Annotated in this window: 102 protein-coding genes, 1 tRNA gene, 1 other RNA gene and 1 pseudogene (2 of these 105 running past the window's edge); 46 read left to right on the top strand and 59 right to left on the bottom strand. The window is 55.5% G+C overall.

The window, feature by feature from the left end; all coding sequences use genetic code 11:
• Nucleotides 1-353 carry the 5' end (the start) of an AI-2E family transporter gene (locus Q8W24_RS04445; protein ID WP_305413478.1) on the bottom strand. Its footprint begins 664 nt before the window's first position, so only the first 353 of its 1,017 coding nucleotides appear in the window; its start codon is at nt 351-353; the stop codon falls past the left edge of the window.
• 134 nt (nt 354-487) lie between these two features.
• Here Q8W24_RS04445 and Q8W24_RS04440 point away from each other — a divergent pair.
• Nucleotides 488-572 (top strand) — tRNA-Leu (locus Q8W24_RS04440).
• Nucleotides 573-815: 243 nt separating this feature from the next.
• Nucleotides 816-1,814, top strand: a complete 999-nt coding sequence (locus Q8W24_RS04435) for a transposase (protein ID WP_305413479.1) — start codon at nt 816-818, stop codon at nt 1,812-1,814.
• A gap of 371 nt (nt 1,815-2,185) precedes the next feature.
• Here Q8W24_RS04435 and Q8W24_RS04430 read toward each other — a convergent pair whose 3' ends face one another.
• The 3 genes from Q8W24_RS04430 to Q8W24_RS04420 all read right to left on the bottom strand — a co-directional run bounded on the left by Q8W24_RS04430 (nt 2,186) and on the right by Q8W24_RS04420 (nt 4,135).
• Nucleotides 2,186-2,854 (bottom strand): OmpA family protein, encoded by a 669-nt coding sequence (locus Q8W24_RS04430; RefSeq protein ID WP_303431103.1) that lies wholly within the window; start codon nt 2,852-2,854, stop codon nt 2,186-2,188.
• 167 nt (nt 2,855-3,021) lie between these two features.
• Nucleotides 3,022-3,315 (bottom strand): hypothetical protein, encoded by a 294-nt coding sequence (locus Q8W24_RS04425; protein WP_303431104.1) that lies wholly within the window; start codon nt 3,313-3,315, stop codon nt 3,022-3,024.
• Nucleotides 3,316-3,403: 88 nt separating this feature from the next.
• The gene (locus Q8W24_RS04420; RefSeq protein ID WP_303431105.1) at nt 3,404-4,135 is read right to left on the bottom strand and encodes an IclR family transcriptional regulator; all 732 of its coding nucleotides are present in this window, start codon (nt 4,133-4,135) and stop codon (nt 3,404-3,406) included.
• A 226-nt stretch (nt 4,136-4,361) separates the two neighbouring features.
• Between Q8W24_RS04420 and Q8W24_RS04415 the strand changes: the two genes are divergently transcribed.
• From Q8W24_RS04415 to Q8W24_RS04380, 8 genes are all read left to right on the top strand, one after another.
• Nucleotides 4,362-5,396, top strand: coding sequence for a TRAP transporter substrate-binding protein (locus tag Q8W24_RS04415; RefSeq protein WP_303431106.1), 1,035 nt, complete (start codon nt 4,362-4,364; stop codon nt 5,394-5,396).
• A 24-nt stretch (nt 5,397-5,420) separates the two neighbouring features.
• Nucleotides 5,421-5,909, top strand: coding sequence for a TRAP transporter small permease (locus tag Q8W24_RS04410; protein ID WP_303431107.1), 489 nt, complete (start codon nt 5,421-5,423; stop codon nt 5,907-5,909).
• Nucleotides 5,910-5,924: 15 nt separating this feature from the next.
• A complete protein-coding gene (locus tag Q8W24_RS04405) occupies nt 5,925-7,223 on the top strand; it encodes a TRAP transporter large permease (protein ID WP_305413483.1) in 1,299 nt (432 codons plus the stop codon).
• Nucleotides 7,224-7,255: 32 nt separating this feature from the next.
• Complete coding sequence (locus Q8W24_RS04400; RefSeq protein WP_303431109.1) at nt 7,256-7,591, top strand: 2Fe-2S iron-sulfur cluster-binding protein; 336 nt, start codon at nt 7,256-7,258, stop codon at nt 7,589-7,591.
• Entirely contained in the window at nt 7,588-8,895 is a 1,308-nt protein-coding gene (locus Q8W24_RS04395) for an NAD(P)/FAD-dependent oxidoreductase (protein WP_305413485.1), read from the top strand. Before Q8W24_RS04400 ends, Q8W24_RS04395 begins: the two co-directional genes overlap by 4 nt.
• A 37-nt stretch (nt 8,896-8,932) precedes the next feature.
• Nucleotides 8,933-10,255, top strand: a complete 1,323-nt coding sequence (locus tag Q8W24_RS04390; protein WP_305474521.1) for an aromatic ring-hydroxylating dioxygenase subunit alpha — start codon at nt 8,933-8,935, stop codon at nt 10,253-10,255.
• Between the two features lie 64 nt (nt 10,256-10,319).
• Entirely contained in the window at nt 10,320-11,777 is a 1,458-nt protein-coding gene (locus Q8W24_RS04385; RefSeq protein ID WP_305474519.1) for a glutamine synthetase family protein, read from the top strand.
• A gap of 161 nt (nt 11,778-11,938) precedes the next feature.
• Nucleotides 11,939-12,298, top strand: coding sequence for a 5-carboxymethyl-2-hydroxymuconate Delta-isomerase (locus Q8W24_RS04380; protein ID WP_305413489.1), 360 nt, complete (start codon nt 11,939-11,941; stop codon nt 12,296-12,298).
• A 29-nt stretch (nt 12,299-12,327) separates the two neighbouring features.
• On the opposite strand, the gene Q8W24_RS04375 is transcribed toward Q8W24_RS04380, so the two are convergent.
• Both Q8W24_RS04375 and sbcD read right to left on the bottom strand, forming a co-directional pair.
• Nucleotides 12,328-16,089, bottom strand: coding sequence for an SbcC/MukB-like Walker B domain-containing protein (locus Q8W24_RS04375; protein WP_305474518.1), 3,762 nt, complete (start codon nt 16,087-16,089; stop codon nt 12,328-12,330).
• Nucleotides 16,086-17,348 carry an exonuclease subunit SbcD gene (gene sbcD / locus Q8W24_RS04370; RefSeq protein ID WP_305413492.1) on the bottom strand — a complete coding sequence of 421 codons (1,263 nt, stop codon included), beginning with the start codon at nt 17,346-17,348 and terminating at the stop codon, nt 16,086-16,088. Before sbcD ends, Q8W24_RS04375 begins: the two co-directional genes overlap by 4 nt.
• A gap of 446 nt (nt 17,349-17,794) precedes the next feature.
• On the opposite strand from sbcD, the gene Q8W24_RS04365 reads away from it, so the two are divergent.
• From Q8W24_RS04365 to Q8W24_RS04355, 3 genes are all read left to right on the top strand, one after another.
• On the top strand, nt 17,795-18,127 hold the full coding sequence (locus tag Q8W24_RS04365) for a CidA/LrgA family protein (protein ID WP_303431116.1): 333 nt from the start codon (nt 17,795-17,797) through the stop codon (nt 18,125-18,127).
• Nucleotides 18,124-18,816 (top strand): LrgB family protein, encoded by a 693-nt coding sequence (locus tag Q8W24_RS04360; protein ID WP_303431117.1) that lies wholly within the window; start codon nt 18,124-18,126, stop codon nt 18,814-18,816. The genes Q8W24_RS04365 and Q8W24_RS04360 overlap by 4 nt, the downstream gene beginning before the upstream one ends.
• A 253-nt stretch (nt 18,817-19,069) precedes the next feature.
• On the top strand, nt 19,070-21,250 hold the full coding sequence (locus Q8W24_RS04355; protein WP_305474516.1) for a PAS domain-containing hybrid sensor histidine kinase/response regulator: 2,181 nt from the start codon (nt 19,070-19,072) through the stop codon (nt 21,248-21,250).
• Here the strand turns inward: Q8W24_RS04355 and nudE are convergent.
• Nucleotides 21,223-21,792, bottom strand: coding sequence for an ADP compounds hydrolase NudE (gene nudE, locus Q8W24_RS04350; protein WP_305413497.1), 570 nt, complete (start codon nt 21,790-21,792; stop codon nt 21,223-21,225). The two genes, Q8W24_RS04355 and nudE, sit on opposite strands and share 28 nt — an antisense overlap.
• A gap of 44 nt (nt 21,793-21,836) precedes the next feature.
• Here nudE and yrfG point away from each other — a divergent pair, with 44 nt between their 5' ends.
• The 4 genes from yrfG (at nt 21,837) to Q8W24_RS04330 (ending at nt 25,614) form a co-directional block, all read left to right on the top strand.
• Entirely contained in the window at nt 21,837-22,520 is a 684-nt protein-coding gene (yrfG, locus tag Q8W24_RS04345; RefSeq protein WP_303431120.1) for a GMP/IMP nucleotidase, read from the top strand.
• Entirely contained in the window at nt 22,513-22,917 is a 405-nt protein-coding gene (hslR, locus tag Q8W24_RS04340; RefSeq protein WP_303431121.1) for a ribosome-associated heat shock protein Hsp15, read from the top strand. The genes yrfG and hslR overlap by 8 nt, the downstream gene beginning before the upstream one ends.
• A gap of 19 nt (nt 22,918-22,936) precedes the next feature.
• The gene (gene hslO / locus Q8W24_RS04335) at nt 22,937-23,812 is read left to right on the top strand and encodes an Hsp33 family molecular chaperone HslO (protein WP_303431122.1); all 876 of its coding nucleotides are present in this window, start codon (nt 22,937-22,939) and stop codon (nt 23,810-23,812) included.
• Nucleotides 23,813-24,072: 260 nt separating this feature from the next.
• The gene (locus tag Q8W24_RS04330) at nt 24,073-25,614 is read left to right on the top strand and encodes a phosphoenolpyruvate carboxykinase (protein WP_303431390.1); all 1,542 of its coding nucleotides are present in this window, start codon (nt 24,073-24,075) and stop codon (nt 25,612-25,614) included.
• 148 nt (nt 25,615-25,762) lie between these two features.
• Here the strand turns inward: Q8W24_RS04330 and Q8W24_RS04325 are convergent, their stop codons facing one another.
• The 13 genes and pseudogenes from Q8W24_RS04325 to Q8W24_RS04270 all read right to left on the bottom strand — a co-directional run bounded on the left by Q8W24_RS04325 (nt 25,763) and on the right by Q8W24_RS04270 (nt 38,824).
• Nucleotides 25,763-26,959 (bottom strand): DUF4236 domain-containing protein, encoded by a 1,197-nt coding sequence (locus tag Q8W24_RS04325; RefSeq protein ID WP_305413502.1) that lies wholly within the window; start codon nt 26,957-26,959, stop codon nt 25,763-25,765.
• 152 nt (nt 26,960-27,111) lie between these two features.
• Entirely contained in the window at nt 27,112-27,690 is a 579-nt protein-coding gene (locus tag Q8W24_RS04320) for a TerD family protein (RefSeq protein WP_303431124.1), read from the bottom strand.
• Between the two features lie 39 nt (nt 27,691-27,729).
• Nucleotides 27,730-27,933 (bottom strand): annotated as a pseudogene (locus Q8W24_RS16880) (TerD family protein); the annotation flags it as partial.
• A 111-nt stretch (nt 27,934-28,044) separates the two neighbouring features.
• Nucleotides 28,045-28,494 (bottom strand): tellurite resistance TerB family protein, encoded by a 450-nt coding sequence (locus Q8W24_RS04315; RefSeq protein ID WP_303431125.1) that lies wholly within the window; start codon nt 28,492-28,494, stop codon nt 28,045-28,047.
• A 44-nt stretch (nt 28,495-28,538) separates the two neighbouring features.
• Nucleotides 28,539-29,696: a TerD family protein gene (locus Q8W24_RS04310; protein WP_305413505.1), complete on the bottom strand. Its 1,158-nt coding sequence runs from the start codon at nt 29,694-29,696 to the stop codon at nt 28,539-28,541.
• Complete coding sequence (locus Q8W24_RS04305) at nt 29,693-30,280, bottom strand: TerD family protein (RefSeq protein ID WP_303431127.1); 588 nt, start codon at nt 30,278-30,280, stop codon at nt 29,693-29,695. The genes Q8W24_RS04310 and Q8W24_RS04305 overlap by 4 nt, the downstream gene beginning before the upstream one ends.
• 266 nt (nt 30,281-30,546) lie before the next feature.
• Nucleotides 30,547-31,515, bottom strand: coding sequence for an HpcH/HpaI aldolase/citrate lyase family protein (locus tag Q8W24_RS04300; protein WP_303431129.1), 969 nt, complete (start codon nt 31,513-31,515; stop codon nt 30,547-30,549).
• A complete protein-coding gene (locus Q8W24_RS04295) occupies nt 31,512-32,609 on the bottom strand; it encodes a cysteine protease StiP family protein (RefSeq protein ID WP_305474515.1) in 1,098 nt (365 codons plus the stop codon). The genes Q8W24_RS04300 and Q8W24_RS04295 overlap by 4 nt, the downstream gene beginning before the upstream one ends.
• The gene (locus Q8W24_RS04290) at nt 32,602-33,360 is read right to left on the bottom strand and encodes a hypothetical protein (protein ID WP_305474514.1); all 759 of its coding nucleotides are present in this window, start codon (nt 33,358-33,360) and stop codon (nt 32,602-32,604) included. Before Q8W24_RS04290 ends, Q8W24_RS04295 begins: the two co-directional genes overlap by 8 nt.
• Nucleotides 33,353-34,477, bottom strand: a complete 1,125-nt coding sequence (locus Q8W24_RS04285; protein ID WP_305474512.1) for a phosphoribosyltransferase domain-containing protein — start codon at nt 34,475-34,477, stop codon at nt 33,353-33,355. The genes Q8W24_RS04290 and Q8W24_RS04285 overlap by 8 nt, the downstream gene beginning before the upstream one ends.
• A gap of 63 nt (nt 34,478-34,540) precedes the next feature.
• A complete protein-coding gene (locus Q8W24_RS04280) occupies nt 34,541-35,689 on the bottom strand; it encodes a trypsin-like peptidase domain-containing protein (RefSeq protein ID WP_305413511.1) in 1,149 nt (382 codons plus the stop codon).
• A gap of 84 nt (nt 35,690-35,773) precedes the next feature.
• Entirely contained in the window at nt 35,774-36,775 is a 1,002-nt protein-coding gene (locus Q8W24_RS04275) for an ATP-grasp domain-containing protein (RefSeq protein WP_305413513.1), read from the bottom strand.
• 264 nt (nt 36,776-37,039) lie between these two features.
• Nucleotides 37,040-38,824, bottom strand: a complete 1,785-nt coding sequence (locus Q8W24_RS04270; protein WP_305413514.1) for an O-antigen ligase family protein — start codon at nt 38,822-38,824, stop codon at nt 37,040-37,042.
• Nucleotides 38,825-38,986: 162 nt separating this feature from the next.
• On the opposite strand from Q8W24_RS04270, the gene Q8W24_RS04265 reads away from it, so the two are divergent.
• The 4 genes from Q8W24_RS04265 (at nt 38,987) to rsd (ending at nt 44,538) form a co-directional block, all read left to right on the top strand.
• Nucleotides 38,987-41,347: a Tex family protein gene (locus Q8W24_RS04265; RefSeq protein WP_305413515.1), complete on the top strand. Its 2,361-nt coding sequence runs from the start codon at nt 38,987-38,989 to the stop codon at nt 41,345-41,347.
• Between the two features lie 169 nt (nt 41,348-41,516).
• Nucleotides 41,517-43,115 carry a glutamate--cysteine ligase gene (gene gshA / locus Q8W24_RS04260; RefSeq protein ID WP_305413517.1) on the top strand — a complete coding sequence of 533 codons (1,599 nt, stop codon included), beginning with the start codon at nt 41,517-41,519 and terminating at the stop codon, nt 43,113-43,115.
• Between the two features lie 245 nt (nt 43,116-43,360).
• Nucleotides 43,361-43,873: a disulfide bond formation protein B gene (locus tag Q8W24_RS04255; RefSeq protein ID WP_303431138.1), complete on the top strand. Its 513-nt coding sequence runs from the start codon at nt 43,361-43,363 to the stop codon at nt 43,871-43,873.
• Between the two features lie 188 nt (nt 43,874-44,061).
• On the top strand, nt 44,062-44,538 hold the full coding sequence (gene rsd, locus Q8W24_RS04250; protein WP_303431139.1) for a sigma D regulator: 477 nt from the start codon (nt 44,062-44,064) through the stop codon (nt 44,536-44,538).
• A 147-nt stretch (nt 44,539-44,685) separates the two neighbouring features.
• On the opposite strand, the gene Q8W24_RS04245 is transcribed toward rsd, so the two are convergent.
• Nucleotides 44,686-45,144 carry a DUF4124 domain-containing protein gene (locus tag Q8W24_RS04245; protein ID WP_303431140.1) on the bottom strand — a complete coding sequence of 153 codons (459 nt, stop codon included), beginning with the start codon at nt 45,142-45,144 and terminating at the stop codon, nt 44,686-44,688.
• Between the two features lie 143 nt (nt 45,145-45,287).
• Here Q8W24_RS04245 and Q8W24_RS04240 point away from each other — a divergent pair, with 143 nt between their 5' ends.
• Nucleotides 45,288-46,079: a ParA family protein gene (locus tag Q8W24_RS04240; protein WP_303431141.1), complete on the top strand. Its 792-nt coding sequence runs from the start codon at nt 45,288-45,290 to the stop codon at nt 46,077-46,079.
• Between the two features lie 30 nt (nt 46,080-46,109).
• On the opposite strand, the gene Q8W24_RS04235 is transcribed toward Q8W24_RS04240, so the two are convergent.
• Entirely contained in the window at nt 46,110-46,655 is a 546-nt protein-coding gene (locus tag Q8W24_RS04235) for a TIGR02444 family protein (protein WP_303431142.1), read from the bottom strand.
• Between the two features lie 27 nt (nt 46,656-46,682).
• Between Q8W24_RS04235 and Q8W24_RS04230 the strand changes: the two genes are divergently transcribed.
• On the top strand, nt 46,683-48,587 hold the full coding sequence (locus Q8W24_RS04230; protein WP_305474510.1) for an ATP-binding cassette domain-containing protein: 1,905 nt from the start codon (nt 46,683-46,685) through the stop codon (nt 48,585-48,587).
• A gap of 38 nt (nt 48,588-48,625) precedes the next feature.
• Here the strand turns inward: Q8W24_RS04230 and waaA are convergent, their stop codons facing one another.
• A complete protein-coding gene (waaA, locus tag Q8W24_RS04225) occupies nt 48,626-49,897 on the bottom strand; it encodes a lipid IV(A) 3-deoxy-D-manno-octulosonic acid transferase (protein WP_305413524.1) in 1,272 nt (423 codons plus the stop codon).
• Nucleotides 49,898-49,990: 93 nt separating this feature from the next.
• Between waaA and hldE the strand changes: the two genes are divergently transcribed.
• From hldE to lpxL, 3 genes are all read left to right on the top strand, one after another.
• Nucleotides 49,991-51,430 (top strand): bifunctional D-glycero-beta-D-manno-heptose-7-phosphate kinase/D-glycero-beta-D-manno-heptose 1-phosphate adenylyltransferase HldE, encoded by a 1,440-nt coding sequence (hldE, locus tag Q8W24_RS04220; RefSeq protein ID WP_305474509.1) that lies wholly within the window; start codon nt 49,991-49,993, stop codon nt 51,428-51,430.
• On the top strand, nt 51,427-52,398 hold the full coding sequence (rfaD, locus tag Q8W24_RS04215) for an ADP-glyceromanno-heptose 6-epimerase (RefSeq protein WP_305474507.1): 972 nt from the start codon (nt 51,427-51,429) through the stop codon (nt 52,396-52,398). Before hldE ends, rfaD begins: the two co-directional genes overlap by 4 nt.
• 71 nt (nt 52,399-52,469) lie before the next feature.
• Nucleotides 52,470-53,381 carry an LpxL/LpxP family Kdo(2)-lipid IV(A) lauroyl/palmitoleoyl acyltransferase gene (lpxL, locus tag Q8W24_RS04210; RefSeq protein WP_303431148.1) on the top strand — a complete coding sequence of 304 codons (912 nt, stop codon included), beginning with the start codon at nt 52,470-52,472 and terminating at the stop codon, nt 53,379-53,381.
• Nucleotides 53,382-53,450: 69 nt separating this feature from the next.
• Here lpxL and Q8W24_RS04205 read toward each other — a convergent pair whose 3' ends face one another.
• The 5 genes from Q8W24_RS04205 to Q8W24_RS04185 form a co-directional block, all read right to left on the bottom strand.
• A complete protein-coding gene (locus tag Q8W24_RS04205; protein WP_303431149.1) occupies nt 53,451-53,870 on the bottom strand; it encodes a molybdopterin-binding protein in 420 nt (139 codons plus the stop codon).
• Nucleotides 53,871-54,194: 324 nt separating this feature from the next.
• Nucleotides 54,195-55,175 carry a hypothetical protein gene (locus Q8W24_RS04200; protein WP_305474505.1) on the bottom strand — a complete coding sequence of 327 codons (981 nt, stop codon included), beginning with the start codon at nt 55,173-55,175 and terminating at the stop codon, nt 54,195-54,197.
• 194 nt (nt 55,176-55,369) lie between these two features.
• Nucleotides 55,370-55,864 (bottom strand): hypothetical protein, encoded by a 495-nt coding sequence (locus Q8W24_RS04195; protein WP_303431151.1) that lies wholly within the window; start codon nt 55,862-55,864, stop codon nt 55,370-55,372.
• Nucleotides 55,865-55,962: 98 nt separating this feature from the next.
• Entirely contained in the window at nt 55,963-57,735 is a 1,773-nt protein-coding gene (locus tag Q8W24_RS04190; RefSeq protein WP_305413535.1) for a GspE/PulE family protein, read from the bottom strand.
• 54 nt (nt 57,736-57,789) lie between these two features.
• Nucleotides 57,790-59,130 (bottom strand): inorganic triphosphatase, encoded by a 1,341-nt coding sequence (locus Q8W24_RS04185; protein ID WP_305474502.1) that lies wholly within the window; start codon nt 59,128-59,130, stop codon nt 57,790-57,792.
• Between the two features lie 14 nt (nt 59,131-59,144).
• On the opposite strand from Q8W24_RS04185, the gene argE reads away from it, so the two are divergent.
• The 6 genes from argE to Q8W24_RS04155 all read left to right on the top strand — a co-directional run bounded on the left by argE (nt 59,145) and on the right by Q8W24_RS04155 (nt 68,747).
• Complete coding sequence (argE, locus tag Q8W24_RS04180; RefSeq protein ID WP_305474500.1) at nt 59,145-60,317, top strand: acetylornithine deacetylase; 1,173 nt, start codon at nt 59,145-59,147, stop codon at nt 60,315-60,317.
• Between the two features lie 128 nt (nt 60,318-60,445).
• Nucleotides 60,446-61,750 carry an amino-acid N-acetyltransferase gene (gene argA, locus Q8W24_RS04175; RefSeq protein WP_303431156.1) on the top strand — a complete coding sequence of 435 codons (1,305 nt, stop codon included), beginning with the start codon at nt 60,446-60,448 and terminating at the stop codon, nt 61,748-61,750.
• A 17-nt stretch (nt 61,751-61,767) separates the two neighbouring features.
• Entirely contained in the window at nt 61,768-62,589 is an 822-nt protein-coding gene (locus Q8W24_RS04170; protein WP_303431157.1) for a spermidine synthase, read from the top strand.
• A gap of 288 nt (nt 62,590-62,877) precedes the next feature.
• A complete protein-coding gene (locus Q8W24_RS04165) occupies nt 62,878-64,077 on the top strand; it encodes an efflux RND transporter periplasmic adaptor subunit (RefSeq protein WP_305474499.1) in 1,200 nt (399 codons plus the stop codon).
• 18 nt (nt 64,078-64,095) lie between these two features.
• Entirely contained in the window at nt 64,096-67,284 is a 3,189-nt protein-coding gene (locus Q8W24_RS04160) for an efflux RND transporter permease subunit (protein WP_305413545.1), read from the top strand.
• Nucleotides 67,281-68,747 (top strand): efflux transporter outer membrane subunit, encoded by a 1,467-nt coding sequence (locus Q8W24_RS04155; RefSeq protein ID WP_305474498.1) that lies wholly within the window; start codon nt 67,281-67,283, stop codon nt 68,745-68,747. Before Q8W24_RS04160 ends, Q8W24_RS04155 begins: the two co-directional genes overlap by 4 nt.
• Nucleotides 68,748-68,825: 78 nt before the next feature.
• Here Q8W24_RS04155 and chrA read toward each other — a convergent pair whose 3' ends face one another.
• The 6 genes from chrA to Q8W24_RS04125 all read right to left on the bottom strand — a co-directional run bounded on the left by chrA (nt 68,826) and on the right by Q8W24_RS04125 (nt 74,825).
• The gene (chrA, locus tag Q8W24_RS04150) at nt 68,826-70,013 is read right to left on the bottom strand and encodes a chromate efflux transporter (protein ID WP_305474496.1); all 1,188 of its coding nucleotides are present in this window, start codon (nt 70,011-70,013) and stop codon (nt 68,826-68,828) included.
• A gap of 61 nt (nt 70,014-70,074) precedes the next feature.
• Nucleotides 70,075-71,145 carry a patatin-like phospholipase family protein gene (locus tag Q8W24_RS04145; protein WP_305474495.1) on the bottom strand — a complete coding sequence of 357 codons (1,071 nt, stop codon included), beginning with the start codon at nt 71,143-71,145 and terminating at the stop codon, nt 70,075-70,077.
• A 129-nt stretch (nt 71,146-71,274) separates the two neighbouring features.
• The gene (locus tag Q8W24_RS04140) at nt 71,275-71,790 is read right to left on the bottom strand and encodes a dihydrofolate reductase (protein WP_305413550.1); all 516 of its coding nucleotides are present in this window, start codon (nt 71,788-71,790) and stop codon (nt 71,275-71,277) included.
• A 525-nt stretch (nt 71,791-72,315) separates the two neighbouring features.
• The gene (thyA, locus tag Q8W24_RS04135) at nt 72,316-73,110 is read right to left on the bottom strand and encodes a thymidylate synthase (RefSeq protein ID WP_305474493.1); all 795 of its coding nucleotides are present in this window, start codon (nt 73,108-73,110) and stop codon (nt 72,316-72,318) included.
• 28 nt (nt 73,111-73,138) lie between these two features.
• Complete coding sequence (lgt, locus tag Q8W24_RS04130; protein WP_303431167.1) at nt 73,139-73,945, bottom strand: prolipoprotein diacylglyceryl transferase; 807 nt, start codon at nt 73,943-73,945, stop codon at nt 73,139-73,141.
• 88 nt (nt 73,946-74,033) lie between these two features.
• A complete protein-coding gene (locus tag Q8W24_RS04125) occupies nt 74,034-74,825 on the bottom strand; it encodes a sulfite exporter TauE/SafE family protein (RefSeq protein ID WP_368501340.1) in 792 nt (263 codons plus the stop codon).
• A 173-nt stretch (nt 74,826-74,998) separates the two neighbouring features.
• Here Q8W24_RS04125 and Q8W24_RS04120 point away from each other — a divergent pair, with 173 nt between their 5' ends.
• Nucleotides 74,999-75,778 (top strand): NRDE family protein, encoded by a 780-nt coding sequence (locus Q8W24_RS04120; protein ID WP_305474491.1) that lies wholly within the window; start codon nt 74,999-75,001, stop codon nt 75,776-75,778.
• A gap of 62 nt (nt 75,779-75,840) precedes the next feature.
• Here Q8W24_RS04120 and ptsP read toward each other — a convergent pair whose 3' ends face one another.
• Nucleotides 75,841-78,126 (bottom strand): phosphoenolpyruvate--protein phosphotransferase, encoded by a 2,286-nt coding sequence (gene ptsP, locus Q8W24_RS04115; RefSeq protein ID WP_303431169.1) that lies wholly within the window; start codon nt 78,124-78,126, stop codon nt 75,841-75,843.
• A gap of 6 nt (nt 78,127-78,132) precedes the next feature.
• Nucleotides 78,133-78,627: an RNA pyrophosphohydrolase gene (rppH, locus tag Q8W24_RS04110; RefSeq protein WP_303431170.1), complete on the bottom strand. Its 495-nt coding sequence runs from the start codon at nt 78,625-78,627 to the stop codon at nt 78,133-78,135.
• 259 nt (nt 78,628-78,886) lie between these two features.
• Between rppH and Q8W24_RS04105 the strand changes: the two genes are divergently transcribed.
• The gene (locus tag Q8W24_RS04105) at nt 78,887-79,546 is read left to right on the top strand and encodes an HAD family phosphatase (RefSeq protein WP_303431171.1); all 660 of its coding nucleotides are present in this window, start codon (nt 78,887-78,889) and stop codon (nt 79,544-79,546) included.
• Between the two features lie 48 nt (nt 79,547-79,594).
• Entirely contained in the window at nt 79,595-80,794 is a 1,200-nt protein-coding gene (locus Q8W24_RS04100; RefSeq protein WP_305413557.1) for an imelysin family protein, read from the top strand.
• A gap of 40 nt (nt 80,795-80,834) precedes the next feature.
• On the opposite strand, the gene Q8W24_RS04095 is transcribed toward Q8W24_RS04100, so the two are convergent.
• The 5 genes from Q8W24_RS04095 to Q8W24_RS04075 form a co-directional block, all read right to left on the bottom strand.
• Nucleotides 80,835-82,040: a class I SAM-dependent rRNA methyltransferase gene (locus tag Q8W24_RS04095; protein ID WP_303431173.1), complete on the bottom strand. Its 1,206-nt coding sequence runs from the start codon at nt 82,038-82,040 to the stop codon at nt 80,835-80,837.
• 194 nt (nt 82,041-82,234) lie between these two features.
• Nucleotides 82,235-83,446 carry a UbiH/UbiF/VisC/COQ6 family ubiquinone biosynthesis hydroxylase gene (locus Q8W24_RS04090; protein ID WP_303431174.1) on the bottom strand — a complete coding sequence of 404 codons (1,212 nt, stop codon included), beginning with the start codon at nt 83,444-83,446 and terminating at the stop codon, nt 82,235-82,237.
• Nucleotides 83,436-84,734, bottom strand: coding sequence for a 2-octaprenyl-6-methoxyphenyl hydroxylase (ubiH, locus tag Q8W24_RS04085; protein WP_305474489.1), 1,299 nt, complete (start codon nt 84,732-84,734; stop codon nt 83,436-83,438). The genes Q8W24_RS04090 and ubiH overlap by 11 nt, the downstream gene beginning before the upstream one ends.
• 113 nt (nt 84,735-84,847) lie before the next feature.
• Nucleotides 84,848-86,173 carry a Xaa-Pro aminopeptidase gene (gene pepP / locus Q8W24_RS04080; RefSeq protein WP_305474486.1) on the bottom strand — a complete coding sequence of 442 codons (1,326 nt, stop codon included), beginning with the start codon at nt 86,171-86,173 and terminating at the stop codon, nt 84,848-84,850.
• A gap of 12 nt (nt 86,174-86,185) precedes the next feature.
• Entirely contained in the window at nt 86,186-86,740 is a 555-nt protein-coding gene (locus Q8W24_RS04075; RefSeq protein WP_303431179.1) for a UPF0149 family protein, read from the bottom strand.
• A gap of 148 nt (nt 86,741-86,888) precedes the next feature.
• On the opposite strand from Q8W24_RS04075, the gene Q8W24_RS04070 reads away from it, so the two are divergent.
• The 4 genes from Q8W24_RS04070 to Q8W24_RS04055 all read left to right on the top strand — a co-directional run bounded on the left by Q8W24_RS04070 (nt 86,889) and on the right by Q8W24_RS04055 (nt 88,258).
• On the top strand, nt 86,889-87,104 hold the full coding sequence (locus Q8W24_RS04070; RefSeq protein ID WP_303431180.1) for a DUF904 domain-containing protein: 216 nt from the start codon (nt 86,889-86,891) through the stop codon (nt 87,102-87,104).
• A complete protein-coding gene (locus Q8W24_RS04065) occupies nt 87,094-87,441 on the top strand; it encodes a cell division protein ZapA (protein WP_303431182.1) in 348 nt (115 codons plus the stop codon). The genes Q8W24_RS04070 and Q8W24_RS04065 overlap by 11 nt, the downstream gene beginning before the upstream one ends.
• A gap of 16 nt (nt 87,442-87,457) precedes the next feature.
• Nucleotides 87,458-87,635: non-coding RNA, 6S RNA (gene ssrS, locus Q8W24_RS04060), on the top strand.
• A gap of 35 nt (nt 87,636-87,670) precedes the next feature.
• Complete coding sequence (locus tag Q8W24_RS04055) at nt 87,671-88,258, top strand: 5-formyltetrahydrofolate cyclo-ligase (RefSeq protein WP_305474484.1); 588 nt, start codon at nt 87,671-87,673, stop codon at nt 88,256-88,258.
• On the opposite strand, the gene Q8W24_RS04050 is transcribed toward Q8W24_RS04055, so the two are convergent.
• The 3 genes from Q8W24_RS04050 to glnA form a co-directional block, all read right to left on the bottom strand.
• Nucleotides 88,255-88,383, bottom strand: a complete 129-nt coding sequence (locus tag Q8W24_RS04050; RefSeq protein WP_303431185.1) for a hypothetical protein — start codon at nt 88,381-88,383, stop codon at nt 88,255-88,257. The two genes, Q8W24_RS04055 and Q8W24_RS04050, sit on opposite strands and share 4 nt — an antisense overlap.
• A 356-nt stretch (nt 88,384-88,739) precedes the next feature.
• Nucleotides 88,740-89,741, bottom strand: coding sequence for an alpha/beta hydrolase (locus Q8W24_RS04045; protein ID WP_305474483.1), 1,002 nt, complete (start codon nt 89,739-89,741; stop codon nt 88,740-88,742).
• 148 nt (nt 89,742-89,889) lie between these two features.
• Nucleotides 89,890-91,296: a glutamate--ammonia ligase gene (glnA, locus tag Q8W24_RS04040; RefSeq protein ID WP_303431187.1), complete on the bottom strand. Its 1,407-nt coding sequence runs from the start codon at nt 91,294-91,296 to the stop codon at nt 89,890-89,892.
• Nucleotides 91,297-91,677: 381 nt separating this feature from the next.
• Here glnA and typA point away from each other — a divergent pair, with 381 nt between their 5' ends.
• Nucleotides 91,678-93,498, top strand: coding sequence for a translational GTPase TypA (gene typA / locus Q8W24_RS04035; RefSeq protein WP_303431188.1), 1,821 nt, complete (start codon nt 91,678-91,680; stop codon nt 93,496-93,498).
• A gap of 137 nt (nt 93,499-93,635) precedes the next feature.
• Here the strand turns inward: typA and Q8W24_RS04030 are convergent, their stop codons facing one another.
• Together Q8W24_RS04030 and Q8W24_RS04025 are read right to left on the bottom strand one after the other, a co-directional pair.
• On the bottom strand, nt 93,636-94,757 hold the full coding sequence (locus Q8W24_RS04030; RefSeq protein WP_303431189.1) for a polyamine ABC transporter substrate-binding protein: 1,122 nt from the start codon (nt 94,755-94,757) through the stop codon (nt 93,636-93,638).
• Between the two features lie 153 nt (nt 94,758-94,910).
• On the bottom strand, nt 94,911-96,257 hold the full coding sequence (locus Q8W24_RS04025; RefSeq protein ID WP_305451468.1) for a glutamine synthetase family protein: 1,347 nt from the start codon (nt 96,255-96,257) through the stop codon (nt 94,911-94,913).
• Between the two features lie 264 nt (nt 96,258-96,521).
• On the opposite strand from Q8W24_RS04025, the gene Q8W24_RS04020 reads away from it, so the two are divergent.
• Nucleotides 96,522-97,805 carry an FAD-binding oxidoreductase gene (locus Q8W24_RS04020; protein ID WP_305474481.1) on the top strand — a complete coding sequence of 428 codons (1,284 nt, stop codon included), beginning with the start codon at nt 96,522-96,524 and terminating at the stop codon, nt 97,803-97,805.
• A gap of 52 nt (nt 97,806-97,857) precedes the next feature.
• The gene (locus Q8W24_RS04015; protein WP_305413574.1) at nt 97,858-98,532 is read left to right on the top strand and encodes a TetR/AcrR family transcriptional regulator; all 675 of its coding nucleotides are present in this window, start codon (nt 97,858-97,860) and stop codon (nt 98,530-98,532) included.
• A 212-nt stretch (nt 98,533-98,744) separates the two neighbouring features.
• Here the strand turns inward: Q8W24_RS04015 and Q8W24_RS04010 are convergent, their stop codons facing one another.
• The 8 genes from Q8W24_RS04010 to Q8W24_RS03975 form a co-directional block, all read right to left on the bottom strand.
• Nucleotides 98,745-99,506, bottom strand: coding sequence for an SDR family NAD(P)-dependent oxidoreductase (locus Q8W24_RS04010; protein WP_303431193.1), 762 nt, complete (start codon nt 99,504-99,506; stop codon nt 98,745-98,747).
• A gap of 531 nt (nt 99,507-100,037) precedes the next feature.
• Entirely contained in the window at nt 100,038-100,331 is a 294-nt protein-coding gene (locus tag Q8W24_RS04005) for a PA4642 family protein (protein ID WP_303431194.1), read from the bottom strand.
• 120 nt (nt 100,332-100,451) lie between these two features.
• Nucleotides 100,452-101,240: a tRNA (guanosine(46)-N7)-methyltransferase TrmB gene (gene trmB / locus Q8W24_RS04000; protein WP_370693300.1), complete on the bottom strand. Its 789-nt coding sequence runs from the start codon at nt 101,238-101,240 to the stop codon at nt 100,452-100,454.
• Nucleotides 101,241-101,256: 16 nt separating this feature from the next.
• Complete coding sequence (locus Q8W24_RS03995) at nt 101,257-101,649, bottom strand: DUF423 domain-containing protein (protein ID WP_303431195.1); 393 nt, start codon at nt 101,647-101,649, stop codon at nt 101,257-101,259.
• Nucleotides 101,650-101,704: 55 nt separating this feature from the next.
• Entirely contained in the window at nt 101,705-103,348 is a 1,644-nt protein-coding gene (locus tag Q8W24_RS03990) for a cell wall metabolism sensor histidine kinase WalK (protein WP_305474480.1), read from the bottom strand.
• The gene (locus Q8W24_RS03985; protein WP_303431197.1) at nt 103,341-104,129 is read right to left on the bottom strand and encodes a response regulator transcription factor; all 789 of its coding nucleotides are present in this window, start codon (nt 104,127-104,129) and stop codon (nt 103,341-103,343) included. The genes Q8W24_RS03990 and Q8W24_RS03985 overlap by 8 nt, the downstream gene beginning before the upstream one ends.
• Nucleotides 104,130-104,244: 115 nt before the next feature.
• Nucleotides 104,245-105,009 (bottom strand): spondin domain-containing protein, encoded by a 765-nt coding sequence (locus Q8W24_RS03980; protein WP_305413581.1) that lies wholly within the window; start codon nt 105,007-105,009, stop codon nt 104,245-104,247.
• Between the two features lie 10 nt (nt 105,010-105,019).
• On the bottom strand, nt 105,020-105,721 hold the full coding sequence (locus Q8W24_RS03975; RefSeq protein ID WP_305474478.1) for a spondin domain-containing protein: 702 nt from the start codon (nt 105,719-105,721) through the stop codon (nt 105,020-105,022).
• A gap of 198 nt (nt 105,722-105,919) precedes the next feature.
• Between Q8W24_RS03975 and ubiD the strand changes: the two genes are divergently transcribed.
• The 4 genes from ubiD (at nt 105,920) to Q8W24_RS03955 (ending at nt 110,778) form a co-directional block, all read left to right on the top strand.
• Entirely contained in the window at nt 105,920-107,404 is a 1,485-nt protein-coding gene (ubiD, locus tag Q8W24_RS03970; protein ID WP_305474476.1) for a 4-hydroxy-3-polyprenylbenzoate decarboxylase, read from the top strand.
• Entirely contained in the window at nt 107,401-108,468 is a 1,068-nt protein-coding gene (locus tag Q8W24_RS03965) for a 2Fe-2S iron-sulfur cluster-binding protein (RefSeq protein WP_305474474.1), read from the top strand. Before ubiD ends, Q8W24_RS03965 begins: the two co-directional genes overlap by 4 nt.
• Before the next feature lie 122 nt (nt 108,469-108,590).
• Nucleotides 108,591-109,427, top strand: a complete 837-nt coding sequence (locus Q8W24_RS03960; protein WP_303431202.1) for a mechanosensitive ion channel family protein — start codon at nt 108,591-108,593, stop codon at nt 109,425-109,427.
• Nucleotides 109,428-109,533: 106 nt separating this feature from the next.
• Entirely contained in the window at nt 109,534-110,778 is a 1,245-nt protein-coding gene (locus tag Q8W24_RS03955) for an ABC transporter substrate-binding protein (RefSeq protein ID WP_305413587.1), read from the top strand.
• Nucleotides 110,779-110,831: 53 nt separating this feature from the next.
• On the opposite strand, the gene Q8W24_RS03950 is transcribed toward Q8W24_RS03955, so the two are convergent.
• The 5 genes from Q8W24_RS03950 to Q8W24_RS03930 form a co-directional block, all read right to left on the bottom strand.
• On the bottom strand, nt 110,832-112,046 hold the full coding sequence (locus Q8W24_RS03950; protein WP_305413589.1) for a heme biosynthesis HemY N-terminal domain-containing protein: 1,215 nt from the start codon (nt 112,044-112,046) through the stop codon (nt 110,832-110,834).
• Nucleotides 112,043-113,299: a uroporphyrinogen-III C-methyltransferase gene (locus tag Q8W24_RS03945; RefSeq protein ID WP_305474473.1), complete on the bottom strand. Its 1,257-nt coding sequence runs from the start codon at nt 113,297-113,299 to the stop codon at nt 112,043-112,045. Before Q8W24_RS03945 ends, Q8W24_RS03950 begins: the two co-directional genes overlap by 4 nt.
• A 45-nt stretch (nt 113,300-113,344) precedes the next feature.
• Nucleotides 113,345-114,088, bottom strand: coding sequence for a uroporphyrinogen-III synthase (locus Q8W24_RS03940; RefSeq protein WP_305413592.1), 744 nt, complete (start codon nt 114,086-114,088; stop codon nt 113,345-113,347).
• A 3-nt stretch (nt 114,089-114,091) separates the two neighbouring features.
• Nucleotides 114,092-115,033: a hydroxymethylbilane synthase gene (gene hemC / locus Q8W24_RS03935; RefSeq protein WP_305413593.1), complete on the bottom strand. Its 942-nt coding sequence runs from the start codon at nt 115,031-115,033 to the stop codon at nt 114,092-114,094.
• A gap of 139 nt (nt 115,034-115,172) precedes the next feature.
• A protein-coding gene (locus Q8W24_RS03930) for a LytTR family DNA-binding domain-containing protein (RefSeq protein WP_305413595.1) crosses the window boundary here: on the bottom strand, nt 115,173-115,343 show its end. It continues 594 nt past the right edge of the window; only the last 171 of its 765 coding nucleotides appear in the window; its start codon lies off the right edge, out of view; it ends in the stop codon at nt 115,173-115,175.

Below are 115,343 nucleotides of genomic sequence, written 5' to 3'. Positions count from 1 at the left end.
GGTACTTCGATACCCATATTATTCAGCCAGGCTACGATTCCCTGCATCAAATTCTGCAGCTTGGTTTCGTACAGCGGAATGTCTTTATAAAACGCATTCACGGTACCACCCAGAAATACGGTCAAACCGGTACCACTGACCAGAAAACCCAGCATCATCAGCAGTACCGCCAACACATCCGGCACACCACGACGCGACAGCCAATGCATCATTGGAGCACTGAGCACGGCAATAAAAACCGACAACAGAAAAGGCACCAGAATATCCGCCGCACTGCGCACACCGGCAATCACAATAATAGCGGCCGCCAACGTCACAAAGATGTTGCTGGTTACATGAGTATTAGTCGACATGATTTCTTCCCGAAACCCCTGAAGGCGAAAGGCTCAACTTACACCAGCCAGCGTTCGGACGCATCCAGTGAACAACCGCGATGATCATGGACTTGGCAGCAAGCAAAGAGTTCTGTATTATCCGCGCTCTGTTTGCGGAAGTGGCGAAATTGGTAGACGCACTGGATTTAGGTTCCAGCGCCGCAAGGTGTGAGAGTTCGAGTCTCTCCTTCCGCACCATCTTTTTTAGATCCTGGTCTTTCTCTCCTACATGGACACCCACTTAAGTCCATCCTAGTCCTTCTGGTCCCTTCTATGTGGACACCCACCTGAATACGGCCTGGGTTCGCGGTCCGGTCCCACTTAAATCAGGACACAGAGCACTACAGAGACACCCACTTAAATCAGCACTTTTGCCTGATTCCATTGCATAACCCAAGCGCCATAATAATGCTTCGTTAACTTCAAGGACGGGGTACGATCATGCCAAAGCCACGGAAACAACAAGTCTCTGTTGAAGCAACACCCTTCTACCACTGCGTGTCCCGATGCGTTCGACGCGCCTTTTTGTGCGGCACCGATTCGGTGTCTGGCCAGTGCTATGAACATCGCCGCAGTTGGCTTGAAGCGCGGATTCTTGCCCTCCCACAAATATTTGCTATTCAAGTTGCCGCCTATGCAGTGATGTCGAATCACTACCATGTCGTACTGTTTGTGGATATCAAGCAAGCACAAGCCTGGAGCGATATGGACGTTGTGCAGCGCTGGCACCAGCTCTTCAAAGGCAACGTATTATCACAACGTTTTGTTCAAGAAGAGCAGCTGGCCGAAGCCGAGCAGCAGCGGCTAAAAATACTGGTCGACGAGTGGCGTTCACGACTGTCAGATATCAGCTGGTTTATGCGGGTGCTGAATGAAGCCATTGCCCGTGAGGCGAACAGTGAAGATGGTTGCTCGGGCCGCTTCTGGGAAGGTCGCTTTAAATCCCAGGCGCTGCTGGACGAAGCCGCACTGCTCAGCTGCATGGCATATGTCGATTTAAACCCGGTTAGGGCTGGCATTGCCGAGACACCGGAAAAGGCTGATCACACGTCGGTGAAACGTCGTATTAAGCAGGCTCAAACAACATCAACACCTGATCACATCACCCGGCAGTGCCCGCACTTGCTGCCATTCGTCGGAAACCCACGGCAAGATTCTCCAACAGGAATCCAGATGCCGTTAACCAGCTACCTGTCGTTAGTCGATGCAACCGGGCGCATACTTCGCTCCGATAAGCGAGGTGTAATCAGTGAAGGGTTATCGCCTGTTCTCCACCGCATAGGCCTGGACGAAAAACAATGGCTAGCCATGAGCCAGCAGTTCGAGCAGTGCTTTACGACCTTTGCAGGCAATGAAGCCAAGGTTCGATCAGTGTGTGAGCAACTGGGCTACAAACGACCGACAGGGATTGGTCGGGCCAGACTACTGGTGGCAAGCTAGATTCTGCATCCAAACCAACAACGACAGCATTCTTCAGGTATATACCTGAAGCCCGATACGCTTGAGCCTGCGTATTTGCCAAACGACGATATTTTCAAGGCACTGTCATCGCCTACAGGCAAACCAGCTCGCTAAAATTGAAATTCATTGTGCAATGGCTGAGATACATCAGCCCTGATGGCTTCGCTCTGTTGCTGTTGATTGTCTGCACGCTTTTAAGAATGGGTGTCCTGTTTAAAAACGCTTTTAAGAGTGGGTGTCCTATTTAAAAACTAGAGTGGGTGTCCTATTTAAAAACGATTTAAACTTCTATTTAAAAACGATCAAAAAAGCCGCCTGAATCAGGCGGCTTTTTTGTCATGCCGTCACCGTCAGTCTTGCGTAATCGGCAGCAGCGTGATTTCAACACGACGGTTCAGTTCTTTGCCGGCTTCGGTACTGTTGCTGGCAATCGGCTGACTTTCACCAAAGCCAACCGGGTCCAGTCGTACGGAGTTGATGCCTTGGGTTTGCAGGTAGTTAGCCACGGATTTGGCACGCTGTTCCGACAATGCCTGGTTAAAGGTTTCAGAGCCGTCGCTGTCGGTATGGCCAGAAACCACCACCAATGTGGAGTCGTATTCTTCCAGTACCAATACCACTGAGTTCAACACTTCATAAAAGCTGGAGGCGATCGCTGAACGACCCGAAGAGAAAGTAATATTACCTGGCATGATCAGGTTGATATTGTCGCCAACCCGCTCAACGCTGACGCCAGTGCCACGCAGTTGTTTACGTAATTTGGCTTCTTGGGCATCCATGTAGTAGCCGATGCTGCCACCAACCAAACCACCACCTGCAGCCGCCGCCAGAATCCGGCGATTACGGGTGCCGCTGTCTTCATCCTTGTTGGTAGCATAAGCAACCACAGCCCCAACGCTGGCGCCAATGCCTGCGCCTATTGCAGTTTTGGATGTTTTTTCTTCACCGGTATAAGCGTCGAATGTGGTGCACCCACTGGCCAACATCACGATTGAAGCAACTGCTGCGATCCTTTTCATACTCTCTCCTGAATTTGTAGTTTTGTCATCAAGTTTAAAAACGGCTAGCGGACGGTATATTACTGTTTTTTACATGGAAGTTTCAGTCTTAATCCCGATTGACGACAGCAGGATTTATTTGTAGCTGATGCTGGCAACTCACCGATGGCACGGTATCTCTCGCAGCCTCAGCGGCGACCATTGGATGGACGCCGTGAAACAGGAGGCCGGACCAATAACTGGTAGATCTGCACCAAGACACTGCTGATTCCTACGGTAATCCCCAAAAACACCATGATCGCTAGCGGTGAGCTCAAATACTGCAATGAATACGTCTTGCCCTCATCGCACCCCGATATCAAACCAAGCCAGCGTCCGCCAGAATCCAGGCAGATGTCTTGAGCCGAAACATAAATAAAGCCAATCAGTCCGCAGACAGAAATCAGCATGGAGAGTGCGAGGCAAATCAGCCATATTTTCATAAGGATGTTGAACCTGGTTGACGATGTGGCCGAGAGTGTACACCAACCACCCTAGGAGACTGCTTGTGTGCTGTCTCAGGTAAACAGACTAGGCAAACACGGCAATGGCCTCAGCACATTCCCGTAATGCCAATATCCGTTCAAACAGCCCATTGGCATCCTCAAAGCGAGGGGTGGGGCCAACAATACCCAGCGCACCGATCAGAGCCGAGCCACGCATGACCGGTACTGCCAACGATGTCACCCCTTGTTCGAATTCGTTGGCCACCAGGGCGTAACCGTTGATTCGGGCCTTTTTCAGATCCAGACGAAGGTCTTCCAGGTCGATTTTGGTGTCTTCGGTATACGCTGTCCGAGGCGCATCCTGCAGTAGCTGCTCTTGCATCTCATCCGTGGAAAATGCCACCAGAACCCGACCGATCCCGGTGGCGTGCAGGGGTAGCCGGTAACCCACGGTAAACCCCTGGGTAATCATGCCCGGATCGCTGGGTGAATGAGCCACATAAATAGCTTCGGTGCCGTCCAGCATGGCAAAGGAAATCCCTTCTCCTAGCTTGAGTGAATACGACCGCAGAATCGGCGTGACATGCTTGCCAATGTCCCTGCCCTGCAGGAACTCCCCCGCCAGACCCAGTATTTTGGGCGTCAGTTTGTACACCCGGTTGCTGCATTCCAGATAACCCAGATATTGCAATGTCAGCACCAGTCTGCGAGCGACCGTTCGGTTCAGGCCGGTTTTCTCAGCTATATTGGGAATGGTCATGGATCGATCCGTGCCACTAAACGCCTCCAATACTTCCAGGCCTTTTGCAAAGGTCATGGATATATCTTTTTCATTATATTTTTCAAACACTTGGACTATTCCTTTCCGATTAATGAAGGCGCTTTCAACGGCGCTGTGCGCACGTTTGGTTTGTTGGCTTTGTAAAGCGATGGATTAAAAAAAATTTGACTCAGATCAAACTGACATTCTATAAGTAGTGATCGATATTGAAACATAAGTTCGATTATCGATCAAATTATTATAAGCCGCTGTGGAGCTATCGATGAAAGCCGTGAGAAAAAACCTGTCAACGCTTGCCTTTTCCAGCCTGCTGGCACTCAGTTCGGCCTCAACTCTGGCCGCCGAAGCCAACCTGCGTTTTGCTCATTTCATGCCGAAAAACAGCTGGCAGAGTGAACGCATGTTCGAGTCTTGGAAAAAAGCTGTCGAAGAACAATCCGAAGGTCGCCTCAAGGTGACGGTCTTCCCGGCCCAGACATTGGGCAAGGCCCCTGCCGGTTATGACAACGCCAAAAATGGCATTGCCGATATCGCCTGGACCGTACAGGGCTATACCGCCGGACGCTTCCCACTCAGTCAGATCATGGAACTGCCTGGCCTGTTCAAGACCGGTGCCGTTGGTTCCTGCGCCTTCCAGAAGCTGTATGACAGCGGCGTGCTCGACAAGGAATACGAAGAAACCAAGGTGCTTTACGTCCATACCCATAGCCCCGGTCACTTGCACACCAAGGATCAGGTCGTCACCTCTCTGGACGATCTGAAAGGCCTGAAAATCCGTCGTCCTACCGACCTGATTGGCGAACTGATCGGCGAACTGGGTGCCGAGCCAATTGGTATGCCCGCACCGTCTATTTACCAGAGCATGCAACGGGGCGTTATTGATGGCTACATGCTGCCATGGTCAGCGGTTAACAGCTTCCGTGCTTATGAAGTCTCTGATCAGCATCTCGACTTCGGCTTCTACTCGCTGGCCTTTGTGACCACCATGAACAAACGCGCTTACGACAAGCTGCCTGCCGATCTGAAAAAAGTCATCGACGACAACTCTGGTATGGACTGGGCCGTCAACGCCGGTCAGGGCTATGACGACGCCGATCTCGTCGGTATTGCCAAAATCAAGGAAGAAGGCGGCACCATCAATACCTTGTCTGCAGAAGAACGTGCGCAGTGGCAAACCATTGTTGACGGTGTAACGCAATCCTACATTACCCGCCTCGACGAGCAGGGTCTGCCCGGTACAACAACGTATAACAGCGTCAAAGGTTATGTCAGCGCCTGCGAAGCCGAACTGAACTGAGTGATCTGAGCAGGGAGAATCAAGGTGGAAACAATCATTCGATTTTTCGACAAAGTGGCCTTCGTGGCCCTGGTATGCATGTTGTTTGTGGTCGTTTCCAGCGTTCTGGGACGTCTGGTGTTCGACATCAGTGGCGGAGAACTGCAACTGGTCATGCCTGGCTCGGTCGAGCTGGCCAGTTATTCCCTGCTCATCATGGTGTTTGCCTCGCTGCCTCGGGCAGCCACTCATGGGCTGGTGAGTGTCGAGTTGTTACTCGATAAATTACCCGACCTTCTCAAGCGGGTGCTGGAGCGTATCTGGCATCTGTTGCTGGCCGCGTTTGCAGCCGTTATTGGCTGGCTGTTTTTCGGCACCATGGTTGAAATGATCGACCGTGGTGATCGTTCCCAGGACCTCGGCATTCCACTGTATCTGTTTTATGGCGCACTGACGGTGTGCTGCGTTGCCATTGTGCTGACGGGCCTGTGGCTGGCGCGGCATCCGCAACGCCCTGTTTCCCAAGACGACTAACCAAAAGGTAATACGATGGATCCTCTTGTAATTGGTCTGGGTGGCATGGTGGTCATTCTGATGTTGTTGGCACTGGGGTGCCCGGTTGGTCTGGCCATGATTCTGGTGGGTGCTTCAGGCTTTGCCCTGATCGTTGGCCCGGAGCCAGCACTCAACGTGCTGGAAACCGCGGCCTTCGAAACCGCATCCAACTACTCTTTCACCCTGATTCCTTTATTTCTGTTAATGGGCAGTCTGGCCGCTCGGGCCGGATTCTCCAAAGACCTGTTTGAGTCTGCCCGTTATTTCACCAAGGGCTGGAATGGCAGTCTGGCACTGGCTGCGGTCAGTGGCAGCGCGGCATTTTCGGCCATTTCCGGTTCTTCTTTGGCAACAGCGTCGACCATGACCCGGGTGGCTTACCCGGAAATGATGAAACAGGGTTATCACCCTCGTCTGGCCGCTGGATCGCTGGCCGCCGGGGGCACCCTGGGCATCATGATTCCGCCGTCGGTCGCGCTGTTGCTGTACGCGCTGATTACCGAACAATCGGTCGGCGATATGTTTCTGGCCGGATTCCTGCCGGGCTTGCTGGCTTATGCGCTCTATCTGGCTACCGTCACCGTGATGGTGCGAAAGTGGAAACCCTCCGGTGAACAAGCACCCGACGAGAACAGTTCACTGCGCAAAGCCTTGCTGCAATTTGCTCCTGTAGGGCTGTTGTTTGGCCTGGTGATGGGCGGTTTGTACGGCGGTTTGTTTTCCCCCACCGAAGCCGGTGGCGTAGGCGCTGGACTGGCGCTGGTCTTTGCGCTGGTACGTGGCCTGGGCTGGGATGATTTCCGCGAGGCCGTTACCGAAGCCGTGGCCGTCACATCAACCATCTTTGTGATTCTGATTGGTGCCGAAGTCTTTGGCTTCTTGTTATCGGTCAGCCAGGTCTCGTTCGCCATGGTCGATATGATTGATGTCTATCAGCTCTCCCCCTGGATGGTGATGGCGCTGATTGTGGTGTTCTACATCGTGATGGGCTGCTTTCTCGAAAGTCTGGCCATGATTCTGCTTACCGTGCCGATTTTTTATCCGGTGATTGTTGCCAGCGGCTTTGATCCGATCTGGTTCGGTATTATTGCCGTGGTCACGGTCGAAACCGGGCTGATTTCGCCCCCCGTCGGCATGAACCTGTTTGTGGTACAGGGTGCCACCAAAAACCTCAAGATCAACGATGTCATGGTTGGAGTTATTCCCTTCGTCCTGGCCGACTTTTTACGGCTGGCCATCCTGATCGCTTTTCCTGCTATTTCACTGTTTTTACCAGAGCTTCTGGGCAACTGAACTGACACTCCGTTTTCAAGGGGATAATCATTATGAGCAACGCCACCATTCACATCGGATTCAAACTCCCGGACGGCAACATCCAGCATATTGACGCGCCGCTGGGACAGAACATCATGCAGGCGGCCATTGTCAATAACATCGACGGCATCGAAGCCGAATGTGGCGGCAGCTGTATGTGCGCGACCTGTCACCTTTACTTGCCCGACAGCCTGCTCGACAGCGTCACGCCCGCGAACGATGAAGAGCTGGAAATGCTCGAAGAAACCGCTGCCGAACGTCGACCGGGCAGCCGCTTGAGCTGCCAGCTGCTGGCCACCGAAGCCATGGCCGGTGTTATTTTTGAAGTACCGGAATGCCAGTCATGAGCCATGCAGCAGGCACCCTGATTATTGGTGCGTCTCATGCCGGTGTACAGGTTGCGGCTTCACTGCGGGATAACGGCTATCACTTGCCGATTACCCTGCTGGAAGCCGGTACCCATTTGCCCTACCAGCGGCCACCGCTGTCAAAGGCATACCTGAAAGAAGCCCTCGACAACCAGCGTCTGGCCTTGCGCGGGGAAGCCTTTTATCAACAAAAGGACATCACTCTGCTCCTGAATCACCGCGCCTTGCAGATTGATCGTCAGCACCAAAGCGTCAGTGCCTGGCACGATAACCGCGAGGTCACCTTTCACTACGACCAGCTGGTCATCGCCACCGGTGCCAGTGCCCGGACCTTACCGGCCGCCGCTGGTATGCCGGGGGTGCGGGTGTTACGGGATCTGGATGACGCCATTGCCCTCAAGGCGGATTTTGATGCGGCCCAGTCCATCGTGGTCATCGGTTCCGGCTTTATTGGTCTGGAAGTCGCGTCCACCGCTGTCAGCCTCGGCAAACAGGTGACGGTGGTCGAACACGGCAGCCGTATCCTGAGCCGCCTGTTTCCGGCACAGCTGTCGGCTTTTATGCAGCAGACCCATGAACAAAACGGCGTTGCATTCTGCTTTGACACCACCGTTGAGCGCCTGACCACACAGAACCGGACACAGGACCCGCAGAACCCGGACACCCACTCTTATCCACAAAATACGGACACCCATAAGAACAACACCAATAACCGCGCTCACCAGACCTGCTTGCAACTGAGCAATGGCCAGACACTCACCGCCGATCTGGTGGTGGTCGGTATTGGTGCCACCATCAATGACCAGCTCGCCCAAGACGCTGGACTGGCCTGTCAGAACGGCATTCTGGTCGACCCCGGCGGCTGCACCTCCGACCCGGCAGTGTACGCCTGTGGGGATTGCACCATCACGACCCGGGCCGATGGCCGCACCACGCATATTGAATCCATACAAAACGCTCTGGAACAGGCCAAAACGATCGCCGCCAATATCACCGGCCAGCCAGCGCCGGAGCCAGTAGCACCCTGGTTCTGGTCTGACCAGAAAGACATCAAATTACAAATGGTGGGCGACGCCATGGATTACGACGACCTGATTGTTCGTGGCGACATCGCCAGCGGCAAATTCTCGCTGCTGTACTACCAGAATGAGCGGCTGATCCGCGTCGATTCCGTCAACGCCGCTGCCGACCACCTTGCCGCCCGCAAGCTGGTTAGCCAACGTTTCCCATTGCCCAAAGACGCCGCTGCCGATACCGCTGTGCGCCTGAAAAGCTTTACCTAATTCGCTGATGATTGCTTGATCGCAGGAGATACCCACTATGATGAGCCAGGAAAAAAACAACGAACTCAGCCTTGTAAAGGCATCCGATCCAGCCGGTAAACTGTTACGCCAATACTGGATGCCTGCCGCCCTGTCCGAAGAGCTGGATAGCGACCGTCCGGTCGTACCCGTCAACCTGCTGGGTGAAGAACTGGCCCTCTTCCGTAACGAAGACGATAAACTGGTGCTGATGGATCGTCATTGTCCGCACCGGGGTGCCGATATGTGTTTCGGCCGCAAGGAAGAAGGCGGTATCCGCTGCCCCTTCCATGGTTGGAAATTCGATGCCCAGGGTCAATGTGTTGACCAGCCCGCGGAGCCGGAAGGCTCAAAAATGCACGAAAAAATCCGCATCAACTCCTACCCGCTGCATGAAGTGAACGGCATTATTTTCGCTTTCCTGGGCACCGGCGAGCCACCCGCCTTCCCGGATTTCGACTGCTTCAAAGCCCCGGACACCCACGTCTTTGCTTTTAAAGGCCTGTGGGAATGCAATTGGCTGCAAGCACTGGAAGTCGGCATCGACCCGGCGCACGCCTCATTCCTGCACCGCTTCCTGCTCGATGAAGACCCGGAAGACAGCTACGGCAAGCAATTCCGCGACACCGCCGCCGATACCAATATTCCCATGACCCAGGTCTTGCGCGAGTTTGATCGCCCGGAAATCATCGTCAAGGACACCGATTACGGCATGCGCATCATCGCCCTGCGTGATCTGCAAAACGGCACCAGCCATGTGCGCCTGACCAACCAGGTATTCCCTTGCGCCATTACCATTCCGATGTCGAATGAAATGACCATCACCCAGTGGCATGTACCGATCGACGACGAAAACTGCTACTGGTTCTCGATGTTCACCAGTTTTGGCAACCCGGTCGACAAGGACACCATGCGTGCCCAGCGCCTGCAAGAACACACCCTGCCCGACTACGCCCCGATCCGGAACAAGCGCAACCACTATGGTTATAACCAGAAAGAACAGGAAACCCTGACCTGGACCGGTATGGGCATGGACATCAATGTCCACGACCAGTGGGCCTGTGAATCCATGGGCAATATCCAGGATCGTACCAACGAACATCTGGGCACCACCGACAAGGCCATCATCCAGCATCGCCGCAAACTGCGTAAAGCCATGAAGATCATCAGCGATGGCGGCGATTTAAGTGAACTGCCATTACAGCTTAGTGCCGCCCAGGCACGCGATATCAAAGGCCCTATCGCCATTGACGCCATCGCACCAACCCAGGACTGGGAAAGCGTTTGGCAAACCAGCGATCAGCAACGCCGTGCCGCCTGCGACTGGGACGCTGAACTGTAAGCCTAAACCAACATCAAGCGTCAGGGTGTGTTACTGCGGTAACAGGCCCTGCGAGGAGAAAACCATGACCGGTGTATTCGACGACGAAAACAGTTTTTCCGGTAAATACAATTTGTGGAGTCAGGAACAGATTTCTGCCTGCAAAACCCTGCTCGACACCATGCAAACCTGCAACCTCGAAGTCATTCGGGTGTCGTTTGTTGACCAGCACGGCGTACTGCGTGGCAAGACCATCGTTGCCAGCGGCCTGGCGTCTGCCTTGAACAAAGGCATCACCATGAGCTCGACCATGCTGCTGAAAGACACCTCGCATCGGACGGTGTTTTCAGTCTGGCAAGATGACGCCGGGTTTGGCGAAGGACAAATGACCGGCGCCAGCGACGTACTGATGCTGCCCGACCCAACCACATTTAAAATCCTGCCGTGGTCACCCCATACCGGCTGGATACTGGCCGACCTGTATCAGACCGACGGTACGCCAGTTGAACTGTCGACCCGGGCCATGCTGAAAAAAGCCCAGCAACAACTGAATGATCAGGGTTATGAATTTATTGCCGGGCTGGAAGTGGAATTTCATGTTTTCCGCACCATCAACAAGCCTCGTGGCCTCGACGATGCCGGTCAACCAGGCCCACCGCCAACAACCGAGTTACTGAATCAGGGTTATCAGTACCTGACCGAAGACCGCTACGATGAAATGGAAGAGGTTTTCGACCTGATTCGCCGGAACGCCCAAGGTCTGGATTTGCCCGTACGCTCGTTAGAAGTGGAGTTTGGCCCCAGCCAGTTTGAAGTCACCTTTGACCCGGCTCCAGCGTTGCAACAAGCCGACAACATGATTCTGTTCCGTTCCATGGTCAAGCAGGTGTGTCAGCGTAACGGCCTGCACGCCACCTTTATGTGTCGACCACGGTTTGAGGACTCCATGGCCAGCGGCTGGCATTTGCACCAGTCGATTGTATCGCTGGAGCACGGCAACAACTGTTTTGAACCGGCCGTTGGAGAACCGATTTCACGCCTTGGCCAACACTGGATCGCCGGTATTCTGGCCCACGCCAAAGCCAGCTGTGTGCTGTCGACACCCACCATTAACGGCTACAAACGTTATCGTCCGTTTACGCTGGCCCCCGACCGGATCCAGTGGGGTAAAGACAATCGGGGTGCCATGGTGCGCTGTCTGGCCAACCCCGGTGACAACGCCAGCCGGATTGAAAACCGCGTCGGCGAACCCGCTGCCAACCCTTACCTGTATCTGGCCTCCCAGATCATTAGTGGTATGGATGGTGTCAACCGTGAACTGGAACCACCAGCACCGGTTTCCAAACCCTACGATACCGGCGCAGAAACCCTGCCCCAGTGTCTGATGGACGCCGTACAGCTGTTCGAAAGCAGTGCGCTGTACCGCCAGCAGTTTGGCGACACCTTTGTCGACTATTATGCGCACTTGAAAAAAGCCGAGTGGAATCGTTACCTGACCACGGTTTCAGAGTGGGAAGAGCGGGAATACTTTAACCTGTTCTAGTACGGTGCCAGCCCAGAGCAGTGAGAGTCTGTGCATGCCCATGGTGTGCGCGGCTCTTTATCTTGTCTGCCGGCCCTTCAAGCGCACACACGACGGACCCTGATCCATAGCCGATTACCCAGCCATGCATCCCGTCATTTATCCTGATATCAGAGATTAATATGCCTCACCTGGTCATTGAATACGCTCGTGTGATCGAGCAAACAACCCCGTTGCGCCCCTTGATGCAACAGCTTTTCGAAGCCGCCTGCCAGGGCGGTATTATCCAACCGCAAGACATCAAGGTACGGGCCATGCCGTACGACCATTTTTTACTGCGCCGAGACGACGAAACCTTCCTTCATATTACCTTGTCGCTGCTCGAGGGTCGCACTGACCAGCAAAAAGAACAGCTGGCAATCAATCTGCGGCAGGTGCTGGCCGAGCAGTTACCCGATGTCACCAGCCTCAGCATTGATATTCGGGATATGAACGCCACCGCCTACAAAAAGCGACTGCTGCCCTTGGCGGATGCTGACTGATCGCCAGAGTCACAACGACCTCACGCCGTTTATTGTGTCATGCGATATATCGGATCCAGCTCACTGATACCCAAGCCGCTTTTTTTGATCACCTGCAGCTGGGTTGGAATCCGTTCTTTCATTGCCTCCACATGGCTGATAACGCCGATCATTTTGCCGGAGGCATTGAGGTTATCCAGCGCATCGAGGGCAATATCCAGTGTCTCGCTGTCCAGCGTGCCAAAACCCTCATCCAGAAACAGCGAGTCGATGCTGGTTTTGTGGCTGACCAGATCCGACAACGCCAGCGCCAGTGCCAGACTCACCAGAAAACTTTCACCTCCCGACAGAGTGGTGATATCCCGTTCGGCATCGCCCTGCCAGGTATCCAGCACACTAAGCTCCAGACCCGCATTCTGTTTGCGCTGCAACAAGTAACGGCCGTGTAATCGTTGCAGCTGCTGATTGGCCAGTACCACCAGATTGTCCAGCGTCAGGCCTTGGGCAAAGTTACGGAATTTGGCACCGTCCCGTGAGCCAATCAGGCCATGCAGATAGCTGATATCGTCATAGTCTCGCTGGAACGCTGCGATTTGATCAAACAGCGCTTGCTGACTGTCGCGCCGGGTCTGGTCGGAGTGGAGCGCGTGACTGATTTCACCAGCCCGTTGGTTCAGTTGTTCCAGCCGGGTGGTTAACTCGGCTAACACCTGCTCTACGTCAGCCAGTGCCGTTTGTTGATAAATCGCCGCCTGCGGGTCTGCCAGGATCTGATGGCAGGCCTGTTCGGCCTGCTCCAGCAAGGCGCGACTGCGTTCCAGTTCGTTATCCAGCTGTTGTTTCTGTAGCTGCAGGCGTTGACGTTCGGCCTCCGGTAACAAGGCCTGCAGAAAATCGGCTTCGGTGGCGAAGGGGCTGGCCGCCAACTGTGACTGCCAGTCGGATTGCTGCTCATCCAGTCGGGCTTGCAAGCGGTCGAGGCCGTGCTGTTGTGTGGTTAACTCGGCCTGCAGAGCCTGATGCTGACTGGATACTGTGTGTTGCTGATGCTGGGCAGTCTGGTAGTCCGCTTCGGCCTGCCGCAGTGCGGTGATGCTGTTGTCCCGTTCTTGCCGCACACTTTTGTCGCCAAACAGCTGATAACGCTGGGCCTGCAGCGTCGTGACCGTCTGCTTCAGCCGGGTCTGTTTTTCGCGGGTATCGGTCAGCTGCTGCTTTACCTTATCCAGCTGTTGCTGGCAGTGCTGATAATCGGCATCCAGCCGGTTCAGGCTGGCCTTGAGCTGTTCTTGCTGACGGATATGGTCGTCCCACTTTTGGCTGTCTTGCTGTCGGGCGGCCAGCCATAAGGCCAATTCTGCCGGCGACGGCGCGGGATAACCTTGTTCGCTCAGTTGCGTGACAAAGGTTTGCCATAAGGTCTCGGCTTGTTGCGCCATCAGGGCTTGTTGTTGCTGATGGTCGTCCAGCATCTGACGACTGTTAGTGATGGCCTGATCGGCCAGGGCCAGCCCGGTCCGGGCGCTGGTCAGCTGCTGCAGCGCATGATCCCGTTGTTGCCGGGCCTGCTCACACTGTTTATTAAGAGCGTTGAGCTGCTGAATGGCCTCGCCATAACGCTGCTGCTCGGCCTGGTGCCGGGTTATCTGTCGCTCCAGCGCCAGGGTGTCGGCAATCGTCAGCAAAATGTCTTGCTCCGATTTGGCGATGCTGGACTGCCACTGTTGCTCCCATTGCTGTTGCCATTGTTGTTGCAAGTCGGCTTGCTCAACCTGGATATCCGTCAGACGCTGCGCCAGTTCTTGTTGATAACGTTGGCTGGATGCCAGTGTCTCTTTGGCTTCCTGCCCTTGTTCCCTGATGCTATCCAGTACCCGTTCGGCGTCCAGCTTCTCGGTAATATGTTGAGAGTCACGGCTCAAGCCGCCGTTGAGTGCCTCTTGATGTTTGTCGGCGTCCAGTTGCGGATGTTCCTGCGAACCACACAGTGGACACGGATCACCAGCCTGCAGGGCAGCCCGATAATGGGCCAGCTGTTCGTCCTGGGTCACCAGCTGGGTTAACGCCTGTACCAGTTGCTGCTGTTGCTGGTATTGGCCTTTCAACTGGCTGAGTGTCTGTTCGACGTGGGTGCATTGGCGCTGCCTATCCTCGGCTATGGCTTGTTTATCCCGTTGTTCTGCCGCCAGGGATTGCCATTGTTTGCTGATGGATAGCAAGCTCAGTAATACGGAATACTGCTCCAGCTGCCCGGTGCGCTGCTGCTCCAGCTGCCCGGTGCGCTGCTGCTCCAATTGATCCAGAGTGCCCAGTTCACGGCTGGCGCCAGCCAGCGCCTGAACCGCCTGTTGCCAGGCTTGCTCTTTGGTCGTCGCGGCGCTGTCAGCCTCTTGGTATTGCTGTTGAGCCTGTTGCTGCTGACCTTGCTGTCGGGTCAGTTGCTGTTGTAGCTCGACCTCTTTTTCACGCTGCTGTGCCAACTGCTGCTTGGCCGCCTGAATCTGCTGGGCCTGTTGCTGCCATTGCCCCAGATACTGCTTGAGTGACTGGTCGGCCGCCTGTTGCGTCAGGTAATGCTCAACCTTGGCTTGTTGTTGTGTCTGGCTCTGCCGCTGGTCGCTCAGATGTTCCAGGTGCTGCTGATGTCCGGTTTGTTGCCGCAGCTCATCATCAATGGCCTGCTGCAATTCTCCGAGTTTGTCTTGCTGGGCAAGCAGCTGTTGATCCAGCGGTACCACCTGGTCGTTCAGCAATTGCTCTTGCTGCTGGTGCCGGGTTTTGGCCGTTGCCAGTGCCTGGCTCTGCCCGGTCAAACGGGTCGTTGCACTGACCAGCTCAGCGGCCAGCTGGTGTTGCTGTGCCTGTTTTTGCCGACAGTCCTGCTGATGCTGTTCGATTTCGCTGCGTATCGCCTGTAACAAGCGGTATGGGGTCTGCAGTTGCACCGCCGGTTCGCTGCGCTGCAAGCGTTGTATATCGGACCGGGCGCTGGCCAGATGATCTTCGGCCGCCTGCAGGCGTTCGGCCTGGGTGATCCGCTGCTTTCGGGCCAGGTCATATTGTTGCCACCAGTCACGATGGGCACTGGTGGTGGCTATCTCATGTTTGATCGCTGTTTGTTGCTGCTGTAATTGCCCGGCTTCCTCTTGCAGCTGTTGTTTTTGGGCATCATCCAGCAGTTGCACCCCTTGGGCCCGGGCGTGCAGTTCAGCCAGTTGTTGCTTGGCGCTGGCATGATGCTCATGCACCCGCATTGATATCTGACCGTAGATTTCAGTGCCGGTCAGTTCCTCCAGTAACTCCGAACGGGCGGATGCATTGGCATTCAGAAAGGCGGCAAATTCTCCCTGCGACAGGAGAATGGACTTGGTAAAACGGGAGAAATCCAGTCCGGTGATGGCCTCGATCATTTCACTCTTGGCGCGTAACTGGGTCGCCAGAACCTTGCCGCTGGCGACTTCGGCCAGCTCGACACAGGCAGGCTGCAAATTGCCATCGACCTTGCCTCGGGAGCGACGCATGCTCCAGTGTGCCCGATAGGCCATGCCTTTAACGTCAAACTGCACTTCGGCGGCACAATCCGCGCAGCCGCGGGTCATGATCTGATTGGACGATGTGGTGATCTGACCCAGCCTGGGCGTCTGGTGATAAAGCGCCAGGCAGATGGCATCGAGCAAGGTGGTTTTGCCTGCCCCGGTCGGGCCGGTAATGGCAAACAGGCCGTTGTCGCTGAATGGCGCTTGGGTGAAGTCGATTTTCCACTCGCCCTTGAGTGAGTTCAGGTTCTTGAACTGGAGGCTTAAAATCTTCATGCGTCGTGCTCCGGGTGCTCGATTTCTGCCAGAATTTGCTGGAACTGCACTTCAATCCGGGCCTGCCTGCCGGGCTGGTCGTCAAGGTTTTCCAGCGCCAGACGTTTGCCAAAGACTTCCGCCGGGGTCAGCTCTGCCAATGTTTCCTGTGCTTGCCGGGTTAATACCTGACGGCCATGGAGCCGTGAACGGCGCAGTTGCAAGACCTCGACCGCCAGCCCTTCGGTCAGGGCCTGAATCCGTTGCGGCAAATCGGCCAGATAGTCTTGCTGTTCCACTTCGATACATAGCCAGACCGGTTGATCAGCAGGTATATGCTGATAGGCCAGCAACCCCTGTTCGATGGCTGCCAGATCTCCCTTGATAACGGCCATCGGTTGGAAAACCGGCACATCAACAGGGGTTATCGCAACGGTGTGTGAACCAGAAAATTCGACCATGACCACTTGTTTGGTCGTTTTTAATTCATCAAAGCTGAGTGGAATGGGCGAACCGCTGTAACGGATATGCTCGGATTTGGCCACCCGCTGTGGCCGATGAATATGCCCGAGAGCGATATAATCCGCCGGAGGGAAACCATCCGCAGCAAACCCGTCCAGCGAGCCGATATAGATGTCGCGAACGGAATCTGACTGGCTGACGCCCAGCGCCGTCAAATGTCCTGTCGCAATAATCGGTACGTCGAGTTGTTTGCTGGTCTTGAGTGCCAGTGCCGCCTGATAAACCCGCTGATAATGTTGTTGGATGGCCTCCCCCAGGGCCTGACGTTTTTCCAACCCCGACTCACCGGCCCGGCTTTGCAGCACGTCGCGCGGGCGGATAAAGGGAATAGCGCAGACGATGGCACCAACCGGGCCAGCCGCGTCACCATGCTCACGCTCGCTGCCATGGCGATATTCCAGCTCGATAAGCTGCTCATGGGGGTCCAGCGGGCTGATACTGGCCACTACTTGCGTATCCAGGCACGCCACCAGCTGCCTGGATTCATTCAGCGTCGAAACCGAATCGTGATTGCCCGCCAAAATAACCAGGCGGCAGTGGCACTGGCTGATCGCGACAATAAATCGATTGTACATTTCTCGTGCATAACTCGGAGGGGTACCGGTATCAAACACGTCCCCCGCTACGATCACGGCATCGATGTTATAACGTCGTACCTGCGTCAGCAGCCAATCAAGAAAAGCCTGATGTTCAGCCTTGCGGCTCTTGGTAAAAAAGCTCTGACCCAGATGCCAGTCAGACGTGTGCAGGATTTTCATAACCGTTATCCGTAAGGGGAGAATTTGAAAAGGACTCGTCATTTCACTGCATTCGTCGCCTTGCCCTGAACAACGGCAACACTCGCGCAGAGCCGTGCAGGATTAAATAGATGTCCCCGTAAGTGATAGCTGAAAGGTTATCACAGCGACGGGGTTGGGTTGGCGGCAGAAACCAGCGGTGATTATATTCGATTAATGAGGTGTCCCTGTGCCGTGGCAACAGGGATTTCCGTATTCTGGCGGCAGTGTTTAATGCGCTATTTTTTCTTTAACAAATCAATCGGTTAGATTGCCTTATCAACAAAATATAGCGTGCTTCTGGTGGTTAATGGTACTGTTTGCGCTCTGACATTATTGCCGAGAGCGTTATTTCTGCTCATGATTTTCTGCCTGATAATATCAATAAAAACCCGGTTTTTTATGCCGCTCCGTTCGGAAGACCGCTTATGACTGGACTGCTGATTCTGCTGGCCTTTTTAATGGCCGGGACGCTCGTTCAACACTGGACCTCGGCGCCTATTCCTCCTTCGATTATCGGTATGTTGCTGTTGCTGGTTTTTCTGATCAGCCAGCGCAAGGTGCCTGCAGCATTGACCAGCATTACCCAGTCACTTGCGCCGATTTTGCCGTTGTTCCTGATTCCGGTGAGCGTGGGAGTGATCACCCATGAACAACTGGTGCGCGAGCATGGGCTGCTACTGCTGTTGATTCTGGCCATCAGTCTGATTCCCGGCACACTGGTATGTGGCTGGATTATGTCCAGAGGAAAACGTTCATGATGATATTGCTGCAAACCCCTCTGTTCTGGACGGCGCTGACCATCGGTGCTTTTTTGCTCGGTCAGCAGGTCTATCGGTTAACCGGTAATCTGGTACTGTTGCCACCGATTCTGACCGGTATCGGGCTGGTGGTGGTGACGCTGAAACTGACCGATACGCCGTACACAACGTATATGGAAGGCGGGCACTATCTGCACGATATGCTGCAACCGCTGATTGTGATGCTTGCAGTACCTCTGTTCCTGCAGTTAAGGGCATTACGTCAGGATGCCCTCCGTATTGCTCTGGCCGTCACACTGGGCAGTGCCACCACCGTCGCCTGCGCCTGGTGGCTGACCAGCTGGTGGATCGGTGATCCCATGCTGTCACAAACCATGCTGACCAAGTCCATTACCACACCGGTGGCGGTTGCCATTACCGGTCAACTCGGTGGTGATCCGTCACTGGCGGCGGCGTTTGTGATTTTGTCTGGCTTGTTGGGGGTCATCATGATTTTGCCGATTCTGACGCTGATGCGTATCCAGCGGCCAGAAACCGTTGGTATTACGCTGGGGGTCTGTGCTCATGCGATTGGTACCAGTCGGGCACTGGATCTGGGGGAGCGGGAAGCAGCCTATGCCATCACCGCGATGATACTAACGGCGACTCTGCATGCTGTGGTGTTACCCTTGCTCGTCAGTCTGTTTTAAGTGGTAGTCTATGTGCTTATCGCTACCGGCGGCGGGCAATAACTCCGTCATCAATGGACGCATAATGACCAACGTCATGATAACGACATCGGTGCACTATTCACTCTGTCAGCAAGGCCTGTCAGGATAGGAGATTACGCGGGCTGCTGAGGCAAATACGCCTATACTTGATACTCAGAGCCCCATCGATACAGTTAACCGCTTTTCACTGTTGTTGTTGCTGTACCTGGTCGTATCACTTCAAGGAATCCAGATGTCGTTTAGTCCTGGCCAACAGTTACTACTGACCTCTACCGCTCTGGTAGCGGGCATCAGTGCCATTATGGGAGTAACGGCTTTTTTGCTCGCCCGAGGAGAGCCAGACGTCGTCACCCTGAAAATACTGGCAGGGGTGGCCATATTGGCCTTGCTTGTGGTGGGCTCGGGCATCGGCCTGATCAGTCATTATCTGACTCGCCCGGTGACCAATCATTATAAACAGCAGTTGCTGCAACAAGGGTTCACCTGGGAGCATGTCAGCGGCATCGTGCTGAGGGTGAATGCCCAACAGCTGATCCTGGATGCCAACCCGAACTTCCAGCAATTATTTGACCTTTGCCCCGGCTCTTATCTGTCCAGTATCCAACGCCGTAATGAGCGCGAGTTGATTCAGCAAAAAATAGATCAGTCCTTGAGCACCCGCTCCATGGTCGATTTTGAAGCCAGTCTGCTCGACCGCTACGGCGAATGGGGCCGTTGGGCCATGCAAGTCCGCCTTTGGCAGCAGAATGATGGTGATCAGGTCTGGCTGCTGGTCACCGGAGACGACATTACCCAGCGCTATTTTATGGAAGCGCAGCTCCGCGAAGAGCAGCAGCGGTTATCGACGTATATCAATACCATGCAGACCCTGCTGATTATCTGTGATGAAAACGGCCATGTGACACGGGTTAACCTGCAGGCCCAGCAGCTGCTGCAAATACCGGAAGACCAGATCAACGGTTACCCGTTCAGCTATTTGATTCCGCAGCAGGCGACCTCCACCGTTGAGCGCGAATGGCAAAATCTGCTCAGTCGTCATAATGGCAACCTGTCGCTGGAATTTCCGGTGCTGTCATCGACCGGCAAAGAGCACATTATCAGCTGGCGCATGACACGACTGACCAGTGCCAATACCTCCCAGGGACAGGTGTTGCTGGCTGGACTGGATATCACCGAATCCGTAGCCAACCGGCAGGCACTCGAAACCGCCAACAGCCGCATCCGGGAAGCCTTGACCCAGGCGGAACAGGCCAACCATTCCAAATCCATTTTCCTGGCCAATATGAGCCATGAGATCCGCACCCCCATGAACGGTATTCTGGGTGCCACGGAACTGATTCTGGATTCCAACCTGACAACCGAGCAGCGCCATTATCTCGATATTGTCCATACCTCATCGCAGTCACTGCTGGAGATCCTTAACGACATTCTGGACTTGTCGAAAATTGAATCCGGCAACCTGGAGCTGGAGCAGATCGATTTTGACCTCAACCAGCAACTCAGTGACCTCAAACGGCTGTTCGATGAACCGGTCAAACGCAAGGGTCTGACGTTTATTTATTATTACGACGGTGATATTCCACAATACTGGAATGGCGATCCCAAACGTATCCGTCAGATCATCACCAATCTGATCAGTAACGCCATCAAATTTACCGACTACGGCCAGATAGAAGTGCAGGTCACCGGCAAGCAGACCGAAGGGGCGCTGTACGATATCCGCATTGCCGTCACCGATACCGGCATTGGTATTTCCCAGAGCAAGAAAGAGCAGGTGTTCTCCGCCTTCCGCCAGGCTGATAGCAGCACCAGTCGTCGTTATGGCGGCACCGGTCTGGGCCTGACTATTTGTCGCCACCTGGCATCCGCCATGAATGGGGATGTGGAGCTGGAATCTAGCCCCGGGGTGGGCAGCACCTTCTCCCTGCAACTCCCCTTGCAGGCCGCCAAGCCGCCGGCCGTGACCAAGCGGCCATCCCTGCAGCAATCACCCGCCTTGTCTGGCCGTATCCTGCTGGCGGAGGACAACGAGGTGAATCAGCGTGTTGCTTCGCGCATGCTGGAAAAACTCGGGCTTGAGTGTGTGGTGGTCAGTGATGGTCGCCAGGCGTTACAGGCACTGAAACAGGACGCCTTCGATCTGATTCTGATGGATATCAATATGCCGGTGCTGGATGGTATCCAGGCGACCCGGCATATACGCCAGCTCTCTGGCGATGAGAGCCAAATCCCTATTCTGGCACTCACCGCCAATGCCATGATGGAAGACCGCCAACGCTGCCTGAGCGCTGGCATGAACGGTTTTGTCAGCAAACCCATCCGCATGGCAACGTTACGTGCCGCGCTGGTGGAGCTGCTGCCGGAACAGCTGGCCCCGGCAAGCACTCAGGTTGGCAGCACTTCGCCGTCGTAGTCACCGGCCAGGTAGGCTTGCGCCAGCGCCAGCGCTGCCACCGCCCGGCCTTCGGAAAAGTCGTCGCGCTGATACAACGACAGCAGGTCACTCAGTTTCCAGGGGATCAGCTCCAAAGGCTCCGGCTCGTCGCCTTCCAGCCGTGATGGGTACAAATCCCGCACCAGCACCACATCGATGCCACCACTCATATAGCTGGGTGACAGACTCAATCGTTTAAGGAAGACAAACTCGCGCGCGCCATAACCAATTTCTTCCTGCAGCTCGCGGTGACAGGCTTCCCGTATTGTTTCACCCAGGTCGACCGCACCTTTTGGCAAGGTCAGCGTGTAATCTTCAATACCACCGCCATACTCCCGGATCAGTGCCACGGTGTCGTTATCCAGCAGCGCCACCATCATCACCGCACCCGGGCCACCGGGCATCAACCGTTCATAAGTGCGCTCCACACCGTTGCTGAAACGCAACGCCATCGATTCAACCCGGAACAGCCGACTCTGGGCGACCAGCGAGCGATGCAGGATCTGAGGTTTTTTATCCATGTCAGGCCTGTTTAAATAGCTGAAAATCTGTTGAGTATAACCCTATGCGCCCGATCGACTGGCAACAAATTGACACCGTACTACTGGATATGGACGGTACCCTGCTGGACTTGCACTTTGATAATTACTTCTGGCTGGAACATTTGCCCGAGCAGTATGCCCGCCACAAGGGCATCGACAAGGCCGCCGCCCTGACGGAACTGAGCAGCAGCTTTATCGGCCTGCGCGGTACCCTCAACTGGTATTGCCTCGATCACTGGAGCAATCTGACCGGATTGCCGATCGCGGAGTTGAAAAAAGACGTCGCCAGCAAAATCGGCTTCCGGCCTTTTGTGCGCGAATTTCTCAACGCCCTGGCACAGCAGGGCAAACGCAAGGTCATTGTCACCAATGCTCACCGCGACAGTGTGGAACTCAAACTGCACCACACCGGGCTGGATCAATACGTTGACCGCATCATCAGCTCCCACGACTACCGGGAACCCAAAGAACAACAGGCCTTCTGGCAGCATTTGCAGCAAGACGAGCCGTTCGACCCGCAGCGTACCCTGCTGATTGATGACAGTATGGCTGTGCTAGAATCAGCCCAGCGCTGGGGCATTCATTATCTGTTGGCCATCCATCACCCTGACAGCCAGCGCGAGCCGGTGTTGCAAAACCGGTTTCCCGGCATTCTACATTTTGACGAACTGGTATTTGACGCACAGGACACTACCCACCGTGACTGACAACTCCACCAAAGTCCGCCTCGACAAATGGCTCTGGGCCGCCCGCTTTTTCAAAACACGGGCACTGGCCAAACACGCCATTGAAGGCGGCAAGGTTCACTACGACGGCCAACGCTGCAAGGTCAGCAAACTGGCCGATGCGGGTGCCAGGCTGACCATTCGCCAGGGCTTTGACGAAAAAGAGGTGATTATCACCACCTTGTCTGACCAGCGCCGGGGAGCCCCGGAAGCACGGCTGCTGTATGAAGAAACCCCGGCCAGCATCAAGCGACGCATGGACAACTCCGAACAACGCCGGGCGTTACGTGCCTCCATGCCCACCCCAGACCACAAACCCAACAAAAAAGAGCGCCGCGACATGCGCCGTTTTGAGCAGGTCCATCAGGATCTTGGCTGAACGTTACAGGTACACCGATATGTCATACCCCAGTGCTGATCAATTGCAGCGATTTTCGTTTGATGCCGCCCCGATTCGTGGAGAGGTCGCCCATCTCAATGCCACTTACGAGGCAATCTTGAATCGCCACGACTACCCGCCCGTTATCCGGGTAGCCCTGGGCCAGTTACTCGCCGCCACCGCATTGATGAGTGCCAGCCTCAAGTTCAAAGGCCGGCTAACCCTGCAAATACGCCTGCCAGGGGCTATCTCCCTGTTGCAGGCAGAAACCAATGAACTGGGAGAGCTGCGGGCGATTGCCCGCTATGACAGCGATCAGCCAGAAGCAACCCTGACCTTTGCAACGGAAGGCCAGCTGGTTATCACCCTGGAGCCGGAGCAAGGCCAGCGTTATCAGGGTATTACTGCCATTCCCCAAGGCGATATAGCCACCGCACTGGAAGACTATTTCAGCCAGTCAGAACAACTGCCCACACGCTTCTGGCTCTGCAGTGATGGCACCCGGGCCGCTGGCTTTATGCTGCAAAAACTACCCGCCAGCCAGCAACACAGCGACGAGCAGCAAACCATTGACCAGGATGCCTGGGACCGGGTCTCTCACCTCGCCGCCACCATCAAGGATGAAGAACTCCTTGAGTTGGACAATGATCTGCTATTGCAACGCCTGTATCACGAAGAGGATGTCCGGGTGTATCCCGCCACGCCGCTGTCGTTTGCCTGTACCTGTTCCCGTGACCGGCTGGCCAACGCCCTGCATCAGGTTGGCTACCAGGCGTTAGCCGAAATGATGGAAGAATCCGGTAGCATTTCGGTCGACTGTGAATTTTGCCACCAACACTACGAATTCGGCCAACATGATATGGCAGAGCTGTTCCCTGAAAACAATTTGCATTAAATTACTGCCTGCCAGGTCGCTGTTACATTTGTTACAATGATCTGGAACCCCACAAATAATCCGAAGAATCAGCAAATATAGCCCCTGTTTATGCGGGTTATTAAGCTGACCCATAAAGAGGAGACTTAGCGCAAACGGCATTTTCTGGCATACTTGCGCAGTCTCATTGATCGAGTATCGTCTGCAGCACACACAGACGGGTGTACGAATTTTGGTAACGGCTACTATTGCCGACCACAACTGCGAGGACCCATCAGGGTATCGATATGACCACTGTATTCACGGATTTATCTACTCCATTTCTGGTAGAACAAGCCATTGCCCGCGGCGAAGGCCTATTGCAAGATAACGGCGCACTGGTAGTAGAAACCGGCGCTCGTACTGGCCGTTCTCCAATGGACAAATTCATTGTAGAAGAACCAAGCAGCAAGGATGCAATCGACTGGGGCAATATCAACCGCCCATTTGATGCCGATAAATTCGATGCCCTGTGGGACCGCGTAGAAGAATACCTGGCCCAGCAAGACAGCTTTGTTTCCCATGTTCATGTTGGTTCTGACCCGCAGCACTACCTGCCGGTCAAAATGTCGACCCAGACTGCCTGGCAGAACCTGTTTGGTCGCAACCTGTTTATCTTGCCGGAAAGCTACAACCCTTCAGACAAGGAAGAATGGCAAATCCTGAACGTTGCCAACTTCGAGTGCGTACCGGAACGTGATGGCACCAACTCCGATGGCTGCGTTATTGTCGACTTCTCCCAACGCAAAGTACTGATTGCAGGCATGCGTTACGCTGGCGAAATGAAAAAAGCCATGTTTGGTGTACAGAACTTCCTGTTGCCAGAAAAAGACGTGCTGCCAATGCACTGCTCTGCCAACGTTGGTGACGACGGCGATGTTTGCCTGTTCTTCGGCCTCTCCGGTACCGGTAAAACCACCCTGTCTGCTGACCCGGGTCGCTTCCTGATTGGTGATGACGAGCACGGTTGGGGCAAGGGCACTGTCTTCAATATCGAAGGTGGCTGCTACGCCAAGACCATTGACCTGTCACAGAAAAACGAACCCATTATCTGGGATGCCATCCGCTTTGGCGCCATCGTGGAAAACGTGGTGATCGACAAGCAAACCCGAGTGGCAGACTACAACGACACCAGCCTGACCGAAAACGGCCGTTGTGCTTACCCGCTGACCCACGTTGAGAAACGTGTTGTTGAGAACATGGCTGGCGAACCCAAAGCGGTCGTCTTCCTGACCTGTGATATGACCGGTGTATTGCCACCGGTATCTGTCCTGACCAAGGAACAAGCGGCTTACCACTTTCTGAGCGGTTACACAGCTCTGGTTGGTTCAACGGAAATGGGTGGCGTAAAAGGTCTGAAATCCACCTTTTCTACCTGTTTTGGTGCACCCTTCTTCCCACGTCCAGCAGGCGAATACGCGGAACTGCTGATGAAACGTGTGACGGAATTCGACTCTCAGGTCTACCTGGTCAACACAGGTTGGACTGGCGGTTCAAACGGTGCCGGTGGTGAGCGCTTCAGCATTCCAACCACGCGTGCAGTGATCTCTGCTGTTCAGTCTGGTGTGCTGCGTGACGTTGAAACCGAAGAGCTGCCAGTCTTTGGCCTTCGTGTACCAACCGAACTGCCTGGTGTAGAAACCAAATTGCTGAATCCAACCAAAGCCTGGGCTGACCAGGACAAGTTTGATGCAGCGGCACGCCAGCTGGCGAGCCAGTTTATTGAAAACTTCAAGAAATACGATGTTTCCGACGCCATTCTGGCGGCGGGCCCTCAGCTGTAAGACTGCCTTGCCGCTGAATGCTCAATAACACAGTCCGATAAAATAAAAGGGGCGCTACCATTACTGGTAGCGCCCCTTTTTTATTTTATTGCTTATGGCGCCTGTTGCCGCAGCACTGTCAAACAACGCCAACGCCAACATTCTCAGCCTAGCCTATATCCAGAACGTCTCGCGCCAAAGGCTCTATTTCTTTCAGTCGGCTGGAGCGGTCACGGGCCATTCTGACACCACACGCTTGCAGGGTCGCCACGGGGTCGATGTCTTCCAGCCGATCAAAATCCAGCATTTGCCATTGCTCCCGCTGAATCAGCACGGACAAGACGTATTGATCCTCCACAACCCCGGTCGCAGGATTGGCTCGCTGGATATAACCAGAAATCAGACAACGCTGAATACCCGGAAACAATGCAAACACTTCGCCAGTGACCCGAAACAGCGACCCGGCGCACAGTCGGATAAAATCACGCCGCCCCTGGGCATCGGTGCGTTTTTTGAATGATAACTTGCCGTTGCCCCGCGCCTCGGCCATCCGCTGGGGTACATCGCCTTCATCCGGCAAATCAACATCCAGGGCAATGCCGGTTACATCATGGTTAAATTCATACTCAATCAAGGTTTCTTTCGGCCAGGCAATGCCGCTGAGGACATAGTCCAGCGCCGTTTCCATATGGGCACTGAATCCTTGGGCCGCCAGCCGAAAGGCTTTTTCAACTTCGGCACATTCCTGCTCATGATCATCACGCAGCTGCTGCCACTGCGCCAGTTCTTGCTGATAACTCGCCAGCGCCTGCTGATTACTCTGTTCAATGCTGTCTTGTCGAAATAACAGTTTATCCATCAAGCCCGGCTCTTCGATCACCGGCGGCAATGGTTCATCAATAGCAAAGGGGGCCGGTAAAGCTGGCGGAGTACCCGGTTTGGGCGTTAACAGATGTACCCCCAAACAAGCATTCAGCTCGGTATTGATACGTTCTGCGGCCTGCTCCAGTAATGTCTGGATGGTCTCGGCCTGGTGAGTCTTGACCTGTCTGGCTGCTTTGGCGGGCAAGGGTTGGTCATGCTCATCGGTCAGTCGTAACAAGCCATCATCATCAACCTGAATATTCACGGTATCAGGGTAGTCGACGGGGTTGGAACCAGCAGCGGCAGCGGAGGATTGTCTATTATCGATTCGGGTACGGTAATAAAGACCGGTACCCGGCAATCCGGCATTGATATAAGTACCTCGACGTCCCAGTGTCAGACTCAGCCCTCGAGGGCCAATGGACGTACTGACGCCGGAACCACTGAGATTCAGGCGCACGCCCGGCATGATGGTAATACGCTTTCTGAAACGGAGGCCCATACCTTTCCCTGGTTATATTCGATAGTTGATATGTCAAGCGGATGATCACGAATGGATCAAGCTCAGCCACCCGGCAGGGTGACTGAAGAAACAGAAGAAGGCCAGTAGCTGACCCGCTTCCAAACCTGGACAGGATGCTCCGCAACGGTCGATTAACCGATGTTAACGCCGTGTGCTTCCGCCAGAGGCTTCAGACCACCGGCAAAACCCTGACCAATGGCCTTGAACTTGAACTCGCTGCCATGGCGATACAGTTCGCCAAAGATCATGGCCGTTTCGGTAGATGCATCTTCAGACAGGTCGTAACGGGCAATTTCCTTGCCGTCGGCTTTGTTTACAACACGGATATACGCGTTGGAAACCTGACCGAAGTTTTGCTTGCGGCTTTCTGCTTCGTGAATTGTGACAGCAAACACCAGTTTTTTCACATCCGCCGCCAGAGAGGTCAGTTTAACGGTGACTTTTTCGTCGTCGCCATCACCTTCTCCTGAACGGTTGTCACCCATGTGTTCAACCGAACCATCCGTTGATACCTTGTTGTTGTAGAAAATAAAGCTGGTATCGCCCAGTACCTTGCCATTTTCACCGGTAATAAACACGGAGGCATCCAGGTCGAATTCAGTACCGTCAGTAACACGAGGGTCCCAACCAAGACCAACCACCACCTCAGTCAGACCTGGTGCTTCTTTTGACAGGGAAACGTTACCGCCTTTAGACAGACTTATAGCCATTTTTTTATTCCTTATTCAGTCAATTAACCAATCAAAATTTCATACCTGACCCTTGGCCAGGACATGCCGTCTTGCTGCATGCTCATGGCCAAGCGCATAAAATGTCCACTCGCCATTGTTACGATGCGATGCCGCAAAATTCATGGCAGTTTCCGTTAATGCATCGTTGGCCAGGTCATAACGCATACTTTCTGCGTCGCTGGTGTCATGGACAAGATGAATGAATAAATTACTCACTTGCCCATAATTTTTATTTACGGTTTATCAACCTCTCGGATGATACCGCACCACTCTTGCGTGATGGCAACAAAGACGGTGCCAGCAGGACTGTCTTCGTCGCAGCGCAGGTAAAGCCTAAAGCTCGAAATCAGCCGGATTCAGGCCCAGCTCCGAACAAATCAAACGACAAGCGGCTTTTTCCTGATCATCAAAACTGCCATCCGAGGCACCAATGGCACAGGCAACCCGCACCAGCAAACGTGCGGCACCATCGTCTTTCTTGATTTTGTTGATCGTTTTCAACGCTTCCGCCTGACCAATCTGATAGTCAAACTCAAACTTGCCACAAGCGTCGTTAAACACGTTGATAACGTCATTGAGATTGAAGGCCTTGAGCTCTGGCGAGTTGTTGATAAACCCGGTCATTTTCATTTTTTCAGCGGAAGAAATATCACCATCCGCGGCGGCAATCATGGCGCAGGCAGTGGCGGTTGCTTCCATAAAGTCCTTGTTCTTGAACTTCGAAACTTCGGTCGTCAGCTTGTCCCGTGCCATCGACACATTTGTTTTCAGCCATCCCAACATGTTGTATTCCTCATTGTGAAAAAACACAGCGTCGCTGCGATTATTTATTTTGATCCGGCCGACCAGCGCATTCCCCAGCCGTAGGCCTGATCCAGATCCCGGTGGCCTTTGTGGAAATCCACGCAACGGGTCACTTTGACCGCACCGTTATCGTTTTCCAGCATGGCAACAGCACACATGCCATGACGGCCGCCTTCTTCATTCATACGCACTTCAATATCCGGCTGGCCAGGGATATAGATGGTGATCACCCCGTCGGTTTTTTCCCAGTTGGGTGCGCCCTTGTAAATAAAGGCGAACACCAGAATACGCCGGATCAGGTGCCATTTCTGGCCGTTGATATGCAGCCATTCGCCACCATCCACCGAGCCAGTACGATCATCACCCATCAATTGGATATAGGGTTCACCCTGCAGATCTCCAAAGCCATTTCCCAGAGCCTGTACCGCACCCTTGAGGCCATCCTGAAGTTCAAACAGGCAACCCACATCCAGATCGATCGCTTTGCTGCTGGAGAAGAAACCCCCAGAGCTGCTTTTGTTCCAGTTCAGGTTGACCCGTATTTCGCCAAAACCCGCGGTGGATTTTTCCAGGCTGATACTGGAACGGGATTTATCCAGCGTCACCTTGCTCAGATTCACCGTGGATTTTGGTGCCGCCGGAGCCGGAGCCGGGGTTGGAGCCGGCTCAGGCTCTGGGGCCGCGACATCCACACCAAAGTGTTCTGCCAGCGGCTCCAGGCCACCGGCAAACCCCTGAGCCACGCAACGAAATTTCCAACTGCCCTGGCGACGGTAAAACTCCCCCAGAATCAGTGCTGTTTCCTGCATGCCGGATGTCGGAATATCGGCGCTGATACCACCACTGATTGCCAGCGTCAGTTGCGAGACGGCATCAAAACGCGCCTTGTTGGCGTGAATCGTGGCGGTAAAAGCCACTTTTTCAACTTCTGCCGGTAGCTGTCCCGGGTCCAGAAAAAACACGGCATGACCGGCATCAGCCTGGGTCATACGAACGGCCCCGGCCAGAATATCGGGCTGACCATAAAAGCACATATCGCCATCACCACGTACCTTGTGCGCGGCATTCAATACAAAGGCAGAAATATCAATGTCGGCTCCGGGTAATGGTGAATAGCGGATATCCACCCGTAACTCTCCCGTGGCGACTGGCGCATTGGCGCCTGGCACCAATACACTCATCCACGTACCGCCTGCATGGCCAGATTAACCAGATCGTCTGCCGTACGGCCATTGGTTACTTGTCCGATTGCCTTGAACTGCCAGCCACTGCTGTCGCGGCTCAGACACCCCATCACAATACCGGTGTGCTGACCTTTTTCGGAAAGGTTAAAACGGGCCAGCTCAGTGTTGTTGCTGCGATTCAGGATACGACAGTAGGCGTTTTCTACTTTTTCGAAGTTCTGGCCGGTAAAACTGTTAACGGTAAACACCAGGTGTTTGGCAGCCGCTGGCAGGCTCTTCAAATCAACAGAGATGCTTTCGTCGTCACCATCCCCTTCACCGGTACGGTTGTCGCCAGAATGCTGGATTGAGCCGTCTTTTGATTTCAGCTGGCGGAACCACACCAGATCGATGGATTGCAACTGGTCATCCAGCACGATGCAGGAGGCATCCAGGTCAATGGCACCGCCGCCCATTAACTTGCCGAAGAAACCGGTTGCTTTGACCGGGTCCCATCCCAGCCCAAGCGAGATATTGCTCAGGCCACTTCCGGCTGTTTTTTCCAGGGAGATGCTTTGGTTTTTCGTTAGAGTCAGTGCCATTATTTTGCTCCTTGCTCATCATCTGAGTGGGTATCTGTGCCACCGGCATCCTGTTGGATGCTTGCTGTGGCAGTGGCCGACCATGCTGCCATACAAGATAGTGATAAGATAATTAATCTCATGTGTCATTTCTGGCACAGACATGTGATGTTGTTATTACCATTCAACCATACGGGTAGCAACAAAACTGTGACCGGTGAAAGCTACAACAGTTCTCAACGCTATCGACCCAATACTGAGGTTAACCACGCGACCTGACCATGCGGCTAGCAGCGCGATTCGGTCAGACCGAGCGGCCCATCCTGACTAATGGTTTCCTGCGGTTTTACCCCATACCACTTGGCACGCTCCAGAATACCACGCGCCCATTTCTGGTGAGTGGCAGGCTCACACATGGCATCGTTATGGCGAAAGACCGCTGGCGCCTGGTCTTGCACTATCATCCTGGCAGCATTCAGATCTTCAAGATTGACCCGGAAACGGTCGTGAATCAAAGTGATCTGACAGGGGTGAATAGCGGTTTTACCGACCATGCCATGGGCGATATCCAGATCCAGTTCCTGCTGCAATAACTGCGGGGAAGCCAGCTGCTCGAATACGGGCGCGGAGAGAGAGAAACCCAATGAGCCCATCACGCCGGACACCATCGGAATCAGATAACTCATGGGCGTGCTGTACAGGGTTGTGGTCGAGTTGCGGCGCAGCCCCAAACAACCCATCAGGTCGTTGCCGCCGATACGCAGCACCACAATCCGCTCCCCCAGCCGGACTTTCAAGGCTTCACCCAGTTCCACCATGGCGGCAGGATTAAAGGTTTCTGGTGTTTCCAGTGTTGGCATCAGCAATAAATCCGGGTGAGCCAGTGCTTGCTCCCAAACCGGTAAATTATCAAGCGTCAGCTTCGGAATCACAAAACCGTCGATTTCGGATATCAATGGCCATTCACTCAAGCGTGCTGCCATCTCGGCATTACGCGGGCGCACAAACAGCAATGGCTGCCTGCTCGGCTGGCCCGGCGGATAAAACGGCTGCTTTTGTTGGTGTAATTGCAGCAGCAACTGTTCCAGGTTTCGCAGCGCAATATCCACATCGCTGTCGGCCACAGCATCTTCCAGACAAATCACCAACGACCGCAGTTCAGGCACTTTGCAGTGACAGATAACATCGGCGAGGTCCGCACGAGTGGCGGGCATATAAAGAGTCGCCCCCAGGGCATAGGGTGACACTCGTGTCATTGATTCACGCTCCGGATAATGGTTACAGCCCGATAGGGACCAAGGGCATCGCCCACTTCCTCGACGGTGACACCGGCACGTTCGGTCAGATGCATTAACAAGCGGACGTCGCTGTCGTTCTTGTCCCGTACCAGTACATGTTCGGGCACGCGTCGCAGTACCGCCCGAGTGGCTTCGGCAATACCCGGTTTGATGCGGTTCATATTGGTGATGCCGAAGCGGTTAGCCAGTGTACTGACAACACCAGTGGCGGCAGTTTGCAGCTGTTGTCGTTGCGTATCACTCCAGGGAACTGCGGCCGTCACAGGCCCCAGTTGCTGACGCTCAGCCTCAATCCGGTCAACAAACGCACGGGTAACATCAAAAGCCTGTAAATGATCACAGCGCATACAACCGTGCAAGCCACCATCCGCCGGCCAGATGGAACGGGACACCAGACCCGACACAGTGGCACCCAGAATACCGGACGGGATCACCCAATCTTCCGCCGATGCCGCCAGCCAGGCATGACCGCAAGGGTCGGCCAATACCACCATACGTGGCCCACCAACAAAACGTGGATCATCCCCAAGGCTGCGCTGCAGCTCACCGGCGATGGCTCCTTTTCCTGTCCAGCCATCTACAAAGATCAGGTTGTCGGCACCGTGCGCGGTAATAATGGCTTCCAGCGCCACACGGTCTATATCACGATCACGCACAATGCTGATGCCGTAGTGATAAGCCTCGCGCCCCATCGCCAGCAGTGCCCGACGTAATAATACGCCCAGCGGCAAACCGGCCCGAACAAACGATACCAGCACCACCGCGCCGCCTGGACAGCCGGTGTTCAAAGCCTCGGCCAATGCCTGAACATCGGCAGCCATACGGGCGCCATTCTGTTTCAGCGCTCGCTCATACAGGGTGATATGAATGTCGGTTGGTGCGTCTTCCCGACTGATCATTTCTGAATAATGCTTCTGATTGGTCTGAATCAGACGCTCTTTCTCAGCCACGTCGGTTGGCTCAATTTGACAGGGCTGCAATAAAAAATGCACATCGTCAGCGAGATAACTGCCACTGCCAACGGTGTGAAGTGCATTAAACACATCACTCATGAATCTGGTCCTCCACCACCCGTGCCAACTGCCCTCGGGCCGGGGTGGCCCACCAGTGGCATTCGCTCATAAAACCCAAATCGGTCAGGCTGTCACCAAACCCCAATACCGGACGGTCGCCGTTGATGGCCCGGTCCCGCTGCAGCCATTCCTGCACCGCCAGCTGTTTGGCCAGCCCCTGGGGCAAGAAAGCCAGATTATTGCCATTGGCATGTACGTGCATACCTTCCAGCAAACCGCGGCGCTGCACTTCGGCTAACACCTGTGCAAGTACCGCATCGTCCTGTTCGTTATGCTTGGTGACGACGTAATGTTGCAAGCCTTCTTCTTCGACCACCCAGCCTCTGAGTGAGAAACCCAGCGCCTCGCCAATAGACAATGTGGCGGCGCTCAGCTGCTGCAGCCGTGACTGAAAGGCCGCCAGACGATCGGTCATCTGTGCCTGCCATTGTGGCTCCAGCTGATGATCCGGCGTCAGGATCACGCCGCCATGGGCACACACGGCACCATGGACAAACGGAATCTGCACCCGGCGGTAGGCCTCTACGCTGCGCGCCGTCACTGGCACGACGTCGGCGGTGGCCAGCAGCCATTGCACAAAAGCCTGCTGTACCGGCGTCATATAACCATTGGGCTGGCCGTGCACATCCAGGGTGGCAGGGTGGCGCGGGCTGTCGGGTGGCATTTTGCGAGCGGTTTGGAACAGGGTGTCATCAAGATCGACAAAAACCAGCGGACGCGTATTACTCATTGACCACTACCTCGGCTTGCAGAGTATCTATCAACAGAGCGGGAACAGCCTCTGCCGGAGTCTCGGTACAAATCAGCACCCGGTCAAACTGGCCCGGACGGACGTTATAGATAAAATTGGGAATACCCAGACCGTAGTTGTCCGGAAAGGATAACGCATGTTCGATAGCATGACCGATAGCAATGGGCGAACGGGTAGTCGAGCCAAAATGCACATCGGCACCGGCTTGTTCCAGTCGTTCCGCCAGTAAAAACGGTTTCCAGACAAATTCTCCGGTGCCAACCACCAGCACCCGTTCTCCGGCCTTGATTTGCAACCCAGGCGCCAGCGTGTCGTCGACATGGCGTACACCCAAACGGCCAAAGTCATGCTCCGGCGACAAGAGCCACTCTCCGGCCGCTACCGTTTCAACATCCGGCATCTCTGGCAACGGGGCGGTAATATCTTCAATAAATCGGTAAGAGCCCTGCAACAGCGAGACCTGATCGGTCGGGGCTGCAATCCTGTTTTGCACGGCGCCTTCGGACCAATCCGTCAAGACACAGGTCACCACCCGCTCAATATGCGACAGCCCGGATGCCATCAGCGCTTCATAAAGGTTGATAAAGGTTTTGCCGGTTGAGGCTTCATCGTCGACCAATATCAGCGAACGGGCCTGCAACATGGCATCCCGAATATCAGCATCCACCGGCCGATGAATCAGATGGGCACTGGCATGGCTGTGCTCTTCTTCAAAGCGGGTAAAAATGTCATCCCCGACCGGATGGCGGGTCGTCACCAGATAAATTGCATCCGACCGTGTCGCGCTGTAGGCGCGATGGACACCGGCTCCCAGACCAACGGCGGTTTCAGCCATGCCGATCACCAGCACCGGGCCGGGCAAGTCATCCGGAATCTGCGCCGCCAATTTGGTAAAAGCGGCTTCCATCTGCGCCGGGCGTACCGGAATATGACGACCTAACACCCGAGAGACAAACAGAAATGCCCGCTTCGGGTTGCGCCGCTCGGCAAAACCGAATAACTCGTCGGGATCGATACGTGCATCGTCCACATTAACTTCGAGCAACCCGCGCATTAATTGGGCACTCAAAGCGTGTTTTACTGCGGTACTTTCCATGATTTTATTCCCAGAGTACCAACCACAGCACACAACACGGTGGCCGGGGTCAGCAAGATGTATTTAGCTGCCGCGTGCTTCAATCTTCCATAAGGAAGGTTGTGTCACTCGTGCCATATCGGCCGTGGTCAGAGTGGTGGCGCTTGTCATGGTGGACACCTCGACCCGGCAAGCGTGCAAAAAGGCCTGTAACAAAGCGGCCTTGACGGCAAAATTCATATTTTGTGCATCACTGATACTTGAAGTCACCATACCCACGACGGCTCCGTTGCTATCGAATAACGGGCTGCCGCTGGAGCCTGGCTGAATCGGTGCGGTGAACTGCAGGATGCTGGCATCGTTATGGACACCAAACAGCGCCGAAATGCCCCCTTGTGTAACATGAACATCGCCACCAGCAAAACCGGCCAGAGGAAAACCCAGTGCGACAACCGTTTCACCAAGATGGCAGCGCACATCGTCACGGAAGCACACGGGCTGCAACCCGGGCTCCTGCTGGATACGTAATAACGCGATATCATTACGGCGATCGACCATCACTGGCTCAGCACGATAACGCCCGTCAAAGGACGTTATATGAATATCCTGGCGATCTTCAATCACATGAGCACAGGTCAGGATATGTCGGGAGGAAACCGCAAAACCAGTGCCTGTTGCCACACCGGCAGCGGCCCTGCCCGCTTCCGCCCCAGCGACTTCATGCGACCGGTCCGGATGGTGATCATCAATGGTTAACCCGAGACGACGCCCGAACGCTGCGAGGCCATAAGCAGAACCTTCCGCCAGCGCCCGGAATTTCCACTGCGCACCACGGCGGTAACATTCGCCAATGACCATGGCAGCATCACCCGAATCCTGCAGCTCCAGTTTATAAGAGATGATATCCGCAATCCGCAAGTGTACACGCTCCAGCTCAGCCACTGGCCCCACTGCCGCAAAGGTGTACACCACCAGCAACAGCCGGTCACTTCGGGCAGGTAATTGCGCCAGATCGACCTCACACCGCAGTGAGTCACCCTCCTCGTGCCACTGCATCCAAGGCTGGGTGAGCCGGTACAAGGAAGGTGCACCGGTCGGCAGGTGTTTTGCGTCAAGCGGCAATAACGCCAACCCGGCGTTACGTCCCAGCGCGCCACCTTGTTTGCTGTCCAGGGTTAGCCGAATGTCTGTGACTGGCAGCCCTTCATTGGCACCAACGACCAATTCCCGCATCAATACTCACTCCCTGATCCTGTTTGCCGGATTGAAGCATGGAGACAAACCCCGGCCAATTGCAACCCCAGCGGTGATTCCAACTCAGCCTGCCGTCAATGGTAAAGCCACACTGACGACTTTTACCTTGAGATTCGGGAGCCAATCACTCACAGGCTCTGGCAAACCCAGGCGGCGACAGGCCCAGATGCCGGGTAAATTGACCCCGGTGAGCCGGGTGTAACCGATACCACCGGAATAACGCGGGTTGATTTCCAGCAGATGCGGCTGGCCGTTGTCATCGTCACGAGTCTGTACATTCACCAGACCATCGCAGCCAAAATGAGCAGCGGCCTTGAGTGCCAGCTCAACCGCTGCCGACTCACGCTCAAAGGTCTGGTACAAGCCCTGTTTGCGACGGCCAACATAGGCTACCGCCACCCCTGCTTCACACACCATATCAACCGAACACTCGCTGCCCGCCATATACGGCATCACCAACATCGGGGCACGTTGGGTATCCAGACCATAGGCCTGTAAATAGGCCTCAAAATTGACTTCACGGGCATCCGGATTCGCAAAACAGCGAAAGGCATCCACACCTTCCCGAAAACGCCAGAAGCCCTGACCATAAATACCGATGGCAGGCTTGATACAGACTTCACCGTAAACCGACATGTCAGCATACGCCTGCGCCAATTCCTCTGCCGTCGTCACCGTCACCGCCGGCACACAGGCCAAACCGGCACGCTCAGCAGCAGCAGTAAACAGGCTTTTGTTATCGACCAGACGGAAGGTCTCCAACGACATGCCACCGGTAATCAGCTGCAAGCCATGTGCTTCAAAGCGATCGCGAGCCGTCTCAAACAGCTGCCAATTACGTCCGGCCAGCAATACCTGGACGCCATGCTCCAGAGCGGTGTCAATTACCCAGTCAATTTTGTCTGGACTATCCTTCGGCTCACGTAACGACACATCCGCCAGACCGGTAATTTCCGGACGATCACCACGATGAGAAGCCAAGAGAGTGACATCCACAGGCAAGGCATCGCGAGCGCCGGTAATGATATCGCGCTGACTCGATTGACCTTCAAGAAACCAGATCAAGAACTTCACCTCGGTTATTCAATATTCAGACAACATGGCCCAGCGGCGTATCCGATACGACACCGGAACAGAGCAGAGAGCGCACAGATGGAATGGGACGGGTTTTACCTAACTCGTTGAATCTATCATCAAAAACCCGCCATCACTATGCAAGGCGGGGGATGGAACATACGCAACAAAGCCGCCAGAGAGGGGCGAAACAAAGAAATAGGGGAATGCCTTAAGGCCACTACCCAACATCAGCTAAATACAAGGATTAATTGGTTAGTAACCGAGTAATCGCCTGATTCTTATTTCTTCCGCCTTGGTTTGTCCGTATTCGTTTGCTGCAACACAAGAGTGATGCCATTCCAAAACACCGGCCAGATAACACACTTCCAATAGGCCAGGGGTTAGTCCCAACAATGGCCGGCTGGCAATGGCCCGCTCAAGCTCAGACTCCGCTTTATGAAAATTGCCTTGCTTCCGCCAAAAACCAGATTTCCAGGCAATCACTTTATGAATCTGTTTTTCTATTCTTGGCTCCAACCAGTTAGCCAATTCAAGCGCTTCTGTTTCTGAATAGCGTTCTCCACCATTCAAGATGGTCCATATACCTGAAAGTAAATAAGGGTGCTTTTTCACCCACTCAATGTCCTGGTCTGTGATGGTTTTATTGGAGACAATACGCTGGTTAAAATCGATAACTCTGAGATACTGCTGGTTGACTCCAATAACTAGCATCAAAAATACAAGAATCACAGCACTCCCTTTAAAGCGTGAGTAATAGCGTGTAGTCGTACGGTTTGGAGTCGACCAGATCATTGCCATGGAAGCTACCAGCAGCAGCATACTGGATGGTTCATGAAACGTTGTTGAAACCAGCCCTTGTAGAAACAGAACACCATAAGCGATCGCCCAATAAACTGTTACAGGTAATACAGACTTCATATCTGCCTGCCTGACATGAACTAAGCCTCGTATGCCCACCCAGCACAACCAGATAAATGAAATCATTGCTGCAGGCCAACCCCAATTCAGTGCAAATTCAAGCAGAGTATTATGTGGTGCCTGACCAAAAGGAAATGGATTCATATAATGGTAAGAATCCGGGCCACTACCGAACCAATGCTGTCCTGTCATTTGACCAAGGACAGCCTCCCAAATAACGGTACGCCCACTACTGAAACTTCCTTCTCCTGAGTCAGAATAACCCAAAGCTCCAACTATTCTCCAAACACCACTCCATCCGCGAACAAATGCATCCGGAGTTAATAATATTGCTGTATATGCAGCCAGACCAATTAAAATCGCCAAAATTAACAGCGCACCACGTTGCCGACGATGCAACCAGGCAATCAGAATAAGTGCTAGTAAAGCTGCGGCGCACGCTGCTCGTCCAGCCGAAAACAACACAGCAACCGCCGACAAATACAAAGCCAGAGCTCCGAACAACCGACTCCAGGTTTTTCCATGTGATAAAAAGTAGCAACCAAGCACAACACCCACTGCCGCAACATCTCCCCAGTGACGAATATGAGAATATGCTGGCCCGCCTCTACTCCAACTGTATTGAAAAGGTCGATCAAGACTGAGAAACAAAAACAGGTTAATCATCCAGGTCAAGCAAATAGCCAGCAGTATCCCGATCGTTACCCAGTCCCGTAACGTACTGAATTGCCGAAAACAAAGTCCTAATAACCAGATATTCAACAGCGACACCATCAGTTCCATCTGTCGATAAATACCGATATAAACGTGGTCAGCCAACGCCGTCGCTATCACAGATAAGCCCAGCCAGAGTCCTCCAGCCCAAAGCCAGAGTCCTCCTGTGACTTCGAGCCTCCCCCGCAACATAATCAAAAGAAGAGTAGCCAAGCCAACTTGTATCATTAGTAATGCCGAACGGTAGTCAGTAAATGTGCTGCCTCCAGACAAATATTTAGCCAACAAACCTACTACAAACAAAAATGCTACTAAAATAAATAACAATACTGATAAATCTTTCCGTGAATTCATACCAAAAATACGGATTGGTTTCTGGCTATTGTAGGGTAAGGTTGTTTCCATTGCCGATATAGCTCCATAAGAATAAGCGTGTAGAATGTCAAGCCTGCAAACGGTTACCAGAGGGCCGAGAGGGGTTACATGTTGATGGATGATATTGTTTATACTGTCGCCTGACCATCCAAAATCCACCCTTAACCAACCTGACCGAGGTCCGACCACCACATGCTGCTCGAATCCATAGGCCAACGCCTTGCCGAAGAACTCAATATCCGTCCGCAACAGGTATCGGCTGCCGTTGCCTTGCTGGATGAAGGTGCCACCGTACCGTTTATTTCCCGCTACCGGAAAGAAGTCACCGGAGCACTGGATGACACCCAGCTGCGTAATCTGGAAGAGCGATTGCGTTATCTGCGCGAGATGGAAGATCGTCGCGACAGCATCCTGAAAAGCATTGGTGAGCAGGGCAAGCTGACCCCAGAACTACAGCGGGAGCTGCTGACTGCCGATACCAAAACCCGGCTCGAAGACCTGTACTTGCCCTACAAGAAAAAACGCCGCACCAAAGGCCAGATCGCCATCGAAGCCGGACTGGCACCACTGGCCGAACGTCTGTTGGATAATCCGAACCTGACCCCCGAGTCTAAAGCCACTGCGTTTGTCTCCGCCGACAAGGGCATCGCCGACACCAAGGCCGCACTGGATGGTGCCAGGTATATCCTGATGGAACGCTTCGCCGAAGATGCCGACCTGCTGGCCAAGCTCCGCCAGTTTTTGCAACAGGAAGCTATCCTGTCGGTCCGGGTGATTGCTGGTAAAGAAGCCGAAGGCAGCAAGTTCGCCGACTATTTTGAACACGATGAAGCGTTAAAAAACGTGCCGAGTCACCGTGCGCTGGCGATTCTGCGCGGCCGTAACGAAGGCATACTGGGTTTCTCGCTGGTCACCCAAGCAGAGCTGGAAGACAAGCTGGCTGGTAGCCCGTGTGAAGCCATGATTGCCGGTCATTTCCAGCTCAAGAACGCAGGCCGGGCCGCCGATCGCTGGCTGGCCGAAGTCGTCAAGTGGACCTGGCGCATCAAGCTGTTGACCCACCTTGAAACCGAACTGGTCGGGCAATTACGCGAAAAGGCCGAAGAAGGCGCCATCAAGGTCTTTGCCGACAACCTCAAGGATTTGCTGCTTTCTGCGCCCGCTGGTGCCAAAAACACCATGGGCCTCGACCCGGGTTTGCGCACCGGCGTGAAGGTTGCGGTGGTTGACGCCACAGGCAAGGTGGTCGATTACAGCACGATTTACTGCACGCCTCCGCAAAACAGATTTGCCGAATCTGAAGCCATCCTGATGGCCATGATTGCAAAACACGGCGTGCAGTTAATTGCGATTGGCAACGGCACCGGCAGCCGGGAAACCGACAAGTTTGTTGGCGATATGCTGAGAAAGATCAACCCGGCACTGGATGCCAGCCAGAAAGTGCAAAAAATCATGGTCAACGAAGCCGGTGCCTCGGTGTACTCCGCCTCCGAGCTGGCTGCCAAGGAATTCCCGAACCTCGATGTCACCATTCGTGGCGCTGTCTCCATTGCCCGACGCTTGCAGGACCCTCTGGCCGAGCTGGTCAAAATCGAACCCAAATCCATCGGCGTTGGCCAGTACCAGCACGATGTTAACCAAAGTCATCTGGCCCGCTCGCTGGATGCCGTTGTGGAAGACTGTGTGAACTCGGTCGGCGTCGACCTGAACACAGCATCAGCACCACTGCTCAGCCGGATTTCCGGTCTGAACACCACCCTCGCCAATAATATCGTTGCCTTCCGGGACGAAAACGGTGCCTTTAACAGCCGTAAGGAATTGGCCAAGGTGCCGCGACTGGGAGCCAAAACCTTCGAACAGGCGGCAGGCTTTCTGCGCATCATGAACGGCAGCAACCCCCTCGATGCCTCGGCGGTTCACCCTGAGTCCTACCCGCTGGTGAACAATATCGCCAAGCACTTTGGCAAGGATATCGGCAGCCTGGTCGGAGACCACTCCTTCCTCAAATCGGTCAATGCCGAGCAGTTTGTCAGTGCTGACGCCGGGCTGCTGACGGTGAAAGATATTCTTGCAGAGCTGGAAAAACCGGGACGTGACCCGCGCCCGGAATTCCGCTTTGCCGAATTCCAGGAAGGTGTCGAAAAAATCTCCGACCTGAAACCCAATATGGTGCTCGAAGGTGTCATTACCAACGTTGCCGCCTTTGGTGCCTTTGTGGATATCGGCGTCCATCAGGATGGCCTGGTACATATCTCGGCACTGGCTGACCACTATGTCAAAGACCCTCGGGATGTCGTCAAGGCCGGGGACATCGTCAAGGTCAAGGTAATGGAAGTGGACCCTGAGCGTAAACGTATTGGCCTGTCGATGCGCCTGGGTGACGATGCCAATGAAAAAGCCGCTGAACAAGCCAATCGCAGTGGCCAACGCAACAACAGCCCCAAACGAGGCAGCCAAAACCGGACCTCGTTTGGCGACAAACAGCCGCAAGGCCAGGGCGCCATGGCCGGAGCACTGGCAGCGGCGCTGTCCAACGCGCGCAAGAAAAAATAACCGCCCGACTCACCCGAATGACCAATAGCCAGCAACAGACAGCCTCCTGTCGCTGGCTATTGTTGCGCTCCTGCACAGCTCTTTTACTTGTCAGTCCTGCGCCCGGACTTACTTACCCGACCAGCTTTCTTTTATACTCCGCCGACATTTGTTCTGAATCGAGACGACCTTGGCAACCACCACCCTTCCCCGCGCTTTCCAAGATACTGCCTATCGCGATGCATTGGCGCTACTGCAAAATCCGCAACATGCGGCTCTATTGACGCGGTTGCAGCGCGGTATCGAGAAGGAAGGTCTGCGTTGTAACAACGATGGCATTATCAGCCAGAAGCCCCACCCCACAGGGCTTGGCTCGACCCTGACCCACCCCAGCATCACCACGGATTATTCCGAAGCCTTGCTGGAATTTATCACGCCGGTCTACCGCAGCGGCCATGAAGCCATTGCCTGTCTCGATGTGGCTCACCGCTTTGCCTTCAGCCAGATGGACGCCGAACTGATCTGGCCCAGCTCCATGCCCTGTATTCTGGAAGGCGAGATGAGCATCCCGATTGCGACCTATGGCAGCTCCAATCTGGGCCAGCTCAAGCATGTTTATCGTCATGGATTGTGGCACCGCTATGGTCGTACCATGCAATGTATAGCGGGTATTCATTATAATTTTTCACTGCCCGACGAACTGTGGCCAATACTCAAAGCCCTGGATAACCAGCCAGACGAATCCTTGCAGGACTTTATCTCACGTCGCTATTTTGGCCTGATCCGTAACTTCCGGCGCTATTCCTGGTTATTGCTGTACCTGTTCGGCGCCTCCCCGGCCGTTTGCAGCAGCTTTCTCGCCGGCCGTGAGCACAACCTTGATACCTTGCACAAACACACCCTGTATCTGCCATACGCCACATCACTGCGCATGAGTGACCTGGGCTATCAGAACAATGCCCAGTCCAGCCTGCGAGTGTGCTACAACAGCGTTGAGAATTACGTCGAGACTCTGGGGGATGCCATTAATGTCCAGGTCGACGATTACGAAAAGCTGGGCGTCCAGGATCAACACGGCGTTTACCAGCAGCTGAACACCCACCTGCTGCAAATCGAAAACGAGTTCTACAGCGACATCCGCCCCAAACGTATCGCCAAAAACGATGAAAAACCGCTGGAAGCCCTGAATACCTTTGGCGTCGAATACATCGAGGTCCGCAACACCGACCTGAATCCCTTTATGCCGGTTGGCATCGATGTACCACAAACGACGTTTATGGATCTGTTTTTGTGTTACTGCCTGCTGCAGTCCAGCGACACCATTGAAGATGACGAATATCTGCAGATACAGACCAATCAACAGCGCACGGTCATGCGCGGCCGGGAGCCGGGCCTGACGCTGCTCAGTCAAGGGCAAGAGCGCAACCTGCAGCAATGGGGCCTGGCCTTGCTGGATGACATGCAGGCACTGGCGCAACAAATGGACAGCGCCAACCAGCACAGCTTCCATATTGACAGCCTGGGCCAGCAACGCCTGAAACTGGCCGATGCGGCTCATACGCCATCCGCCAAAGTACTGGCGGCGCTGCAAGAGCAAAAGCTGGAGTTCAGCGAATTTACCCTGCAACAAGCCAGACAGCACCGCAAGGCCCTGTCACAACCACTGGCACCGGAGGTTCATCGCCACTGGCAAGCCCTGGCCCGCCAGTCACTGCAAGAGCAAGCCCAAATCGAAGACAGCGATACACTGTCATTCGAAGACTTTCTTGCCGATTACCTGCAACGTTAACAAGACTCTCGTCCGGTCTGGCCAACATGGCAGAGAAAACGGGCGAGAATGCTTGCATCCGGCGGAACATTTTCGACTTCTGGCGGACTGACATCCGCCACCACAGCCACTTGGCACGTAAAGAACCATGACTCAAATCTGACGCTGCCATAACAGGTGTCAGATTTGCGCAATGACAACCCGGTTCCCGTACAAAGTGCTGTGATACACTCGCCCATCATCACGATTTCGCATAAGGCAACCCCATGAGCCCGAGATTATTGCGTTTTGGCTATCTGGCCGGATTTTTGATCTGTGCTGCCCTGCTTGGTGCAGCCTATTACTTCGAGATTGTGCTTTATATGGAGCCATGTCCGCTCTGTATTGTGCAACGCTTGGCGACCCTGCTGATCGGTATTGGCTGCCTGTTGGCCTTTATTTTTGACGGCTTTCGCTGGATGTCACGGCTGGCACTGGCCCTGACCACCGGCGCCTCTGTTTTTGGAGCCGTGGTAGCCAACCACCACATCTGGATTCAAGGCTTGCCGCCAGAAGAAGTCCCTGCCTGCGGTCCCAGCTTTGACTACCTGCTCGAAACCCTGCCCATGAATGAGCTGATCAACATCATGCTGCACGGCAACGGCAACTGCGCGGATATTTCCTGGATGTTCTGGGGCATGAGCATGCCGGAGTGGACGCGGCTGTTCTTTATTGTGTTTGCGATCATCAGCCTGATCACCCTGATCGCCAAATGGCGCAGTAATGGGCGGAAAGCCTGAGCGGCCTGAGCGATAAGCAGAACCATGGCGGATAGCAAGTGGCAATTGTTGAAAAAGCCACTTGCACAGAGCTTTTAACCTTGCCTATATTGGTCGCGCCAGAGCTGGCTTTTGATGCCAGCGGAGGCTGTTCCCTGTTCCGTTACAAGCACCGGGGACAGACTCACGATCACAGACAGGAGTGCCGTATGTTAGAACGAGTCAACACTGCCAAAGAACGCTGGGGTGGCGTCCACAAGATGATCGACAGCTGGCTGAACGGGAGACAGGCGTTAATTGTCAAATTTTGCCACCTTTCCAGTGTCAAACCGCTGTCTCACGAAGAAACCCCATTGGCCGAGCTGGTACAGAATTTTTGTCAGGCGATGATGGATTACTGCTCCGCTGGCCATTTTGAAATTTACGAGCGCCTGATGGTCGAAGCGCGGGAATATGCCGATGGCAGCCTCGAATTTGCCCAGCAACTGGTTCCTCGTCTCGACCAATTGACGACCCAGTGTGTGGACTTCAACGATCGTTATGATCATTCCTGCAATCTGGAGCAGCTGACCAAGCTGTCGGAAGATCTGTCTCACCTGGGAGAAATACTGGAAGAACGCTTTCAACTGGAAGATCAGCTGATCGAACGCCTGCACACTGCTCATCGCGAATCGGTTACTGAATAACAACATAGCGCGTCGAATCCACTGACCGGGTTCGACGCCCTGTCGCTTGTTTCTTGCAACCGTCAAGAGTCGGCCACCCGTCGTTACACTGTTCCAGGTTCCATCCCCGTACCACTTCCCATCCCACTTTTCGACCCACTTCGCAGGCTAACGCGTCATGCTTTCTATCTGGGCATTATGGGCATCCAGCAGTCCTTGCACAGCCTTGGCATCATTCAGGGCCTGTTCAGCGGCCTTGGGATTAAACAACGCCTCAAGCCCCGGCTGTACCCGATCAACGTCATCTGCAGCGGTCGACGCCCGTGCCTCGCTGTGGATCTCCGGCTCCGTCCCTATATCAAAATGTTGCAGAATATTGGCCGCCGTATCCACCGTCACCGGAATCACAGCCACTCCTTCGGGTACCTCGTCACCAAAATGCCAGATACCTTCGGCGTCTTGCCATTTATAGTAGGTTTTCCGAGTGGTCATCGTCGATAAGGTTGAATCAACACTCTCCCCCATCGATACCAAAGGCTTGCCGTCAGAACGGTTAAGAAAGTAAGGTGTCATAAACACGCTCACCAGTATGATCGCCAGTGGAATCAGTATTCTGGCTTTTAGCATTTGACCATCCTTTGATGTTCGTTTTGTCCGTTAACTATTGTAACCGATACTTGAATGTATAAGTGCCTCGCAGGGAAACTCCGAGTGACTGATATCCAGTCCCGGAAGCACTGGCACAACGATCAGCAGAAGGAGAACCAACTGTGTTACAGACCTCTCCCGCAACCGCTTCCTCCTCAAGTGACCGCACGGCATCAGGCCAGGGTAGCGATGTACGAATCACTCGTCATGAAAAACCCTTTCGCGTACTGATTGCCAATGCCAAAGGCGGCTGTGGCAAAACCACGCTCGCTACCAACCTCGCCAGTTTTTTTGCTGCCCGACAGCTTCACACCGCCCTGATCGACTATGACCCACAAGCCTCCGCCAGTGACTGGCTCAAGGCACGGGGTCATCACTTGCCCACGATTACCGGCGTCTGTGCCACCCGCCGCAGCCAGACGACCGCCACTCGCAGTTGGGAAATGCGGGTACCGAGCAATACCGCCATGATGATCATCGATACACCGGCCGGGCTGACCGGCCATGCCCTTGGCGATCGCATCCGCCAAAGTGACGCGGTGATTATTCCAGTCTTGCCGTCCGCCATTGATATTCGGGCGGCCACCACGTTTATTCGGGACGTTATGCTGTCACCGGTGTTCCGCCAATCCCCCCGGGCGATTGCCGTCGTCGCCAATCGCACCCGGCAAAATACCCTGATCTATACCAAGCTGAATCTGTTTCTGAAAAGCCTTGGCATTCCCTTTATCACCACCCTGCGGGACACCCAGCGTTATGTCAGAACCAGCGAACTGGGCCAAGGCATCATTGATGACCCGCTGGCGGATGCCAGAGACCTGGCTCACTGGGAAGTCCTGCTGCAATGGCTGGAAAGTACCCGCACCAAGTCTTCTCCCGGCAGCCATTACCAGGCTGACAAGCCATCGCCATGACACACTCCCGGCATCATCACAGAAACCATGTCATGATTGCTGCTCAAGATAAGCTTCCAGAGCGTCGATCAAGGGTTCTGGCGAATCGTCATCCCGATCCGGTTGCGGCCAATCTGGCAGCAATGCCAGATTTTCCATCACACAATCAACCAGGCTTTCTTCCTCAGGACACGCCCCGGCGAACTCCTCCAGCAACTGATACAAACCAGCCAGGCCAAACTGCTCGGCCTCCAGCTCCAGTGCCTTGACCCGTTGGCGGAACTCGCCAGCAAAGCGATCGTTTGTTGGCGCTGTGGATAACGAGCCTTTGGGTAGCAGGGTCCGTATGCCCCGTAACGGCCGGATGACGCTGTCCCTCCACCCCAGATAACCGGCCAGACGCTGAGCAAACGGCTCATCCTCAGGCCAGGCACGCCACTCACTGGCCAGCCATAATGCCGCCAAAACCAGCAGTACATCTCCGCCATCTTCTTGTATCTCAAGCAATCGCTGCTCAACATTATTCATCTGGTAAAACCGCTGGGCGAATTGCCACAGTGGGTTGTCCAGAGATTCTGTGGCACACTGCGCCGCCATTGCCGCTACCTTTAGTCACTGTCGAATATGATTGAATTTAATCAGGTTTCCCTGCAAAGGGGTACGCAAACCCTGTTGAAAGATGCCAGCCTGCGCATCCATGATGGCCAGAAACTGGCCCTGATCGGTCCCAACGGCGCGGGAAAATCCACTCTGTTTGCACTGCTGAACGGCGAATTGACCGTCGATGGCGGTGATCTGGAAATTCCCGGCAAGTGGCGAATTTCCCATATGGCACAAGAAGTCGTCGCCAGCGAACGCAGCGCCCTCGACTACGCCATCGATGGTGACAAGCCCTATCGCACCATAGAAGCCGGCATTGCCAACGCCGCCGATGACCATCAGCTGACCCATTGGCTCGACCGCATGGACCAGCACAAGGGCTACGAAGTGCCCGTCAAGGCTGAGCAGTTGCTCCATGGTCTTGGTTTTAACCAGGCCGACCTGCAACGGGCAGTGAAAGATTTTTCCGGGGGCTGGCGTATCCGTCTGAATCTGGCTCAGGCACTGATGATGCCCTCCGACCTGCTGTTACTGGATGAACCAACCAACCACCTGGATCTCGAGGCTACCCTGTGGCTGGAAGGTTATCTGCGCAAATATCCCGGCACCCTGTTGTTTATCTCTCACGATCGCGATTTTATCGACGGCGTGGCCGATCATATTGTCCACTTGCATGAGCAGAAGCTGACGCTTTACCCTGGCAATTACAGCGCTTACGAACGGATCCGGGCAGAAAAGCTGGCCCAGCAGCAACTGCTGTTCGAAAAACAGCAAACCCGTGTTGAAGAAATCGAAAAGTTTGTTACCCGCTTTCGCGCCAAGGCATCCAAGGCCAAGCAGGCCCAGAGCCGCCTGAAAGAATTACAGCGCATGGAGCTGATCGCACCGGCCCATGTTGACTCGCCATTCCGGTTTGAATTTCCCTGTCATGAACAAATGTCCAGCCCGTTGCTGACGCTGAAACAGGCCGACCTCGGTTATCAGCAAGCCAATGACACCAAAACGCTGCTTCCTGGCGTCAACCTTTCCATTGTGCTCGGTGACCGCATCGGCTTGCTTGGCCCCAATGGCGCGGGCAAATCCACCCTGTTAAAAACCCTCTGTGAAGAGATTCCCTTGCTGGCCGGTGAACGTACCCGGGGCGAGCATTTGCATATCGGTTATTTTGCCCAGCACCAGCTCGAATCCCTCGACACCTCAGCGTCGGGGATGTTGATCCTGCAACGGCTGAAACCCAAGGCCAGCGAGCAGTCAATTCGTAACTTCCTGGGTGGGTTCGGTTTTCATGGCGACCGTGCCCTGGAAGTGATTGAACCTTTCTCCGGCGGTGAAAAAGCCCGTATGGCGCTGGCCTGCGTCGCCTGGATGAAACCCAACCTGCTGATTCTCGACGAACCGACCAACCATCTGGATATCGAGATGCGCGAGGCACTGACGCTGGCGCTGCAGAACTTCCCCGGTGCCATTCTGATCGTCAGCCACGATCGTCATTTGCTCAAAGCCAGTGTCGATGAATATTGGCTGGTTGATCACGGCAAGGTGCAGGAGTTTGATGGCGATCTCGACGACTACCACCAGTACCTCAACACCCGGGGACAGTGGGACACCAGCAGTCCGGCCGCCGCACCGGACAGTGCCAGCCCGGCCACAACGGTTGATCGCAAGGAGCAGAAACGTCTGGATGCCGCCCGCCGCCAGCGTCTGGCACCACTACGCAAACAGCAGCAAGCCGCAGAAAAACAGATGGAAAAACTGCAGCAACAGCTCACCGCAATCGAAACAACGCTGGCAGACAGCAGCCTGTACGAAGATGCTCGCAAACAGGAACTCAAACAGCGATTGGCCGAACAGGCAGAGACCAAAAGCAAGCTGGAAGATGTCGAAATGGAATGGATGGATTTGACAGAGCAGCTGGAAAACAGCGACTGACCCGGGTCAACCGCTTATATCCGTCAGACACTGCGTATTTAATGCGCATTGTCTGACAGCAACGTTGCGACATTCGCAACAAGCCGGGCTACCGCTCCCTGATTCTGTTGCACCTGGTTGTACCCCGCCAGGCCCATTTGTTGGCGCTGCTCCGGGTGATCGAGCAGCAACGCAACATCGTCAGCCAGGGTGGCAGCGGTCGTCAGCTGTACCGCCCCAATATCCACCAGCTCATCCACCACCGTCTGAAAATTGAAATAATGCGGCCCCATCAGTACCGGCTTGCCCAGCACCGCCGGTTCGATCGGGTTATGACCGCCGCGCGGCACCAGACTGCCACCCATGACCACCACATCGGCGGCCGCCAGCAACAGCAGCATTTCGCCCATACTGTCAGCCAGATAAACCTGTGCATCGTTGCCAGGAGCCTGGGTGCTGCGCTGCGCCAGCGTAAAACCCTGCTCCAGACACGCTTGCGCCACCGGCCCAAAGCGCTCCGGATGACGCGGCACCAGCACCAACAACAGTTCTGGCCAGCGCTGCAACCAGGATGTCATGGCAGCCAACATCAGGCTTTCTTCACCATCGTGGCTGGACGCCAGCAACACCACTGGTCGTTGCTTGCCCCAGCCCTGCTTCAAGGCCGCGGCCTGCTCATCCAGCCCGGCCGGCACCACCACATCGTATTTGATACTGCCGCAGACACTCAGCCGGGATGGCGGCAAACCGAGATCCAGCAACCGCTGGCCATCCACCTGATGCTGCACCGCTACGTGTGTCAGGCGCTGCAACATCGGCCGGGTCAGTGCAGACAAGCGGGCATATCCGCGGGCCGAGCGCTCAGACAGACGGGCGTTGGCCAGCAGCACCGGTACGCCCCGCTGCTGACAACAGGCCAACAGGTTGGGCCATAATTCAGTTTCCATCACCACCAGACAGTCAGGCTTTGTACGTCGCAAAAACAGCCACCAGCACAACGGCAAGTCGTACGGCATAAAACTGCGCCGGACCCGGTCACCGAACAGACGTTCGACCTGCGCCGCCCCGGTTGGGGTGGTACTGGTGATCCAGATCGTGCGCTGCGGATACTGCCGTAACAGTTGTTCGATCAGCGGGGCAGCAGCCAGCGTCTCCCCCACCGATACCGCATGCACCCAAATGGCTCCACGGAGAGGCAAGGGAGTGACGGCGCCAAAACGTTCAACAATACGCTGGCGATAACCTGGATTCTTGCGGCCACGCCACCAGAGGCGGGCCAGCAGAATCGGCGTTATCAGGGTCAGAAAAACAGTATAGCCAAGCCGTGCCACAAGTGAGTTCTCTAGCGGGAACAGGGGCAGGAATGGTAGCACAACAAGCCATTGTGCTAGACTCAGCGCTCTTTTTTTAGTGCGCAAATTACAATGAATACCAACGTTCCGGACTACCATCAAGCCCAGGTGCTTGTCTTTGGTGACGTCATGCTGGACCGCTACTGGCAAGGTCCAACTTCCCGTATTTCTCCGGAAGCGCCGGTGCCTGTGGTTAAAATCCAGGACATCGAAAACCGTGCCGGTGGTGCCGGTAACGTAGCCCTCAATATCGCCACCCTGGGTGCCAATGCCGTGCTGCTGGGCGTTACCGGCAACGATGAGAATGGCCGTCAGCTGTCGGGCCTGCTGCAACAGTCCGGGGTCGCCTGTCACTTTCTCGAGCACCCCTGCCACCCCACCATTACCAAGCTGCGCATTATCAGTCGCCAGCAACAGTTGATCCGGCTCGATTTTGAAGAGGCTTTTCACAGCACCGATATGTCGACGCTGTGTGCAACCTACGACCAGCAGCTCAGCCAGGCGCAAGTCGTGATACTGTCAGATTACGGCAAAGGCGCCTTGAGCAACCCGCAACGCCTGATTCGTGCCGCTCGCCAGGCCAATGTCCCGGTGCTGGTCGACCCCAAAGGCACTGATTTTGAACGTTATCGCGGCGCCAGCCTGATCACCCCCAACCTGAGTGAATTTGAAGCAGTGGTCGGCCCCTGCCCGGACGACGACACACTGGTCGCCAAAGGGCGAGCGCTGATCGAGGCCCATGACCTCGATGCCATCCTGATCACCCGTAGTGAAAAAGGCATGACCCTGATTGTCAAACATCAGGAGCCGTTCCATTTGCCCACCCGGGCCAGAGAAGTATTTGATGTTACCGGAGCCGGGGACACGGTGATTTCGGTACTGGCCTCCTCTCTGGCCGCAGGCTGTGACCTGCGCCAGGCAACACTGATGGCCAACACCGCCGCCGGTATTGTCGTCGGCAAACTCGGCACCGCGACCGTAACCACCGAAGAACTGCGTATCGAATTGCGCAGCGAAAATCATCAGGGTGCCGGGATGTTCGACGAAGACAGCCTCGCCATTCAGGTAGAAGAAGCGCGCTCACGGGGTGAAACCCTGGTGATGACCAATGGCTGCTTCGATATCCTGCATCCGGGTCACGTACAATACCTGAAAGAAGCCAAGGCCCTGGGAGACCGGCTGCTGGTCGCCGTCAATGCCGATGAATCCGTCAGCCGCCTGAAAGGCCCGACCCGGCCGATCAATCCAATCGATCACCGCATGGCGGTGTTGGCTGGACTGGAAAGCGTTGACTGGGTAGTGCCGTTCAGCGAAGACACACCAGAGCGTCTGATTTGCCGCTTGCTACCGGATATTCTGGTCAAGGGCGGCGATTACACCGTTGATCAGATTGCTGGCGGTCGCTGTGTGCAGGACAACGGCGGTGACGTCATTATTCTTAGCTTCAAAGACAACTGTTCCACCAGTGCCATTGTCAAACGTATTCAGAATTCTGAGGAGAGCAAGTCATGATCATTGTTACCGGCGCGGCTGGTTTTATCGGTGCCAACATTGTCAAAACCCTGAACGCACAGGGCCGCAGCGACATTATCGTGGTCGACGACCTGACCGACGGCAAGAAATTCTACAACCTCGCTGACTGCGATATTGCTGATTACCTCGACAAGGATGACTTTATCCAGCGGGTACAGCTGGATGACGGCCTGCTCGACGACGTTGACGTGATTTTCCACGAGGGCGCCTGCTCAGAAACCACCGAGTGGAACGGCAAGTTCATGATGGAGAACAACTACGAATACTCCAAAATCCTGTTACACGCCTGCCTCGAACAACGTATTCCTTTTCTGTATGCCTCCAGTGCGGCAGTCTATGGTGGCAGTGCCGTTTTCAAGGAAGAGCGCAGCTTCGAGCAGCCACTGAACGTGTATGGCTATTCCAAGTGGCAATTCGACCAGTATGTTCGTCAGCTACGGACAACATCGCCGGAACAGTTCCAAAGTCAGGTGGTGGGTTTCCGTTACTTCAATGTTTATGGCCCCCGTGAACATCACAAAGGCAGCATGGCATCGGTCGCCTTTCACTTTAATAACCAGATTCAAGCCAATGGCGTGTGCAAACTGTTTGCCGGTTGTGACGGTTATGCCGATGGTGAACAACGCCGTGATTTTGTGTTTGTCGAAGACGTCGTCAAGGTTAACCTATGGTTCTGGGCCAACCCGGATCAAAGCGGTATTTTCAACCTCGGTACCGGCCAGTGCCAGAGCTTTAATGACGTCGCTGATGCCGTGATCGACTGGCATCAGGAACAAGGCAACCCGGCCCGTAAAGAATACATGGCGTTTCCAGATCACCTTAAAGGCGCTTACCAAAGCTTTACCGAGGCTGATATCAGTGCCTTGCGGGCAGCCGGGTATGACCAGGCCTTCGCCGATGTCAAAACCGGTGTCCATGCGTATATGAACTGGCTCAACCAGCGCTGATACAGCGTCTACACTGATCCTTGGGTCCGGCAGCCCTTGCCGGACTTTCCGTACGTCGAAAGAGAATATCCATGCCTCCCAAGCACCTGTTACATCCTCGCTACTGGCCAGTCTGGTGTGGCGTTGGCCTGCTGGTCGCCATGACTTATCTGCCCTACCGTCTCCAGCTGATGATTGGTAAAACGCTGGGACTGTTACTGTACAAGGTGGGCAAAAGTCGCCGCCACATCACCAGGGTCAATATCGGTCTCTGCTTTCCGGAGAAAACCCCACAGCAACAGGCGCAACTGGTGCGACAGGTGTTTATCGACAACGGCATTGGCTTGATGGAAACCCTGATCGGTTGGTTTCGGCGGCCGGACTATTTGCTGAGCCGTACCCACTTTCATGGCTTTGATCAGCTCAAGGCAGAACTGGCCGCCGGGAAAGGGGTGTTATTGCTGGGAGCGCACTACTCCATGCTCGACCTTGCCGGGGCTCTGTTTGTCACCCAGGTACCGGTCAATGTCAGTTACCGGCCCCAGGACAATCCAGTGATGAACTGGTTGATGGAACAGCGCCGCCAGAAACTCTACAGCGGCTGCTACACCCGCAAGGATATCCGCGCCTTTATTCGTTGCCTCAAACAAGGCGAGGCACTGTGGTACGCGCAAGACCAGGACTTTGGCCGCAAGAACAGTGTTTTTGTGGATTTTTTCGGGATTCCGACGGCCACGATTACCGCCACTTCCCGCATTGCCAGAGCCGGCAAGGCAACCGTGATGCCAGTCACCTACTTTCGCCGCCATGACAACTCCGGCTACGATATCACCGTACACCCGCCACTGCCGATTCCCAGCGGGGATGATATCGAAGACGCACGGGTTGCCAATGCCTTTATCGAGCAGCAACTGCGTCAACATCCGTCGCAGTATCTGTGGTTGCACAAACGCTTTAAAACCCGACCAGACAAGGCGGTAAAAAAAGGCGAAGTCTACCGCTGAAAACAGCGCCAGACCTCTTTGGGGAAATGCCAGCCAGTACGACTGGTTCAGGCTGGTTAGCCCGTTAATTCAAACAGCAAGAATAACGGCGCTGGCCTTGAAGAAAGCACAGACAGGGGTACCGACCTGGATGCCCAGCTTGTTGATACTGCCTTCGGTAACAATGGCAACGAGTTCACCACCGCCCTGCAACGTCACGTCCACTTCACAGTTCACCGCCCCGTGACGCACTGCCGATACTTCGCCCTTGAGCAAGTTACGGGCACTGATGGATAAATCCAGATCGGTACTGAGCATCACATGGCTGGATTTGATCAAGGCCGTTACTTCCTTGCCCGCCGTTAATCCAAGCTTGTTGGTGCTTTCACTGGTGACGATCGCCACCACCACATCCTGATCATTCAGGGCGATATCCACTTCATCATTAACGGCTCCACCACGAACCTGGAGGACTTTCCCAACTAATTGATTTCTGGCACTGGTCAACATAAGAGTTGTCTCCTACAACAATGGTATTGTCTGGTTTTCATGCGTTCTGACCATAAAAAGGAACAGCAACCTGCAGTGATGATCTCCAACACGGGCACTGGCGGTTATCCTGAATCCACGGAACAGGACTACCCGGCATATCCAGATGTATTGGAAACTGAAACGGCGTGATGCCGCGACCAGGCACCTGCCTGTATGGCAACGACATGCAGATCAAACAGCATACATACAGCGGATATGGATAAGAGGAGGCAGAACCTGATCAGTAAGACCGGCCAATGATTATTACAAAACCATGTCAAACACAACGTGAGACAGATCAGGTTATTCGACGACCACAGAGGGTTGAACCTGATGTAATGTCGTTGCGGCACAAGGCTCGGAAAGGGATTCCAGCCAAGGTTGCATCATAACGGACAGTTCAGCCAACTCCTGGCTGAGAGCCGTATAGCGGCGCTCGAAAGTGGTGGCTTCCAGCTGATTACGCTGCAGGTTGTTCAGCACGGCAGCGGCCACACTGCCATTCTCGCCCAAGTCATCCAGCTGCTGGCGTTGCAGCTGCAAGGAGTGATTAAGATCGGTCAGTATGGTCATCTCCGCATCGATAATTTCCCGCTGTCGGAGCTGCTGCTCGCGTACCAGGTTCAGTAGCGTCAGCTGCTGTTGTTGCTGTGCCGACAGCGGTTCCAGCATCTGATCAGCCTTGCGCTGGATATTAAGCATCGCTGCCACCGCTTTCTTGAGCGTCGCCACTTCCTTGCTCATTTCATTAAAATGCGCACTTGTGCTACTCAGCATACGCTGGGAAGAATCACTCAATTTGAGCAAGGCCTTATCCTGTGCTGCAAATGCTTGCTGAACATCGGAGTGCGTCTGCGCGCTGGCATTACGGAATGCGTTAATGGATGTCCGGGCCATCTCTTCAGCCAGTTTTTTCTGATTGCGAAGATTGGCGGACAACAGGTCCTTGATATGCGCATGGCCACCGGATATCTCGCTGAACACCAGCTCCTGTAACTCCAGGGCACGCTGGCTCTGCTCGCCATTGACTCTCAGGCTGTGATTGATATCACCGGTATCTCGCAGCAGATTGTTCAGACTGATCTCAAAATGATCCTTGATTTCATTAACGACACTGTCCAGGGTTTCCGCACTGAACTGATGGTGCTCGGACTGCTCGGCAGTCTGTGCAGCCAGATTGGTCTCAATACGATCAAGGCGTTTTTTTAGCGGGGCAACGACCAGAAACAGAGCAATCAGAATCACAAGTTGCGCTGCCAGAGGGAGTAACTGGCTGATATCCATTTTTATTCTCCAGTGCTCTTCGGAGCCTGTCAGGGTCCAATGAGGGTATGCCGGGAAACATACCGGATCTGCCGGGCAAGCTCCAGCATTGAGCCATATTGCATATAGACGGCACGGCCGAGGGTACAGATCATCGGCGCATAAGGATAAACCCCGGCTCAATGGGGTCAAGATAATCGAACAATCCGCCGGTCTCAGACCCGGCCAGTGACCCGTAAAAACGTTTCCTGTAACACGCGAACATCATTGGCAGCGCGATGGCGCTCGATCTTCAGTTCATCCCACAGGCTGTTCTTGGTGTCATGCCAGGCTTCCATCTGCTCCTGGCTCAGCAGGCGGTTGATCGTATCAATACGAAAGCGCTGCACCAGGTCAGCTTCATCGAACAGCCGTCCAAGCCATGAGCTGTCGTAACTCCAGGCATCCGAGTACAGGGTTTTCCCTCGCAAGGCGTCGTTCATACGTAATGCCACTTCACGCGGGCCAAGGCCGTCGGACTCAAGCATCGAACGGGAGATACCGTGAATCTTTTCTGCTTCTTCACTCCAGTGACACCATGATGGAGCCGGACGTATCAGGCAGCAAGTCACCATGCGATCCTCCAGCGCGTACCCGACCTCGATGGGATAGCTGCCGGAACCGAAACCGGAGGCTTCGAGATCGATAATGGGAGGAACGAGTTTTTGCACCTGGATATCCTGTTGCCTGGGTGAGCTTTGACGCATTGTAACGTTTGAAGCCCAGACTCTCCATGACGATTCGTGTTACTGGGCGTCCGTCAACAATATCAACTTGAATGTCGTGCCAGCGGTGCGACACGCATCACTTCTTCCATTGTTGTCAAACCAGCCGCCACTTTGTGGGCACCACTGAGTCGCAAGCTGTGCATGCCTTCTTTCATCGCCGCCTGACGCAGTTTTTGCTGATCCGTCTGTTCGTTAATCAAAAGCTCCAGGGTTTCGGTCATGGGCATGACTTCATAAATACCCAGACGCCCCATATAACCGGTCCCCCGACACTCAAGACACCCGACAGCGCTGTACACCTGTTCGGGAGTTTTGACCAACCAGGGAGCCGTCAGCTGCTTCCATGCGGCTTCGTCGGTCGGCTGTTTTTGTTTGCAATGCGGACACAGCGACCGGATCAACCGCTGCGCCATCACCCCCAGCACACTGGAACGAATCAGATAGGCAGGCAGCCCCAGTTCCTGCAATCGGGTAAACGCTGAAGGTGCATCGTTGGTATGCAGGGTCGATAACACCAAATGCCCGGTAAGCGCCGCCTGTACGGCAATTTCTGCGGTTTCCAGATCACGTACCTCCCCGACCATAATGATGTCCGGGTCCTGACGCAGCAGCGCCCGCACACCGCTGGCGAACGTCAGCTCGATGCCCGGATGTACCTGCATCTGGTTAAAGGCTGGTTCGACCATCTCGATCGGGTCTTCGATACTGCAGACATTCACGTCCTCGGTCGCCAGCTGTTTCAGGGTCGAGTACAGCGTGGTGGTTTTACCCGACCCGGTCGGCCCGGTGACAAACACGATTCCGTGGTTGTTGCTGACCATTTTCTGCCAGCGGCGCTGATCTTCCTTGCCAAAACCCATCTCGACAAAACTGCGAACCAGCACCTGCGGGTCAAAAATCCGCATCACCAGTTTTTCGCCAAACGCCGTGGGCAAGGTCGACAACCGCAACTCGACTTCCTGTCCAGAGGGGGTCTTGGACTTCAGACGGCTGTCTTGAGGTTTGCGTTTTTCCGCAATATTCATACGGCCAAGGGATTTAAGCCGTGCCACCACCGCCATACCCACCTGGGCAGGCAGCTCGTAGACATTGTGCAACACGCCATCAATCCGGAAGCGCACATGAGCCACCTCCCGCCGTGGCTCCAGATGAATATCACTGGCGCGCTGGTCAAACGCATACTGGAGCAGCCAGTCAACAATATTGACGATGTGCTCATCATTGGCATCCGGCGCTCTGGCCTTGCCCAGTTCCAGCATGGTTTCCAGATTCTGTACCGCACCACTGCTGGAATGATCGCCACGCGCCCGGCTGACCGAGTTGGCCAGCTGGTAAAACTCTACCCGGTAACGCTCAATGGCCGACGGCGACGCCAATACACGCTGAATCCGCCGCCGGGATACATGTTCGAGATCGACCACCCAGCTGGTGACATCCGGCTCTGCCGTCGCCACCACCACTTCCTCGGCGCTTACCCGCACCGCCAGAATACAATGACGCTCCGCAAACGCGTACGACATCACCTCCGTCACAGAAGGCACATCAATTTCCAGCGGATCAATCTGGCAGGTGGTCATATTTACCCGCTGCGCCAACCACTCGCAGAGCACATCTTCGGTCAGGGTTTTGCCATGGGGGCGAGCATCCTGAAAGTTCTGCCGCGCCAGCAAGGTCAGCGGATGCAAACTCGCCTCTCCCGCCTGGCGACGTATACCCAGAGCCTGTTCGTAATCGCTGGAACTGAGCAACCTGTCTCTGCGCATATCCTCCAGCAGACCAGTAAGACTCAGTTGACGATCAGCACTAGACTGCATGGAAAAACTCCAGAGAAGAAAAAGAATACGATAGAAACAAGGCGACGACGGGCGTCAGTGCATCCACTGCGCCACTAATCCAGACAACCGCCGGGAATGCTGCTGCACTGCCATGGCCCGGCTGTCAGAACCCAACGCTACCTGGTGCAACTGCAGACCCAGCAACTCATGGGCCAGACGAGCAATTTCCGCCCGGTTCGCCGATGTGAGCGACCCGTTATCCCTTGCCAGTAACATCAGCGCCACCAGCTGCGATGGCGACCAGTCGGCCCCTCGTAACGGGGCATTGACGGACCGCGACAACAGATACCGGGACAGTGACGAGACGGCCTCCGGCGACGAAACACCACTGGGCTGCCATTGCCATAAACCCTGGCCCAGTTGCAACAAGGCACTCCCCAGCGAAGGCTGTTCACGCCATTGGTTAATCTCAGCCTCGGCTTGCCCAAAGCATGATGACTGCTCATCACATCCGGTCTGCACCAGACAGGCATAAGTCAACGCCAGCGCCGAGTCTACCAGAGTCCCGGCGGGCAAATATTGCTGCAGCGCCGGTTCCTGCCGTGCCAGCTCAAAAAAAGCTAACAGCTGTGCGGCAAAATCGATCGCCAGATCGGCGCTACGCGGAGGCTCCCAAAGTAATGCTTCCAGCGCCCGTTTGATCCACTCAAGGCTTTCATTCAGTTGCGTTGGCAAGAGGGCCGGATCGGCATCACAGGCAAACAGATTACCCCGCTGACGCCAGTCCCGACCCATGCCCAGGAGGCGGTAACCGCGCTCGGCTTTACTGATGTCGCTCATCCACAGCGGCACCTCGGCACCCAGTGTCTCGGCCATCCACCAGATATCGGCGGGGTCCCCTTGCAGCAGCTCCAGCTCCAGTTCACACAAGGGCACCTCCGTACCTCCGCCCTGGATCAGGCCACGATCCAGTACCACCTCGACCTGGCTTGGCCCCCGCTGCCAGACCCAGCGCTGGCGCGCAAAGTTGGTGCTGAACAAGGGCAGCAGTGAGTCAGCACACACGCCGTCAGGCCAGTGCGCCCGTACCACATCGCTGGCCAGCAAGGTGGTATCCAACTGGTGATGATCGAGAGGCCAGTTCCATTCATGACGAACACTCAGCCCCCCTTGATTGCTACCCCGGGTTTTCAGGGTTTGCTCAAACGATGACTCACCGTTTTGACGAATACGCAGGGCACACGCCTGGCGCGACAAGTCCCCTTGCTCAGTGTCAAAGTAGGTGTTGTTCAGCGTAGAATGTCCGCCACGCGTTGCCCGCACATCCAGCGCCTGCTGCAAGGCAATGGCGTGCTCCGGGGCAAAACGCAGTTTAAGCTCAATTTCATAGGTCATGGCGCTATTGTCATGACGCTCGTCAGGTTGCGCAAGCACAAGGTCATTGCTTTATGTCTGTTTCTGCCCGGAAAGTCCCTACGCTCATCGAAAGCCTGAGCACCTTGATCAGCCATAACAGCATCAGCTCGGTATTACCCCAGTACGACCAGAGCAACCTGGCGGTGATTCACTGCCTCGCCCATTGGCTTGAGGCGCTGGGGTTTGCCTGCGAGATCCTGCCCGTCACGAATCACCCCGACAAAGCGAACCTGATCGCAACACTGGGCAGTGGCGATGGCGGTCTGGTGCTCAGTGGTCACACCGACACCGTGCCCTGCAACCCGCAGCTGTGGCAGTCCGATCCTTTCACCCTCACCGAACGTGACGGCCGCCTGTACGGTCTTGGCAGCTGTGATATGAAAGGCTTTTTTGCACTGATACTGGAAGCCGTACAGGTGTTTCAGGCCAGCAATTTCCAGCAGCCACTGATTGTTCTGGCCACCGCCGATGAAGAAAGCGCCATGACCGGCGCTCGTGATCTCGCTCACCAGGGTCGCCTCAAGGGCCGTTATGCCGTGATTGGTGAACCCACCAGCCTGCGTCCTATCCGCATGCACAAGGGCATTATTATGGAAAGCGTGCGCCTCACCGGCCGCGCCGGGCATTCATCCAACCCGGAGCTGGGCGTCAACAGCATCGATGCCATGCACGATGTCATCGGCGAACTCAGAACCCTGCGCCGCGAGCTGGCGACGCAATATAACAATGCCCATTTTGCCGTCACGGTACCAACGCTGAACCTCGGTTGTATCCACGGTGGCGACAACCCCAACCGCATCTGTGGCAGCTGCGAGCTGGCCTTTGATCTGCGCGCCTTGCCAGGCATGAGTAATGACGATTTGCGTAACGAGATTCGCCAGCGACTCAGCCCCATCGCCGCCCAGAACCAGGTAACGTTCGAGCTGGAAAGCCACTTTCCCGGTGTCGAGCCGTTTGAAACCCCCGCCAGCAGTGCTCTGGTACAGGCTGCCGAGCGACTGACCGGCCACCCAAGCGAAGCCGTCGCTTTCGCCACCGAAGCGCCCTTCCTGCAAGCGCTTGGGTTTGAAACCATTGTAATGGGGCCGGGCAGTATTGATCAGGCCCATCAGGTGGATGAATTCCTCGCCATCGACCAGATCGCACCGGGCGTCAAACTGCTGCAGTCCCTGATCCAGCAATTTTGCCTCACTCCCCAGAGCTGACCGGCACCCTGAATATCAGCCCGACACGATTGGCCTGACAGGCATTTCCGCTGCCGGCAGTAGTGCCCAGCGGATGAGCATGGTTAAATCGTCCGACTACCTTCTACTTGCATGAATGAGACACTGCAGTGACCCCTGATACCACCGCTTATGTGCACTGGTTTCGTCAGTCTTCCCCCTACATCAATGCGCACCGGGGCAAAACCTTTGTGCTGATGTTCGAAGGCGACGCCATCGCCGACGCCAACTTTACCCATATTGTCCAGGATATCGCCCTGCTGACCAGCCTGGGCGTACGCCTGGTACTGGTCCATGGCGCACGACCGCAGATCGATACCGCACTGGAACGTCTGGGCGTACAAAGTACTTTTTACAAAGACTTCCGCATCACCGACCGCCAGGCGTTAACCGCGGTCAAAGCCGCGGTTGGTTACGTCAAGGCAGACATTGAATCCCGCATGTCCGTCGGCTTGCCCAATTCCCCCATGCACGGTGCCCGCATGCGAGTAGTCAGCGGCAATTTTGTCACCGCCCGCCCAATGGGCGTGATTGATGGCATTGATTTCCAGCACACCGGCGAAGTACGCCGGATCGACCATAGCGCCATTACCGACCTGCTCGCGGCTGGCAATATTGTGCTGTTGTCCTGCCTTGGTTACTCGCCCTCTGGCGAAGTGTTCAACCTGGCCGTCGAAGATGTTGCCCGTCAGGCGGCCATCAGCCTGCGCGCCGACAAACTGATTCTGATGGGACAGGATGACGGCTTGCTCGAAGACAACGGCGAGACCTTGCAGCAACTGACCTGCCGCAGCCTCGAAGAACGCCTGACCCACTTTCACGGCGAAGCCCGCCATCACGCCGAAGCGGCCCTCAAAGCCGTCAGCCAGGGAGTGCCACGGGCACATCTGATCAGCTTTCAGCACGATGGCGCCCTGCTGCAGGAGCTGTTCACCCGCGAGGGCAAGGGCACCATGATCAGCCAGGACCCGTACGACCAGCTGCGGCCGGCCAGAATCGATGACGTTGGCGGCATCCTCTCCTTGCTGAAACCGCTGGAAGACGCCGGCATTCTGGTACGCCGCTCACGGGAGTTGCTGGAAACCGAGCTGAACCGTTTTTATGTTATCGAACGGGACGGCATGATCACCGCCTGCGCCGCGCTTTACCCCTACTCTGACGACCGCGCCGAGCTCGGCTGTGTGGCGGTTCACCCCGACTATCGTGGCGGCCACCGCGGCCAGCTGCTACTGGATCAAATTGAACAGGAAGCCCGCAAGCGCCAGTTCCAGCAACTGTTTGTACTGACCACCCGGACTGCCCACTGGTTTATTGAACAGGGGTTTGTGCCTGGCCAGGTCTCCGACCTGCCCGAAGAACGCCAGAAGCTTTATAACTTCCAGCGTAACTCCAAGGTCTTCCTGAAAACCCTCTGAGCACAGGCATCAAGACAATGAGTGAGTGGTTTATTGCCGCCAATGAAATACACCGCCGCTACGACGACCATGGCGTCATACAGGTGTTCGATGACGGCAACAAACGCTACCTCAGTTTTGGTACTGCCGATGAACAGAGCTGCCTGCTCAAGCACCAGCCCAGACAGCTGCAGCACGAATACAGCCGCGCCATGCTGGCCTCGCTGTTATTGTTTGCCGAGCAAGCACCACAACGCATCTGTTTGTTGGGTCTGGGAGGAGGGCTGCTGGCCAATACGATTCATAGCCTGCTGCCCGAGTCCCAGATTAATGTAGTGGAACTGCGAGCAGCGGTATTACAGGTGGCGCGGCAATATTTTGCCCTGCCCCGTGACAGCCATCTGAACGTCCAGATTGCCGATGCCGGAGCCTGGCTGGCCGAGGCGCCCCCCAACGCCGCAGACTGGTTACTCAGCGACCTGTTTCTGGCCGACGGTCTGGATCAGCAACAGTTGCAAGAAAGCTTTCTCGACCACTGCCATCAGCACCTGTCACCCGGTGGCTGGCTGGTACTCAACCTGTGGCGCGAACACCGCGACCAGGCACTCTGGTTGTGGAAACTCAAACAACGTTTTCCCATTACCCAGCACGCTACCACCAAGGATGGCAACTGGATTCTGTGGGCGCAAAAACCACCACTCACTCCCACGCCGATACCGGATGCCAAGCAGGCACAACGACAAGCCAAGCACTGGTCGGCAGCATTGGGCTTCAACTTGTGGCGTGCCGGTCGGCCTTTCTTTCGCGACAAAGGCGGCTGCCACCTGCTGCTGGGCAATCTGATTCCCGGCAATCATTAATGGTTTAACTGTCAACCATCCACTTATTCGGCCTGCTCCCCACTCATACTCAACCCGCGCCCACACCATTCGCATCAAATTCACATTGATTGCCTCTTTCTGCTGCTTTTTATACGGCTTTGTTACGTTTTGTTAACCCGCTCTTAACTTCCTCCCGGCGACAATGGCGGCAACTCCCAACCTGATGTTTTCCTGGCACTACGGTCGCGCAACAAACCGGGTTTTGCGCCTGGTTTCTGAACAATCCGGGAAGCTAATCATTCATGTTTCACCAGAGGACTCTCCGCGATGAAATCCTTCATCCATTTATTCACAAGCCTGACCTTGATCGCTCTGCTGTCTGGTTGTTTGTCCGACTCCAGCGAGGCACCACCGGTGCCACCGACCCCGGAAGTCAGCTATATTGAAGTGCAGCCACAGACCGTCAGCCTCACCAGTGAATTAAAAGGCCGCACAGTGGCATCGCAAAGTTCGGATATCCGCCCCCAGGTAGGCGGCATTATCCAGCAACGCCTGTTTGAAGAAGGCTCACAGGTGAATGCCGGAGATGTGCTCTACCAGATAGATCCAGCCAGTTACCAAGCGGCGCTGCAACAGGCCAAAGCCAATCTCAAAAGTGCCAAAGCGGCATTGGAATCAGCCCGTTTGACCGACAAGCGCTACGCTGGTCTGGTCACCATTCAGGGCATCTCCCAACAGGATGCTGACGATGCCCATACCACCTGGCTGGAAGCCGAAGCCGCCCTCGCCAGCGCCAGGGCCGCGCTGGTCACCGCCAACATCAACCTCGGCTATACCAGAATCACCGCCCCGATCAGTGGCCGTATCGGCTTGTCCAGTGTGACTCCCGGAGCGCTGGTGGATGCCTCACAAAGTACCGCGCTGGCCAGCATCAATACCCTCGACCCGATGTATGTGGATATGACCCAGTCGTCCAAGGATCAGTTACTGCTGCGTAAACTGCTGCAACAGTCCGGCATCAAAACCGGCAGTACCAGAGTCAGCCTGATTCTGGAAGACGGCTCTCGCTATGAGCACCAAGGCACCCTGAAAGTCCGTGAAGTCGCGGTGAACGAAGATACCGGCTCAGTCACCCTGCGGGCCGAATTTGCCAACCCGGATGGCCTCCTGTTGCCCGGCATGTTTGTCCGCGCCGTGGTCGAAGATGCCGTTAACCACAACGCCATCCTGCTGCCACAACAAGGGATATCCCACGACAGCCAGGGTCATGCCGTGGCCTTGCTGCTCAATGACAAGAATCAGGTTGAAAAACGCATCGTCACAACAGAACGCGCCATCGGCAATCAATGGCTGGTATCTGCAGGTGTGGAGCCCGGTGACAAACTGATAGTGGAAGGAACCAGCAAGATACAGGCAGGTAATGACGTCATTGCCGTCAAGGCGCAGGTCAACGACGACGGCTCGATCAAATTGAGCCGTACCGATACCAACCCCGATGACCACACACCGCAGCTTGCCAGCGAATAACCCGGAGTCTTTCCTGCCATGATCGCCAAGTTTTTTATCAATCGCCCGGTATTTGCCTGGGTGATTTCCATCATCATCATGCTATTCGGGCTGCAATCGATCTTGTCGTTACCCGTAGCCCAATACCCCAGCGTGTCGCCACCGACCGTTAAAATCGATGCCACCTATACTGGCGCATCGGCCGAAACCGTCGAAAACAGCGTGACCCAGATTATCGAACAGCAACTGACCGGGCTGGATGGCTTGCTGTATTTCAGCTCCTCCAGCTCCTCCGATGGTGATGCCAGTATCGACGTGACCTTTGAGCAGGGGACCGACCCGGACATGGCCCAGGTTCAGGTACAAAACAAGGTATCCCAGATCACCAGCAGCTTGCCGGATGCGGTGCAAGACAATGGCGTTACGGTAAAATCCTCACAGTCTTCCTTTTTGCTGATTGCCTCGGTATACGACACCACCGACAGCGTCTCGGGCTACGATATTTCCGACTACATTGCCTCGAACATGCAGGATTCCATTGCCCGTATCGAAGGGGTCGGCAGCACCCGGGTATTTGGTGCCCAATACGCCATGCGGATCTGGCTCGACCCGATCAAACTGGCCAACTATGAGTTGATGACCTCTGATGTTACCAGTGCCATCAGTGCCCAGAATGTACAGATTGCCGCCGGTAATATCGGTGCCCAACCCGCACCGGCCGGGCAGGAATTAAACGCCACCGTCACCGCCCAATCGATGCTGCAGACCGCCGAGCAGTTCCGCAATATCATTATCAAAAGTGATAGCTCAGGTGCCCTGGTCACGCTTGGCGATGTCGCCAGGGTAGAACGCGGCAGTGAAAGCTACAGCTACGAAGGCCGCCTGGACCGTCACCCATCATCCGGCATGGCGGTACTGTTATCCCCCGGTGCCAACGCACTCGATACCGCCGTCGCCGTCAAGGAAGCCCTGGCGAAGCTGGCAACCAACTTCCCAACCGGCTGGGATATCGCCTACCCGAAAGACTCAACCGACTTCATCACGGTTTCCATCGCCGAAGTTGAACACACCCTGTTCGAAGCCATTATTCTGGTTATCGCCGTTATCTATCTGTTTTTGGGCAGCTGGCGCGCCACCCTGATTCCTGCGGTAGCCGTGCCCGTCGTATTGCTGGGTACTTTTGGTGTGATGGCCGTGTTTGGTTATTCCATCAATACCCTGACCATGCTGGCACTGGTGTTATCGATTGGCTTGCTGGTGGACGATGCCATTGTCGTGGTCGAAAACGTCGAACGCCTGATGGCCGAAAAAGGCCTATCGCCGCGCCAGGCGACCATCGAATCCATGAAAGAAATCAGCACCGCCCTGATCGGTATTGCCGTGGTGTTGTCGGCGGTCTTCCTGCCCATGGCATTTTTTGGCGGCTCCACCGGAGTGATTTACCGGCAGTTCTCCGTCACCATTGTCTCCTCGATGATCCTGTCGGTGATTGTGGCACTGACACTGACGCCAACCCTGTGCGCCACCTTGCTGAAACCCACCGACCACGGCGCCAGCCAGCGCGGTTTTTTTGGCTGGTTCAATCGCAAGTTCGACGCCATGAACCAACGCTACCGGGGAAACGTTGCCGGTGTTATACGCCGACCCCTGCGCTGGATGCTGGGTTACTGTGCCATTATTGCGGTGCTGGCCTTCTCGCTGATGCGCTTGCCAACCGGCTTTTTGCCATCGGAAGACCAGGCCGAAATCATGGTGATGTTCAACCTGCCCACCGGCGCATCCTTGCCGCGCACGGCCGCAGTCGCCCGCGAGATCGAGGATTATTTCCTCGACAATGAAGCCGACAACGTCAAACACATCTTCGCCATTTCCGGCTTCAGCTTCGCCGGCTCCGGGCAGAATACCGGCATGGCCTTTGTGGCGTTGAAACACTGGGACGAACGCACCAGCGCAGACACCTCCGCCAACGCCATTATCCAACGTGCCCGAGCGAGCCTGTCGACCATTCGTGACGCCAACTTCTTTATCTTGTCCCCTCCATCCATCCGAGGCCTGGGGCAGAGCAACGGCTTTACCTACGAACTACTCGCCGCTCCCGGCACCAGCCGAGAAGAGCTGATCACGCTCAAGGACCAGCTGATACAAGCCGCCAGCGCCAGCGACCAGATTACCGGGATACGGCTGAGCGCCCTGAGCGATACGCCGCAACTGCAACTCGAGATTGACCAGGCCAAAGCGGTATCCCTGGGGGTCTCGCTGTCGGACGTTTCTTCCACCCTGTCGACGGCCTGGGCCGGTTCCTACGTCAACGACTTTATTGATAACGGCCGGGTGAAAAAAGTCTACGTCCAGGGAGACAGTGAATACCGCGCCAAACCCGATGACCTGCAATACTGGTTTGTCCGTGGCAGCGACAACGAAATGACGCCGTTTTCTGCCTTTACCAGCAGCTACTGGTCATCCGGGCCGCAGACATTGAGCCGCTATAACGGCTTTGCCTCCTACGAAATCGAAGGGGCCGCCGCCAGCGGTGCCAGCTCCGGTGATGCCATGGACGAAATGGAAGCCCTGACCAGCGCCCTCGGTGGCGGTGCCAACGGCTCCTGGAGCGGCTTGTCCTATCAGGAACGGCTGTCCAGTGGCCAGTCCACCATGCTGTATGCCATCTCGATTCTGGTGGTCTTTCTGGCGCTGGCCGCCTTGTATGAAAGCTGGTCGGTCCCCATCGCCGTGATTATGGTTGTGCCATTGGGGGTTCTGGGCTCAGTGCTGGCGGCAACATTCCGGGGCCTGGAAAACGACATTTATTTTCAGGTCGCCTTACTGACAACCATTGGTCTGGCATCCAAAAACGCCATTCTGATCGTCGAGTTTGCCGAAGACGCCTATATGAAAGGCAAGGGGCTGGTTGAGTCTGCCGTCGAAGGGGCATTCCTGCGCTTGCGCCCCATTCTGATGACCTCGCTGGCGTTTATCTTCGGCACCTTGCCACTGGCCTTGTCCAGCGGTGCCGGTGGCAACAGTCGTAACTCCATCGGTACCGGCATTGTTGGGGGTACTTTCAGTGCCACCGTACTGGCGTTGTTTTTTGTACCGCTGTTCTTTGTGCTGGTGCGCGGCCTGTTTCCGGGCCGCAAACGTTACGATGATGATGACGATGACGCCGCCATGACCACCACCAGCCTGGATAAAAAACCGTCACCAAACCACACAGGAGCCTCCGTATGAAGCCGATCATTCACTGCTGTCGCCCGCTGTTGTGGTCCATCACCGCCGTTGTACTGATGTCCGGCTGTGCCAGCATGGCCCCGGACTACCAGCGCCCGGATGCTCCCATCCCGGCACAGCTGCCGGATGCTGACAGCCAGAGCCAGAATAACCTCAGTGCCGCCCAGCAGCTGCCGTGGCAGGATTTTATCCAGGACCAACGCCTCGAACAGGTGATCGAACAGGCACTGGCCAATAACCGTGACCTGCGTGCCACCATCGCCGATGTCGCCGCTGCCCGGGCCACTTATCGCGGCCAAAGTGCCGACCAATACCCCGCACTCGACGCCAGCATCGAAGGCTCCCGCGTCAACACCGACGGCAGCGTCAGCAGTGACTGGCAAGCCACCGGCGGTTTAAGCGCCTACGAGATCGATCTGTTTGGCAAAAACAGCAGCCTTACCGACGCCGAGCGGGAAAGCTATTACGCCAGTGCCGAAACCGCCCGCGCCGCCCATATCAGCCTGATAGCGGAAACCGCCAACGCCTGGCTGACGCTGGCCTCGGATCAGAACCGGCTGGCACTGGCCCAACAGACTGCCGACAGTGCCCAGAAAGCCATGGAAATTACCGCCAAACGGCTGGAGCTGGGAGTCGACTCACGGATTGATCTGGTCTCGGCAGAAACCACCTACCACAGCGCCCGAGCCGATATCGCCAGCTATCGCAACCAGGTCGCACAAGACCAAAACGCCCTGCAACTGCTGGTCGGCTCCGACCTGGATGATGCCCTGCTGCCCACCAGCTTGCCCACCACGCAACAGCTGGTGACCGACATTCCCGTCGGGCTGTCGTCGGCGGTACTCTTGCAAAGACCGGATGTGCTGGCGGCCGAACACACGCTGAAATCCGCCAACGCCAATATAGGCGCAGCCCGGGCGGCGTATTTTCCATCCTTGAGCCTGACCGCAACCGGTGGTGTCGCCAGCGCGGCGTTATCGAGCCTGTTCAGCGGAGGTGCTTCCACGGTCTGGACGCTGGCCCCCAGCCTGAGCATGAATATCTTCGACTGGGGCAGCAAGGAAGCCGATCTGGAAGCCGCCAAGGCCGAGCAACAGAAGTATCTGGCCGACTACGAATACACCATTCAGAGCGCCTTTGCGGAAGTTGCTAACGCCCTTGCCCGCCGTGCCACCATTCAGGATCAGTTGGATGCAGAAAGCGCCTATGTCGATGCCGCCGGACGCAGCCATGAACTGGCCATGAAGCGTTACCAGGCCGGTGTTGACAGTTTTCAGGACACCCTGCTCAGTGAGCGCACCTACTACTCAGCCCAGCAGGAACTGATCAGCTCGCAGCTGGAAGAGCTGTCCAACCGCATCACGCTGTATCGGGTGTTAGGGGGAGGGTTGGCAGAGCCAGAACCGGCAACCACGGCAGCGCCAATCGCCGAGATAACCCCCGCCACCGCAACAGAGTCCTGACGTCTTCCCACTCACATAGCATCACAAACAACAAACAGTCCAACCGAGGCCGGGATTACCCGGCCTCTTGTTCGGTTATCAAAAACCCAGCACCCAACCACCCAATGCCCCTACGATCACCACCAGCCAGGACGGTGCTTTCCAGCTGGTCAGCAAAACAAAACACAGCAACGCCAAAGCCATTTCCGCCGATGAATGAATGGCACTGGTAAACACCGGTTGATACAAGGCCGCCGCCAGAATCCCGACCACCGCCGCATTGGCTCCCGCCATCAGCGCCCGTAATCCGGCCCATTGCCCCGCCAGCTGCCAGAACGGCAAGACCGCCACCAGCAACAAAAAACCGGGCAGAAACACCGCCACCAGCGCCAGCCCGGCCAGACTCCAGGTCATCAACCCGGAAGCCCCCAGACCTTGCGCCCACTCGGCCCCCAGAAATCCACTGAAAGTAAACAACGGCCCCGGCACCGCCTGAGTTGCGCCGTAACCGGCCAGAAAAGCCTCAGCCCCAACACGCCCGGCCTGCACGGTTTCTGCCTCCAGCAGCGGCAACACCACATGGCCACCACCAAACACCAGCGCCCCGGCCCGATAAAAGCTGTCGAACAGCTGCCAGCCCGGCTCCGCCGTTGCCAGCGCCAGCCAGGGTAATCCCCCCAGCAACACCACAAACAGCCCCAGAGCCACCAGACCAGCACGACGGGACACACCAAACAAGGGAACCTCCGGCACAGCCCCAGCCAAATGACGACAGCAGATCATGCCGCCCAGCATGCCCACTGCGATCGCCCATAACTGCCCACTCAAACCACCCAGTAACAGCACCAGTGCCGCCGCCAGCAACGCCATCGACGCTCTGGCCCGGTCGGGGCACAAGGTACGCGCCATGCCCAGCACCGCGTGAGCAACAATGGCCACCGCCACAATTTTCAGCCCCTGTAACAGCGGCGCCAACGCTGCCACCGTAGTCGCCATGGTGGCCAACACCACCAGCGCCAGTGCTGACGGCAACGTAAACGCCAGCCAGGCCGCCAAGGCTCCTCCCCAGCCAGCCCGCATCAACCCCAGCCCAAAACCAACCTGAGAGCTGGCCGGGCCAGGCAAAAACTGACACAGGGCCACCAGATCGGCATACGCGGCATCGCTCAACCAGCCACGTTTTTCTACCAGCTCGCTACGGAAATACCCCAAATGGGCAACCGGGCCACCAAAAGACGTTAACCCCAGCCATAAAAAAACCCGGAATACTTCAATCACTCGTGCCATATACCGTCGCCCTGTATTGATTCAAAAACCCCTCGTACACACCCGGCCCGAGCCGGGCGATCTACCAGGGTAAAGGCTCGGCAATCTCCGCCCAGCGCTGCTGACTGTGAATATGATCCAGCGCATCCGCCAGCCCTTCGCAAGCCGCCAGTACCTGCTCCCAGCGCAGCCGCCGCTGTGAGTAATCAAAATCGTAAAAATCATCCAGATCCGGGATGCGGCCGCCCGGCAAGGTCGCCGCAAACTCCCACGACGGCGCAATAATGATGGTGCGACGGTAATACTCCCGTGATGCGGTACGCCAGCGTAACTTCTTGTCGAACCAGCCACCCTTGGGAGCCTGGGCAAAATAATGGGGATACAGCACAAACCCTTTGTTCGGCAACACCGGCAAATCAAACTGGTAGTCGGTAATACCGCCATCCCGATACGTGCCTTTTGGCGCTCCGGCAATATCACGCACCCCGTCGATCACCAACGGAATCGCCCCCGTCGCCAAAATAGCCGGGCGCAGATTATCGGCAGTTAATGTGACATGTTGTGCGGGCAAATGAGGAAAATGGTCGATGGGTGGCTTGTCGGGATGATGGAACAGCACCCGGTCAACCCAGGGGCGCATCCCCTTGCGTGATAACAGGTTGGCCCCAATCGCCCCGAGCCAGCCCGCCGTTTGTAGCCAGTGGATATCACTGGCGGTCAAGCCACGACAGCGCGTCACCAGAGTGTGATAACGCATAAAAGGATGGGCCAGAATCTCCGCCAGCCCCTGCTCACCCAGGGTGAGATCAAGAATATGACGACACTCGGTTGCCACTTCCTGCGGCGTTGGCTTGGCCGAATAACGCTGACTGACATACGCCTCAAGAAAACGCTGATGCGCCGCCAGGGCATCCTGCTGGGCAAAACAACTGAGCCGCCAGGCACCGGCCGACGTTCCCAACAAATGCAATGGCTGGCTGCGCTGGGCAAACCACTCCCGGAGCAAATAACGGTCCATGGCCGCCAATACCAGCCACTTCGGCCCACCGGAAGCCCCCAGCACCACCTCAATATCATCCGCGTGCAAACCATGCTCACGAATATGCTGTAACGCCTCCGCGCCAGCGAACACCTTTAACGGCAAATGGGACACAGCCAGAATCCTGCTCAATACGATAAGCCGCTATGATGAGAGGATTAGGGGTCGGACTCAAGCCAGACAGCCTGAGCCGTTATAGTGCGTCGCAACCGTTGCCGATTGGCGGCCCGGCTGCCAGCAAAACTACTCGTCGCACACGATACGGTCGTACACCACAAAGCGATAAGGATAGGGATTGGTATCACTGGGGCCGTAGGCTTCGCTGCTCAACTCACGCCACTCGGAACGGTCAAAATCCGGGAAAAACGCATCGCCCTCGATATCGGCATCCACTTCCGTCAGATACATACGCTCAACCAGCGGCAACACCTGACGATAGATTTCCGCGCCCCCCATGATCATGGCCTCATCGGCATCGGTCTGTAACGCCAACCGCGCCGCCAGCTCGATGGCACACTCCAGACTGTCGACCACCGCCACACCATCCGCCTGATAATCCGGCTGACGACTGATCACAATATTGGCGCGACCAGGCAAGGCCCGGCCAATACTTTCATGGGTTTTACGCCCCATCACCACCGGCTTGCCCATGGTACTGTCGCGGAAATACTTCAAATCACCCGGCAAATGCCAGGGCAATTGATTATCGAGACCAATCGTATGGTTACGTGACAGAGCAACAATCAGAGACAGCTTCATGGGCAAGAACCGCGTCAAACCGGGAGAACATCACCGCTGTTACCAGCAAATGACACCAAACGACCGATGATAACGCCCGTATTGCAGCAGAACCAGCCCCCAAACGTGCCGTATGGACGCCATTGGTGTCCGCCCGACTCCGCACCTGATCAATTCCACGCAGGGGCCAGCTCTCCGTGTCTGATAAATTCCATCCGTATCCTTGCCGTCACATGATGGCCAAGTGCAGATTGAGATCAAACTGGAACAGGAAACGCTGTGGCTAACACAAGCGCAAATGGCGGAGCTTTTTGATACTAAGCGGTCCGCTATTACCAAGCATTTAAGCAATATTTTTAAAGCAGGCGAACTGGATGAAAAGAGCACGTGTTCCATTTTGGAACATGTGGCCGCGCATAGTCAGACCTACAAAACCAAACACTATAACCTTGACGCCATAATCTCGGGGGTAAGCGTCCGGTAATCCCATCTTGAGCCTGTCTCTGCCTGCCCGCGGATTTCAGCTGCACCTTGAATTACGGCCCTTTAAATCGCTACCGGTGCCTTGATATGCGGGTGGTGCTGATAGCCTTCGATTTCAAAATCTTCAAAGCAGTAGTCAAACAAGGATGCCGGTTTGCGTTTGATATTCAGGTGCGGCAGCACTTTTGGCTCTCGTGACAATTGCTCATCCGTTTGTTCCAGGTGGTTGGCGTAGAGGTGCACGTCGCCACCGGTCCAGACGAAGTCGCCCACTGCCAGATCGCACTGCTGCGCCACCATATGCACCAACAGGGCATAACTGGCAATGTTGAAGGGGACGCCCAGGAAGATGTCTGCGCTGCGCTGGTAGAGCTGGCAGGAGAGCTTGCCTTCGGCAACGTAGAACTGGAAAAACGCATGACACGGCGGCAAGGCCATGTTGTGAATTTCCCCTACGTTCCAGGCACTGACAATCAGCCGGCGGGAATCCGGGTTATTACGAATCTGTTCAACCAGCTGGCTGAGCTGGTCGATCTGCTCACCACTGGCGGTGGGCCAGGAGCGCCACTGGGCACCGTAAACCGGCCCGAGGTTGCCTTCGGCATCGGCCCATTCATCCCAGATGGTTACCTTGTTGTCTTGCAGGTAACGGATGTTGGTATCGCCACTGAGAAACCATAACAGCTCATGAATGATCGAGCGCAGATGCAGTTTTTTGGTGGTCACCAGCGGGAAACCATCCTGGAGATCAAATCGCATCTGATAACCAAAACAGCTGTAGGTGCCGGTGCCGGTACGGTCTTGCTTGAACACACCCTGTTCACGTACGTGTTTCATCAGTTGCAGATACGCTTTCATACATTACCTTTTATTATCAAACAAACGCTCAACTGACCGGCGCAAAACGATTACGCCGATAAGCCACCAGCAACAGAACCAGCCCAGCCAGAATCATCGGCATGCTGAGTAATTGCCCGCGGCTCATCCAGCCAAACAGGTCGAAGCCGATATGGGCATCCGGCTCGCGGTAAAACTCGGCGATACTGCGGAATACCCCATAACCAAACAGGAACGCAGCCCCAACCGCCATGCGCGGACGCGGGCGGTTGGAATACCACAACAACAGAATAAACAGCAAGAAGCCTTCCAGCCCGGCCTGATACAGCTGTGACGGGTGACGAGGCAGGTTATCGGCGCGCGGGAATACCATGGCCCAGTGCACTACCGCAGGGTCAGCAACGCGGCCCCAGAGTTCGCCACCAATAAAGTTGCCAATACGTCCGAACATCAAACCGATCGGAACCAGTGGTGCTACAAAGTCACCGACATCAAAGTAGTTCTTTTTGTACTTGAAGCTGAACCAGCCCAGCGCGACCAGCACTCCGAGCAAGCCACCATGAAAGGACATGCCGCCTTCCCAGACCCGGAACAGCCACAGCGGATCTTCCAGAAACTGATCGAAGTTATAGAACAAAACGTAGCCAAAGCGGCCGCCGAGAATAACGCCCATGGCCCCAAAAAACACCAGATCAGACACCTGCTGATCGTTCCAGCCAGACTGGGGACGACGGGCACGCCAGATTGCCAGGCTGTAAGCGGCACCAAAGGCCAGCAGGTACATCAGGCCATACCAGTGAATTTTTAATGGCCCGATCGCCAGGGCAATCGGGTCGATCTCGGGATAAGTCATCATGGTGACGTCCTTACAATAAGTGTTACCCCGACCAGACGCGAGGACAAGACAGGCTGTGACAAGAGCCTAACGCCGGCGTTCGACACCATCATGACAGCGTCAGGAATTTGATGGATACGCCGATCAGCAAGACCGCAAATGCCTTTTTCAACTTGCGCTGATCCAGTCGATGCGCCAAATGGGCACCCAGGCGGGCAAAGGGCACGCTGGTGATGACAATACCGGCCACCGCAGGCCAATAAACAAAGCCGGTGCTCCAGGCGGGCAAGGCCGGGTTGCCCCAGCCGGACCAGATATTGGTTAATGCGCCGGTCAAGGCAATCGGCAAACCACACGCGGCGGAGGTTGCCACTGCCTGACGCATTTCGATCTGACGCCAGCTCAGGTATGGCACGGAAAACGTGCCGCCGCCAATACCAAACCAGGAAGAGCCAAAACCGATCACGGCTCCGGCCAATCCCAGCTCCTTGTGCCCCGGGGCGCTTTTACCCGGACGGGGTTGCAGCCCAAAAAACATCTGGATACCCAGCAAGGCAGCAAACACGCCGATGATTTTCAGCAGCAGCGGCCCGGGGACTTCGGCAATCAGTACCACGCCCAGACTGGTGCCAACGATAATGCCCATCGTCATCAGCGACACCATTTGCCAATTGATGGCACCTTTCAGGTGGTGGGCGCGGATCGAACTGAGTGAGGTGAAAACAATGGTTGCCAGCGACGTGGCGACGGCCATATGGGTCATCACATCCACGCCAACGCCTTCTGCCGCCAAGGCAAACAGCACGGCCGGTACAATGATCATGCCGCCACCAATGCCAAACAACCCGGCCAGCGTTCCGGCAAAGGCACCTACCGCGAGATACATCAACAGAGTGGTCACAGACCACCTCCCGTGCAGAAGAGAAGAAAAGGCGCGCATTATACCCGGCATGGCCTGAATCGCGAGCGCAGCGGCAGGATGCGTACCAGCCAGCAACACTCGGCAACCGCCCAGGTCGCCAAGCCACAGGCATCAGGGTAACCTTGAAGACACCGGTATCCGAGACTTTTACCATGTGCCTGATTGTATTTGACTGGCAGCCAGATGCGACCGATTGGCTGACGCTGACTGCCAATCGTGACGAATTTCATCAACGCCCCACCGCGCCGTTACACCGCTGGCCCGAGTCTCCCGACCTGGTTGCCGGGCAGGATTTGCAGCAAGGCGGCAGCTGGCTGGGAGTAACCAATGACCTGCGTTTTGCGGCAGTCACCAATATTCGTTTACCTGAGCCGCCAGAGCATGTGCGCTCTCGTGGTGAACTGGTGACCCGTTATCTGCGCAGCACACAAACACCCGCGGACTTTGCCGATGCCTTGTTGCCGGAGGCAGGCCGTTATGGCCGCTTTAATTTGCTGTGTGGTACAGCGCATCAGCTTTGGTACATCACCAATACACCGGAACCCGCGGCGGTGGCGGTCTCTCCCGGCATACATGCGCTCAGTAATGCCTGGCTCGACAGTGACTGGCCCAAAGCACAGCTGGCGAAAGAGCAACTGCTGCAAGCCCAACGACGCCAGCAGCACCGGCCCACCTGGCAGCAGGATCAGTCTGAATTAACCCGCTTATTGAATCGCCGTCAGCCCTGGCCGGACGACAGGCTGCCCGACACCGGCGTTGCGCTGGAAACAGAGCGTTTGTTATCGGCGCAGTTTATTATCTCTGCCCGTTATGGCACCCGCAGTAGCAGCAGCCTACTCGGCCGGGGGCAACGGCTCAGCATTGAAGAACAGCGCTGGCAAGAGAATGGCGCTGCAGGCGCCCGGTGCCGGTTTCAGCTACCCTTGATATAAAACAATCAGCAAGCGCCCCGCGCAATCAGAGCAGCCGGGGCAATGAGTCGATCCAACCCTGGTTAGCCGCGACCGGAAGCCGGGCCGATAATCCGGCCAAAGCCTTCTTTCTCCAGTGCCAGCTGTACCATGGCGGCAATCACATGGGCACTTTCGATCTGCATTACCTGATCGAGCAAGCGTTCTGCCCACTCCAGGCTGACACCACGGATAACCGATTTTACTTTTGGCAGGTTGGTAGCGTTCATCGACAGCATCTCGTAACCCATGGCCATCAGCAGCACACTGCCAAGTGGATTACCCGCCAGCTCACCACAGACACTGACCGGCTTGCCTACTTCACGAGCGGTCTCGGCAATGATTTTAAGGGCCGACAAGACCGCCGGATGAAACGCCTGATAGAGGTCAGCCACCCGCGGGTTGTTACGATCCACCGCCAACAGATACTGGGTCAGGTCGTTACTGCCGACCGACAGGAAATCAACTCGCAAGCCCAGATCACGGATCTGGAACACGGCGGAAGGTACCTCGATCATGACCCCGACTTTGGGCATGTCGATATCACAGCCTTCTTCGATCACTTCGGCATGGGCACGGTAAATCAGGTGCAGCGCTTCGTCGACTTCATGGACGCTGCTGATCATCGGCAGCATGATACGCAGGTTGTTCAGGCCTTCGCTGGCTTTCAGCATGGCCCGCACTTGCACCAGAAAAATCTCGGGATGATCCAGCGTTACCCGGATACCACGCCAGCCCAGAAAAGGATTGGCTTCGTTGATGGGGAAATAAGTCAGCGACTTGTCGCCACCGATATCCAGCGTTCTCATGGTCACCGGTGCCGGAGCAAACATCTCCAGCTGCTGGCGATAGATTTTTTGCTGCTCACTTTCACTGGGGAAACGGTCCCGCATCATAAAGGGCACTTCGGTGCGGTATAAACCCACACCTTCGGCACCCCGATCGAGACTGCGCAAGGCATCCGTCAGCAGGCCAGTATTGACCCATAAGGGAATACGATGGCCGTCCAGGGTTTCGGCCGGTTCATCCCGCAGTACTTCCAGGTCTTCCTGCAGGGCCAGCTCTTCTTCGTAGATTTCCTGATACTCCGCGCGGATATCCTCATTCGGGTTGGACACCAAGACGCCACGATATCCATCCACCACCAGATCCTTGCCGTGCAACTGGGCGTAGGGTAAATCCACCACCCCCATTACGGTTGGAATCCCCATCGCCCGGGCCAGAATCGCCACGTGGGAGTTGGAGGAGCCTTTTACCGATACCAGTCCGCGTAACTTGCTGGTCGGTACTTCGCCCAGCATGGCAGGGGTCAGTTCTTCGCTGACCAGAATGCAGTCGTCCGGAAATATTTTTTCCTCCGGCGCTTTATCCGCCGTGCCCTGCAGGTGGGCCAGAATACGGGTACCCAGATCCAGAATGTCCGTCGCCCGCTCACGCAGGTAAACGTCTTCCATCAGTTGGAAATGACCCACATACTGCATCACGACCTGGCGCAAGGCCCCTTGTGCCCACTGGCCTTCACGAATGCGGCTGGTGACTTCTGCCCCCAGGGCATTGTCGTCGAGCATATTGATATAAACATCAAACAGCGCCATTTCTTCCGGGCGCAGATCATGGCTGAGCTGGGCACCCAGATGACGGATTTCACTGCGGGCAGCAATCAGTGCCTTGTCAAAATTCTCCAGTTCCTGCTCAATGTCTTCGACCGTTTGGTCGACCACCACAATCAGGTCTGCCGCCGGGGTGATCACGTAACCGGTGCCAAGGCCGACACCCGCCGCCCCCGGTGCACCGTTAAAACGGGTACTTTTACGTTCGGTGCTGGCAGGTGACAGCTCCAGAATATTTCCGGTCGCTTCAGCGTGGGCAATCACTCCGGCCAACTGGGCCGACATGGTGCCCAGAAAGGCTTCTTCACTTTCATCAAATTGCCGGCTGTCACGCTGCTGTACAACCAGCACCCCCATCAGGCGCTTGTTATGAATAATCGGTACGCCAAGGAACGACAGAAACGGATCTTCTCCGGTCTCGGACAGGAAATGGAATTTGGGGTGTGACGGAGCATTGTCGATGTTGATCGGTTCGGCGCGGGCACCGACCAGGCCAACCAGACCCTGGGATGATGACAGGCTGACCCGACCAACGGCTTCTTGCTTCAGGCCTTCGGTCGCCATCAGTACATAACGCTTGCTGTCTGCATCAAACAGGTACACAGAACATACCTCGGTGTGCATAGCCTCGCGGATACGCACGACCACCACTTTTAATGCATCCTTAAGATCGCTGGCGCTGCTGACCTCCTGGACAATTCGGCGAAGTATGTCGAGCATAAGACCTCAACTGGTGCTTTTACGTTGCAAGCGAGCGATTTTCGGCGCCAGCTCAGTCATTGCGCGACGATAGACATCGCGCTTGAAAGCGACTACTTCACCCAACGGAAACCAGTAACTAACCCAGTCCCAGCCATCAAACTCCGGCTTGGGTGATGCAGCCACATCGATTCGTGCTTCTTCGGTAGTCAACTTTAACAGATACCACTTTTGCTTTTGGCCAACGCACACCGGTTGACGCCCCTGACGGATCATACGTTTTGGCAGGCGATAACGCAGCCAGCCACGAGTACAGCCCAGAATCTGGACATCGTTCGCTGTCAGGCCAACTTCTTCGGTCAACTCCCGATAAAGCGCATTTTCCGGGGACTCCCCCTGTTTGATCCCACCCTGAGGAAACTGCCAGGCATCCTGTCCTATGCGTCTGGCCCAGAGCACCTGGCCCTGGTCATTACACAGAATGATACCGACATTCGGGCGGTAACCCTGATCATCAATCACAATGCCATCCGAGAATTATTACAGAGTTGCAAAACTTGCCCATTTCAACGCAAAGGTCAAGCAACATGCATCGACTCGCAGGTATTGATTGTTATTCTTTATCTTCTCCCGAACCACAGGATCTGACAAGCGGCGGAACAGGACGTTTATGCCAATGAGTGTCAGTCCGTGCCTGTTTTTAACGTGTGACCCGGGCTGCCCATTCATCATAGAATATGGCTCTTTGTGCAATTTTCGGCAATCCGTTCGGGAGAATCGTTTGGCTCTGGCAATTTTTGACCTCGACCACACCCTGTTATCCGATGACAGTGACCACGCATGGGGCCAGTATCTGGCCGACCGGGAACTCGTCGACCCGGCGGTGCATCAGCATCGCAACGACCACTTCTATGAACAATACAAAGCCGGCACGCTGGATATTCACGCTTACCTGCGTTTTGCCTTACAGCCGTTACTCGATTATCCACTGCAACATATGCTGGCCGAACGCGAGCGTTTTCTGGCTGAACGTATTGAACCACTGATCAGCCAAAAAAGCCGTGACCTGATCCAGAAGCATCGGGACCAGGGGGATCATTTACTGATCATTACCGCCACCAACGGTTTCATTACCTATCCGATTGCCGAGCGTCTGGGTATTGCCGACATTATCGCACCACACCCGGAAGTCATCGACGGCCAATACACTGGCGAAATTGTTGGCGTACCCAGCTTTCAGGATGGCAAGGTAACCCGGCTCAACGCCTGGCTGGAAGAGCATCAGCAGTCCATGGACGGTGCCTGGTTCTACAGCGACTCCCGCAACGATCTGCCACTGTTACGACTGGTCGATCATCCCGTGGCGGTCAACCCGGACAGCACTCTGGAAGCCGAGGCTCGCCAATATGGCTGGCCAATCATCTCACTGCGTGACGATTGATCCTGGCGCTGGCGCCAGTAACCATAGACCATCAGGAGGCAGGCACCAATGAAACGACTCATGATCGGACTGAGCAGTGCCCTGGCACTCGGCATGGTGGGCTGTGAACAATCGCAACCACCAGCGCAACCTCTCCCGACGGCGGCTGAGCTGAGCACCAGTCCGGGAGGATCTTTCCCGGCAACGATCAATGACCATTTGACTCATTCGGCCTTCGATAGCTACCTGCAGGCCTACGCCAGTAGCGAAGCGCTGCAAGGTGCTGTCTCGGCCCTGATCGGTCAACCCGATAGCGCCACGCTGGCCGCTGCCCGTAGCGCCTGGCGCGACAGCTACAGCGCGTTTTTACGTACTCGCCTGTATGGTTTTCTGCCGATATCGGACCCGGTTGAATGGCAGCGACAGGGCGTTAATTTCCACCAGATAGTCAATCAGATTGACAGCTGGCCGATTGAAGGCGGCTACCTCGACTATCTGCCGGGCTACCCCTTTACCGGCATTGTGAACGATCTGGCCTTGCCGTTGACCCCGGAAGCACTCAGGCAGCAGCATGGGTTTTCTGACCCGGCCTCGGTCAGCCTGGGGTTTCATGTGATTGAATTCTTGCTGTGGGGCAGTGACGGGCAACGCGACGCCTCTGACTATGTGCTGCCAGCCAATAGCAGTAGCTCCAGCGAACCGGCTCCTGATGCCGTCACCAACCAGAAACGCCGCCGCCAATACCTGCAACTGGTGACGGCGCAGTTACTGGATCACCAACACCTGTTACAAAGCCGCTGGCAGCAAGTTGACGGCTACTATGCCCAGCTGGTAACCAGCAGTACCCCGTCGGCAGCCCTGCAAGCCGGCATGAGTGCCTGTGCCTGGCTGATCCGAACGGAATTGTTGGCAAAACGTCTGCCGGGTAACAGCAGTGAATTCAGCGATACCAGCCAGCAGGATATTCAGGCTCTGTTGCAAGGAATGCAGCTCTGGTTACTCGGTAACGAATCCCAGGAAGGGGCTTTAATATCGCTGCTAGGCGACAAGCATCCAGAATTATTGGCGCAATGGCAGGCGGCGCTGACCCAGGCTCTGACGCCTGTTAGTGAAACGGCCAGGGCCGAACCAGCCGATACCTCAGCAACCCCGGCAGAAGCAGCGGCAGAGATACCGGCAGCCACCTCGCAGGTTGATCACATCAAGCAGCTGGATAGTCTGTTGCAACAAACCGCCAGCCTGTTACGCCTGACCTTGCCCAAGACATAACGGCCAAGGACAAGGCCGGGCCGAACATCTGCAACCGCGGTTAGCGGGTAGGTAATACGCGAGCGAACACGGCTTTGAGGTAACGGGTTTCCGGAATGGCCGGAACCACTGGATGGTCTGCGCCCTGGCTACCGACGTGTTGAATCAGCACATCACGATCCAGCTCCCGACCCAGTGTTCGGATAATGCTTGGCAAGCGGGTTTCGCCCAGATGCATGGAGCAAGAACCAGCCACCAGCAGGCCATCACGATTCAGCAGACGCATCGCCAGCTGATTGAGGCGATGATAAGCCTGCTCACCAGCCTTGATGTCTTTGCGGCGCGGAATCAGCGCTGGCGGATCAACCACCACCACATCAAAACGCTCGCCACTGTCTTTCAGCTGCCGCAGTGCTTCAAAGGCATCGCCTTCCCAGCAGGTCATCCGTTCTGCCACGCCGTTCAGCTCCGCATTCTGGGCAACCCAATCCAGAGCCTTGGCAGAGGAATCCACACAGTGAACTTCTGCAGCACCATGGCGGGCCGCCTGCACGCCCCAGCCGCCGATATAACTGAAAACATCCAGTACCCGTTTGCCCGTCACCAACCGGTTCAGCACCGCCCGGTTTTCACGGTGATCGTAGAACCAGCCGGTTTTTTGGCCATCGATCACAGGCACCATAAAGCGGGTACCGTTTTCGATCATGGGGGCGCAGTTGTCTTCCAGCTCGCCGTACACAACGTCGACGTATTCTGGCAAACCTTCAACGGCCCGCAGCTTGCCGGTATTTTTCAGTACCACGGCGTCCGGCTTGATCACCTTGACGATGGCATCCACGATTTCCTGCCGCAGGGTTTCCATCAGGACACTGGATATTTGCACCACTGCGACATCACCAAAACGGTCAACAACCAGCCCCGGCAGGCCGTCACTGTCGCCATACACCCAGCGGTAGCAGCCATCCGGATACCAAAGTTCACGGCTACTCAGGGCAACCTTGAGGCGATGTACAATCAGCGAGCTGTCGAGAAACTGCTTGCTGTCACGGCTGATTAGACGCGCACAAATCAATTGATCCGGGCTGACCACCGCACTGCCCAGCGCCTTGCCGTTGGCCATTTCGATCACTACCTGGCTACCGGACTCCAGACCTTGAATCGGCGTTTTTTTGGTGTCCACCTCGTTACTGTAAACCCACAAATGACCGGATTTAAGACGGCGTTCCGCTTGTGGGTTCAAGCGTAGACAGGAAACAGCTTCAGACATGGAGACCTCAACAGGGTGGAGCAAAAAGAACCGGGCATTATATCGGTTTGCGACACATGCAGCGAAACTTTCCTGCTGTCATCACCGTTTATTCGCTGCGGTCTGTGCCAGCACTGATCATAAGCAACTTGCACTTATACGTAATACATACGGACGTCGTGTTGAGCACGAACCGGCCAGCACACCAAACGGAGCTACAGGCCCATTGCCTGCATCATGGCGTGCTGCTTGACGGGTAACAGCCGGTCAAACCGGTTCATTCCGACGTTACGCAGTAATCGCACCAGTGGCGCATCAGCAGCAAACAGACGCTTGAAGCCTTCCATCGCCGCCATGGTCGCGAGGTTATCGGCCTGACGCCGACGCTGATAACGGGCCAGCACCTGATCGTGTCCGGGAGAGATGCCACGTGCAACAGCCGTCAGTACTTCAGCGGCCAGCACTTCCACGTCCTTGAAACCGAGGTTGACGCCCTGTCCGGCCAACGGATGAATGGTGTGTGCGGCATCCCCCGCCAGCACTACACCGTCTTGCCAGTAACGGCGGGCATGGCGCTGGCGCAAAGGAATCGCGGCCCGTTGAGAACACCCGGTAACGGTTCCCAACCGCTGCTCGAAGGCTTCGGCCAGGGCGTGACCAAAAGCCTCGTCCGACAGCGCCATCAGCGCATTGGCTTCATCGTCACTGGTCGACCAGACGATCGAAGCCAGATGCGGATTGGTTGGCATAGGCAACAAGGCCAGCGGCCCCTGTGGCCGAAAGCGCTGCCAGGCGGTGGCCGCCAATGGTTTCTCCATGGCGACGGTCGCCACCAGCGCCTGATGCTGGTAATCCCATTCCCGCGTTGGTAATCCAACCCACTGACGCACCCGGGAATGCGCGCCATCGGCTCCGACCACCAGTGCCGCCAGCAAAGTATCCCCCTGCGCCAGCACTACGGGCGTCAGGCCGTCGGACTGACGGCTGTCGAGATATTGCACCGGCTGCGCGATCTGGGTCACCGCCGGGCACGAGGCCAGCTGCTGCCGCAACCCGGCCAGGGTTTCGCGATTTTCAACGATGTGACCAAGGCAGGGAACGTGTAAATCGGCAGCATCAAAATTCACTTCACCGGTGCCTTCTGCATCCCACACCGTCATATGCGTGTAAGGCTGACACCGTTGTGAGCGAATCCATTGCCAGGCGCCAATATCGGTCAGAAAATTCTGGCTGCGCGCGGTCAAGGCACTCACCCGCAGATCAAATCCATCCAGCCCCTCCGTGGGCAATACCGCCGGAAGCTCCGCTGCGGACGCCAACGCCGGATCAACCAGAGCAATAGCCAGCTGCGGATTACCCTGTGCCAAAGCGGCCGCCAGGGATTGCCCGACCAGCCCGGCACCAATAATTACCACGTCATAACGCATCAGCAGACTCCGACCGGGAAGATAAATTGTCAGGTTTTGGGGTTGGCGGCAAACCAAACCGGGGCGCAGGCTGGCCCAGCCCCATGGCGTGACGTGCCAATAACCGTCGCGGCACCGTCAGGCTGGCCAGCGCCAGCAGTCCGGCACCACGACCCAGAGCCGTCAAGGTGCCGGGGTGGGAAAACACTCTGGGCAACAGGTCACTGGCCAGAATGGTATTGGCCTGATCCTGCTGTTGCTGCTGGGCGTATTCCAGCAATACGGTGAGATCACCTAACGGTCGCTTCATCGACCAGCTTTCCAGTACACGGGCCGCCAGCGCGGCGGTATCTCTTAATGCCAGGTTAAAGCCTTGTCCGGCCACCGGATGCAGGCTGTGAGCAGCATTCCCCAGCAACACCAGGCCCCGGCGTACCTGTTCGCCACTGCGCACCAGTGCCAGCGGGTAACTGAAGCGTTCGCCAACCCGAAGAATACGGCCGCTGCGATAGCCGACCTGCTGTTGCAACTGCTCGGCAAACAAGGCATCTGGCAACGCCATAATACGTTCACAATCATCGGGGGGCAGAGTCCAGACCACCGCAAAGTGGCGCTGCTGTAACGGCAGCAAGGCCACCGGGCCATGGTCACTGAAGCGTTCATAAGCCCAGTGCTGATGCTCGCGATCCATTTCAACCTGGGTTACCAGTGCCATGCGGCCATAGTCTTCGCGCTGATGCCGAATTCCCAGCTGTTGCGCCAGACCGGAGCGGCCACCATCGGCCATGACCAAAAGCGCCGTGGTGAGGGTCTTGCCATCGGCCAGGGTCAGCTGGCTACCGGTGGCGGTCATGGTAACTTGCGTTACCTCGGTATCGGACAACAGGGTGACATTCGGGCAGGTATCCAGCCCTTGCAGCAGTGCCCGCCCCAATACCGCGTTTTCAACGATATAGCCCAATGCTTCGGTGCCCTGCTCGCTGGCGTGTAGATGGGTTTGCCCAAAGCGGCCACGGTCCGATACCTGAATATGTTCAATCGCACAGGCCCGGTCCGCCACCGCCGACCAGCACCCCATACGTTCCAATAACTGCCGTGATCCCCAGGCCAGCGCCGTGGCACGACCATCAAAACTGGGCGGTCGCTCCAGTATGTCGGCAGTCCAGCGAATCTGCTGGCGATCGATCAACGCAATGCGCAGACCGTCATCCAGCGCAGGCTGCAGCAGGTGCACCAGGCTGGCGCCGGTCATGCCAGCACCGAGAATCACCAGGTCAAAGGCAGGGGAAGATAAGGCAGGTTCGGTCATGGATAACGCTCTTTGTTCAGCAGGTGACACTCTGACGGGTGGCTCGCGGCAGGGTCAAGAGCCTGTCACGATTAGCGCCCGCCAAGGCAAGAAAAACACACCGGGCATTGCCCTCAGTCAGTCAACCCGCCCTGAACCAGTGCTTCTATTTCCTTAACGGTTTTTGGCACTCCAGCCGTCAGTACATCACAGCCATCGGCACGTACAACCACGTCGTCCTCGATGCGGATACCGATGCCGCGCCAGCGCGCCTCGACGGTTTCATCGTCTGGTGCCACATACAATCCTGGCTCGACGGTCATCACCATGCCGTTTTCCAGTCGTCTTGGCTCGCCGTCGATGCGGTATTCCCCCACATCGTGTACGTCCATACCGAGCCAGTGTCCGGTTTTGTGCATATAGAAACGGCGGTATTCACCGGAGGCCAGAATCTCATCCGGATCACCGGACAATAAGCCGAGTGCCAGCAATCCTTCGACCAGCACGGTTACTGCGGCATCGTGTGGATCATTCCAGCGATTGCCAGCCTTGATCCAGTCCATGGCGGCGTATTGGGAATCCAGCACCAGGTTATACAAGGCTTTTTGTTCTGCACTGAAATAGCCATTGGCTGGGAAGGTACGGGTAATATCGGAGGCGTAATAGTCCAGTTCACAACCGGCATCAATCAGAATCAGATCACCGTCCTGAATCTGCGCATCGTTACGGGTGTAGTGCAGGATGCAGGCGTTTTCACCACTGCCGACAATCGAAGGATAGGCCGGCCAACGACTGCCAGCAGCCATAAAGGTACGCATGATTTCGGCATCCAGCTGATATTCATACATCCCCGGCTCAACCATTTGCATGGCCCGACAGTGGGCATTGGCGCTGATTGCTGCTGCCTGTCGCATCAGGTCGATTTCGGCCTCGGATTTGATCAGCCGCATTTCGTGCAGGATATGATCCAGGCCGCTGAATTCCCGTGGTGGCCGTGAGCCGTTACGCACCTGGGATTTGATATGGTTGACCCATCCCATTAGCTGGTTGTCGAAGTCCGGGCTGACGCCCAGATTGGCGTAAATCTTGTCCCGGCCTTCAATCAGGCCAGGCAGGATGTCGTCGATATCGGTGATCGGAAAGGCATCATCGGCTCCCAGTCGCTCCAGCGCCGCTTCTGGCCCTACCCGGCGACCCGTCCAGATTTCCTGTTCCTTGATTTTTTCCTGGCAGAACAAAACGTATTCGCCATATTCCCGCCCCGGAATCAGCACCAGCACGGCGTGTTCTTCGTCAAAGCCGCTGAGGTAATAAAAATCGCTGTCCTGGCGAAACAGGTATTCCACGTCCCGGTTGCGCACATGCACCGGAGACGATGGAATAATCGCGATGCTGTTATCGCTCATTTGCGCCATCAGTTGCTGACGACGACGAGCGTATTCGGATGCTTCCAGTTTCATATCACCTCCGGATCAATGCAGGGTTGTGGATGACGAACCGGCCGAGCGGTTCATGTTGTAAAACACCGTCAGGGCCGCCACCCGGGCGTGCTCGGACAGATCAAGGTACATGCCTTCGTTGGCGGCATCGTCCAGGTCGTCAACCTCGGCCTGGGAAAAGGCATCCAGATCACGCAAGACTTCCACGACATCTTCCGGTAGCTGCCCGGCAGAGCGCTCGGAAGCCCCAAAGCCATCGAGGAAACCTTTGCTCCATTCCGCCAGGCATTCGACCTGCTCGGCGACATCGGCATCTTCGTCACTGGGTAATAACGGGCTGTAGGCCATTTCTTCCGCACCAATCACAGCCAGCACCCAGTCATAGAATTCTGGCAACATATCGGACAGCGGCGGCTCTGGAGCCATTTCCAGTTCCAGGTAATCCATGGCTTCTGCCAGCCATTGTTTCGGTGTCAGGCGGGAACCACTGGCCAGATAACCACTCAACCAGCCGTGCAAAGCCGACGGGGATTGGTAACAACGGGCTTCAAGCCAGATATCCGCTGCACTGGCAAAGTCAAATTTCATAACAACCTCTATATAATCAATCTGTTTATTCTAACATTGCCATCGTGCAGGTTGCCCGCTTTCACTGGAGTCGACAGTCGGATTGACCAGCCACTTGGACGGCTCTTATAGTAGTAGCCCCAGTCCAGCCCTGAACCAGAAGAATGTTATGCCAGCAAATGACTTGCACAGCCTGCAGCAGCGTATCCTAAAACTGCTCGACATCCATCAGGAACTGTACGAAGAAAACCAGCGCATGCGTGCTGAAGAAGCAAACTGGCAGTCTGAACGGACCAGACTGGTACAGCAAAATGAAGCGGCACGCCGCAAGGTTCATGAAATGATACAAAAATTGCAAGTGCTGGAGCGCAACTGTGGCCAATGACCCCAGAACCCTGAGTCTCACGATTCTGGACCGGGAATACCGGATCAACTGCCCTGCCGGGGCCGAACAGCAGCTGCGTGATGCCGCGCACCTGCTCGACCAGAAGATGGCTGAAATCAAGAATTCGACGTCGTCCTCCGGTACCTTGCCGGGTACCGACCGAATTGCGGTGATCGCGGCGCTGAACATTGCCCATCAGTTACTTGAAACACAACACGAGCTGCAGCAACAGGCGACTATTTTTGATGACCTGAATAATCGGCTGGACACTGCGCTGAATCTCTCCGCACAACGTGAAAACGAGCATTCTGCCGCAGACTTTTCGCAGAACTCCTGATCTCTGATATACTCGCCAGCTCCTGCCGCATTGGCCAGTCGACAAAGACCTCGAGCCGATGTCCACAACCCCGGAGGGTTCCAGTCGCTGTTGTGCGCATGTCCGGTTTCCGGAAAGCCTGATTCAGTGAAGAACCCACCACCTTGAACCATTGGGTTCAAGGCCTTTTTCCGACAGCGGTGCGGCGGGCCTCCTTTCTGATTTGCTTACATCCTGTATTCCTGTCCCTATGAACAAACCTCAAATTCGCAAGGCCATGCGCTTGCAGCGTCGCTCCCTGACAGCGCAACAGCAACGCCAGGCAGCACGAGGCCTGCAACGCTCGTTATTACAGCCGGGTGCCCTGCTGGCTGCCCGGAGAATCGCGCTGTATCTGGTGAATGATGGTGAAATCAACCCGGAGCAGATCATCAAGCAGCTGATCCGAATGGGCAAGGAAGTCTATCTGCCCAGCTTGCACCCGCTACGTCGCGGCGAACTGGCGTTTATCCGTTATCAGCCAGGCACACGCATGAGCAACAACCGCTTTGGTATCGCAGAGCCGGATTTTCGCTACGGCAAACGCTGCCAGGCAAGATTCTTGTCTGTTATCTGCTTGCCACTGGTCGCGTTTGACCTTCATGGCAATCGTATGGGGATGGGTGGCGGCTTTTACGACCGCTCGCTGGCCTTTACTCAGCGCGCAGGCAAGCACCCAAGACTCATAGGCTGCGCCCATGAGTTTCAGTGTCTTGCTACGCTTCCTGCTGAAGCCTGGGATATTCCTTTATCTGCTATTGCTACCGATACCGCACTACGATGGGTGCCAGCCAGTTAGCGAATAGTATGTTCCGATGCCAGGACGGCAGACGGACGTTGATTCTCATCGATTGTCATGCCAGTAATGGCAGCACCCAAAATAACAACCAATCCTACAAAGACCAGTAAATCTGGCTTCTTCATTGAAAGTGACTCCAGCAAAAATCTACTTTTATACGTATGGCCTACCAAGATGACACCAGGCAGACATATAGCTACTTTGTCTGTCTTTGAGCAACATTTCTGCCACTTTAGTCACAAGTAGTGACCAAAGTATGAATTGCACCAGAATTGCCCTTCTGTTTTGAGCAATGACGCCAAAATCAGTGCGCTCATTTTCTGAAAGACCGACCCACCAGGCAAGAAAAGCTGTTATTGCACCATTTGAGGTCGAAAATCAGATCTATCATCCGTCAGATAATCTTCGTATGGCAGGCTGTTCCCCGATATATTTCGCCAGCCTGCTTCTTTTTATGGCACTACTCTTAAAAAAGAGCAGCTCATTGCCCTGTTTTGGAAGCCGTCTCCTGAGCAGCCAACACAGCACTCAAATCTGACCGCATCACCTCGTATACGTTCCCCAATCGTTCCGGAGATTCATTCACCAGGTGGTGATGAGCACCGACGATGCGGCTCAACATTAACGCCGGGAACAACCGCTGATAGGCCGGAATATTGTAACGCCAGTCAACGGTCTGATCCGCCGTCCCCTGAATCATGCGTACCGGATAATCAAACGGTGATCGCCGCTCGATCCAGCCGAGCCAACGCTTGAGTGCCGTCACCCAATGGACACTCAAATAACGGGATTGCAGGGGATCACTACTGGCAACAAATTCAGCAAATACCCGATTATTACCGTTCAGCACAAAACGTCTCGGCACCCGGGCGACAAAACGGTGTACCAGCGTATGTATCCAGCGGCCGCTGCGCCATCCCGCTGGCCGTAACAACGGGGCCAGCAGCCAGACCAGCAACGGCCCTGACTGACCGGCTACCGGGTGGCGCTTGAGCAGATAGCTGGCCAGAATCGCTCCCCCGGTACTCTGACCGGCAGCCAGCCAAGGCAACGCCGGCAGCTGCTGTTCAGCCTGCTGGAACACATCGGCAAACACGGTTTCATACTGATCAAAATCGTCGATTCTGGCTGCCTCACCACTCGACAAGCCATGCCCCGGCAAGTCGAATGCCACCAGGTTCAGGCGCTGGGCCCGGCAAAACCCAATCAGGCTGCCATACAGCCCGACATGGTCATAATAGCCGTGCACCAGAATAAGATTGGCCACCGCGTCAGGACAAGTCCAGTACTGCAGCGCAATATCAAAACCGGCACTTTCCAGCTTGCCCATGCGGTGCTGTCCGGCTTCAACATCGGGTAACCGATAATACTGCCGATACGCCTGTGTCAATGCCTCAGGAGCCGACGGCTGCCAACGGATACGCCAGTCAGGCAGGGCATTCCGGAGCGGATATGAATTCCATAATTCTTTGGTTGTTTTCACCACGCCGATCCTCTTGCGTCAAACACCATAGTCCTCAGCAGCCATAGCGCCATATCTTTATTTGGTGGCGGCTGCAAACAACAATAGTAAGCCACAAAAAAAGGCCGCCGAAGCGACCTTTCCTTATGACAACCCGTTCATCCGAAGATTAAACGGAGTAGTACATATCGAACTCAACCGGGTGAGTGGTATGTTCAACGCGGTAAACATCTTCCATTTTCAGGTCGACGTAAGCTTCGATCATATCTTCAGTGAATACACCACCAGCTGTCAGGAAGTCGCTGTCAGCTTTCAGGCTGTCCAGGGCTTCACGCAGGCTGCCACACACTTGTGGGATAGCTGCGGCTTCTTCAGCAGGCAGGTCGTACAGATCCTTGTCTGCTGCATCGCCAGGGTGCAGTTTGTTTTTGATGCCGTCCAGGCCAGCCATCAGCATGGCTGCGAATGCCAGGTATGGGTTGGCAGTCGGATCAGGGAAACGGGCTTCGATACGCTTGCCTTTAGGAGACGCAACGTAAGGAATACGGATAGAAGCAGAACGGTTACGGGCAGAGTATGCCAGCATGACCGGGGCTTCGAATCCAGGAATCAGACGCTTGTAGGAGTTGGTTGACGGGTTGGTGAACGCGTTCAACGCTTTGGCGTGCTTGATGATACCGCCAATGTAGTACAGAGCTGTTTCGCTCAGTCCTGCATAAACGTCACCGGCAAACTGGTTTTCGCCATCTTTCCAGAAAGACTGGTGCACGTGCATACCGGAACCGTTGTCACCAACGATTGGCTTCGGCATGAAAGTAGCTGTTTTGCCATAAGCAGCGGCAACGTTGTGCACGATGTATTTCATCATTTGCACTTCGTCGGCTTTTTTCACCAGCGTGTTGAATTTAACACCGATTTCGTTCTGGCCGGCGTTTGCTACTTCGTGGTGATGTACTTCAACGTCCAGACCAATAGCCATCATGGTGTTACACATGGCAGCACGGATGTCGTGGTGGCTGTCGACTGGAGGAACAGGGAAGTAACCGCCCTTGACGCGTGGACGGTGACCCAGGTTGCCGCCTTCGGTAACGGCTTCAGTTGCCCAGGCACCTTCGTCAGAATTGATTTTGTAGAAGTTGCCGGTCATGTCCTGACCCCAGCGAACATCATCAAACATGAAGAATTCTGGCTCTGGACCAAAGAAGGCAGTATCACCCAGACCAGTAGACTTCAGGTATTCTTCAGCGCGCTTGGCCACAGAACGGGGATCGCGCTCATAGCCTTGCATGGTGCTAGGCTCAATAATGTCGCAACGCAGAACCAGCGTTGCATCTTCAGTGAAGGGGTCCATGAAAGGCGTGGTGTCATCCGGCATCAGGATCATGTCGGATTCGTTGATGCCTTTCCAGCCGGAGATGGATGAGCCATCAAACATCTGGCCATTTTCGAAGAATTCTTCGTCGACATAGCTGGCAGGAATGGTTACATGCTGCTCTTTACCTTTGGAATCGGTAAAACGCAGGTCAACCCACTTAACGTCATTTTCTTTGATCAGATTCAGAGTGTTCTCTGACATTTACTTATCTCCAGATGCTGTTTCATATCCGATAATGGGGTCCAGCCCCTGCTACCATGCCCGAAAAAGGAGCAATTCGCGTGCCATTTAGAGGCATGCAAAAAACCTCACGGTATTCAGGGTATATCCGATCCCACAATCGTCTTTTTTGCACACTTCAGGTGCCCGACAAGCAAAATAGATCCATATTGGTGCATTTTGCTTGATTTTATATGACCCCAGTCAGACTGCGTGCCCGTTAGAGGTTCATACAACCAGTTTCCAATATCCACGCCTACATTAATAGCGCTTTTCTTATAATGAAATTGACATCACGCATCGATCCGAAGTCAGGTATAATCGGCCGCCAATTTTGCACAAACTTTAACCAAGGCTTTTGTTGTGATCGACAATCTCAGAAACATCGCCATTATTGCTCACGTTGACCACGGTAAAACTACCCTGGTCGATAAACTGCTGGAGCAATCCGGCACCCTGGATCGTAAAGACCAAGGTGGCGAGCGAGTCATGGACTCGAATGATCAGGAAAAAGAACGCGGTATTACCATTCTGGCGAAAAACACTGCTATTCGCTGGAACGACTACCGAATCAACATCGTCGACACACCAGGACACGCCGACTTCGGTGGCGAGGTTGAGCGTGTGATGTCCATGGTAGATTCCGTCTGCCTGCTCGTCGATGCCGTCGACGGCCCAATGCCACAAACCCGTTTTGTTACCCAAAAAGCGTTTGAGCGTGGTCTGCGTCCTATCGTGGTGATCAACAAGATCGACCGCCCTGGCGCTCGCCCTGACTGGGTAATGGACGAGATCTTTGATCTGTTCGACCGTCTCGGTGCCACCGATGAACAACTCGACTTCCCGGTTATCTACGCCTCCGCCCTGAACGGTATCGCCGGTACAGATCCGGATGATATGGCCGAAGACATGACGCCACTATTCCAGATGATCGTCGACCATGTAACCCCGCCACCTGTCGATCTTGATGGCCCGTTCCAGATGCAAATCTCGGCACTGGACTACGACAGCTTCGTCGGTGTTATCGGTGTTGGCCGTATCTCCCGCGGCAAGCTCAAGCCAGGTACTGACATTCAGCTGATTTCTGCTGAAGGCAAGATCCGCAAGGGCCGCTTGCTGGAAGTAAAAGGTTTCCACGGTCTGAACCGGGTTGCCGTTGAAGAAGCCTCCGCTGGTGACATCGTCTGTGTTTCCGGTATTGAAGGCCTGAACATTTCCGATACCCTGTGTGCGGTCGGTCATGTTGAAGCCCTGCCTGCCCTGACCGTCGACGAACCAACAGTCAGCATGACCTTCCAGGTCAATGACTCACCGTTCGCCGGTAAAGAAGGCAAGTACGTTACTTCACGTAATATCAAGGACCGTCTCGACAAAGAGCTGATCCACAACGTGGCGTTACGTGTTGAGCCAGGCGACAGCCCTGAGAAGTTCAAGGTTTCCGGTCGTGGCGAGCTGCATTTGTCGGTACTGATTGAAACCATGCGTCGCGAAGGCTTCGAAATGGCCATCGGCAAGCCCGAAGTGGTCCAGAAAATCGTCGACGGCGAGCTGCAAGAACCATACGAACAAGTGGTTATCGACGTTGAAGACGAGCACCAGGGTTCCATCATGGAAGAGATGGGCAACCGTCGCGCCGAGATGACCAATATGGTACCGGATGGCAAGGGTCGCACCCGTCTTGAGTTCATCATGCCAGCACGGGGCCTGATCGGCTTCCGTTCGCAGTTCATGACCATGACCTCTGGCTCCGGCATCCTGACCAACGTGTTTGATCACTACGGTCCTGTGCTCAGCAGCCTGGGTTCTACTCGCCACAACGGCGTACTGGTCTCCATGGTACCGGGCAAGGTACTGGGCTATGCCCTGTTCACCCTGCAAGAACGTGGTCGCCTGTTTGTAGCCCCAAGCCTGGAAGTCTACGAAGGCATGATCATTGGTCTGCACAGCCGCGACAACGACCTGGTGGTTAACCCGACCAAGGCCAAGCAGCTGACCAACGTCCGTGCTTCCGGTACTGATGAAGCCATTAACCTGACCCCTCCAGTCCGTCACACGCTGGAACAGGCTCTGGAATTCATCGAAGAAGATGAACTGGTCGAAGTGACTCCTACCAGCATTCGTCTGCGCAAGAAATTGCTGACTGAAAATGAACGCAAGCGCTCCAAGCCGAAAAAAACAGCCTGATCTCATAACCGGCCTTCAAATGCCGGTTTATGCGCCAGACTGAACGATAAAAAGCCCGTTTGAGGAAACTCAAACGGGCTTTTTTGTAGCTGCTGTTCTATAACGTGCTGGCTTTCCTTTGCCGCTTGTTCTCGCCGTTAACGTCCGGCTTTGATATTGGCCCAGCTGCGGTTACGGATACGTGCCACTTTAGGGTCTTCTTCGTTACTGACAAACAGCTTCTCCAACACATCGGGAGTCGGATAAATCGCCGGATCAGCGGCAATCTCAGGGTCAATCAGTGTCGTTGCAGCAGTATTCGGATTGGCGTACCAGACATAATCGGTTACTTCCGCAATCACTTCCGGGCGCAACAGATAGTTGATGAATTTGTGGGCATTCTCGGCGTTTTTGGCATCCGCCGGAATCAACAGCATATCAAACCAGACTTCCGAGCCTTCTTTCGGAATGCTGTAGACCACTTCAACACCGTTGTCTGCTTCTTCAGCGTTATAGGCTGCCTGAAACACATCACCGGAGTAACCGACAGCGACACAGCTGTCACCATTTGCCAGATCGCTGATGTACTGGGATGACGTGAACTGTTTGACGTAGGGCCGTACCGCTTTCAGGGTTTGGGTCGCTCTGGCATCGTCGCTGAAGTATTTCTTGTCGGTGCTGTTTGGATCATCGCCGTTATACAACATCACAAACGGATACATTTCGTCGGAGGAATCCATAAAGGAAACGCCGCAGTCAGCCAGTTTTTCCATGTATTTGGGGTTGAATACCAGCTCCCAGCTATCGACGGGAGCCTCTTCGCCCAACACTTCGGCAACCATCGCCGGGTTGTAACCAATCCCGGTGGTACCCCATAAATACGGCACGCCATATTGGTTGCCCGGATCTTTTTTCTGCAATGACGTTAACAAGGAAGCATCCAGGTTTTTCAGATTCGGCAGCTGGCTTTTATCCAGCTTGCGAAAAATACCCGCCTTGATTTGCAATGCCATAAAGTTCGACGTCGGTACCACCAGGTCATAACCGGTATTACCCGCCAGCAACTTGCCCTCCAGGGTTTCGTTGCTGTCGTACACATCGTAGTTCACCTTGATACCGGTTTCCTGCTCAAAATTGGCGATGGTTTCTTCACCAATATAGTCAGACCAGTTATAAAAGTTCAGTACGCCTTCTGCCTGGGCAAGCGGTGTCAAACCAGAAAGCCCTATCAGCATAGTGGCTGACAATAGTGGCAGGCGTGACCGGGTTACGTACGTCATATCGTGATCTCCCTTGTATGAATAAGGGACAGAACCTGATGGCCCTGCCTTGGTTTACGGATACTTCATCCAGCGTTAATGCATCGAGAACTACATTTTCGAGCGTTACGTCGTCGCTCTATCTATTATCGAACAACACCGATGAAACGTTCGTTAGACCGTCATCAGCAGAAACTCTCTCTCCCAGGAGCTGATTACCTTGTTGAAGGTTTCAAATTCAGCACGCTTGACGCCGATATATCCCTTAACAAAGTGCTCTCCGATCACTTCTTGCAATTCTGGACATTCTTCCAGCAAGCGCAAGGCTTCTTCCAGTGTACGTGAGACCGCTACCAGATCCCCTTCATGAGCCGCCAGCGCCTCGACCGGGGCTTCCGCCTTGATACCCAGTTTCATCCCCAGATAACCACACGCCAGACTGGCCGCGATGGCCAGATACGGGTTGCAGTCTGACCCGGCAAAGCGGTTTTCAATTCGGGTGGCATCCTTGGGAGCCTTGGGGGCACGTAATCCTGCCGTGCGATTATCGATTCCCCATTTGAAATTAACCGGCGCAGCGATTTCCGGCACAAAACGGCGGTAGGAATTCACATTAGGGGCATAAAAAGGAATCGCCGCCGGGGTAAATTTCTGCAAACCGCCAACATAGTGATAAAAGGTTGCTGAGAACAGCTCATCCCCTTCTCCGGCAAAGATATTCTTGCCCGTATTGGCATCGAGCAGGCTTTGATGGATATGCATCGAGCTGCCTGGCTCACTTTGCATCGGCTTGGCCATAAAAGTGGCGTACATATCGTGTTTCAGGGCCGCTTCACGTAATGCACGTTTAAAGATATATACCTGGTCTGCCAGGCTCATGGCATCACCATGCAGGAAGTTGATTTCCATTTGTGCGGCCCCTGATTCATGAATCAGGGTATCCACATCCAGACCCAACTCGTCGCAGTAGGCGTACAGGGTGTCGATCACCGGGTTAAACTCGTTTACCGCATCAATACTGTAAGACTGGCGCGCGTTTTCACGACGGCCGGAACGGCCCATGGCTGGTTTCAGTTCGTAATCCGGATCACTGTTTTTCTGTACCAGGTAAAACTCGACCTCTGGCGCAATAATCGGTCGCCAGCCTTCTTTTTCATACAGTGCCAAGACCCGGCGCAGTACCGAGCGACTTGATAGCGGGTGGTGTTTACCATCGGAGGTATAACAGTCGTTAATCACCAGGGCAGTGGGTTCATCGGCCCAGGGCACAATACGCAACGTCGATGGGTCCGGCACCAGCAGCATGTCTTTATCCGCCGGATCGACCAGATCATAGTGATTGTCGGCCCACTCTCCGTTCACCGTTTGTACCAGTAAACATTCCGGAATATGACCGCCATTTTCGGTCAGGAATTTGCGCGTAGGATAAAACTTGCCTCTGGCATTACCCGTCATATCGGGAAAAGTAGACTCAACTTCAGTAATGCCATTTTCTTTCAGAAAGCGTTCGACGGCTTCCATAATTCACCTGTCCTGCAGTAGGTTCTGGTTGTGCTGGCCAATTAACCAGCGTCGGTAGGATAACGATTCGTGTTTGATCTTCATCTTCAAACCGAACAATAATTCGGTTTAAGGCTATGTCAAAAAGCCCGCAAGAGCAACGCAACCTGCTCGATAATTGCTCAATTTGGCGATTTTGTCAGCACAATAAAACCCGAATTATCATTCGGGTTTTATTGTGCTACGGTAGCGCCAGACAGATCATCCGACAGCTGGAGCAAGACCATGCACACACAATCAGATCGCGGCAGCTACTATCGCGCCAGTGCCAATCGTGTCAGCGCCTACCCCTCACTGAAAGGGGACATCAAGGCCGATGTGTGTGTCATTGGTGGTGGTTACACTGGCTTGTCGGCAGCACTGCAGCTGCGCGAACACGGCTTGTCGGTCGCCTTGCTGGAGGCGGAATCAATCGGCTGGGGTGCTTCTGGCCGCAACGGTGGCCAGGTTTGCCAAGGCCTGAATATGGCGCATGAGGATCTGGCTGCAAAAGTCGGCCGCCCCACAGCGGACGCCTTGTGGCAGATGTCGCTGGATTCGGTCGAGCTGGTCAGAACACTCATCAACAAGCATCAGATTGACTGTGATCTTAAACATGGCGTGTTACATGTCGCCGCCAAACCGGGTCACAGCGCCGACATTGAAGCCGCGGTAGCCTATAAACAGGAGGTCCTGGGTTATCAGGACGTGGCTTACATCAAGCCCGCCGATGTACAGGAGATGCTGGGTACCGAGCGTTATTACGGTGGAGAACATTTCACCAATGCCCTGCACCTGCACCCGCTGAATTACGCACTGGGGCTGGCGACTGCCGCCGAGCAAGCCGGTGTCCAGCTGTATGAACACAGCCGGGTAACAGACTATCAATCGGGCCGAACAACCCAGGTAAGTACCAGCGTGGGTAACGTCTCCTGCCAATATATATTGCTGGCGTGCAATGGCTATCTCGGGCCTCTGGAAAAACGCATTGCGGGCAAGATCATGCCCATCAACAATTTTATTCTCGCCACCGAGCCGCTCCCGGACCACCTCGTCCAACGGATTAATCGCGCCGATGTAGCGGTGGCCGACTCCCGCTTTGTCATCAATTATTTTCGTTTATCGGGTGACAACCGTTTGCTGTGGGGGGGGGGCGAAACCTATACCTCACGCTTCCCCAGCGATATTCGCTCCTTTGTGCAGCAGCATATGCTGGCCTTGTACCCTGAGCTGGCACAGTACCGTATCGACTACGGCTGGGGTGGTACCCTCGCCATTACCCTGAACCGTATGCCACACTTTGAGCGCGTGGATCAAAGTCTGTTTGTTGCCCATGGTTATTCCGGTCACGGCGTTGCTCTTGCCACCCTGGGTGGCAAGCTGATGGCCGATGCCCTCGCCGGGTCAGCCCAGGGTTTTGATCAGTTTGCCGCGGTGCCGACGCCAAGCTTTCCCGGTGGTACCCTGTTGCGTTGGCCCGGACTGGTGGCTGGAATGCTGTATTATTCCCTGCGCGACCGCTTTTTCTGATCCATATTGAGCCTGTTGCCCGGATCACTATCGACGAGGAACCCCTGCACCAATGAGTGATGAACCAGCCCCTGCCAACCCCCGTTCACAGCGTCAGCAAAACCTGCAACCTCGCAGCGAGCCGATGCAACGGCGCTCACGCAAACGCTCACGGGAGATCATTGATATCACGGCTGAACTGCTGGAAACAGTGGGACTGGATGACCTTAGCACCATTCTGATTGCCAAAGCGGTGGGGATTTCGGTAGGTTCGCTGTATCACTACTTTCCCAACAAGCACGCCATTCTGTATGCCATGGGCCAACGCTGGCTCGAAGATGTCGAGCAAGCCTTGCTCGGTATTGCCCAGCTACCGGTTGAAACCCTGCCGCTGGAACAGTTACTCAACAAGGTGCTGGAGCGCCATTTAAAAGTCTACAAACGCCAGAAGGCCGTACTGACACTGGTGCAAGCCATGTTTTCGGTCCCCGAATTACGCCAGTTGGATGAACAACACGACGACCTGGTGATCCATCATATGGCGGTGATATTCAAACGTATGGGAATCCAGAGCCATATTCGCGAACGTGAAAGGCTGGGGCGGTTTTATCTGGAGGTCAGCCACAGCGTATTTCTGGTGGTAGTACACCAGAACCCACAGCGGGCGCGGCGGACACTGGATGATTTACACCTGTGTCTGCATGCCTTGTTACAGCATCACTTGCCCGCTGGGCACCCGACCCTGTAGCCGCAGGTGTTGGCATTGTTCCACGTGAAAACAAACAGGGTCGACTGGTAATGGCTGTCGAAACGGCAACAGCAGTGTATCGGTTGCTCCGCGGTTAAGCCGTTTGGGGTCGTCTTAATTATCAGTCTGGCCACTTTCGATCAGCCATCTACCATCAATCAGCCATCAGCCATCAGCCATCAGCCATCGCGGCAGGCTACCGACCAGCGGGATCACAGGCAATAACCGCCATCCACCTGCAACTTCAGCCCTCTGACCGCACTACTGCCACCCAACGCCAGATATTCCAGTGCTGCCACCATATCGTCTGGCTGCAGGATGCGTCCGGCCAGTGTGGATTTCATATTTTCTGTCAGCTGTGCCAACGCTTCCTCATTCATCCCGGCCTTGGACTGGATTTCGGTTAATGTAATGCCCGGTCGCAAACAGTTAACCCGTATACCACGGCTGGCCAACTCCAGATTTAATGGGCCCATGGCCCCTTCCAGTGCAGCCTTGCTGGCGGCATAGGCCGTGCAATTGGCAAAGGCCTTGTCCGCCACAATGCTCGAGACCAGCACCACACTCGCCGGGTTGTTCAATACCGGCAGCAATTCATACAAGGTCTGTAATGGCCCCAGCAGGTTACTGTTTAATTGCTGCTGCAGGTTTGTTGTTGTAAAGGACTCAAAGGCTTGTGGCAAAAAGATACCGGCATTCAGGATCAGGGCATCCAGCTGGTACCGCTCTGCCAACAGCAATTCCGACAGTTGTGTGATCGCCGTTACGTCTGTCTGGTCACAGCAATAACCACGAGCCGCAGGTGTATCCTGCTGCTTGTGATCTTGATCTGTCCCGTTAAGAGCCGTCAGTGCAACCTCCAGACGCTCCGGCCTCCTGCCGGTGATCAGCACTCGATGGCCCTGCTGCCTGATGTGCTGTGCCGCAGCCAGTCCAATACCCGATGTGGCACCTGTTATCAGTATCGTTTTCATGCATTCACATCCGTTTTATGTCATCTATAGAGAGCATTAGTATCTACTGGAGACTCCGTGCTGAGAAGTATCCAAATGGCACCAATTACGCGTCTGTTTTTTTTGGGGGGGGGTGGTCTGTGGCGCTGCGACAGGTTCAATTATCTTTTACCTAACTTCACTACTTAACTACTTAACTACTTAACTACTACGCTACCTCACCGGTACAGCCTGATCAGTGAAGTTGAGCAAGCATGTACGGCATACAGCCATTAGTGCGTGCCAATGACGTCCGTTATCTAGACGGTCTGGTGCCGATGTAGTGACAAACAGAAAGCGAGAACAAGAGCGAGAGCAGACACCAGACAATCAACCGCGATATCCGGCGATAACAAGCACCCGGGGATGGGAACATAACAGTGGGAACACTACCGACGACGCTGACAACCAACTAACGGCCGATAGTTTAATACAATCCATTCAGACCCGAGTGACCGAACCGGCCGACAGCCAATCAGCTGGCACATCGTTCACTCAGGTTGATCACCATGATCAGACAGCTCCGGCATCCTTCAGGATCTCGGCGTATTCTGCGCCTTGTTTATGCTGGCTGATGGTCGCCAGAATGGTTTCACCAGCAGCATTGGTGGCATTCAGGTCGTGACCTTTGGCCTTGAACAACTCGATATACTGGGCAAAGGTACCAGGCACCATATAACGATAGGCGCGGATGGCACCGATATAATCGGCGCTGTCACCATCGTAGCTGGGAACGTCAAGAAAGGTGCTCAACTGGTCTTCGCTCCAGTCACCACCAAATACTTTTTCTTTGTCTTTCTTTTGCATCGATATGCTCCGTCGGACGTCGGCAATCAGCGGCCAGACGTTATCAAATAGTAAGTCGGGGGCGGCATTATTGGTGCCGCCGGATTATCGACCTGAGTGATGATCGTGGGCGATCAACGATCAGTCAATCTTGCGGTATTTCATATCCCAGACACCATGGCCTTTACCCTGACCGCGTTTTTCAAACCGCGTCAGTGGTCGGTCATCCGGGCGCTCAACACACTGGCCAGGGCCGGCGATATTGTCATAACCCGCCTGTGCATCCATCACCTCGATCATGTGCTCCATGTAGTTTTCCCAGTCGGTAGCCATATGGAAGATGCCACCGGGCTTGAGAATACGACGCAGGGTCTGGGCAAATCCGGTTTGTACGATCCGGCGTTTGTGGTGTTTTTTCTTGTGCCAGGGATCAGGGAAAAACAGCTGCACCGTATCAATGCTGTTATCCGGAATCAGCTTCAGAACCTCGATGGCGTCGTCCTTGTAACTGCGCACATTGGTGACACCGGCTTCTTCTGCCAGGTTGAGCAGCGAGCCGACACCGGGCAAATGCACTTCAACACCGATAAAGTTCTTCTCTGGTGCCGCAGCGGCCATAGCCACCAGTGACTGACCCATGCCGTAGCCGATTTCCAGCACAGTGTGGGCATCACGGCCAAACACATCCGCCGGAACAATCGGGCCATCGGCCAGCTCCAGCCCCCACTCGGCCCACTTGCGCTCCAGTGCCAGCTCTTGCCCTTTGGTCAGGCGGCCAGCGCGGATCACAAAGCTTTTGATACCCCGGCGATAAACGGGTTTGTCGTCCGCCGTTGCTTGTTCCGCCGCGACTTCATCCTCTTCAGGCAAGGCAGTGGCGGCATCGGCCGGAAGATGGTCGTTCAGGTTGTTGGACTCGTGTTCTGTCACTCAGGAATGCCTAACGTTAATCAATGGAAGTAGAAGTCGTCATCGAACGGGCCGCGATAAACAACAAGCCCCAGCCAATCAGCCAGCTAACGCCGCCAATCGGGGTAATCATGCCCAGCATGCGTAAATCCAGCAGCACCATGGCGTACAGGCTGCCGCAAAACAGCAGCAGTCCGGCCACCATAAACAGCGCCGCCCGATTGAGCCAGACCTGCGGCTGGTGCAGTTGCCAAACCCCCAGGCCCAGCAACACCGCGGCGTGCAGCAGATGGTAGTCAACGGCGGTCTGATACACCGTCATCATTGGTGCCGACAGCAGGGGTTTCAGGCCATGGGCACCAAAAGCACCGAGCGCTACGCCCAGGAATCCGGCAATAGCGGCCAGCATCAGGGTGGTTCGTGCCTGCATGGTTCGGCTCCGTCGGAAAAACAATGGCGCATTATAGAGGAGGCATGGCGTTACGTCACAGGGTAGCTTCCCGGGCTGGCAATGAGTTGGCCAGTTCAAAACGGAAGCAGGTGCCCGTTCCTGGTACCGATTCCACATCGATACGGCTTTGATGCAATTCCAGAATGCGTTTGACGATCGCCAGCCCGAGGCCACTGCCTTGTCGCTTGACCTGCCCTGTGGGGGTTGAGGCCATGGTTTGCGAGCGGCTGGCCTGATAATAGCGCTCAAAAATATGTGGAATATCGTGCTGCTGGATGCCGATACCGGTATCGCGGATTTCAATCCGGGTGGCACCCTCAAGCGCCTGGATCTGCAACACCACCGAGCCGCCGGATGACGTGTGGCGCAAGGCATTGTCGATCAGGTTTTGCAGTACCCGTTGTATCATGGCGATATCCGCCACCACATAACTGTCGTGCTGCTGGCCTTGCAAATCCAGTTCGACGCCTTGCTGTTGCGCTTTCAGGCGAAATTCCTGCAAGCAGTCATGGGCCAGCTCCAGCAAGGAAAACGGTTCGCTATTGGGCTCGGCGTTGTCGGCCTGTAACAGCGACAGTTCAAACAGCTCGTTAATCAGTTGCGACAACCGCTGACTCTGCTGGCTGGCAATGTCCAGGTAGCCTCGCAACTCCGCTTGCTGCGGGCCGTCGTGCAACCTGAGCAAGGCCGTTTCGATATACCCCTGAATACTGGCCAGCGGGGTGCGTAAATCGTGGGACACATTGGCAATCAGTTCCCGCCGGTTGCTGTCGAGTGCCTGCACCCGGCTGAACTGCTGTTGAATATGTGCCGCCATCTGCTGGAAAGCGAGAGTCAACTGGCCAATTTCATCCGACGGCTGCGGTGTTTTTTGCAGCAATGGCTGCATCACCGACATATCCGGGTAGAGCAGGTTGTAACGCAAGACAGCTTGCCGCAAGCGGGTCAGCCGCCGGGTCAGCACAAAAAAGATCCACAACCCCACCAGCACGGCGGTGACAATACTGCCGACCATCAGCCAGCTGCCCAGCGTAAAGGTGTAGCTGGAAAAAACCGACTCATGCAACTGCCGGTAGTGCTGGCCCCCAATAACGGCGTAAACATAACCGAGTGGTCTGGCTCCGCTGGCGTCAGCATCGCCGCTACTGGCGGTCAGTATGGAGGCTGGAGATGCCGGAATAGCGGCCACGGAGAAGATGTTGCGCTGCTGCGGATTACTGGGATCATCGCCCAGCACAGGGTAACGGGCGTTCGGTTGCAGATACTGTTGAATCGGAGCCAGCGCCACGCGCTGCAAATGCACCTGGTCAGGCGGCAGACGATGACCAAGGATCTGGCCGTTGGCGTCCAGCAAGTAGATTTCCAGGGCCGGGTTTAGCACCATGGCATGCCCGGCCAACTGGTCGAGGGCTTGCTCGTCCACCACGCCGGCTGCATCCAGCAGCGGCTGTTGTCGCGTCACATAACCAGCGACCGGCTGGTTCAGCTGTTGCAACACATTCAGACTGTGGTTCTGGCTCATATAGCCCGACAGTCCCAGCAGCAAGGTGCCCAGCATCACCAGAATCAGCAGCAACGCCAATGCCAGCCGGGTAAACAGACGGCCCCCGAGTGCCATCACCCGGCTGGAGGGTTTCGGGTTCAGCGGATGGCGGTACGTATGATCCGGCTTATCCAAGGCGATACCCCACCCCCCAAACAGTCACAATAATGCGGGGCCGGGTCGGGTCGTCTTCGATTTTGGCACGCAGGCGATTGATGTGAGTGTTGACCGTGTGTTCGTAGCCTTCTTGCCCTTGCCCCCAGATGCGGTTTAACAAATGGGCGCGGGAGAAGGCATCTTCCGGATGCTGCATAAAATAGCTGAGCAGGTCGAATTCCTTGCCCGTCAGGTCGAGCACCTTGCCCGCCTTGCTGATGCGATGCTGGCGCAGGTTCAGCACCAGACGGTGCGACTGGCTGACCAGTTCATCCACTGACGCGGTCGGCTCCCGACCGGCCCGCTCGGTTTGTACCCGGCGCAAGATGGCTTTGATGCGGGCCATCAGCTCAATCACACTGAAGGGTTTTAGCAAGTAGTCGTCGGCTCCCATTTCCAGCCCCAGCACCCGGTCCATTTCACTGGAACGGCTGGTCAGCATCAGCACAGGTACGGTGTGACCCCGACCGCGCAGGTCACGACAGATTTCCAGGCCGTCTTTTCCCGGCAAATGTAAATCCAGCACAATCAGGCTCCAGTCCTGTTGGCAGGCCAGTTCAAACCCGGCTTGACCATCGTGAGTTACCTGCACATGGTGGTACTGCTGGCGTAAATGCAAGGCCAGTAAATTGGCAATATCGGGCTCATCCTCAATCACCAGAATACGATGGGCCAGCGCCGCAGAGGCCGAGACCAGGCCACGTTCAGTGGCTCCGGCGGGCGTCGTCGGGTCAGTGGCGGAAGTGAGTGGCGCAGGCATGGCGGGTCTCCGGGCGGTGGCTGTTTTCCTTGTTTCCTTGGTCGCGCGCAGCCTCGGGTTCTTACAAAACCCGTCGGCGGCGGCCCGGACATGCGTCACACCGAGGTATCCGGATTCACTCTGTCCGGGTCACGGTGATCAAGGCCACAGGGTTATCCCAACGATGGACGTGCGTCAGTGCCGAGCTGGCCAGGCCATCGTCCTGCGTGACCACACCGGCATGCAGCGTCACCTGGTCTTGCCGATCATCTCGACTGGCATTAAACCCTTCGCCACCGGCAGCCGGGCCAGGAATGGTCGTCGACGATTCGGTATTGGCTTCGGTGCCAGCGTCGTAGCTGTTGGCCGTTACCTGAAGCGATGACCCCACTGCCAGCTGCGTCACGTCCAGCGCAGAGGCAGCAATCACCCCATCGTTGGTATTCACCAGCATGCTGGTAATACTCAGCAAGATGCTCTCATCCATGGCGCCCATGCTGTCTACACTTATGCCATCCAGCGTTATGGTCAGCGTTGCCGTACCGCCCGGCACAACGACCCCCTCGCCGCTCTGGCTGCTGTACACCGCCGGGTTGCTGTTGGCAGCGGCCAGCAAGGCGCTGTTATCGCCGCCTTCGGCCAATTGCTCCAGCTCAATACTGGCGGCCGTGCCGGTCACCAAGGTGTGATAACCGGCCCCATGTGCCACCACCGCCAGTGGCGACAGGGGTTGCCCGGCCGTGGCATTGGTCACGGTGACGGCAAAGGTTTTGTTGCTGGTTTGTTCAGCGTCGCTCGCGCTGTTACTACTGTTGTTATCGTCATCAGCCAAACAACCGCTCAAGAGCACCGCGCTGGCCAAGACCGGCACCAGGCCGGCATGCTTGCGTATCAGAATCATCTTAATCACCTCACTTGACCGTCAAGGTCACACGGGCCACCGGGTTCAACCAGCGGTGTACTGTTGAATCGATATCACTGACACCGCCACTGAGATCGCTGTCGCCCAGCACATTGCGGTGAATATGAACAAATTCTTCCGCCACTGCAGCAATGCCGGTTGCCGACATGCCAATGCTGGCATCCAGAGGTTCAGGAACCGGGAATCCGGCTTCGCCCGGTGCTCCGCTGCCCCGCATTTCATCATTGGCTTCGGTACCGGCGTCATAGCCGTTGAGGTCGTAGTAATAGGTCCCCGCCAGTGTTGGAATCTCAAGGCTGTTGAGAGCAACAAAGCCGTCGTTAGTGGGCAGCATCATGGCCACAATCGACAGTTGGGTATTCATACCGGTGTCGATATCTGTGCTGGCTGACTGTCCTGCCAGCAACAACCCGGCGGCTGGATTGTCGACGATGACACCACCGGCACCGGTTACATCCGCCGACAAGCCGCTGATATCACCACCTTCAGCCATTTTTTGCAGGTTGGCGCTGGCCGCTTCACCCGGCATAAACAGCGCCGTATCGGCATCGTGACCAGCCACCAGCAACGGCGTAAAGGCAATTCCACGCGTCAGGTTGGTGATTTCTACGGTCAGGTCGGCTGCCATTGCCGGGGTCGCCAGAGTGCTTATGGCGGCGGCCAGCAGCGTTGTACGTAAATTCATCATCATGCTCTCCATCATTGGGTTAGGGTTCGCAGCCTGCCAACAGCCTGCTGAACAACCCGTTCAGAATGATGCCTGGAGCCGGTTGCAGTCCTCCCGGAAGTGTTACGGAGTCGTCCGGGTTATCACAGAAGTATCACAGCCTATTGGCTCATTAACCCGCCCCGTTGCTATCATGCCTCTTCCTGAAAGTGAGGCAGCCGCGTGAAATACAACGACCTTCGTGACTTTATTGACCAACTCGAAAAGCAGGGTGAGCTCAAGCGCATCCGCTACCCCGTCGATCCCCATCTGGAAATGACCGAAATCGCCGACCGGGTATTACGGGCAGAAGGCCCGGCACTGCTGTTTGAAAACCCCAAAGGTTACGAAATGCCAGTGCTGGCCAATCTGTTTGGTACCCCCAAGCGGGTCGCCATGGGTATGGGCGAGAACTCAGTTGCAGCACTGCGGGAGGTCGGCAAGCTGCTGGCTTTTCTGAAGGAGCCGGAGCCACCCAAGGGCATGAAGGACGCCTGGGAAAAGCTGCCGATCTTCAAGAAAGTATTAACCATGGGCCCAAGCGTGATTAAAAAGGCCCCCTGTCAGCAGGTGGTCATCGAAGGTGAAGACGTGGATCTGGGCAAGATTCCGGTGATGCATTGCTGGCCCGGAGACGCCGCACCGCTGATTACCTGGCCCCTGGTGATCACCAAAGGCCCACACAAGGAACGCCATAATCTTGGCATTTATCGCCAGCAGGTTATCGGCAAGAACAGGGTCATTATGCGCTGGCTCAGTCATCGAGGCGGGGCGCTGGATTTTCTGGAATGGCAAAAAGCCCATCCCGGCGAGCCGTTTCCCGTCACTGTCGCACTGGGGGCCGACCCGGCCACGATTCTGGGTGCAGTCACTCCGGTGCCCGATACCCTGAGTGAATACGCATTTGCCGGACTGCTGCGCGACAGCAAAACCGAGCTGGTGAAGAGTATTGGGAATGAGCTATTGGTGCCCGCCAGTGCCGAGATTGTGCTGGAAGGCGTGATCCATGCTGGTGACATGGCCCCGGAAGGGCCGTACGGTGACCACACCGGTTACTACAACGAGGTGGATCAGTTCCCGGTCTTCACCGTCGAGCGTATTACCCACCGCCGCGATCCGATTTATCACAGCACCTACACCGGTCGGCCACCGGATGAACCCGCTATTCTGGGTGTTGCCCTGAACGAGGTGTTTGTGCCGATTCTGCAAAAGCAGTTTCCGGAAATCGTCGACTTCTATTTGCCTCCGGAAGGCTGCTCCTACCGTATGGCCATTGTCAGCATGAAAAAGCAGTACCCGGGTCACGCCAAGCGCGTAATGATGGGGGTATGGTCGTTTTTGCGGCAATTCATGTACACCAAGTTTGTCATCGTGGTGGATGACGACGTCAATACCCGCGACTGGCAAGACGTGATCTGGGCGATTACCACCCGTATGGACCCGGCACGGGATACCACCCTGATCGAGAACACGCCTATCGATTACCTCGACTTTGCTTCGCCGGTCTCTGGTCTGGGGTCCAAAATGGGAATGGACGCCACCAACAAGTGGCCCGGTGAAACCACCCGGGAATGGGGTACACCGATCGTCAAGGACCCGGGGGTGGTTGCCCATATTGATGAAATCTGGTCGGAACTCGGTCTTGACCCCATGGACGACAGCCAGTGAACAGTGTGCAACCCGTCACCACGGTAACGGTTACCTTTTTACCAAATCAGGTGACCATGCCTTGCCGCACTGATCAGACCCTGATGGATGCGGCTCATGAACATGGCATCAAGATGAAAACCGCCTGCAAAAACGGCGTCTGTGAAGTCTGTGCTGGTCGTTGGCTGACCGGCTCTCTAAAATTCAATAATCTCATTGGCCAGCAAATACTTGATCAAAGCAATCGGGTATTATGTTGTATAGCGATGCCTCAAACGGATACCCAGATTGTTATGGCTAATATTCAGCACCCGGATTGCAAAGACCAGGTTAACCTGGCCATGCAAGTCCAAGCCGTCACCCCCTTGACGGAGGAAGTATATGTCGTTGAGCTGCTGGCTCCGGCAGGCAAGGCACTGGATTTCTGGCCTGGCCAGTATCTGCTGTTACATATCACCGGCACCGACGGCAGCGAACGGAAAATCCCCTACTCTATTGCCAGCGCCCCGGGCAGCCTCACCGGCTCCGAGCCACGGGCCTTGCAGCTGCATATTGCCAACACCAGCGACACCGCCGCACAGGTGATCAAACAGCTGCAAACCCAGCCAACGATTTCAGCCACCTTGCCGATGGGTGACTGCTTTATCTCCCCCACCCAGCTGCGGGCCTGTGCTGGCAAACCGATCCTGCTGCTTGCGGCGGGCACCGGTTTTGCCCAGATCAAGGCACTGGCAGAAGGCATTCTGGCGCTGGCCCCGGCACAAGAAACCCACCTGTATTGGTCCAACCGCAACGCTGGCGGCTTCTATATGGCCGATTTACCCCAACAATGGGCACATGATCATCCCAATCTGCATTTCCATCCTATACTGGAAGAACAGGCCGATGGCTGGCACGGACGGGCTGGCTGGATCTATCAGGTGATACAGCACGACTTCAAAGACCTCTCCGGGGTCCATGTCTTTGCTTGCGGTTCCCCTAATATGGTCTACGGTACTCTAGAGCAATTGGAACCGCTGGGTCTTGGCGAGACCAATCTGCACTCCGATGTACTGGCTTATGCGCCACGGCCTCCCAAGGCCTGACCGACAAGACAGCCACATCAGCCGAGAATACACGCCGTTCTATTATTGACCGGCAATCACCGACCAGCGATGGCAAACCAGGCGAGGCTTTCCAGGCATCGCCAATCTATAGAGGAATATTTGTGGACTGGCTAAATCAATTCGGAAGTTCATTATCTACGGAAAACATCTGGGCAGAATATCTGCTGCCATGGGGTACCCAGATTGTTCTGGCGTTACTGATATTTTTTGCCGGCCGCATGGTCGCCAATCTGGTGCTGAAAGCCATCACCGGCATGATGGTCAAGGCCCGGGTTGAACCGATCCTGACAGATTTTGTAAGCACGGTACTGCGGGCACTGCTGATGGTGCTGGTGGTGGTGATCTCGCTGTCGCAGCTGGGTCTGGATACAACCTCACTGATCACCTTGCTGGGTGCCGCCGGCCTGGCAGTTGGTCTGGCCCTGAAGGATTCACTGTCGCATTTTGCTGCGGGTGTCATGCTGATTGTTTTCCGCCCGTTCAAGCTGGGGGATTACGTTGAAGTCGGTGGTGTCGCCGGTTCCGTCAACAAGATCACCATTTTCAGTACTCGTTTGAAAACTCCGGACAACCGGGTAGTCACCGTGCCCAACGCCAATGTTTTTGGTAACACCATGGTGAACTATTCGGAAGAACCAACCCGCCGTCTGGATATGGTCGTGGGTATTTCCTACGGCAGCGACCTGCTGCTGGCCAAAAAGATCATGACCGAGATGCTGGGTAATGACGAGCGTATCCTGAAAGACCCGGCCTTCACCGTAGCGGTATCCGAACTGGCCGATTCCTCCGTTAATTTTGTTGTACGCCCATGGGTAAAAGCAGCCGATTACTGGGTGGTTAAATGGGAACTGACGGAAGCCATCAAATTACGTTTTGATGCCGAAGGAATTGAAATTCCGTTCCCGCAAATGGACGTTCATCTCAACAAAGTCGATTAAGCAAGTTTCCCGCCTCTACACCCGCTCGATTATGCGACCAATGGCGTAACGCCTTGGTCGCTGAAAAGACTCAAGATGTAATAACAATAATAAGAAGGTTATCGCCATGTATCGTTGCTTTGTGCTCACCGCACTTGCGTTGTCTGCGCTCACCGCTCAGGCCGCCGACTCCATCAAACTGGGGTTGAACTACCCCTCGACTGGCCCCTATAAAGAACAGGGAATCGCCCAGGCCCGTGGTGCCTTGCTGGCCGTTGAGGAAATCAACGCCGCAGGTGGTGTGTTGGGCCGTCCACTGGAACTGATCACGGCCAATACCGCATCCAAACCGGATAAAGCCGTCGAAAACGTCAAGCGGCTGTCGTCCCAAGGGGTCTCGATGCTGTTTGGTGGCTCTTCCAGTGCCGTGGCCATTGCCGCCGGTAAAGAGGCTGCCCGTCAGGGTCTGATCTATTTTGGCACCCTGACCTACGCCAACGAAACCACAGACGAGGAAGGCCATCGTTATATGTTTCGTGAAACCTACAACGCCTGGATGGCCGCCAAAGCACTGGCGTTTTATCTGAACCAGAGTCTGGCCGGTAAAAAAGTGTTTTATCTGACCGCCGACTACAGCTGGGGCCATTCCACCGAAGGCTCCCTGCGCACCTTCACCAATACCCAGGATAAAAACAAATACCCCGGCGTTCTGGTACCTTTTCCACGCCCGAAGCAGGCAGATATTGAAAGTGCTCTGGAAGCAGCAGAACGCGCCAATGCGGATGTGCTGATGCTGGTTCAGTTTGGTGACGATATGGCCAGCACGTTGAAGGCAGCCTATCGCATGGGCCTGAAAGACAAGATGACCATTGTGGTGCCCAACCTGACGCTGGGTATGGCCATCTCCGCCGGTGCTGGCATTCTGGAAGACGTTATTGGTGCCGTGCCCTGGACCTGGCAAGTGCCTTATCTGTACGGCTTTGAAAAGGGCCAGCAATTTGTTGAGCGCTTTGCCGATCGCTTCCAGAAATACCCTTCCAGCTCTGCTGCCTCGGCTTACAATATTGTCTATGAATTCAAAGCGGCGGCAGAACGCACCGGTAGCCTGAGTAGCAGCCGTCTGATTTCCGCTCTGGAAAACCACACCTATACCGGCGTCAAGGACCCACAGACCTGGCGCGATTTTGACCACCAGAGTGTACAGTCCGTGTATGTCGTCAAAGGCAAACACCGGGCGACGGTACTGGCAGACAAGTTTAATGAAGACTACTTTGAAGTCCTGCTGAGTATTCCGGGTAAGACGGCGGCCAAAACCTATGAAGAATGGTCAGCCACCCGACAGGCAGCGGGCAAGTCGCTCACGCTGAAATGATCGTATGATCGATCCGCTCAAGGGAGCGGATCGGGTTTGACCAGAGGTAAACACTAGCCGGACTGGCAGTCCTGCTGCGCCAGGGCTTGCTGGAAGTATCGGCTGGCACCAACATGATCCTGTTCTTGCACCAGTAGCTTGCCCATTTCGGCGTTTAGTCCGGGCAGGTTTTTCAGCTTCAATCCCATCAGCAAAAACTCTCTGGCCCGCTCCGGTTGCTCAAGACGCAGCGCCAGGCGCGCCAGAATCAATAACAGTACCGGATCATTCGGCCGTTCCTGCAGTTGTTTTTCTGCAAAGAGGAAACGTCTGCGGGCATCCGCGCCATTAAGTCTGGCGTAGGCCAGCAGCAAGTCATCACGCCAAACGTACGCCAGCCCGTTACGCAAATCCACTTCGGCCTGCTCATCCTCTCCCAGCTCATGCAGGGTATCGGTGTAGTGCAGCAGAATATCCCCCTGACGGCGGCAGTGTCGGGGCATCGACTGATACAGTTTCTTCAAGGCCGCTACCGGGTCCTTGCTTTGCTGCGCCTTGGCTGTACGGTCGATCAGCTGCAAATAGACTTTTTCTTCCAGTTCCTTGAGCTTGCTTTCAGGAATTTTTCCGGCTTTGCCAGCCTTGCCCAGAATCGGCAGTAATTCGTGTAACGCCACCCAGTCTTCCAGATCCTGATACAGCCGCACCAGCAATTTAAGCAAGTAGCTATGACGGGGATAACGGTCGCGCAAGCTGACCAGAACCGCCAGGGCCTGCTCCTTGTGGCCGCGAGAGATCAGCAACTGGGCATGGGAAATACCAACCGCCAAATCAGCCCCGCGGGTGCTTTTACTGGCAGCACTCAAGAGCTCATCGGTGGTGTCGTGCTTGCCTTGTTCATACGCCGCACGGGCGGCGGCCAGATAGTTGATCAGCGGCATATCGGTATCGGTTGCCGAACGTGTCAGCAAACGTTCAGCCCTTGACCACTGCCCCAATGCCAGCGACAACAGACCACGGGTGGTTTGCTTGCGGGCACGGGCGGTACGGCGACTGCGCCGCCATTCATTAAAACGCCAGTCGGAACCCAGCATCACCAGGCTGAAACGGAATAAGAAATACACCGCCACCAGCATGACGCCAAGCAGTAACAAAAAGAACCACAAGCTGGTTTCAAGGCTGTAATGATGCCAGCTCAGCAGGACATAACCTGAATCCTGCCCCGCCAGAGACCCTGCCCCCAGGGCCACCACCAGGGTAATTACAAAAAACAGCAACCAGCGCTTCATGGCTGTGCTCCTTGCGGCTCAGTGGTCGCCTTGGCAGCAGGAGCCACTGGCTGTTGCTCCGGGCTGTATTCTGTTTCATCCAGAATCATACGTGCACGCAGAGCCTGCAAGGATGCACTGATATCCGGTACCGCCGGACTCACCTGCCATTGTTGCAGCTCGCCCAGCAACTGGCGTAATGCCAGCACCGCCTGATCTTGCTTGGGCAAATAACGTTCAACCCAGCCTTTAACGCGGCCAAGGCTGTTGTCGTACAGGTTCTGATCGCCACGCAACATCGCCAGCTGGGCCTGTTCCAGCATCAGGTGGGCATTCTGTTGCAGGTAATAAGCCTGCTCCGGTGCCATGGGAATATCGACAGGGCTGTCTTGACGACGTATCCGTACCACCTGGGCAAGTCCTTGTTTCAGCTCATCAAACAGCTGCTGGTACCAGGCTTGAGCGGCTCCGGCCAGAGTTGTATTGGCGTCGGAGGCTGTTGATGGCAACCGCACTTGTGGCAACCAGTCAACCTGATCCAGAGAATCCTGCATCGCCTGCAAGCGGGCAATCGCACCGACCTTGTCGACACCGGGCACCCGGCGCAGCTGTTGGATCTCGCTGGCTATTTTAGTCCGGACGTTATCGTAGGCCGGGTTGTTGATTTCCAGCAGCACCTTGTCGGCAGCCACCAGCATGGCGGCCGCTCCGGTAACATCACGCTCCAGGTTCAGGCGTTGATTCGCCAATCGCAGCAGGTATTCCACTTCGGCCAGGAGCCAGTCCTGACGATCGGAACCGGCCAGCCCGGCCAGCCGTTGTTCATTATGCTGCGCCTGACGGGATACCGTGGCCAGCTGGTCTTGCAAAGCCCGATCACCGCTATCCTGTTGCTGCTGGCGCTGACCCAGTGTATTCAGGGTTTGGCGATCAGCCTGCGTCTGTTGTGCCATGCCTTGCAACTGCTGTTGCAGCTGGCCCAGCTGTTGATGCTGTTGCAACCCATACCAGACCACAGCCGCCGAGACGGCCAGTGACAGTAACACCAGAATAACCAGCAGCCAGATTGCCAATGACGATCGCCGTCCAGGGGTGTTTTCCTTGTCGGGTTTGCCTGCTTGCGCATCCGGTCGGGTCTTTTTCGACGCCGCTTTTTTATTCGTCGACGCCGTCGTGCTGTCGCTCGAGGCTGCGGGAGCTTGCTCTTTGTCCAGCGTTACCTGGGCGTCAGCGCCCGCATCGTCTGTTGTTTGCTTGTCTTTGTTGTTGTCCACGTCTGTTTTCCTGTCACCGCCGCCGCTAGCGACCTGATTATCGGGTTACAGCTGCGCCGCCAGGCAGCTGAGCATGTCGTCATCCCTGGCACTGGCGGGAACCAATACCGGATCGTAGCCTTTGGCCCGCGCCTGTTCGGCAATCCGCTCACTGGGCAGTATCAGCCCGGCAATCCGGTTAGCCAACGTGGGCACCTGCCTTTCTATAATATCCAGGGCCTGGCCACTGCTGAGCAGCAGCCATGGACGGGTACCGAGTGTCACGTCCCAATCGTGACTGCTGTACTGCCGCGGTCGCCGTTCATACAGCTCGGCATAGTCGACACAAGCGCCACGCGCACGTAATGTCGTCGCCAGTGTTTCCCGACCACCAACACCCCGCCAGATCAGAATGCGTTGTTCTGCCACTTGCTGCAAGGCAGGTAATGCAAGCAGTCCTTCACTGTCATATCGGCTGGCCGGACAGCTGGCCTCCAGACCGTACTGCCAGAAGGGTTCGGTACTGGCTGGGCCAACACCATACCAGTGCACTCCCAGCGGTGGCTGGGGCCAATACGTATCCAGCCATTCCAGCCCCGACCGGGCTGCGTTGGCGCTGATGGCAATCACGTGCTGGTAGAGGTCGAGATCGAGCATCCGGGCACGGGCCAGACGCGCGTGCTCGCTGTGCTCGGCCACCGCCTCAATCGCCATCAATGGCCGATGCAGGCAGTGATAACCGGCCTGCTCCAGAGCGGCGATCAGGTGATCGGCCTGACCCTCGGGGCGGGTCACCAGAATCGTTGTCAAAGCCTAGCGTACCTCACGACCGTAGACTTCGGTCAGGATCTCGCCAGCCCCTTGGGCCAGCAGATGCTCTGCCGCCAGGATACCCAGTATCTCTGCATCGGCCCTGTTGCCCTGCTGTTCCGTGGTCAGCACCTTGCTGCCATCGACGGAGCCCACCAGCCCCCGCAAGGTCAGCTGGTCGCCTTGTAATTCTGCATAGGCGGCAATGGGCACCTGACAACCACCTTGCAAACGACGGTTCAAGGCCCGTTCGGCCAGCACACAGTCGGTGGTATCGGCATGGGCCAAAGGAGCGATCAGTGTCTGGGCAAGCTCATCATCACAACGCCACTCAACCCCCAATGCGCCCTGGCCACCGGCAGGTAAGGACTGTTCGGCCGAGAGGGATGCCGTCAAGCGATCACCCATTTCCATTCGCAGCAGTCCGGCAGAAGCCAGAATAATGGCATCAAATTCACCGGCATCGAGTTTGCCCAGGCGCGTCTGGACGTTGCCACGCAGGGAGCGAATCTGTAAATCCGGCCGCTGTTGTTGCAACTGGCACTGGCGCCGCAGGCTTGAGGTACCGACAACCGCCCCTTGTGGCAGTTCGTCGACACTGCTGTAGTTGTTGGAGACAAAAGCGTCCAGCGGGGTTTCCCGCTCACAAATCACGCCCAGCTCCAGCCCTTCCGGAAATTCCATCGGCACGTCTTTCATTGAGTGCACGGCAATATCGGCACGGCCGTCCAGCATGGCGACTTCCAATTCCTTGACGAACAATCCTTTACCGCCAATTTTGGCCAGCGGTGTATCGAGAATCTTGTCACCCTGGGTGGAGAAGGTCACCAGTTCTACTTCCAGATCTTTATGCAAGGCCATCAAGCGGGCCTTGATATGTTCAGCCTGCCACAGGGCCAAAGGACTTTTACGGGTAGCAATACGGAGCAGACGAGCTGATGACATGATGATCCTTATTCGACGGGAAGTATGGTGGCCTGGCTGGCAGACCACCGATATGAGACATTTGCAAATCATACCAGTGCTGGCGCGTCAGCTGAAATTACCCGGATCAGCTAAGCAGCAGGAAATACCGTGTTCAGGGCTAAAATGACTTCATTACCTTGCGCACATCCGGTAAATGGCGGCGACTAACCGCAACACCGTCTTTGATACCGTTCAGGTATACCACATGGCCTCGACCTTCCTGCGCTTCCAGTCGCACGATACGATCCCGCGCCACCAACGCACTGCGGTGGACCCGGACAAAGCGGTC

The sequence above is a fragment of the Oceanobacter sp. 4_MG-2023 genome (assembly GCF_030689165.1).
Classification (GTDB): Bacteria; Pseudomonadota; Gammaproteobacteria; order Pseudomonadales; family Oceanobacteraceae; genus Oceanobacter.
Note: the sequence above shows the minus strand (reverse complement) of the source record. Positions and strands in the feature narration are given on the sequence as shown.

Bases quoted from the DNA above. Each gene is read 5' to 3' on its own strand.
- Q8W24_RS04435 (WP_305413479.1), top strand. From the start codon at position 816: ATGCCAAAGCCACGGAAACAACAAGTCTCTGTTGAAGCAACACCCTTC.
- Q8W24_RS04430 (WP_303431103.1), bottom strand. From the start codon at position 2,854: ATGAAAAGGATCGCAGCAGTTGCTTCAATCGTGATGTTGGCCAGTGGG.
- Q8W24_RS04425 (WP_303431104.1), bottom strand. From the start codon at position 3,315: ATGAAAATATGGCTGATTTGCCTCGCACTCTCCATGCTGATTTCTGTC.
- Q8W24_RS04420 (WP_303431105.1), bottom strand. From the start codon at position 4,135: ATGACCTTTGCAAAAGGCCTGGAAGTATTGGAGGCGTTTAGTGGCACG.
- Q8W24_RS04415 (WP_303431106.1), top strand. From the start codon at position 4,362: ATGAAAGCCGTGAGAAAAAACCTGTCAACGCTTGCCTTTTCCAGCCTG.
- Q8W24_RS04405 (WP_305413483.1), top strand. From the start codon at position 5,925: ATGGATCCTCTTGTAATTGGTCTGGGTGGCATGGTGGTCATTCTGATG.
- Q8W24_RS04400 (WP_303431109.1), top strand. From the start codon at position 7,256: ATGAGCAACGCCACCATTCACATCGGATTCAAACTCCCGGACGGCAAC.
- Q8W24_RS04395 (WP_305413485.1), top strand. From the start codon at position 7,588: ATGAGCCATGCAGCAGGCACCCTGATTATTGGTGCGTCTCATGCCGGT.
- Q8W24_RS04390 (WP_305474521.1), top strand. From the start codon at position 8,933: ATGATGAGCCAGGAAAAAAACAACGAACTCAGCCTTGTAAAGGCATCC.
- Q8W24_RS04385 (WP_305474519.1), top strand. From the start codon at position 10,320: ATGACCGGTGTATTCGACGACGAAAACAGTTTTTCCGGTAAATACAAT.
- Q8W24_RS04380 (WP_305413489.1), top strand. From the start codon at position 11,939: ATGCCTCACCTGGTCATTGAATACGCTCGTGTGATCGAGCAAACAACC.
- Q8W24_RS04375 (WP_305474518.1), bottom strand. From the start codon at position 16,089: ATGAAGATTTTAAGCCTCCAGTTCAAGAACCTGAACTCACTCAAGGGC.
- sbcD (WP_305413492.1), bottom strand. From the start codon at position 17,348: ATGAAAATCCTGCACACGTCTGACTGGCATCTGGGTCAGAGCTTTTTT.
- Q8W24_RS04365 (WP_303431116.1), top strand. From the start codon at position 17,795: ATGACTGGACTGCTGATTCTGCTGGCCTTTTTAATGGCCGGGACGCTC.
- Q8W24_RS04360 (WP_303431117.1), top strand. From the start codon at position 18,124: ATGATGATATTGCTGCAAACCCCTCTGTTCTGGACGGCGCTGACCATC.
- Q8W24_RS04355 (WP_305474516.1), top strand. From the start codon at position 19,070: ATGTCGTTTAGTCCTGGCCAACAGTTACTACTGACCTCTACCGCTCTG.
- nudE (WP_305413497.1), bottom strand. From the start codon at position 21,792: ATGGATAAAAAACCTCAGATCCTGCATCGCTCGCTGGTCGCCCAGAGT.
- yrfG (WP_303431120.1), top strand. From the start codon at position 21,837: ATGCGCCCGATCGACTGGCAACAAATTGACACCGTACTACTGGATATG.
- hslO (WP_303431122.1), top strand. From the start codon at position 22,937: ATGTCATACCCCAGTGCTGATCAATTGCAGCGATTTTCGTTTGATGCC.
- Q8W24_RS04325 (WP_305413502.1), bottom strand. From the start codon at position 26,959: ATGGGCCTCCGTTTCAGAAAGCGTATTACCATCATGCCGGGCGTGCGC.
- Q8W24_RS04320 (WP_303431124.1), bottom strand. From the start codon at position 27,690: ATGGCTATAAGTCTGTCTAAAGGCGGTAACGTTTCCCTGTCAAAAGAA.
- Q8W24_RS04315 (WP_303431125.1), bottom strand. From the start codon at position 28,494: ATGTTGGGATGGCTGAAAACAAATGTGTCGATGGCACGGGACAAGCTG.
- Q8W24_RS04310 (WP_305413505.1), bottom strand. From the start codon at position 29,696: ATGAGTGTATTGGTGCCAGGCGCCAATGCGCCAGTCGCCACGGGAGAG.
- Q8W24_RS04305 (WP_303431127.1), bottom strand. From the start codon at position 30,280: ATGGCACTGACTCTAACGAAAAACCAAAGCATCTCCCTGGAAAAAACA.
- Q8W24_RS04300 (WP_303431129.1), bottom strand. From the start codon at position 31,515: ATGACACGAGTGTCACCCTATGCCCTGGGGGCGACTCTTTATATGCCC.
- Q8W24_RS04295 (WP_305474515.1), bottom strand. From the start codon at position 32,609: ATGAGTGATGTGTTTAATGCACTTCACACCGTTGGCAGTGGCAGTTAT.
- Q8W24_RS04290 (WP_305474514.1), bottom strand. From the start codon at position 33,360: ATGAGTAATACGCGTCCGCTGGTTTTTGTCGATCTTGATGACACCCTG.
- Q8W24_RS04285 (WP_305474512.1), bottom strand. From the start codon at position 34,477: ATGGAAAGTACCGCAGTAAAACACGCTTTGAGTGCCCAATTAATGCGC.
- Q8W24_RS04280 (WP_305413511.1), bottom strand. From the start codon at position 35,689: ATGCGGGAATTGGTCGTTGGTGCCAATGAAGGGCTGCCAGTCACAGAC.
- Q8W24_RS04270 (WP_305413514.1), bottom strand. From the start codon at position 38,824: ATGGAAACAACCTTACCCTACAATAGCCAGAAACCAATCCGTATTTTT.
- Q8W24_RS04265 (WP_305413515.1), top strand. From the start codon at position 38,987: ATGCTGCTCGAATCCATAGGCCAACGCCTTGCCGAAGAACTCAATATC.
- Q8W24_RS04255 (WP_303431138.1), top strand. From the start codon at position 43,361: ATGAGCCCGAGATTATTGCGTTTTGGCTATCTGGCCGGATTTTTGATC.
- rsd (WP_303431139.1), top strand. From the start codon at position 44,062: ATGTTAGAACGAGTCAACACTGCCAAAGAACGCTGGGGTGGCGTCCAC.
- Q8W24_RS04245 (WP_303431140.1), bottom strand. From the start codon at position 45,144: ATGCTAAAAGCCAGAATACTGATTCCACTGGCGATCATACTGGTGAGC.
- Q8W24_RS04235 (WP_303431142.1), bottom strand. From the start codon at position 46,655: ATGGCGGCGCAGTGTGCCACAGAATCTCTGGACAACCCACTGTGGCAA.
- Q8W24_RS04230 (WP_305474510.1), top strand. From the start codon at position 46,683: ATGATTGAATTTAATCAGGTTTCCCTGCAAAGGGGTACGCAAACCCTG.
- hldE (WP_305474509.1), top strand. From the start codon at position 49,991: ATGAATACCAACGTTCCGGACTACCATCAAGCCCAGGTGCTTGTCTTT.
- rfaD (WP_305474507.1), top strand. From the start codon at position 51,427: ATGATCATTGTTACCGGCGCGGCTGGTTTTATCGGTGCCAACATTGTC.
- lpxL (WP_303431148.1), top strand. From the start codon at position 52,470: ATGCCTCCCAAGCACCTGTTACATCCTCGCTACTGGCCAGTCTGGTGT.
- Q8W24_RS04205 (WP_303431149.1), bottom strand. From the start codon at position 53,870: ATGTTGACCAGTGCCAGAAATCAATTAGTTGGGAAAGTCCTCCAGGTT.
- Q8W24_RS04200 (WP_305474505.1), bottom strand. From the start codon at position 55,175: ATGGATATCAGCCAGTTACTCCCTCTGGCAGCGCAACTTGTGATTCTG.
- Q8W24_RS04190 (WP_305413535.1), bottom strand. From the start codon at position 57,735: ATGCAGTCTAGTGCTGATCGTCAACTGAGTCTTACTGGTCTGCTGGAG.
- argE (WP_305474500.1), top strand. From the start codon at position 59,145: ATGTCTGTTTCTGCCCGGAAAGTCCCTACGCTCATCGAAAGCCTGAGC.
- Q8W24_RS04170 (WP_303431157.1), top strand. From the start codon at position 61,768: ATGAGTGAGTGGTTTATTGCCGCCAATGAAATACACCGCCGCTACGAC.
- Q8W24_RS04165 (WP_305474499.1), top strand. From the start codon at position 62,878: ATGAAATCCTTCATCCATTTATTCACAAGCCTGACCTTGATCGCTCTG.
- Q8W24_RS04160 (WP_305413545.1), top strand. From the start codon at position 64,096: ATGATCGCCAAGTTTTTTATCAATCGCCCGGTATTTGCCTGGGTGATT.
- Q8W24_RS04155 (WP_305474498.1), top strand. From the start codon at position 67,281: ATGAAGCCGATCATTCACTGCTGTCGCCCGCTGTTGTGGTCCATCACC.
- chrA (WP_305474496.1), bottom strand. From the start codon at position 70,013: ATGGCACGAGTGATTGAAGTATTCCGGGTTTTTTTATGGCTGGGGTTA.
- Q8W24_RS04140 (WP_305413550.1), bottom strand. From the start codon at position 71,790: ATGAAGCTGTCTCTGATTGTTGCTCTGTCACGTAACCATACGATTGGT.
- thyA (WP_305474493.1), bottom strand. From the start codon at position 73,110: ATGAAAGCGTATCTGCAACTGATGAAACACGTACGTGAACAGGGTGTG.
- lgt (WP_303431167.1), bottom strand. From the start codon at position 73,945: ATGATGACTTATCCCGAGATCGACCCGATTGCCCTGGCGATCGGGCCA.
- Q8W24_RS04120 (WP_305474491.1), top strand. From the start codon at position 74,999: ATGTGCCTGATTGTATTTGACTGGCAGCCAGATGCGACCGATTGGCTG.
- ptsP (WP_303431169.1), bottom strand. From the start codon at position 78,126: ATGCTCGACATACTTCGCCGAATTGTCCAGGAGGTCAGCAGCGCCAGC.
- Q8W24_RS04100 (WP_305413557.1), top strand. From the start codon at position 79,595: ATGAAACGACTCATGATCGGACTGAGCAGTGCCCTGGCACTCGGCATG.
- Q8W24_RS04095 (WP_303431173.1), bottom strand. From the start codon at position 82,040: ATGTCTGAAGCTGTTTCCTGTCTACGCTTGAACCCACAAGCGGAACGC.
- Q8W24_RS04090 (WP_303431174.1), bottom strand. From the start codon at position 83,446: ATGCGTTATGACGTGGTAATTATTGGTGCCGGGCTGGTCGGGCAATCC.
- ubiH (WP_305474489.1), bottom strand. From the start codon at position 84,734: ATGACCGAACCTGCCTTATCTTCCCCTGCCTTTGACCTGGTGATTCTC.
- pepP (WP_305474486.1), bottom strand. From the start codon at position 86,173: ATGAAACTGGAAGCATCCGAATACGCTCGTCGTCGTCAGCAACTGATG.
- Q8W24_RS04075 (WP_303431179.1), bottom strand. From the start codon at position 86,740: ATGAAATTTGACTTTGCCAGTGCAGCGGATATCTGGCTTGAAGCCCGT.
- Q8W24_RS04070 (WP_303431180.1), top strand. From the start codon at position 86,889: ATGCCAGCAAATGACTTGCACAGCCTGCAGCAGCGTATCCTAAAACTG.
- Q8W24_RS04055 (WP_305474484.1), top strand. From the start codon at position 87,671: ATGAACAAACCTCAAATTCGCAAGGCCATGCGCTTGCAGCGTCGCTCC.
- Q8W24_RS04050 (WP_303431185.1), bottom strand. From the start codon at position 88,383: ATGAAGAAGCCAGATTTACTGGTCTTTGTAGGATTGGTTGTTATTTTG.
- glnA (WP_303431187.1), bottom strand. From the start codon at position 91,296: ATGTCAGAGAACACTCTGAATCTGATCAAAGAAAATGACGTTAAGTGG.
- Q8W24_RS04030 (WP_303431189.1), bottom strand. From the start codon at position 94,757: ATGACGTACGTAACCCGGTCACGCCTGCCACTATTGTCAGCCACTATG.
- Q8W24_RS04025 (WP_305451468.1), bottom strand. From the start codon at position 96,257: ATGGAAGCCGTCGAACGCTTTCTGAAAGAAAATGGCATTACTGAAGTT.
- Q8W24_RS04020 (WP_305474481.1), top strand. From the start codon at position 96,522: ATGCACACACAATCAGATCGCGGCAGCTACTATCGCGCCAGTGCCAAT.
- Q8W24_RS04015 (WP_305413574.1), top strand. From the start codon at position 97,858: ATGAGTGATGAACCAGCCCCTGCCAACCCCCGTTCACAGCGTCAGCAA.
- Q8W24_RS04010 (WP_303431193.1), bottom strand. From the start codon at position 99,506: ATGAAAACGATACTGATAACAGGTGCCACATCGGGTATTGGACTGGCT.
- Q8W24_RS04005 (WP_303431194.1), bottom strand. From the start codon at position 100,331: ATGCAAAAGAAAGACAAAGAAAAAGTATTTGGTGGTGACTGGAGCGAA.
- Q8W24_RS03995 (WP_303431195.1), bottom strand. From the start codon at position 101,649: ATGCAGGCACGAACCACCCTGATGCTGGCCGCTATTGCCGGATTCCTG.
- Q8W24_RS03985 (WP_303431197.1), bottom strand. From the start codon at position 104,129: ATGCCTGCGCCACTCACTTCCGCCACTGACCCGACGACGCCCGCCGGA.
- Q8W24_RS03980 (WP_305413581.1), bottom strand. From the start codon at position 105,009: ATGATTCTGATACGCAAGCATGCCGGCCTGGTGCCGGTCTTGGCCAGC.
- Q8W24_RS03975 (WP_305474478.1), bottom strand. From the start codon at position 105,721: ATGATGATGAATTTACGTACAACGCTGCTGGCCGCCGCCATAAGCACT.
- Q8W24_RS03955 (WP_305413587.1), top strand. From the start codon at position 109,534: ATGTATCGTTGCTTTGTGCTCACCGCACTTGCGTTGTCTGCGCTCACC.
- Q8W24_RS03950 (WP_305413589.1), bottom strand. From the start codon at position 112,046: ATGAAGCGCTGGTTGCTGTTTTTTGTAATTACCCTGGTGGTGGCCCTG.
- hemC (WP_305413593.1), bottom strand. From the start codon at position 115,033: ATGTCATCAGCTCGTCTGCTCCGTATTGCTACCCGTAAAAGTCCTTTG.